Genomic DNA, 82,393 nt, shown 5'->3' with positions numbered 1-82,393 from the left:
CGCTCGCACCCGGATCGTATTTCTTGTCGGCGGCCCGGACGAAGGGCGCGGGCAGCACGGACGCAGCGATCACAGACAATGCGGTGGCGCCGAACTCGCGCCGTGTTTGTTTTTTCATTGCTTCTCTCCCTGAGGCGAAAAGCTCTCGCATTCCGCCTTGCGCCGGGCAAGCGCGAAGTCACAGCTTTGCGGCGCAATGCCGCGTCACGGCAAATGCGTAGCGTGTAGACTCAAGTTGAGTGCGGGGCTGCCTCTTCCCTTCTCCCCTTGTGGGAGAAGGTGGCTCGCATCGAAGATGCGAGCCGGATGAGGGGTCTCTATCCGCGGAGAAAAACCCCTCACCCGGCTTCGATGCGACCGCATCGAATCCACCCTCTCCCACAAGGGGAGAGGGTGCGTCACGGCTTCACGGCCACGGCGACGAGTCCGGGTGCCGGGATATTGTCTTCATTGCGCGCCGAGAGATCGTCGAGCAGGGCCAGCGTCAGCCCCGCGGCAGCGACGGAGGCGCGCACATAAGCTGCGCTGTGGGCGTAGCGCAGTCCCTCGCCGATGATGACGCCTTCGCCGTCATGGGTCTCGGCCGTGAAGGCGAGCACGCCGCCCGCCACCAGCACACGGCTGGCCTCGGCGAGCACCGGCGCGAGATCGGCGACATAGACCATTGCATCCGCGGCCAGGATCAATTCGGCGCTGGCCTCGCGCCTGGCCGAAACGGCCTTCAACATGTCGTCGACCTCGAGCTCGGCATAGAGGCCGGTGGCACGCGCCTTGTCGATCATGCGCGGCGACAGGTCGATGCCGATGAAGCGATCGACATGCCGCTCGAACGCACCGGCCGCCAGCCCGGTGCCGCAGCCGAGATCGATCGCGCGCTTGAAGAAGGCCGGCTGCTTTGCGCCCGCACGCACCGACAGCACCGCCTTGAACAGCAGCGCCGGGCCGCGATAGCCGAGATCGCCGACCAGCGCGGCCTCGAAGCGTGGCGCATATTGATCGAACAGCGTCTGCACATAGCCCGGCGGCATCGCGCTGACGGCCTCGACGCCGAGCTGCATCAGGTGCAGGCCGGCGCCATGACGGTCTTCGGGATCGGCGTCGCGCGCGCCGCGGAACGCTGCGATCGCGGCATCGCGCTGGCCGAGCTCCAGGCGGATCTTGCCCAGCGTGTACCAGGCTGACGGGAATTTCGGCACAAGCTCGATCGCCTGTTCGAGCAGTTCGGCGGCAGCCGGCAGATCGCCCTTCAATTGCAGGTCGCGCGCGAACTCGTAGCGGCGGTCGGCGACCAGGTCGCCGGAGGACAGAAACAGGCGGGGGGCCATTCGCTTTAAGGAACCAATCTCGGCCGGGTCCGGCCATCCATCAAAGCACGGACTTTTTCCGGAGATGGATGCACGGGTCAAGCCCGCGGATCCGGCTAAACATCGCGGATCGAGCGCCTATATAGGGACGATGCGCCCGCAAGACATCCTGATGCCCGTCCCGGCCGGGCTTTGCTGCAAGCCCGGCGGCTTCCACATCGATCCTGTTAGGCCGGTCGAGCGGGCGCTGATCACCCATGGCCATTCCGACCATGCGCGGGCGGGCCATGGCGCTGTGCTCGCGACCCAGGAAACGCTCGACATGATGCGGCTGCGCTATGGCGAGAACTTCGCCGGCGCTGTGCAGGCGATCGCGTATGGCGAGGAGATCAGGCTCGGCGACGTCACGGTGACGTTTCATCCCGCCGGCCATGTGCTGGGCTCCGCCCAGATATCGGTCACCTGCAAGGACACCCGCATCGTCGCCTCCGGCGACTACAAGGATGCGCGCGACCCGACCTGCGCGCCGTTCGAGCTGGTGCCCTGCGATGTCTTCATATCTGAGGCGACGTTTGGATTGCCGGTGTTCCGCCATGGCGATGCCGCCGGCGAAGTGAACAAGCTGCTGGCGTCGGTCAAATTGTTTCCGGAGCGCGCGCATCTGGTCGGCGCCTACTCGCTCGGCAAGGCGCAGCGCGTGATCGCGCTGCTGCGCGAGGCCGGCTACGACGCACCCATCTATTTGCATGGCGCGATGGAGAAGATCACCTATTACTATCAGGAGCGCGGCATTCCGCTCGGCGAGCTCCGGCCCGCGCGCGGCATGAAGAAAGCCGAGCTTGCCGGCACCATTACGCTGGCGCCGCCAAGCGCGACATCCGATGTCTGGACGCGCCGCTTTCCCGATCCAGTCACCGCATTCGCCTCGGGCTGGATGCGCGTACGCGCGCGGGCCCGGCAAGGCGGCGTCGAGCTGCCGCTGGTGATATCAGATCATGCCGATTGGGATGGCCTGACGGCGACGATCGCCGCCACTGGTGCAGGCGAGATCTGGGTCACCCACGGCCAGGAAGACGCGCTGGTGCATTGGTGCAAGACCAAGGGCCTTGCCGCGCGGCCGCTCGATCTGGTCGGCTATGGCGACGAGGACGAAGGCGAGACGGCCGCACTGACCGGCGAGGCCCAGCCCGTCGGCGAGACCAAGAAGCCATGAACCGCTTTGCCGAGCTGCTCGACCGCCTCGCCTACGAGCCCGGCCGCAACAACAAGATCAAGCTGCTGGTCGCCTATTTCCGCGAAACCGAGGACCCCGACCGCGGCTACGCGCTGGCGGCGCTGACCGGCGCGCTGTCGTTCAAGCACGCCAAGCCTGGGCTGATCCGCGACCTGATCACCGAACGCGCCGACCCGGTGCTGTTCGGCTACTCCTACGATTACGTCGGCGATCTTTCGGAGACGGTTGCGCTGATGTGGCCGAAATCTTCTCCCTCTCCCGCTTGCGGGGGAGGGTCGGGGTGGGGGTCTCTCCACACGGTCGACAAGCGGAAAGAGCCCCCACCCGGATCGCTCGACCGCGCTGACGCGCAGCCGAACGATCCGACCTCCCCCGCAAGCGGGAGAGGTGAAGAAGACTCGCCGCCCAGTACCCGCCACAACAACCCACCTCCTCCCTCCCTCACCGATGTCGTCACCACGTTGCGCACGCTCGGCAAGGCCGAGCTGCCGGCGCAGCTGGCGCGCTGGCTGGACGAGCTCGACGAGACCGGGCGCTGGGCGCTCTTGAAGCTCGTCACCGGCGCGATGCGGATCGGGATCTCGGCGCGGCTGGCGAAGACCGCGGCGGCGGCGCTCGGCGACAAGGACGCGCACGAGATCGAGCTGCTGTGGCCGGGCCTGGCGCCGCCCTATCTCGACCTGTTTGCCTGGCTCGAGGGCCACGGCGACAAACCGGTCAACCGCGACCCTGCGCCGTTCCGCCCGGTGATGCTGGCGCATGCGATCGAGGATAGCGATTTCGCCAATCTCGACGCCGCGGATTTCAGCGCGGAATGGAAATGGGACGGCATCCGGGTGCAGGCGGTGTCCGGCCGCGATGCGCGCGGCCACGTCCAGGCGCGGCTCTATTCGCGCACCGGCGAGGATATCACCGGCAGCTTCCCCGACCTCGTGCCGTCGCTGCATCTGCCCGGCGCGATCGACGGCGAGTTGCTGGTGCTGCGCGACGGCCGCGTGCAGACCTTCAACGTGTTGCAGCAGCGGCTGAACCGCAAGGTCGTTTCGCCGAAGCTGATCAAGGAATTTCCGATCCACCTGCGCGCCTACGACCTGCTCGGCGACGACGAGAACGATCTGCGCGAACTGCCCTTCGCCGAACGCCGCGCGCATCTCGAAGCCTTCGTCGCCAAGCTGAATGATCCGCGCATCGATCTGTCGCCAACCGTCCCGTTCGCGAGCTGGGAAGAGCTGGCCGCGGCGCGCGCCGATCCCAAGAGTGCGGGCGCCGGCGACGATGCCGACGCGGTAGAAGGCGTGATGCTGAAGCGGCGCGACGCGCCTTATCTGCCCGGACGGCCGAAAGGACCGTGGTGGAAGTGGAAGCGCGATCCGCACATCATCGACGCCGTGCTGATGTATGCCCAGCGCGGCCACGGCAAGCGCTCGTCCTATTACTCCGACTACACGTTTGGGGTCTGGACCCATGGCGAAGCCGGCGACGAGCTGGTGCCGGTCGGCAAGGCCTATTTCGGCTTCACCGACGAGGAGCTGTTGCAGATCGACCGCTTCGTCCGCCGCAACACCACCGAGAAGTTCGGCCCGGTACGCCATGTCGTGCACGAGCCGGATCAGGGGCTGGTGCTGGAGGTCGCCTTCGAGGGCTTGCAGCGCTCGCCGCGTCACAAGTCCGGCGTCGCGATGCGCTTCCCCCGGATCAGCCGCCTGCGCTGGGACAAGCCGCCGCGCGAAGCCGACCGGCTGGAGACGCTTGAACGGATGTTAATCTCCATGACAGGAAGTTAAATCCGAAGCGCGCATGGCAGCCATTGATCGCGGTGCGCGGGTTTCCCATGTGCACCGCCGTGACCTATAATGCGGGCGATTCCGCGGGAGACAGCAATGCCAGACAATATCCGGGACTTGCCGGCCGGCCGGAGTGACGGCCTGTACCGCTTTCTCGGCGGATCGCCGCTCTCCGTGGCGTTCCGGTTGATTCTGCTGTCGATTCTGGTCGGTGTCGTGCTCGCCGCGATCGGCCTCGATCCATGGAACATCCTCACCAGCATCCGCAGGCTGTTCCAGAGCATCTGGGATTTCGGCTTCGACGCGATCAACTGGGCCTGGCGCTACTTCCTGCTCGGCGCTGTCATCGTGATCCCGATCTGGCTGTTGTCGCGGCTGTTCGGCGCGCCGCGCGGCCGCTGATCCCAGGGAGAGTGCACAGCCGATGCAATTGCGATTTGTCGGCTGCGGCGATGCATTCGGCTCCGGCGGCCGCTTCAACACCTGTTTCCACGTCAGCGGCGCGCGCAGCAATTTCCTGATCGATTGCGGCGCCTCGTCGCTGCCGGCGATGAAGCGGCTCGAGATCGACCGCGACGCAATCGACCTGATCCTGATCACGCATTTCCACGGCGATCATTTCGCTGGCCTGCCGTTCTTCCTGCTCGACGCGCAGTTCTCCCGCCGCACCCGGCCGCTGGCGATCGCCGGGCCGCAAGGCATCGAAACGAAACTACCGGCGGTGATGGAGGTGATGTTCGAGCATTCCTCCAAAACCAAACAACGCTTCGATCTGTCCGTCGTCACGCTCGCGCCGCGCGAAACGCGCAGCTTCGGCGAGGTGACCGTGACGCCCTACCCTGTCGTGCATGGCGAATCCGGCGGGCCGTTCCTCGCCTATCGCGTCGGGGCGGAAGGCCGCATCATCAGCTACAGCGCCGACACCGAATGGACCGACGCGCTGATCCCGGCGGCGCAGGACGCCGACCTCTTCATCGCCGAAGCCTACATGTACGACAAAACGGTCAAGAACCATCTCAGCCTGAAGACGCTGGAAGCGCATTTGCCCGCCATCAACGCCAAGCGCGTGGTGCTGACCCATATGAGCGACGATATGCTCGGCCGCATCGACGCCCTGCCTTACGCGGCAGCAAGCGACGGCATGGTCGTGGCGCTCTGAGCATGCAATGCCTTGCCCACAGCCCCTCCGCCACCGCATTGATCTGAGAACAATTCCGGCATGGTCGCGCGACGGATGTCGCGATAGAAACGCATATTCCCTGCAATTGTAGCCATGCACGCACCCATCCACCCGAAGATCACGACGCGCCAGGTATTCGCCATCGCCGGCCCCGCGATGGTCGCCAACCTGACCACGCCGCTGATCGGCATCGTCTCGACCACCGCGATCGGCCGCCTCGACGACGCCGCGCTGCTCGGCGGGGTGGCGATGGCCTCGGTGATCTTCGACTGCCTGTTCTGGCTGTTCGCCTTCCTGCGCATGAGCACGCTGGCTTTCACCGCGCAGGCGCAGGGCGCCGGCGAGATCAAGGAATATGCCGCAATCCTGGTGCGCGGCTTCATCGTCGCCGGCCTGATCGGCGCGGCGCTGATCGCGCTGCAGGTGCCGCTCGCCGCGGTCACATTCCAGCTGATGGGCGGCAGCGAGGGCGTCACGCGCGCGGCCAAGAGCTATTTCATGATCCGGATCTGGTCGGCGCCGCTGGCGCTCGCCAATTACGTCATCCTGGGCTGGCTGGTCGGCCAGGCCCGCGCCAATCTGGCGCTGGCGCTGCAGATCGTGATCAACCTGATCAACATGGCCGCGACCGTGCTGCTGGTGCAGGTTTACGGCGCTGGCATTGCCGGTGCCGCGATCGCCGCCGTGCTCGCCGAGACCGCCGGTTTTGCGGTCGGCATCGTCGTGGCGTGGCGGATCTCGCAAGACGGCTTCGCCGTGCCCGCGGCCACGCTGTTCGACCGCGCCAAGCTGATGCGCATGCTGGCGGTCAATCGCGACATCATGGTCCGCACCGCAGCGCTGATCGTCGTGTTCCTGTTTTTCACCGCCAAGGGCGCGCGCGAAGGCGATGTCACGCTGGCGGCGAATTCGGTGCTGAACAATTTCCTGCTGGTCAGCGCCTTCTTTCTCGACGGCCTCGCCAATGCCGCCCAGCAGCTGTGCGGCCGCGCCTTCGGCGCGCGCGATGCACGCGGCTTTTCCGATTCGACCCGGCTGGTGCTGCTGTGGGGCATCGGCTTTGCGCTGGTCGTATCGGTGCTGTTCGCGCTGTTCGGACCGGCGCTGATCAATCTGATGACGACCAGCGACGACGTGCGCCGCTATGCGCGCGCGTTCCTGCCGTTCGTGATCCTGGCACCTCTGCCCGGCGTATTCGCGTTCGGCTTCGACGGCATCTATGTCGGCGCCACCTGGGCGCGCGAGATGCGCAATCTGATGCTGGCCTCGCTCGCGATCTTCCTCGCCAGCTGGTGGGCGCTCAGTTCGTTCGGCAACACCGGCCTATGGATCGCGCTGCTCGGCTTCTACGTCGCGCGCGGCGGCCTGCAAGGCTTGCGCTATCCGGCGCTGCTCAGGAAGACGTTCAAATGAACGAAGCGACGCTCTGCTCCCTCGCCCCGCTCTTGCGGGGAGAGGGTTGGGGTGAGGGGCTGCCTCCATAGAGGAGGTGGGAGCTGATTACGCGGAAGCTCCCCCTCACCCGGATCGCATCTGCGATGCGATCCGACCTCTCCCCGCAAGCGGGGCGAGGTAACTTGGAAGCTACCTCACCGGCCAGTCCTCGGCTGTAATCGTCGCCGCATCGGCGCCGACGATTTCCGATAGCGAGTCGCGGCCGGTGCGCAGCAGGGTCGAGGACAGATCGCGCTTGATGTCGTCGACGAGACCGATGCCCTTGTAGACCAGCGAGGAATAGAGCTGGATCAGGCTGGCCCCGGCGCGGATCTTGGTCAGCGCGGCGCCACCGCTATCGATGCCGCCGACGCCGATCAGCGGAAACGCGCCTTCGACGCGGACATAGGTCTCGGCCACCATGCGCGTCGACAGCCGGAACAGCGGACGGCCCGACAGGCCGCCCTGCTCCTTGGCGCGATTCTCCTCGCGCAAGGTCGAGGGCCGCGCCAGCGTGGTGTTGGCGACGATCATGCCGTCGACACGCCGCGAGCGGGCGATGTGCACGACGTCGTCGAGTTCGGCAAGGCTGAGGTCGGGCGCGATCTTGAGCAGGACCGGCGAGTCGCCGGCGTTCTTGCGCACGCGCTCGCGGGTGTCGATGACCCGCGCCAGCAGATCGTCGAGCGCGGCCGATTGCTGCAAATTGCGCAGGCCGGGCGTGTTCGGCGAGGAGACGTTGACGGTGAAATAGCTCGCGACCGGCGCAAACGTCTCGATCAGCTTCACATAATCGGCGGCGCGGTCGGGCGAATCCTTGTTGGCTCCGACATTGACCCCGACAATGCCGCCGGCGCTGGCGCGCGCGGCGAGCCGCCGCAGCACGGCCTCCGCGCCGTCATTGTTGAAGCCCATGCGGTTGATGACGGCCTCGTCGCGCTCCAGGCGAAACAGCCGCGGCCGCGGATTGCCGCCTTGCGGCTTCGGCGTGACCGAGCCGATCTCGACAAAGCCGAAGCCGAGCCGCAGCAGCGCGTCGGGCACCTCGGCGCTCTTGTCGAAACCGGCCGCCATGCCGATCGGGTTTGGAAAGTTGAGTCCGAAGGCGCGCATCGCGAGCTTGGGGTCATCCGGCCGCTGCCGGATCGGCGGCAGCAGCTTCAGGCCCTGGATCGCCATGCGATGGGCATCCTCGGGATCGAACCAGCGCAGCAGCGGCAGCGAAAAGGCGTCGAAGGCACGGATCACGGCTTGAGCTCCGGAACGTCGTGGCCACCGTCGGAGCGCGCGCGCAAGTCGAGGATCTCGGTGACCGCGCCGAGGTCGAGTTCGCCATAGAGATGCGGGAACAGCTCGCCATTGCGCGACCGCTCCCAGCGCAGGGCATCGCCCAGCGCATCGGCATCGACCGCGACCAGGAACAGGCCGGTTTGCCCGTGGTAGTGCTTGCGCGCGGTCTCGGCCACCTGGGAGGCGGTGGAAAAATGGATGAAGCCGTCGCGTTTGTCGTCGGCACTGCCCCGGTACACGCCCTGCCGCTCGGCCTCGCGCCAGGCCGAAGCGGGAGTGATTTTGTAGATCATCGGCACGGGCCGGCCTTCCCTTTTGTCCTTGAGTCTCTTGGGGTTTTATCCGGATTTGAGGGGAAATGCCCCAGACGCCATCTGGCGAGCGAGGGACCGTATCGGCGGCGGCGGCGCAACTCAAGCGGTGCCAGGACACATCGGCCGACAGATTTGCGAAAACGCCAAGTTTCAGGCAATAATTCCTACCATCCGGGATGTCCTCGATGGCCAAACAGTCCAAAGCCACCCGACCGCTGACCCACGCGCAGGTCTGGGCCGCGCTCGACCGGCTCGCCGAACGCGCCGGCCTGTCGCCGTCCGGCCTTGCCAAGCAGTCCGGACTCGACCCCACCACCTTCAACAAGTCGAAGCGCGTGACGGGCGACGGGCGCGAGCGCTGGCCCTCGACCGAATCGCTCTCCAAGGCGCTGGCGGCGAGCAATGCCAGCATGGAGACCTTCGTGCAGTTGCTCGGCGATGGCGCGCGCGGCGGACAGTCGGTGCCGCTGATCGGCTTCGCGCAGGCCGGTGCAGGCGGCTATTTCGACGACAGCGGCTTTCCCGCCGGCAAGGGCTGGGACGAAGTCGCGCTGCCGGCGACATCAGACGAGCACGCCTATGCGCTGGAGATCGAGGGCGACTCGATGAAGCCGGCCTATCGCGAAGGTGATATCATCGTGGTGTCACCCGCGACCGCGATCCGCCGCGGCGACCGCGTGGTGGTGCGCACGACCGGCGGCGAGGTGATGGTGAAGGAATTGAGACGCCGCACCGCCAAGATGCTGGAACTCGCGTCGCTCAATCCGGAGCACCCCGACCGCATGCTCGATGCCGAGGAAGTCGCGTGGATCGCACGCGTGGTGTGGGCGAGCCAGTAGCTGGCTGAATTAGTAGCCACAAAACCGGTGTCGTCCCGGCGAAAGCCGGGACCCATAACCACCGATGATTGTTGCTGCTCCACGCTTGGGCCGCAGCGCGCTTCCACAACTCGAGCCTGTGGTTATGGGTCCCTGCTTTCGCAGGGACGACGGTGGAGTTTGACGCGAATTACGTCGCGTAGTCCGGCTCCTTGCGATCCAGCATCCGCTTCAGCGCATCGAAATGCCGCTGCGCCGGGGACGGGCCGTTGTAGAGATGGTCGTCGCGGAAATCGCGCTTGGTCTTCTCCACCACGTGCTGCGGCAATTGCTTGAGCGGCTGCTGCGTCCACATCGCGTAGATCTGCACCTGCGCGGCGCGTTCGATGTAATAGAGTCGGTCATAAGCATCGGCGACCGTCTCGCCGACGGTCGAGATGCCATGATTGGCCATGAACAGGATGGTCTTGTTGCCGATCACCCTGGCGAGCCGCGCGCCTTCCTCGGGATCGAGCGCGGGGCCGGTGTAGAGATCGTCATAGGCAATCGCTTCCGACAGACCGACCTCGGTCTGCCCGATCTCCTTGATGCGCGGATCCTCGAGCCGCGTCAGCGCGCTCGCATAGGGCATGTGGGTGTGGAACACGGCCTTGGCCTGCGGCAGCGCCTTGTGGATCGGCGCATGGATGCAATAGCAGGAGCGTTCGACTTCACCCTCGCCGCGCTTCACCTCGGCATCGTCGATGCCGACCTCCATGAAGGACGATGCTGTCACCTCCGACCAGTGCATGCCGAACGGGATCTGGTAGTAGCGGTCGGTGCGGCCGGGCACCACGAGGGTGAGATGGTTGAAGATGCCTTCCGAAAAGCCGTGGATGTAAGCGAGCCGATGCGCCGCCGCGAGATCGACCCGCGCCTGCCATTCCTCGGCGCTCGAACTGTCCTGCAGCGATGTCGGCGAAACCCTGAACTGCATGCGCATGCTCCCATCTGTGCCGGCCTCTCGGCGGAGGCCGTGCTGATTTTATGGATGCGAGTGTAGCGCAATCCGGCGCCAGGCTCCGGTGAAATTGCCGATGGCCTGCTACCCGAATTTTGCGGGCTCGGCGTCATTATGTGATGATGCGCTGCGAAGACCGCGGATCGGCGGCTTCGTTGGCTGCGGCGGAAAGCCACATGAGCGGCCTGCACTTTCCAACCCAACGCAACACACTCCGCAAAGCCAGAGTCACGCCATGACAGGACCATCCGACCGCAAGACCATCGCCATCGTCGGCCTCGGCAGCATCGGCGGCATCATCACCGGCCTGCTGCGGGCGGTCGACAAGCATGACGTGGTCGCCTGTGTCCGGCGCCCGCTCGGTCGCCTCACGGTCGAGCGGGCGGAAGGCACGGTGGAGGTGCCCCTGCGCGCCCTCACCGATCCGGCGGCGGCTACGCCGGTCGACTGGGTGTTGTTGTCAACCAAGGCGCAGGACACGGAATCGAGCGCGCCCTGGCTGCAGAGGCTGTGCGGGCCGCGGACGCGTGTCGCGGTGCTGCAGAATGGCATCGGCCACGCGGAGCGGCTGGCGTCATTGCTCGGCGCCGCCACGGTCGTTCCGACCATCGTCTATTACAACGGCGAACGGCTGGCGCCGGATCGCGTCCGCTTCCGCCGCGCCGGCGAGCATGAATTCGCGGTTGCCGATGATACAGACGGGCGCGCGTTCGAAGCGCTGCTGGATGGCACGGCGATGCGCGTGCGGCGCTCCGCCGATTTCACCACGCTGGCGTGGCGCAAGCTTCTGCTCAATGCGGTCGCCAACCCGATCACCGCGCTCACCTTGCAGCGGCAGGCGGTGTTCCGCCGGGCGGACGTCAAGGTGCTGTGCCGCGCCATCCTCGAGGAGGCCGCGAATGTCGGCCGCGCCGACGGCGCACAGCTCGCGCCCGACGAGGCCGAGCTGATGCTGGCGGCGTTGTTGACCTATCCGCCCGACGCCGGCACCTCGATGTATTTCGATCGTGTTGCGGGACGCCCGTTCGAAGCCGACGCTCTCACCGGCGCGATCGTCGCGGCCGGCGAACGGCACGGCGTGCCGACGCCGCTCAACGGCCTGCTGCTGACGCTGTTGCGCGCCACCAGCGACGGCCCGCGCGACGCGGCGCAGGCCGAGCCGCGATGAGCGGCGCGATCCCTACGACGACCGCGCCAGCGCGCCGTCGATCATGTTGACCGCGTTCTGCACGCCGTAGACCGCGACGAAGGAGCCGAAGCGCGGACCCTTCTCCTGTCCGAGCAGCACCTGGTAGAGCATGTTGAACCAGTCGAGCGAGACGCCGGGACGGCCGTCCTTGCCCTTCTTGACCATGTCGAGGAACGGCTCGCGACGGCCGATCTCATAGACCACGTTCTGGATGTCTTCCGCGCTCGCGTTCGCCGGCATGTTGGCGAGCGCATCGCGCAGATCCTGCAGCGCGGCGCGCTCTCCGTCGGTCGGCTCGCGGAACTGCTTGGTCGGCGCCACGAAGTCGCGATAGTAGTTGATGGCGTAGCCGACCATCGCGTCTAGCTTCGGATGGGTCTGCGGCGTCACGCCCGGCCGGTAGCGGCCGATGAAGCCCCACAACGTCTCGGCATTCTCCGCGTTCGACGACGACACCAGCGTCAGCAGCAGCTGGAAGGTGACCGGCATATCGGCCTGCGGCGGCTTGCCGGAATGGATGTGCCAGACCGGATTTTGCAGCTGCTGCCGCGCTTCCTGCCGCGTGAAGCCGTCGAGGAATTGCTGGTAGTCGTCGACATTGCGCGGGATGACGTCGAAATAGAGCCGCTTCGCCGCCTTGGGCTCGCGATACATGAACAGCGACAGCGATTCCGGCGAGGCGTAGCGCAACCACTCGTCGATCGTCAGGCCGTTGCCCTTCGACTTCGAGATCTTCTGGCCCTTCTCGTCGAGGAAAAGTTCGTAGTTGAAACCTTCCGGCGGCGTGCCGCCGAGCGCCGAGCAGATCTTGCCCGACAGCTTCACCGAGTCGATCAGGTCCTTGCCGGCCATTTCATAGTCGACGCCGAGGGCGTACCAGCGCATCGCCCAGTCCGGCTTCCATTGCAGCTTGCAGCGGCCGCCGGTGACGGGAACCGTGACGCTCTCCTTGGTATCGGGATCTTCGTAGGAGATCGTGCCGGCCTTGGCGTCGTGCGCCGTCACCGGCACGTAGAGCACGAGGCCGGTGCGCGGGCAGATCGGCAGGAACGGCGAGTAGCTCGCCGCGCGCTCCTCGCGCAGCGACGGCAGCATGATCGCCATCACCTTCTCGATCCGCTCCAGCATGCGCAGCAGCGCGGCATCGAACCGGCCGGAGGTGTAGTACTCGGTCGAGCTCGCGAACTCGTAGTCGAAGCCGAACTGGTCGAGGAACGCGCGCAGCCGCGCATTGTTGTGCTGGCCGAAGCTCGGATGGGTGCCGAACGGATCGGGCACCTTGGTCAGCGGCTTGCCGAGATGCTGCTCCAGCAGCTCCTTGTTCGGCACGTTGTCCGGCACCTTGCGCAGGCCGTCCATGTCATCGGAGAAGGCGAGCAGGCGCGTCTTGATCTTGTCTTCGGTGAGCACGCGGAAGGCGTGGCGCACCATCGTGGTGCGCGCGACCTCGCCGAAAGTGCCGATATGCGGCAGGCCCGACGGGCCGTAGCCGGTCTCGAACAGCACCTCGTCCTTGGGATTTTTCTTCAGCCGCGCCACAATCGCTTTCGCCTGCTCGAACGGCCAGGCGTTGGATTGTTCGGCGAGCGCCCGCAGGTCGCTCGGGCTGGCAGAAGGATCAATCACGGACATTCCTCAGGTTCTCTCCAAAAAGGCCGCGAAAACTAACGCTTTCGCGGCAAAATGCAAAACGACGCTCCCTCGCCCCGCTCTTGCGGGGAGAGGGTGAAGACCACAGCGTCAGAACGGGCTGACCGAGAAATAGCGCAGCCACAGGTCGGTGAAGCGGCCTTTTTCCCAGATCCGGAACAGCGCCCAGTTCAGCGACTGCCGGAGCAGATCGTTACCCTTGCGGACGGCGATGCCGACGCCCTCGCCGAAATAGCGGCTCTCGACAAAGGGACCGCCGGCAAACGCGCAGCATTCGGCGGAATCGGTGCCGTTGATCCAGAACGCGAGCGAGATCGCATCGCCAAAGATGAAGTCGACCTCGCCGCGGCGCAGCGCCGCGCGCAGCGCGTCGTTATCCGGAAAGGAATGGATCTCGGCGTCGGTGAACATCGCCTTGAGGTAGGCCTCGTGCGAGGTACCGGCGATGACGCCGACCTTCTTGCCCTCGAGATATTCCGGGCGGATTTCCGGCATCGCGTTGTCACGGCGCGACACGAAGCGCGCCGGCGCGCGGTAATAGGGATCGGTGAAATCGACCTTGGCGCGCAGCTGCGGCGTCACGGCCATCGACGCGATGATGGCATCGCCACGGTTGGTCGCCAGGGCATCGATCAGGGTCTCGAAGCGGCGCATCTGGATGGTGCAGGTGACCTTGATCTCGTCGCAGAGCGAACGCGCCAGGTCGACGTTGAAACCGGCCGGATTGCCGTCGGGACCGGTGAAATTGAACGGCGGATAGTCGGTCTCGGTCAGGAAGCGGATCACGGTGAGGCGCGACAGGTCCGGGCGGTCCGGCCGGCGCCGCGGGTCCCAGAAACCCGGCACCGCCTGCGGCGCGGCCTCGGCGGCGGCCTTGGGCGGCAGGGTCGGGGCTGGCTGGGTTGCCGCTGGGGCCGCAGGCGCTGCCTGCGGTGCAGCCGGCGCCGGTCTGGTCGGCGGAGCCGGCGCAGGGGCCGTCTTGGCCGCCGGTGGTTGCGCTGGAGGCGTCTGCCCGATCGCAGGACCCGCCATGGCTAGCAAGGCAGCCGCGATCATGCCCGCGGCCAGGCGACGCTGGCGGGAGCGGACGGCAAAGAGCTGGGCGGACAAGTCTGGCATAACCGGCAATTTCAGGAAATCGAACGGCTTATAGCCGAATCGGCGCCTGAAGCGAGCGCCGATTGGGTTAATTCTGAACCGGAAATGGCGATCAGAGATACCGTTTGAGATCGGCCGCCGCCTCTTCCGGCGTCCGTTTCAGATTGAACGGCGCGACGAAATGACCGTCGCGGTCCATCAGATAGATCAGCGCGGTGTGGTCCATCGTGTAGTCGCCATCCTTCAGCGGCACTTTCTTGGCGTAGACACGATAGCTCGACAGCACCTTGGCGATCGCGGCGGGATCGCCGGTCAGGCCCTTGAGGTGCGGATCGAAGCTCGACAGGTAATCCTTCATCGCGGTGGCGGTGTCGCGTTCCGGATCGACCGAGACGAAATAGGCATTCACGCGATCGGCGTCCTTGCCCATGGCCTTCAGCACCTCCGAGATCTCGAACAGCGAGGTCGGGCAGATGTCCGGGCAATGGGTGAATCCGAAGAAAATCAGGGTCGGCTTGCCCTGGAGATTCTTGTCGGTGACCGTCTGGCCGGACTGGTCGGTGAGCTGGAACGACCCGCCGATCGCGGCCGGCGCGGCAACGGTGCGCAAGCCGCCGATCGCCCACAGCATGAGGAACAAGCCGACCGCCAGACTGCCCGCGAAGGCAGCGAAGATCACCAATGGGCGCGTGGTCCGGGGCATGATGCAAGAGCGTCCTTGTCAGAAGCAGGCAGAGATGCCGGCCGTGATCATTTCGAAAAACACCGCGGTCCCGTAGTGGAACCAGAGCGCGGCGGCGGCAAGCAGGGCCAATCCGCCGATAGCGGCCGCACCCCACAGGATCGCGGACGCTACCCGGCCCTGCGGAGCCGTTACGAGCTCGGATCGGGTGGAGATCGGCTGAACCATGAGGCTGAGATAAGCCCGGTTCCGGCAGGCAGCAAGCGCAATGGCGGTCGCAGGCCGTCAAATGATGGCGAGCGATTCCGGCGCCTGCTCGTCCATGGCCCCGGCGCATGCCCAGGCCAATGGCCGACGAGGGTCAAACAGAGACGCAGCCGGAGCTTAGTGCGCGGGCTTCGGCGCCGAGGCCTGCGCGTTGAGGTAGCACGGTTTGTACAGCGCCTGCAGTTGCTTGCCGCGCAGGAAGATCATGCGCCGGGTCAGGCCACCACGCTCCGAAATCCATCTGCGTACCGCCGGCGGATACATCAGGTACAGCATATGGGTGGCTTCGGGATTGGGGACCGGGCGGCCGTTGTCACCGTAATCCCAGGCTGCGTGGAAGCCGAGGCTGGCGTGCGAGGTCACACAAATCCGGTCGTGAGGAACCTTGCCGAGCACGATGGTGCAGGCCGAGGCGCACAGCCCGTCGATGATGACCGTTTCGCCCGAAGTCCTCAGGTCCTGATACCTGTCGACATAGACGCCGATCTTGCCGCCGCGATCGTCGGCGATCCTGACTACAGCTTGAGACGTCCCCATTCCCGCCAGCAGGAGAACCGCAGCGAGCAACCCCGTCATCAACTTCATTTTGGCCAGCCCCAGTCGAAACCGAATCTGTTTGGTCTGTGATGCAAGACAATCGTGAGCGTGTTGCGCGCGCGTATTTTTGTCCAGACGAGCGAAGCCGGTCAAAACAAATTCAAATTGGGTGTTGCGCGCACGCTGCAGTGGGACTGGGGAAAGGTCCCAAACTGGAACAGCGTGGCGCGCGTGCTTGGTGCTCCGCCGCCACAGGCAAGGTCCATTTGGCGTTGACCGCACGCAATGAGGCGGTCTTGAATCCCGATGGGACCGGGGGACTCAAACATGGCTGAGGATGCAGATGTGATCGTGGTTGGCGCGGGGCTTGCCGGTCTCGTCGCCGCAACCGAGATTGCCGACGCAGACAAGCGCGTCATCGTGCTCGACCAGGAAGGGGAACAGAGCATCGGCGGCCAGGCCTTCTGGTCGTTTGGCGGCCTGTTCCTGGTCGATTCGCCGGAGCAGCGCCGGCTCGGCATCAAGGATTCGGTCGACCTCGCACTGCAGGACTGGATGGGCACCGCCGGTTTCGATCGCGAGGAGGATTACTGGCCACGCAAATGGGCTGAAGCCTATGTCGCATTCGCGGCCGGAGAGAAACGCGACTGGCTGCGCGCGATGGGCCATCGCATCTTCCCGGTGGTCGGCTGGGCCGAGCGCGGCGGTTACGACGCGATGGGCCATGGCAATTCGGTGCCGCGCTTCCACGTCACCTGGGGCACCGGCCCCGGCATCGTCGAGCCGTTCGAGCGCCGCGCGCGCGAGGCCGCGAAGAGCGGACGGCTGGTGTTCAAGTTCCGCCACCGCGTCGACGCGCTCAGCGTCACCAACGGTGTGGTCGACGGCGTCAGCGGCGTGATCCTGGAACCGACCTCGGTCGAGCGCGGCAAGAGTTCCTCGCGCGAGGTCGTCGGCGATTTTTCCTTCCGCGCGCAGGCCGTGATCGTCGCGTCCGGCGGCATCGGCGGCAATCATGATCTGGTGCGGCAGAACTGGCCGAAGCGGCTCGGCGAGCCGCCCAAGTTCATGATCTCCGGCGTGCCCGAACATGTCGACGGTCGCATGATCGGCATCACCGAGGCTGCGGGCGGGCGGCTGATCAACCGCGACCGCATGTGGCACTACGTCGAAGGCATCCGGAACTGGAACCCGATCTGGCCGCGTCACGGCATCCGGATCCTGCCGGGACCGTCGTCGCTGTGGTTCGACGCGTCAGGCAAACGGCTGCCGGCGCCGCTGTTCCCGGGCTCCGACACGCTCGGGCAACTGCACTACATCATGGGCACCGGTTACGATTATTCGTGGTTCATCCTGACCCAGAGCATCATCAAGAAGGAGTTCGCGCTGTCCGGCTCCGAACAGAACCCCGACCTCACCGGCAAGAGCTGGCGCATGACGATCAAGCGCGCCACCAACAAGGGCGCGCCGGCGCCGGTGGAGGCGTTCAAGCAGCACGGCGCTGACTTCATCGTGCGCGACAATCTCGCCGATCTCATCAGTGCCATGAACAAGCTCGCGGGCAACGATCTGTTGCAACTCGACGCCATCAAGGCGCAGATCGAGGCGCGCGACCGCGAGATCACCAACCCCTACGTCAAGGATGCGCAGGTGATGAACCTGCACAATGCACGGCGCTATATCGGCGACAAATTAATCCGCACCGCGAAGCCGCACCGCATCCTCGATCCCGAGCACGGCCCGCTGATCGCGGTGAAGCTCAACATCCTCACCCGCAAGACGCTCGGCGGATTCGAGACCGATCTCGATTCGCGGGTGTTCGGCAACGATCACCAGATCATTCGCGGGCTCTACGCGGCCGGCGAAGCCGCCGGCTTCGGCGGTGGCGGCGTGCATGGCTATCGCTCGCTGGAAGGCACGTTCCTCGGCGGCTGCCTGTTCTCGGGCCGCAACGCGGGGCGCGCGGCAGCGAAGGCGGTGAACTAGGCGCGCCTTTCCCTGATGCGGTCGTTGAGGCCCGACGGCGAGAACCGGCGGGCCCCAATTTGCTGAGCCCGGATTTCTTCAGGCTGCGAATTTGTTCAGGCCGTCTTGGTGAAAAGCGTCAGGATGCCGTTGGTGAGATTGACCGCGACAACTTGTGCCGAGCTGAGGCCCTTCGCCTTCAGCGCGGATACTGCTTCTTCAGACGCGTCGATGGAACCGCGAAGGTTCCGCAGGTCGTCTTCGCTTGCCTTTGCGACGACAGCCTCGACCTTTGACCGGGCGTCGGGCTTGAGTTCCTTGATGTCCACGACCTGGATGCTCCGGATGGCGGTGGGCTGATCAGATTGAGCCTGCGGCATCGCCTTCGGTTGCGTTCCCTGCACCTGCGCCCAAGCAGGTGTTCCGAGCGAGAGCGCCGCAACGATGACGGACGCCGTAGAGATGCGGATGCGCATGACTATTCCTTGTGTTGATTACCCCCAACGTCCCGCGACAACGGGCTTTCCTTGCTTAAGGTTCCGCCGGAAATCCGCTCTCTGGACTAGTGGTTATGCGACCGTCGCCGGGGGCGGTGCCAAAATATCGAAAACAACCCCATGCAAAGGTGCCGGCGGTGGCCAGCGTTCGACCAAGCAACTTGACACGTCGGGCAACTCAGACGTATTCTTCTAATATTCCGAAATCTCGCGTCTTGCTCTAGTCTGCCTCCGCGCCGAGGAAGCGGACGCCGAACGTGTCGGCGTTGGCCTCGCCCCAATCGTAGAGTGCCTGCAGCATCGGCTTCAGCATCTCGCCGCGCTTGGTCAGGCAATAGCGCGAGGAGCCGCCGCCACGCTCCTGCCTGACAAAGCCTGAATTGCAGAGATCGCGCAGGCGTTCGGTCAACACCTTGTCGCTGAGCTGCGGGATGTCGTGGCGCAATTCGCCATAGCGCATCGGCCGGACCTTGAGCCGGCTCAGGATCACCGTCTTCCATTTGCCGCTGAGCTGATCGATCGAGAACTCGACCGGGCAACCATATTTGCGCTTGGTCTTGCGGATCATTGCAACTCTCCCGCGGCACTTTCCATCTGGTTCGTTGAGAGCCGCCATCGATCCATCTAAGCACGCTTGGCACGGGTTGGGCGAGTTCAGGGATCATTGCAAGGCATGACAGACGACAATTCCGCCCAGGGTCCAAGCGACAAGCAACAGCCGCGCAAGCGCATCGTCGTCAGACGCAGCGGACCTTACGAACCGGAGCCCGACATTCCGATCGTCGATCATGTCGGCGTGCCGATCGCAGCCGAGGCGTCGGTGCGGCTCTGCCGCTGTGGACAATCGCAGACTAAGCCGTTCTGCGACGGCAGCCACATCGCGCGCGGTTTCACCGACGCCAGGGATCCGCGGCGCGTGCCGGACAGGCTCGAGGTCTATGCGGGGCAGCAGGCCTTTGTGTTCGACAATCGCGGCACCTGCGCGCATTCCGGCTTCTGCACCAACCGGCTCGCCTCCGTGTTTCGTCTCGGCGAGCAGCCTTTCATCGCACCCAGCGGCGCGCGCTTGGACGATCTCATCAACGCGGTGCGCAGATGCCCATCGGGGGCACTCGGCATCGGCATTGGCCCCGAGCGAAACGCCAACCTGTCGGATGTCAACCGGCCGCCGCAGATCGAAGTGTCGAAGGACGGGCCCTATCGCGTCACCGGCCATGTCGAGCTGGTCGATGAGAATGGCACGACAATCGTGCAGAACGCGGGCGCGTCGCAGGAGCATGTCAGCCTGTGCCGCTGCGGCGCGTCTCTGAACAAGCCGTTTTGCAGCGGCATGCACTGGAATGTCGAATTTCGCGATCCCGTTCCCGATCCGATGCGCGAGCCGACGCTGTTCGAATGGGCCGGCGGCTATCCGGCGCTGCTCGACATGACGCGCATCTTCTACAGCCGCTACGTGCCGGAAGATCCGCTGCTCGGGCCGCTGTTCGCCGAGATGTCGCCGGACCACCCCGAACGGGTGGCGGCGTGGCTCAGCGAAGTGTTCGGCGGCCCGCGCTTCTACACCGAACGCTATGGCGGCGATCGGCGGATGGTATCGCAGCACATCGGCAAGGAGATCCGGCCGGAGCAGCGCGCATTGTGGGCGACCTACATGGTGCAGAGCGCCGACGATGCCGGCTTGCCGACCGATCCGGAATTCCGCGCCGCCTTCGTCGCCTATATCGAATGGGGCTCGCGGATCGCGGTCGAGAATTCCGGTGTCGGCGCAACACCGCCGCGGAACATGCCGGTGCCGCGATGGTGGTGGGTCTGCAACGCAACGCCGGCCGCACGGCCGTCCGCAACCGCGAGCGATGCGCAGGCCGCGAACGAGATCAGCGTGGCACTCCCTGGTCCCGACGAGGCCGTGCAGTTCGAACAGCGCATCCGGCCGCTGTTCCGGCCGATGGATCGCAGTTCGATGCTGTTCGCCTTCGATCTCTGGAAGGAGGAGGATGTCGCCAGACACGGTCAGCAAATCCTGGCACGGCTCGAGGCCGGGACCATGCCCTGCGACGGCGCCTGGCCGGCCGAGCGAGTGGCGCTGTTCGCGCGCTGGGCGAACGCGCTGAAGACAGTAACCTAGGTCCGTGCACCCATAATTCGGCCGGGCTGACGGTTCGCAAGAGTCCACTATGCCCCGGTAGCGATCAAATTCCGCATCGAAAAATGACGCGATGGGCCAGAAGCGGTCAACCCAGCCTGGCTGGTGTTTGCACGATCACTGTCAATAGCCGAAAATCATTCGTAGCTGCGTTCTTGTTAGGCCCAGCGAAAGTCGCTCGACTGGTTTTCCTGCGGATCGCCATGTCGCACGGCCTCGAGTTCGATTCTTCACGACGCCGGGGGTCGTCAAATGGAGCCTGTCGACCGACCCAATGGCCTGGAATCTGACTGGCGAGTTTCTATTCAAGGATATCGTCTTGCTTTGTGTCTGCGCCGTGTCGTTCCTGGCCTCTTTGCCGCAGACTGTTGTAAAATCACGGACCACCTAGACCGGCCGCTGACGTGCTGGATTCGGTGGGCGACCTGTGGCCCTGTGCGCGGCCGCTGGCCAATTGACGCAAACAGCTTGCTCTGCAAACCTCACCTAGCTTCGCGCGATAGGAGGGCGGACCGTGCTGCAAAGAGCGACACCGGAGCGACTGAGCACGTTCTCCGACGGTGTGTTCGCCGTGCTCATCACGGTGCTGGTGTTGGAATTGAGACCGCCCGAGAGGCCCACTTTCGAAGCGTTGCTGGCTCTCTGGCCGACCTGGCTGAGCTATGCGGTGAGTTACGTCTTCATCGCGATCGTCTGGGTCAATCACCACCACCTGATGCGCTACGCCAGTGAGGCTACGCCGAGCCTCTTGTGGTTTAATTTTGCGCATCTGTTTTCGATGTCGCTGCTTCCGCTCTCCACGGCCTGGATGGCGGTGAGCGAGCTCGCGCCACAGCCGGTGGCTTTCTACGCGGCGGTCTTCTTTCTGGTCAACGCGACCTATATCGCGCTGATCTGGGAGCTCATCGATCGGACGCCACACGGGGACATCCCACCAAAGGTGCGCAGGATCATGCGGGTGCGGTCGCTGACGACGTTGTGCCTCTTCGGTGTGGCAGCAGTCGCGGCGCTGAGGTACCCACTTGTCGGCCTTGGAATCTGCATCTGCTGTCTCATCGTCTATCTGAGGCCAGAACCGACTTAGGCTCAGAAGCAGCACACCGAGCAGAAGCAGCTATTCCAGGTCGTTCTGCCGCGACTTTGATCGGGCTATAGTGTCTTATCGGCGCCACGCATAACGACCTGAGGGCGTCATTTGGTAGACGACGCTGCAGCGCCTTCGCATCGTCCAACATGTTCCGATGGAAACCCGGAACAATGTCGTTGCAGGTTCAAAGTGCTAAGAATTCGCGGATCTTTGCTGCGATCTCCCTCACATGGGTCTCGAGCGCAAAGTGGCCCGTTTCGAAGAAATGGATCATGGCGCCGGGAATATCGCGCCTGAACGCCTCGGCACCGCGTGGCAGGAAAAAAGGATCGTTCTTTCCCCAGACGGCCAGGAAACGTGGCTGGTGAGCCCGGAAATAGTTTTGGAAAGTCGGATACAGCGCGACGTTGCTCTTGTAGTCGCCCAAAAGATCCAACTGAATTTCGTCGGCGCCTGTGCGGGCCAAATAGAAGTTGTCGAGCGAATAGCCGTCCGGAGAAATCGCGGTCACGTCTGGCGCACCGTGCGTATACTGCCAGCGCGTCGTCTCTGGTGCCAGGAAGCTGCGGAGCACTTCTCGGTTGGACGGAGACGGCTCTTGCCAATAGTTCCGAACGGGACTCCAGCCCTCGCTCAACCCTTCCTCATACGCGTTGCCATTCTGTGAGATGATTGCGGTGATGCGATCCGGATGCCGAACGGCGAGGCGAAAGCCGACGGGGGCACCATAGTCGAAGACGTAAATCGCGAAGCGATGGAGACCAATCGCCTCGGCGAAGCGATCGATTACGTTCGCGATATTCTCGAATGTGTAAACGAAGGCGCTCCGCGGCGGCATGTCGGACTGGCCAAACCCGGGCAGGTCGGGAGCGACGAGGCGAAACTGATCCGCAAGGAGCGGGATGAGATCGCGAAACATGTGGCCGGCAGTGGGAAAGCCGTGCAACAGCAGGATCGTCGGCGCGTCCTTCGGCCCAGCTTCGCGGTAGAATACTCCTATGCCATCGACATCTACTTTCCTGTAGCTGACTGCGCGCATGGGAACTCCTTTCCCTTTAGAGGTCATCGACAGGGGCCGAGAATGAAGAACCTAGAAAAGGGTATCCGTCCCGACCTCCTCCTGGATGCTCCTACGACGCCGCGCATGGCCAACGTCGCGAAGCGTCCACAACACGTCACAGATTGCGGTAACCTCGTTCCTGTAGCACCCAGCTGTTGCCATCCGGGTCCAAGAAATCGGCGAAGCTGGCGTAATCCCTGCGCGTGGGGTCGAGCCCGGTTGCGAAACCTCCGTCCCAGGCATCGATGGGTGTTTTGTGCCGGGCCTCACTGACATTGACCCCACGTTCGAGCAGGCCGCTCCGCATAGTTTCAAGGTCGGTCACGACGAGATAGACATTGCGTACTGATCCGATGGGCGCGTCGGTGACTCCGCGACGGATCTGTATCGAGCAGCTCGAGCCCGGCGGAGTGAGCTGCACGACGCGGAACGCGTCATTCGGCGAATAGTCGACATCAAGCGTGAAGCCGACCTGGTCGACATAGAACCGCAGCGCTCGCTCGACATCGCTCACCGGCAACGTGATCACCTCAATTGAGAGCTTCACGACTGCTTTGCTGGTTGTGTTCATCGCGCCGCGACCCCTCTTTGGTCTGATGTTCGCCGCCCTGATCTTCCACTTGCGGCGGGTTCCTCTTCCAAGTAACCGTGGCGGTCCCTCGGCCGGAAATCGAAATCCGGCCAGGATTCATAAGTCGATCACGACGTCACGAATCGGTTGTGAGCAGCAAACGAGAAGGTTGCCGTCGGCGGGCTTCTCGAGTGGCTGGGGTCCATAGGCGACCTCGCCCGAAACCAAACCGCTCTCACAGTTGTGACAAACACCGGTCCGGCACGACCAACGGACCGGGACGTCGCACGCCTCGGCCAGCTCCAAAATGCTCTGGTAGGCTGACGCCTTCCAGTGTACGGCGATGCCACTTCGCGCGAACGATACCAGCGGACCGGTGTTGGCGTCGTCCCTGGGCAGATGTGGAGTTCGCGTCGCTGCGCCGACGACACCAGGAGTCATCGACTCGCTGCCGTTGAAGATTTCGACATGCATCCGCTCCGGCGCCACGTCCAAGGCTGCGAGCGCCTCTTTCATCTCCGCCATGAAGCGAGTCGGCCCGCAGAGGTAGACATCCGCCTCTCGCGGGATGCCGACCTTGTCGAAGACGGATCGCGACAGGTGACCGGTAGCGTCGAAATCCTCGCCCATTTTGTCGCGCGAGCCTGGCCGGCTGTAACAGACATAGCTGCGGCCGCGGGTGAGTGCGGGCATGAGCCGGCGGACTTCGGCGGCAAATGGATGGTGCTGCCGGTCGCGAGCCGTGTGCAGCCACAAGACCTGCCGTGTCGAGCGGGCCGCCGCCAGCGCGTACAGCATCGCCAGCACAGGCGTCGCCCCGATTCCCGCGCTGAGCAACACCACGGGCCGCTCTCCCGACTGCAGAATGAAGCTTCCCCGCGGAGAGCTGACGTCGAGAACATCGCCCATGCGGACATGCTCCCGCAGGTAGGTTCCAGCCGCCCCATCCGGCTCGACCTTCACGCTGATCCGGTAGCGCTCCGTCGAGAGGGGACCCGAGAGCGAGTAGCTGCGAAAGAGTGGCGGGCCGCCGCCGATCCGTCGAAGACGCAAGACCACGTACTGACCGGGCAGAGCCTGTCGCAGCTGCTGACCGTCCGGATGCCGCATCGACAGGGAGAGGACGTCCGCGGACTCCTGATCTATCGCTGCCACCGCGAGCGGCTGAAATCCTGGTGCAACCGGATGCGCAGCCGCTGCCGGCGCGAGCCCTGCGTTGCCGCTTCCCGCGCCAGTCGTCTGATTCTGCAGTAACGCCTCAAACGACACGCGCCATCCGGGCGAAAGCGTCTCGATCCGCAAGGCGCGCTCCAGTCGATCGCGTGGATGATTGGGCAAATAGAGAAGCGCGTTGATCTCTGCGACCGTCATTCGCTCATTCGCTTCTCCCACCTTCATGATTTCGTCGCCGGCGCCTACTTCGCCTTCCTGCAGGACTCGGAAGTAGAACCCCGGACGGCCGCTGGATGTCAGCAATGCCGGCATCCGCGGCTCGTTCATCCGGATGCCGACCCGATAGCAGGTCACGCGGGGCTGAGTGACCTCGAACACTGCGCCGCCGATTTGATACCGGTCGCCGATGCCAACGGCATCGTCGGGTAATCCCTCAATCGTGAAGTTCTCGCCGAACTGTCCATGGACGAGGTCGGTCCTCTTCAGCTGTTCCTGCCAGTAGCGATACGATTCGATCTGGTAGACGAAGACGGCTCGCTGCTCACCCCCGTGGCCGCTCAGGTCGCCTTGACCGTCTCCATCCAGATTCAACCGGCCGACCCGGCAACGGCCACGCACGGGATTTTTCCAGATCCCGGTGTGTACAGTGCGGCCCTTCCATTCGATATCACGCGGCAGTCCGACGTTCACCGACAGCAGTCGCGCCATGTCCCGCTCCACTTTGATAGGGACCGAAGGTGCTTCCTAGCCGCCGCCACCTGGCTCATGGACCACCTCGGAAACGTCGATGTTGCGATCTGGGCCGTGCGCAACCACCGTCTGGCCCGGCTCGAGATGGAGCTGGGTGCCATCGAGATGGACCGAGACGATATCCGGTTCGAACGACACTAGGTTGGAGATGCGGCGAACCTCGGGATAGGCGTCAGGATACCACCATGCCGCCAGACGTGCCTCATCGATGGAGTAGTAGCTGCAGAGCCCCTTGTATGGGCAGAAGGTCTGGAGTTTCACGGGAGTGAGGGCGGACTCATCGATGTCGGCGCGTGGAACGTACCAGCGCGGCGCGAAGCCGGACTCGTAGAGCACGAGCGGCCGCTTGGTATCGGCGATGATCCGGTCACCATGGCGGACCACGAGGTTACGGGAAGCGCGGCGGATATCGATGCGGTGGTAGGGGTCAGCGGCATGGCCCACAATTCGCTCGTCTTCTTCGTAGAAAGCGTCCATAGCCCGCCAAGCGAACGCAACGCGTGCCTGCAGTTCGCTCGCATGGGGAGGAAGGCTGGTGTGCTGCCATGCCCCTCGCGGTGCGACGTGCTGCTCGTCGGCCCGGACGCTGTACCAGGACGTGAGCCCGAGATCGGCGTGTTGGGTGGTATGCTCGGTGCGTTCAAGGATGCGTGGGGAAATGTCGGTCTCCGGAAAGTAGGCGACCGGATAGCGGCCCGGTTCGAAGAACAGGAGGACATTCTCGCTATCGGCGATCCAGATCCCCCCGAAGCGAATGCGCATACGCCGGCGCAACCGCTCGACGTACAACAATCTCTTAGGCAGCGGTTCGGGCACGAGGAACCGGCCGATTGCTCCCGTTGAGAGTGGACCTTGTTGCCAAGACAGTCCCATGGTCTCCCCCATGGGTTTGATGTTCGAGCCCGCCAGCAACCTCCGAACGCAGATCCGGCAGCAAGGTTCCTCGACAGGCGCTTGTCAAATTCGCATCAATCCGAATTTGGTTGCGCGCTAATGGAGTCCACGCCCTAAAGTAGGATGTGTTTTGGTTAAATCTGCTTGCCGCGATTTCGGTTTACCTCTCCCCGGCGGGGCGAGGTAAACCTTCGGCGCCGTTCCAGCTGAACCTAATCTCATCACGCTTTAGACCGCGATTTCCATGAGGTGCGCGCTGCAAAATGCGCAGTGGCGGCGGTCGCCCTGACGCGCTAGAGGTCTGGTTCTGATCAAATCAGAACCAAACCTGTCGATCTCTTGTTTTGACGCGTTTTCTTCACGCGAACCGGTAGCCACTTCGCTTGAAAACGCTATAGACATGCCCGCCATTCAGTGGAGACCCAAATGAGCATTCAGCGTTTCGAAACCGGCCCGCGCATGAGCCAGGCCGTCGTGCACGGCAACACCGTCTATCTCGCCGGCGTCGTCGCCGGCAAGGCCGCGGGCGGCAGCGTCACCGACCAGACCAAGGACATCCTGTCGATCATCGACGGCCACCTCGCCAAGGCCGGCACCGACAAGTCGAAGCTGCTCAGCGCGACGATCTACATCACCGACATGAAGACGTTCCCGGAGATGAACGCGGTGTGGGACGGCTGGGTCTCGGAGGGTAACACCCCGGCCCGCGCCACCGTCGAGGCCAAGCTGGCGGCGCCGCAGTACAATGTCGAGATCATGGTCGTCGCGGCCAAGTAAGCGCGACAAGTAAGCGCGCCGCACGTCGCGATAGATGTCGGATGCCCCGGATTGCAAAATCGCAGTTCGGGGCATTTCACATCACACCTCACGCGCTGATCCGCGATCGCTCGCTCGCGGTCTCGCCGAGATCAGACTGAAGCCAGCGGGCAATCCGACGCCACGGACCGGCCAAGGCCCCGCGGCCCATGAACAGGCCGAGGTGACTACACGGCTCGGTCTCTCGTTGCAGCCACGCGGGCCGCGTGCCCAACAGCCGCATCGTCGCAAACGCCTGGTCGGGCGGAACGACGATGTCGTTCTCCGCAGCGAGCAGGAAGACCGGCAGCTTCACCGCAGCAAGATCGATTTTGCGGCCAAGCGCGACGAAGTGTCCGGCCGCAATCCGGTTCTGGCGAAAGATCCAATCGGTCACTTCAAGGTAGTAGGTACCCGGCAGATCGAGGGGATCGCTGTCCCAGTGTGTGAAACGGTCGAGCAGCGCCCGTGCATCCTCCGACTTGCGGTCGAGCCGTCGCTGCAGCGCCGCTTCCACGTCAAGCAGACTGAACGGGATACTCCAGACCTTCAGCATCTGCTTGCCACTGACAATCCCATCCCCCTGACGCACCAGCACCTCGAAGCCTTGCTGCGGCAGCGAGGCGACCATCCGGGAAAGCTCCGACGGCACCGAAACGTCCACCGGGCTGCCTGCAAGCACAAGCCGTCGTACCTTGCCCGGAAAGCGCGCCGCATAGAGCAAGGACAGCCAGCCGCCCTGACAGAGACCTGCAAGGTCGACCGGCGGCCCGATCGTGTCGACGGCCACGTTGAGATCGGACAGAAAGGTGTCGATCGAGAAATATCGCATCTCCGATGCCGCCGAGCGCCAATCCGTGAGATAGAGACGCGCAACGCCAGCCTTCTGCAACGCCTCCATCAGGCTGTGGCCGGGGGCAAGATCCGCAATCTGCGCGCGATGCAGCGCATAGGGCGCGCAGACCAGCAACGGCCGGCCTTCGGCCGCTCTTGAGAAATCCAGCACGCACATCGACGGCAGCTGAAGCGCGACCGAATGGGCTGTCGTCCAGGGCAGCGACGCCACTTCGCCCGGCGAATCTGTGGGCTCGGGCACACGATTGGGGTACCACTGCGAGTAGATGTCCAACGCCAATCGCGCGGCTTCAAACGGCCATAGCCAAGCGTCCTGCGCCCAGCTAGCGCTCGCACTTCGATCCGATGGATCCGTCTTTTCGGGCAAGCTCATTCACCGATTGATCGCTACCGGGATGGTCTGGCCAACGCGGGTCACCTTCACGCTGATCAAGAGCCGACAAATTCAGGTCGGAACAGTTTACGCCAAACGGGCTGGAGCGGCAGCCACGCCGGGATGTCACGATCTCGCGATCCCGGCGCGGCCTGCTGCCAAGCAGCAAAAGCCGTCGTTTCAACGGACTAAAGCGCGATGAGATTGGGTTGAATCATCATCGTGCTCTAGCTCCTTGTTTGAGCATGATCTTTTGGGAAAACCGCTTCACACTTTTCCGGATCATGCTCTAGGCGGCGCGCGCCGTGCCCTTCTCCGCCTCGAGCTTGCGCGCGAACAGCCAGCGGAAATAGGTCAGCGGGGCATCGGCGCCGATCGCAAGCAGCTGATAGTCCGGATCGGCGTCGAACACGCGCTGCTGCGCCTCGATGATGTCCTTGTCCTCGTTGAACCCTTCCTCGAGGCTGTGCCGCAGCGACAGTGCGATGTTCGGATTGTCGATGTCGAAATCGTGCAGGTAATTCCAGAAGAAGTGCGTGGTCGAGCGCGTCTCCGGCGTCATGAACTGCGCGTTGCGATATGACCGCGTGCCCGGAACCTGGACGCCCTTCTCGACGCCCTGCCCCGCCGGCGCGAACGTGGTGTCGAGCGTGAAGATGCCGGGCACGACCATGCGGCCGACATTGCGGCGGTCGATCTTGTCGGTTTTGTTCGGGATCACCTTCTTGTGGTAGGGCGGCGGCTCGGCGCCCATGTGCCAGCGCTCGACGCGGAAGCCGTCGTCCAGCTTCTCGATCGCGACCGGCTTGGTCTTGTAGGCATATTCCTCGGATCCGCCGAGCGTGTTGGTGTGCACGAAGGCAAGATGCGCGAAGTCGCTGAGATTATCGACGATCAGGAGCCAATTGGCCTTGTAGTGCATGTAGCCCGGCAAGCCGCGCCACCTGGAATCCTCGAGTGGCGGATAGTCGAGGATCAGTTTCGGATCGGCCTTCTCCGGGTCGCCGGTCCAGATGAAGATCAGATTGTAGCGCTCGACCACGGGATAGCTGCGCACGCCGAGCTTGGCGGGGATCGTGTCCTGGCCGGGAATCTGGATGCATTTGCCGTCGGCCGCGAACTTCATGCCGTGATACATGCACCTGATGTCGTCACCCTCGATGCGCCCCATCGAAAGCGGCGCGGCGCGATGGCAGCAGCGGTCGTCCAGCGCGACGACTTTCCCGCTCGACCCGCGATAGAGCACGATCGGCCGTTCCAGGATGGTGCGCGCGACCATCTTGCCGTCGATCAGTTCGTGATTCCACGCCGCCACGTACCAGGTGTTGCGCAGGAAAATTCCGTCGTCAGCCATCTCTCCCTCCCGATGCATGATTTGGTTGCGACGAGGTTAGGTGATTGCGGTCATCGGGATAATCCGATTTGGCTGGACACACTGTACCGGTGGATGGACAATCGGCCATGGAGTGGCGCGACTGGGAGCTGTTTTGCGAGGTTGTCGAGCATGGCGGCTTCACGGCCGCCGCGCGCGTGCTTGGCCATCCCAAATCGAGCCTCAGTGCTGCGGTGCAGCGTCTCGAAGCCAATCTCGGGCTGCGGCTGATCGAGCGCACCACCCGGCACCTGCGGCTGACCGATTCCGGCGAGACCATCTATCGCAAGGTGCGCCCGCTGTTCGCGGCGCTGCACGACACCCACAGCGAGGCGCTGGCGATGTCGAGCGCGGTCGCGGGCACGCTGCGGATCAAGGCGCCTTATGAATTCGGCGCGCATCATGCGGGGCCGGTCGCCTGCGCGGTGATGGGCCGCTATCCCGAACTCGCGATCAGGATCGATGTCGAGCATGACATCGTCAACCCGATCGCCGAGAACTACGACATCGTGTTTGCGATGCTGGAGGCGCCGCTGCCGTCGGCCGGCATTGTGATCCGCCGCGTCTTCACGCTCGAGCGCGGCCTGTTCGCAGCCCCCGCGCTGCTCGACAAGCTCGGCGAGCCACGCACGCTGGATGATCTGAGAAAGCTGCCGCTGTTGACCGGCCCCAGCGATCCACCATGGGCGATCACCGCTCCCGGCGGCGCGGTCGAGCATCTCGCGGTCGATCGCGCGCGCCTCACCAGTTCGAATGCCCATGTCCGCCTGCAGGCAGCGCTCGCCGGCCATGGCGTGCTGCGGGTCACCGCCAGCTACACCCGCGCCGCCGTCGCGGCCGGCCAGTTGCGGCGGCTGCTGCCCGATCATGCCTGTGAACCGCTCAACGTGCACGCGCTGTTGCCGGCGCGGCAATTTGTCCCGGCGAAGGTGCGCTGTTTCCTCGACGCGATGGAGGCGCATGCGCGCGGCGATCCGGAGGCCTATATCAGGCCGTAGGGGTCTTTTCTGGCCGATTACCATTTTCCCGGGAACCTGTACGGCCGGTTGGCATCCAATGGTATTATTCCGCCAACAGTGAGGGCGACCCCGCCATGCGCCAGGCCCATGTAACGTCCCTGCCGCCGACCAGCTCGGGCGATGCCGAGCTCGTGCAACGCGCGCTTGCCCGCGACGAGGCCGCAATCCGCGCCATCATGCAGGCGAATAATCGCCGGCTGTTCCGGCTGGCGCGCGGCATCCTCCGTAACGACCACGAGGCCGAGGACGTGGTTCAGGACGCCTATGTGCGCGCCTTTACCCATCTCGACCAGTTCCGCGGCGACTCCAGCCTTTCGACCTGGCTGTCGCGGATCGCAATGAACGAGGCACTCGGCCGCCTGCGCCGCAGGCACAGCAGCGTCGAATGGTCCGATCTGCCGAAAGGCGCTCCTGAAGCCCAGATCATCCAGTTCCCCCTGTCGTCAACAGACGATCCGGAAAAATCCATGGCCCAGCGTGAGATCCAGCACGTCGTCGAGCACGCGATCGACGAGCTGCCGGAGGCGTTCCGCCTCGTCTTCATCACCCGCGTGATCGAGGGTATGAATGTCGAGGAGACCGCTGAGATCCTCGGCCTCAAGCCGGAAACCGTGAAGACCCGCCTGCACCGCGCCCGGACCATGCTGCGCGACAATGTCGAGCGGAAGATCGGCCCCGTCGTCATGGAGGCCTTTCCCTTCGCGGGCAAACGCTGCGAGCGATTGACCGAGGCGGTTCTGAAACGGCTCCGCGCCACGGCCTGAATTTTTTCGGGAACCTCTGCTCGCCCGCGCCATCCAACTCCTGTGCAAGCAACGACGCGCCGCGCGCCACGCCCGGCTCAACAGGAGTTTCAAACCATGTTCGTTCGATTGAGTATCGCAGTCGCCGCGCTCAGCCTTCTCAACTGCGCTGCGCTGGCGCAGGGCGCAAAGCCGACCGATCCGCAGATCGCACATATCGCCTATACGGCAGGTGTGATCGACATCAATGCCGCCAAGCAGGCAGAAGAGAAGGCCTCCAACAAGGAGGTCAAGGCGTTCGCCAAGGACATGGCGCGCGACCATGAGGCGGTGAACAAGCAGGCGCTCGACCTCGTCAAGAAGCTGAAAGTGACGCCGGAGGACAACGACACCAGCAAGACGCTGTCGAAGCAGGCGGCCGACAAGCTCGCCGAGCTCGGCAAGCTGAAGGGCGCCGCCTATGACAAGGCCTATATCGACAACGAGGTCGCCTACCACAAGGCCGTCAACACCGCGCTGGAGACGCAGCTGATCCCCTCGGCCAGCAATCCCGAGCTGAAGAGCCTGCTGCAGACCGGCCTGAAGATCTTCCAGGGCCACCAGCAGCACGCCGAACACGTCGCGGCCAGCCTGAAATAAGGAGACGCGTGATGTTGTCAGGACGCTGTCTCGCAACGCTGGCCTTGCTCGCGCTCGGCGCGATGGCCGTCCCGGCGCATGCGGCCACCATCCAGATCGTGATGGAAAATCTGGTGATCTCGCCGGCCGAGGTGTCGGCCAAGGTCGGCGACACCATCGAATGGGTCAACAAGGACGTGTTCGCCCACACCGCCACCGCGAAGAACGGCGACTTCGACGTGACGATCGCGCCGAAGAAGACGGTCAAGTCGGTTCTGACCAAGGCCGGCACGGTCGACTACTACTGCCGCTACCATCCCAACATGAAGGCGGTGCTGACGATCGCACCATAGCCCGCGCGATGACCTGCGAGGTAATCGATCGGCGCACGCGAACCTTCGATAGTCCGGACCGCCGCACAATCCGGCACTATCGAAGGAGAGCACCATGACCGACCATGCCACCATCGCCCGCCGCTATATCGATCTCTGGAACGAGCGGACGCCGAGCCGGCGTCGCGAGATGCTGAGCGAGAACTGGACCGCCGATGCACGCTATATCGATCCGCTGATGAGCGGCGACGGTCATGAGGGCGTCGACGCGCTGATCGCGGGCGTGCAGCAGAAGTTTCCGGACTTCCGCTTCAAGCTGATCGGGGAGCCGAACGGCTTCGGCGATCATGTCCGGTTCTCCTGGGGCCTCGGCCCTGACGGCGTCGACAGCCCGATCAAGGGCACCGACTTCGCCATGCTGAAGGACGGCCGGATCAGGAGCATCACCGGCTTCCTCGACCAGGTGCCGGGCGCCTGAGGCGCCGCTTCCACGCCGGCGATGTCGCTGCCGGAGCGTTTTCGAGCGAAGTGGATACCGGTTCGCGTCAAGAAAACGCGTCAAAACAAAGAATCCAGCGCCCCGTTCCGATTCCATCGGAACGGAAAAGGCTCTAGTCTTCCCGAAACACAGGGAGGACGCCATGAAGGCAGATTACGCCTTCAAGACTTCTGTCGTCAGCGACATCACGCCGGCATTGCTGGCGATCGGCCGCGACAGCTTTCCAGAGGCCCTGATCGGCGCGCTACGCCGCGTCGCCGGTGTCGGTCACTGCATGGTGTTCTCGTTCACCGGCCCGCAGACCGCCGCCTGCCTGCTCGATGTCGGCAACATCCCGACCGGGCGCGACCTCGGGATCGCCTATTCCGAACATTTCCATCAGGCCGACCCTAACCGCGATGCGGTGTTCGAGGGACGGGCGCAGGCCGCACCGATCGTGTTGCCGAACTTTGCCCGCCGCATGTACAGCGACGGCTACCGCAAGATCTTCTTCGACGACTCCGACATTGTCGACAAGTTCGCTTCCGCGATCTGGACTGGCGACACCTGCTTCTATGTCAACTTCTACCAGATCACCGCGCAAGGCCGCTTCAGCCGCGAGCAGATCGCGCGCCTGGCCGCGGTCGCGCCGGCGCTGACGGCGGCCGTGGCGCGGCATTTCCAGCGCGACCCGGCAGCGGATGTTGATCCGATCGAGCGGTTGAAGACCCTGTTTGCAACCGCCGAGCCGCTCGCCAGGCTGACCGGGCGTGAAAAGGAGGTCTGCCTGCGCATCCTCTCCGGTCTCAGCTCGGAAGCGATCGCCGCCGAGCTCGGCATCGGGCTGCACTCCGCCCTCACCTATCGCAAGCGTGCTTATGACAAGCTCGGCATCTCCTCGCAGAACGAGCTGTTCGCGATCGCGCTGCGCCTGATGGCGTCGGCGCGCAGCCTGAACTGACGGGACCTTGAACGGCGGCCCCCCAGAGCGATCGCCTATAAAAGGATCTGTCGGGCAGCGTCCTCGCGGCCATCCTTCGAGACGCTCGCCCTCGGCGCGCTCCTCAGGATGACGGGTCTTGTTTTGCGGCACAATAGTAGACCCTCATGGTGAGGAGCGCCGCTTGCGGCGCGTCTCGAACCACGAGGCCGAATTACCTCCGTAGCCGCCGAAGCGTCATATGCGATTGCCCTACCCCGCCCCCGCTGTCCCCAACGGTGGGGACAGACCGGCGGCGCCCGCCGGCCTATGCTCGGCCCGAAAACCTGAGGCCAAACCGAGATCACGTCGTGAGCACCGCGCCCCATTTCGACATCGACGTCCCCGCCTTCTGGCAGGATCCCTATCCGGCGCTGGCGCGCATGCGCAAGAAGGCGCCGATCGCCTTCGTGCCGCAGCTCGGCAGCACGCTGCTGTGCAGCCGCGACGACATCTTCATCTCCGAGAAGCAGATCGACGTGTTCTCGTCGCACCAGCCCGAAGGGCTGATGAACAAACTGATGGGCCACAACATGATGCGCAAGGACGGCGATGCGCACATGAACGAGCGCAAGGCGATCTTTCCGGCGATCTCGCCCAAAACCGTCAGATCGCACTGGACCGCGCAGTTCGCAGCACACGCGACGCGCATCCTCGACGAACTCAACCCGGACGGCGTGGTCGATTTCGTGCAGGCCTTCGCGCTGCCGTTCTCGGCCGAATGCCTGAAGTCGATCACCGGCCTCACCAATATGCGCTTTCAGGACATGAACGCGTGGTCGCAGGGCATGATCGACGGCATCGCCAATTATGTCGGCGATCCCGCGATCGAAGCGCGCTGCCATGCGGCGACCTCGGGCATCGATGCCGCGATCGACGACATGGTCCCTGGGCTGCGCAAGACGCCCGACCTCAGCCTGCTCGGCGTGATGCTGCAGACCGACATGCCGATGGAGAGCGTGCGCGCCAATATCAAGCTTGCGATCTCGGGCGGCCAGAACGAGCCGCGCGATGCGATCGCCGGCACGGTATGGGCGCTGCTGACCCATCCCGACCAGCTTGCGCTGGCGACGAGCGGCACGATCCCGTGGCTGCAGGTGTTCGAGGAATATGCGCGCTGGATCTCGCCGATCGGGATGTCGCCGCGGCGGATCGCAAAGCCCTGGACCATCAGGGAGGTCGCATTCGAGACCAATGAGCGCGTGTTCCTGATGTTCGGCTCGGCGAACCGCGACGAGAAACACTTCGACAAGCCCGACGCGTTCGATGTGCGCCGCGACGCCGGCAAGAGCATCGCGTTCGGTGCCGGTCCGCATTTCTGTGCCGGCGCCTGGGCCTCGCGCGCCATGGTCGCCGACGTCGCGCTGCCCGCGATCTTCAACCGGCTGAAGAATTTGCGCCTGATCGAGCACAAGCCGGCGCGGATCGGCGGCTGGGCGTTCCGCGGCCTCCTGGATTTGCCGGTGACGTGGGACGCGTAGCCCCCGTTACCGTCCCCATCGCAGCACGACCGGATCGAGTGTCCGCGCGATCTCGATCAGCCCCGCGCGGGTTGCAGGATGCAGCGGTTGCAGCGGATGGCGCACCGCATCGGACTTGATGACGCCGCCTTCGCGCATCAGCACCTTGCAGGCCTGCAGCCCGCATTGCCGGTTCTCGTAGTTGATCAGCGGCAGCCAGCGCGCATAGGCCCGCACCGCCTCGTCGCGCCGGCCTGCAAGGAACGGATCCATGATCTGGCGGATGCCGTCGGGATAGCCGCCGCCGGTCATCGCACCGGTGGCGCCGGCATCGAGATCGGCCATCAGCGTGATCGCCTCCTCGCCGTCCCACGGCCCCTCGATCTCGGCGCCGCCCTTCTCGATCAGACCGCGCAGCTTGCTCGCGGCCATCGGCACCTCGATCTTGAAGTACCTGACATTGGCGAGCTCCTTCGCCATCCGCGCCAGGAAGTCGACCGACAGCGGCGTGCCCGCGACCGGCGCGTCCTGGATCATGATCGGGATGTTGATGGCATCCGACACGACCCGATAAAACTCATAGATGCCCGGCTCGCCGACGCGGAAGGTCGCGCCGTGATAGGGCGGCATCACCATCACCATCGCGGCGCCGGCGGCTTCCGCCTGGCGGCTGCGCTCAGCGCAGACCGCCGAGGAGAAATGCGTCGTGGTGACGATGACGGGAATGCGGCCGGCGACATGCTCGAGCACCGCATGCATCACGGTCTCGCGCTCGGCGTCGGTCAGCACGAACTGCTCGGAGAAATTGGCGAGGATGCAGATGCCGTGCGAGCCGGCGTCGATCATGAAGTCGACGCAGCGCCGCTGTCCATCGAGGTCGAGATTGCCGTTGGCGTCGAAAATGGTCGGCGCCACGGGGAAGACGCCGCGATAGGGGCGCTTTGCGACTGACGTCATGATAACGACCTCCCAGGTTCCTGTCGGATTTTCTTGTCAGCTCTGGCGGAACGGCAGCGGCGGGCCATCGAGCCTGCGCAGGCCCGGCTCGCGCCGCTCCAGCCACCAACCATACTGCTTCGGCCAGGACGCGAACACCTCGCCGCCTCCACCGCCGAGCGCAAGCTCGGCATGCAGCGGCCAGTTCGGATCGAACAGCGCCTCGCGGCCGATCGCGACCAGATCGGCATGGCCTTTGGCGAGGACGTCTTCGGCCTGCTGCGGATGCAGGATGAGGCCGACCGCGATGGTCGCAACGTCGGCGGCGCGGCGGATCTCATCGGCATAGGGCACCTGAAAGCCGTAGCCGCGCGGAATCCGCGCCGCGGTCGCCGAGCCGAGCAGGCCGCCCGACGAGCAATCGATCAAATCGACACCGCGCGCCCTGGCTTCGCGGGCGAACGCGACCTGGTCTTCGAGCGTCAGGCCGCCGTCGATACCGTCGACAGAGGAAATCCGCACCGACAGCGGCCGCTCCGCCGGCCAGGCCGCGCGCACGGTCTCGATGATCTCGAGCGGATAACGCATCCGCCCGGCGCGATCGCCGCCATAGGCATCGGTGCGGCGGTTCGACAATGGCGAGAGGAATTCGTGCAGCAGATAGCCATGCGCGCAATGCACCTCGACGAATTCGAAGCCGGCCTCGACCGCGCGCAAGGCGGCGCGCCGCCATTGCTCGCGCAGCGCGGCAAGTTCGGCCGCGTCGAGCGCGTGCGGCATCAACCAGCCTTCTTCCATCGGGATCGCGCTCGGCGCCACCGTGCGCCACGGCAGATCGCCGCGGGCACGATCGGCCGCATCGAGAGCGGCATTGCCGTACCAGGGACGCTGCATGCTGGCCTTGCGGCCGGCATGCGCGAGCTGGATCGAGGGCACGGCGCCATTGTCCTTGAGGAACGCGGCGATACGTTCGAGCGGCGCGATCTGCTCGTCGCTCCAGATGCCGACGTCGCCATGGGTGATGCGGCCCTCCGCGGTCACCGCCGCGGCCTCGACCATCACGAGCCCGGCGCCGCCCTGGGCGAACTTGCCGAGATGCACGAGATGCCAGTCATTGGCCAAGCCGTCGGTTGCCGAATACTGGCACATCGGCGAGATCAGGATGCGGTTTCGGGAGGTCACGCCGCGAAGCGTGATCGGCTGAAACAGAAGCGGCTGCGACATCGGGACCTGCGGGAAGGAGTTGGCGGGAGAAATCGTGGCGGAAAGCTAGGCGGCGCGCCCCGAGATCGCAAGTCATGCCGCGGCGCAGGCGGCAAGACCTGCACGCATGCAGCACTTGCGCAACGGCGCGCAAAACCCGCAACATCTGCCGCAGAAAAATCTCCCGGCTGGCAAAAACTTTCGGTCATCCCCGGGTCACATCGCGGATCGCAATTCGTCGCGGACATCCCTACATTGCCGGCATGAAGAAAATCGGATTCCTTTCGTTCGGGCACTGGACGCCCTCGCCGCAGTCGCAGGCCCGCTCGGCCGCGGATGTGCTGCTGCAATCCATCGACCTCGCGGTCGCCGCCGAAGAGCTCGGCGCGGACGGCGCGTATTTTCGCGTCCATCACTTCGCGCGCCAGCTGGCCTCGCCGTTCCCGCTGCTGGCGGCGGTCGGCGCCAGGACCAGCCGGATCGAAATCGGCACCGCCGTGATCGACATGCGCTACGAAAATCCGCTCTACATGATCGAGGACGCCGGCGCGGCAGACCTGATCGCGAGGGGACGCCTGCAGCTCGGCATCAGCCGCGGCTCGCCCGAGCAGGTGATCGATGGCTGGCGCTATTTCGGCTATCAGCCGGGCGAGGGCGAAACCGACGCCGACATGGGCCGGCGTCACGCCGAGATCTTCCTCGACATGCTGCGCGGCCAGGGATTTGCGCAGCCCAATCCACGGCCGATGTTTCCCAATCCTCCCGGCCTGCTGCGGCTCGAGCCGCTCTCGGAAGGCCTGCGCGAGCGCATCTGGTGGGGCGCCGGCTCGAACGCCACCGCGGTGTGGGCGGCGAAGCACGGGATGAACCTGCAGAGCTCGACGCTGAAGAGCGACGAGACCGGAGAGGCTTTCCATATCCAGCAGGCCGCCCAGATCCGGGCCTATCGCGCCGCCTGGAAGGAGGCCGGGCACACGCGCGAGCCGCGGGTCTCGGTGAGCCGCAGCATCTTCGCGCTGGTCGACGATCGCGACCGCGCCTATTTCGGCAACGGGCAGGAGGAAGACCAGATCGGCTTCATCGACGAGAGGACGCGCGCGATCTTCGGCCGCGGCTACGCCGCCGAGCCGGACAGGCTGATCGAGCAGCTCAAGACCGATGAAGCGATCGCGGAGGCCGATACCTTGCTCCTGACCGTCCCCAATCAACTCGGCGTCACCTACAACATGCATGTGATCGAGACGATCCTGACCCAGATCGCGCCCGCTTTGGGCTGGCGCTAAATCCATCGCGAACGTCAACGATACTCGGCCGGCGCACGCTCGTCACATCGGGCAGAACCGGGATCAGGACCCGCGCCGGCCGTCTTCTAGGGGGCTGTTGAGAGGGAACGGCCCGGCGCGGGCTTGAACCGACCGTTCTCGCCGGAGGTCGGTCGGCTCTGTTCGACCAATGCCGGAACCCGCGACATCGTTCCGGTGGAACTTCGTTCTCAAACGCGGAGAACTACGGAAACATAACTGCGCGTTGTGAGAAGAACAGGTCGAGTACGGTTCGTTAGGCGCGCACGTTGCGTGAACAGATCGCCGTAATATCCCGGGATAATAGCGAAGGCCGTCTGCGGATCGCCTGGATCAGGAATCCCTGTCGCGATTGCGCCGGGGGAGATCGAGCCGATCGACGCGCTCGTCAATCCGCCGGTTCAGCTCCTCGTCTTCTCTCGCATTGCTGCCGCGACGGGCGCGGACCACCAATGCACAACATCCGACCAGAACGATCGCAAAGAGCGCGAAGTACCACCATGCCATGCACTGATCTCAAATGACGCTCGCCAATACGAGCGGAAAGGTCATCGTTCAGGCCGGTAAGGACGCGCCGACCTCGGCGCATAATAGGGGTTCACCAGACAGGTCGCCGGCATGCCCACAGCGCTGGCCTGGCACTGATCCAGCGACGTGAAGATGCAGTCCATGCGTTCGCCGACCAACTCACCGTAAACATGCATGCAGACGGGATAGCGCGGATCATACATTTGCGCGGATGCCGGCCTCGTCATCCAAAGCACGCCCAGCGCAAGCAGCAGCGCTCCAAGCAACCTCACGTCACGTCTCCTGCTGTCGTCAAATACATTGCCTTGCCGACAAACTGTCCTGCGACATTCGCCTGAAGGCTGGAGCGGGCGAAGGGAATCGAACCCTCGTATGCAGCTTGGGAAGCTGCCGTTCTACCATTGAACTACGCCCGCGATCTCAATTGCTTGAGGTCGCACCTCACGGGTGCGACCGGCCGGACCATAGCCCGGGCGGAGGCAGCGGATCAAGCGCGCATTGGCGCCGATCGCCGCACCGCCCGCTAGTGGCCCATCCTCACGAGCACGTCATTGATGACAAAAGTCGCGGCGGCGGATGCGTCGCAGCTGCCGCTTCGTGCGTAGATGCAGGCATCGGCGATGCCGACGCGGGCACAGCTTTGCCTTGAATAATCCGCCGGCAGATCACCGGCGGCCGCGGGCCGCGCGAGGATGCGGTTGAAGGCCGGCTTGGTCGCCTGCAACAGCGGCGGCAGGATCAGCTCGGCGAGTGGATCGGCGGGCTCGAGCGCATAGAGCGGCGCCGTCCCCACCAATCGTTCCCGCCCCGGCAACAGCTGGAAACGGACATTGTAAAGTGCGAGGCCGCACAGCTGCGGATCGCTGCGCAGTTCGGCGGCGAGCCGCGCCGCGCCTACACCGCGCGTCCAGTAGTCGCGCATCCCCTCGCTGGCGCCGGCGAGCGTCACCGAGAGCAAGGCCCAGCCGGCGGTGACGATCGGCAATGCCCAGCGGCGCCAGCCGGGTTTTGCGCGCAGCCACTGCACCCAATCGGCCGATCCCAGCGCCGCGACAATGATGAACAGCACCACCGACAGGAAGACGAAGCGGTATTCCTTGTGCGCGATCAGGCTGTGGAAGACGAGGTTGACCAACGCCACGGCCAGCAGCAGCGGCGCATGGCGCGCGCCGCGCCAGATCGCAGCGAGCGGCAATACGATCGCCGCCGACCACACGATCAGGAAGTTGACGAGATAGGCCGAAGGCGGCGTCACGCCAAACTCGGTCGCGCGATCGTGCAGCAGGTTTTCCTTGATGTTGCCGATCAGCCAGGCGAACGGCACGGCGCCATGCGCAAGGTCGATCGCGGCGGAGAGCATCAGCGCGGCGAGACCGCCCGCGATCAGCGCAATCAGGTTTCGCCAACGCATCCAGCAAGCGCCGAGCGCCAGCACGGCGATGGCCGGCGCGTACTGGAAGCGGCAGACAAAGGCGAACGCGAGCAACGCGCCGCCGATCGCGAGATGCCGCTGCGACGGACGACCGGTCACCAGCAGCGCCGCCGGCACGATCAGCGCCGTCGCCAACGGCTCGCCCAATGTGTGCGGCGCGAGCAGGATCAACTCGAACCAGACCGCAGCCGCGAACGCCGCGACGATGGCATGGGTTCGCGAGATGCGTGCACCGAAGTACCAGGCGCTGACCACGATCGACAGCGACGCTGTTGCGGCGACCAGGCGCGGCACCAGGAAAGCGCCCTCACCGCCCGGCGCAATCAAGCCGCCCACCGCGACCGGCCCGGCCAGCAATGTCGGCAGGAGCCACCCGCGAATGCCTTCGCGCCACTCCCACGTCAAAATGCCGTCATGGCCGAGCATTCGCCACGCCGGCTCGAGATATTGAAAGATCTCGTCCGGATACATCACGTTGGGCCAGAGCGCGGCCGCAAGGCGCAGGACCAACGCCAGCAACAGCAATGCGAACAGCGGATGACGACGCCCGGCCGATGTCCCGGCCGCGGCTGTGCTGCCGCGCGCGATATCCGCGCCGGTGCTGGTCATCGTTCCGCCGATCGTACCGTGGAGCAGCATGCTGACGACCAGATAGCGGGCAAAGCGTTTAAGATGCGTGACTGGTAATTGGCGGGGTCACACAGAACGGGCCGCGACATGGTTAGCTAAACGTCAAGATTCAAGATGCGCACGCCGGCGACGATGTTAAGATCGCGCGCATGGGGGCTGGTGGCGTCATGGCGGGGCGTGGGTACACCATTTTCGACACGGCGATCGGCCGATGCGGTATCGCGTGGGGTGAGCTCGGCGTGGCCGGCGTGCAGCTTCCCGAGCTGCGCGAGATCGAGACCCGCAAGCGGCTATTCAAGCTTTATCCGGATGCGCGCGAGATGCGCCCTCCCGTGGAGGTCGCTGTCGCGATCGAGGGCGCCCAGCCGACCACCAACAAGACCCTTTTTGATGTGCTGCTGCCCGTTGCACGACTCCGGCCGCAAGCTTAAATCCCAGGTATGGTCCGAACCACGCTGCTGCAGCGCGATCGCATCACGGTGAACGAGTTCCGCTGCACGGCGGAACCCGGCGACAAGCCGTTCGCCGAGCAGTTCGCCTCCCACTCGGTGTCCTATGTGCGCAGCGGCAGCTTCGGCTGCCATTGCCGCGGCCGCTTCCATGAGCTGGTGGCAGGCTCGATCCTGGTCGGCCATCCCGGCGATGAATACACCTGCACGCACGACCACGTGGTCGGCGACGAATGCCTGTCGTTCTTCCTGGACCCGGAGCTGGTCGAGACCATCGGCGACCGCGCGGCGGTCTGGCAGGTCGGGTCGGTGCCGCCGCTGCCGGAACTGATGGTGATCGGCGAGCTTGCGCAAACGGCGGCAGATGGCAACAGCGACGTCGGTCTCGACGAGATCGGCCACCTCCTCACCAGCCGCCTTGTCGAGCTGGTGTCCGACCGCGAGACGAAGCCCCTCACCGCAGGCTTGCGCGATCGCCGCCGCGCCGTCGAGGCCGCGCTGTGGATCGACGCCAATTCACAGCATCAGATCGACCTCGACGATGCCGCGGAACACGCCGGGTTGAGCACCTTCCATTTCCTGCGGCTGTTTTCCGCGGTGCTCGGCGTCACCCCGCATCAATATCTCGTGCGCTCGCGGCTGCGCCATGCGGCGCGGCGACTCGCCGATGACGACAGTCCGATCACGGACATCGCCTATGACGTCGGCTTCGGCGACCTGTCCAATTTCGTGCGCAGCTTCCACCGCGCCGCCGGCGCCTCGCCGCTGAAGTTCCGCCAGGCCTCGCGTGGCGACCGCAAGATTTTCCAAGAACGTCTCGCGCTGCAATAGCTAGGCTGCTCCAGTCCGCGCGTCTTTCGATGCGCCCAACGACTGGAGATTTCCTTATGTACGACCATATCGGATTGCGCGTTGCAGACCTCGACGCCAGCGTGCGCTTCTACACCGCGGTGCTGGCGCCGCTCGGCTTCGTGCTCTGCTCGCGCGACGACAGCGGCGCCGGCTTCGGCCCGAAGGGCGAGCCCGCGCTCTGGCTGCATTTGCACAAGGGCAAGGCCCAAGGCGGAACGCATGTTGCGTTCCGCGCGCCGAGCCACGACGCGATCAAGACATTCCACACCGCAGGCCTGAAAGCCGGCGGCAAGGACAACGGCGCGGCGGGCCATCGCAAGGACTACAGCCCGACCTATTACGCGGCGTTCCTGCTCGATCCCGACGGCAACAATGTCGAGGCGGTGGCCACGTAGGTGCACACCACGAACTCCGCCGTCATTGCGAGCGGAGCGAAGCAATCCATGGTTCCGCCTGCTGCGGCGTGGATTGCTTCGTCGCTTCGCTCCTCGCAATGACGACACGTCTGAAACCAAGGAGGATTGAACGATGGCTTCCATTCACAAGAATATCCCGATCGACGCGCCGGCTGATCATGTCTGGGACGCGCTGTGCGATTTCGGCGCGCTGCATACGCGGCTGGTGCCGGGCTTCGTGACCGACACGCAACTCGACGGCGACGTCCGCACCGTCACTTTCGCCAACGGCACCGTGGCGCGCGAGACGCTGGTCGATTGCGACGACAACCGAAAGCGGCTGGTCTATGCGATCACCAGCGAACGATTGAAGCAGCATTCCGCCTCGGTGCAGGTGTTCGCCGAGGGCGACACGCGCTGCCGCGTGGTGTGGATCGCCGACGTGCTGCCGCACGAGGTCGCGCCCTACATGGACGCGCAGATGGACCTCGGCGCAGCGGCGATGCAAGCCGCGATGGCCAAATCGGCCAGGGAGAAGAGCGCGGCGTGACCCGCTAGGTCATGCGACTGGCCGCGCATTTCGAACTATGACCGTCACCCCCGCGCAAAGGCTTCGCCTTTGTCGCTGGAGGAGGTCGCGAAGCGACCGTCTCGAAGGGCGACAGCCCCGCTGTTTCTACGAGCGGACGCCGAAGCACCGGGGCCGTCGATCCTTCGAGACGCCGCTTCGCGGCTCCTCAGGATGACGGGTTTAGTATCTACGACAGCGCCGGCTGCGCCTCGGCGACCGGCGCTGATTTGCCCCAGCGCGTCAGGATTACGCTGAGGCAGGACAGCACGCCGAGCACCCCCATCGAGGCGGCGGCGAGTGAGAAGAAGTTCTGCGCGCTCGCGTCATGCGTCGACAGCCACCAGCCGCCGGCGCCGATGAAGATGAGCCGCGCGGTCTGCGCCAGCACCGGACCCAGCACCTTCGCGGCACCCTGCGAGGAGAAATACATCGACATCGCAAGGCCGATGAACGCGTACATCGGCGCGGCGGTCGAGAGATATTGATGGCTGGTCGCCCGCACATGCGGATCGTTGGTGAACAGATTGACCCAGAGGTCGGGGAAGACGGCGATGAAGCTGCCGACCACGCCGACCGCAAGGAACGACACCGTGCCCGCGGTCCAGGCGATGCGCCGGGCCCGCGCGACGCGCTCGGCGCCGACCGCCATGCCGATCATCGGCACCGAGGCGATGCCGACCGCGAAAGCAACCGAGGTCAGCATGAATTCGAGCCGCGCGCCGATGCCGTAGCCGGCGAGCACCGCGGTGCCGAACTGCGCCAGCATGTGGGTGAAGATCGAGATCGTCAGAACCGATTGCAGCGGCGAGAAGCAGGACACTGCGCCGACCTTGAGGATGTCGATGAACATCGCCCATTGCACGCGCAGCCCCTTGAGCTTCGGCTTCACGCGCGCGCGGCCCGAGAACAGATACCAGCCCATCACGCTGATGCTGATCGAATAGGCGATCAGCGAACCCGCGGCGACACCGCGCATGCCGAATTGCGGCACCGGGCCGAGCCCGAGCCCGAGCGTGCCGCCCAGAATGATCTGCCACACCGCCGACGACAGGATCATGGTCGACGGCAGCTTCATGTTGCCGGTGCCGCGCAGGATGCCGGCCATGGTGTTCATCAGCCAGGGCAGGATCGCGCCACCGAAGAACACCTGCGAATAGGCGATCGCCTGCGCCAGCACATTGCCGCGGCCGCCGAGCAATTCGAGCAGGCGCGGACCGAAGATCAGCATGCCCAGCATGAACGTCAAACCAAAGGTCAGGCCGATCAGCAGCGCATGCATCGCCAGCGTCGAGGCGCGCTCGATCTCGCCGGCACCGAGCGCACGCGCGATCGCGGATGCGACGCCGCCGCCCATCGCGCCGCCGGACATCGTCATGGTGAGGATCACGCAGGGAAACACCAGCGCCATCGCCGCAAGCGACTCGACGCCGAGCCGGCCGATATACGAAGTCTCCGCGATGACGACGCAGGTGCCGGCGGAGAGCGCGATCACGTTCGGCCAGGCGAGCCACAACAGCGTGCGCAGGATCGGCCCGTCGAGCAGCGCATTGCGCACCGGCTTGGTCACCGGCGGCGGCAGCGGCCGCTCTTGTTCGTCGACAGGAATTTCGGCGAGGCCGAGATCGGACATTTCTACTCCCACGCGCGATCTGGGGAGCCGCGCCATGGTGTTTCCCTACCATGGCAGCAGCGGATTCCACGTGCGCGGAGCGCAAGGGGGGCCTGCGCGATTGCAGGTGAACCCGGATGAACCTTGGCGCTAGCCGATCGACCACACGAACGGTGCGCCGGCGGCACCATTCGGCTTCAGATGCACCGGAATATGCCGCCCGCAGCCGGCGGCCAGCCCTTCGAACAGGCCCGTCAGCACGCTGGCGCAGGCCGGATGATAGTCGGCGACGTCGGCCATCAGCTTCCAGCCGTGCTGGCGGATTTCGAACTGGCCCTCGGATTCGGTGATGTCAGCGACATCGTCCTGCGACTCGAAGAGAGTGCGCAGGAATGCGGCAAATTCCGTGGCACGGCCACGGCTCCCGCCGAGCGCCTGCGCGACCTCGTCATAATACTGCATGCCGATCAGCTTGCCGGTGAGATGCAGCAGATAGCTCGCATCCTCGGGGCCGAACACCTGCACGATGACCGGCGCGGCCGTCTTCACATATTCCATCGCGTAGTTGCGATAGGCCTTTTCCAGCCGCGGCTTCGGCCAGCTGTCGACCGGCAGCGCCGGCGCGGTTCTGGAATCGAACAGTGGCGCCTCGAGATGGCGCGCGAACACGAGGCGCTGATCGAGCTCGAGCGGATGATCGTACTCGCAGTAATAGCCTTCGAGGCCGTCCTGGCCGTCGACACTCTGCTTGGTGCAGACAAAGCCGAGCCGCAAATCCCCGAGCGCGACGCCATTGTTGGCGTGCCAGCCGCGCAGCATCGCGCGCGAGACCTCGCCGGGCACGCCGCAGATCGCCGTCCCCTTCCAGATCCAGCGCGGCGGCGGATAGCGGATCCAGGCCTTGCGGTCGGTCTCGTACATGTATTCGACATGCACGCCGCCGATCCAGTTGGAGAGATAATGATACTGCGCGGCCGCGACCGCCGGCGGCAGGCCGTCGAGGCCGAGCTTCTTCAAGCCGGGGAGAAAGCGTTCCTGCTGCTGGCGGCGAAACACGCGGAAGACGAATTCCGCGGCATCAGCGGTGCCGCGCCGCGTGACGACGGTGAGGATCAGCCCGGTGAAGAAGGCGTGATAGAGATCGGCGACGCAGCGCCACTTCCGCCACTGAGCCTCGCGCGCGTCCTGCTCTCCGGTCATGTCCGCTCCCGCTGTTCTTGTTGGCGAGATGAAGCCTCGCGCGCGCAATCGTAGCCCGGATGCAGCGAAGCGCAATCCGGGGCAGCTCAATGCGCGTATGCAGCCTCCCGGATTTCGCTAGCGCTTCATCCGGGCTACGGAATTAAGCGCGCGCGAAACGGAATTACACACTCGGTGTCATCGCCCGACTTGATCGGGCGATCCATTATTCCAGAGCCGGTGTGACCGATCGAGAAGCCGCGGCGTACTGGATTCCCCGCTTTCGCGGGGAATGACAGCGGAGGAATTCCGCTACACGCGAAAATGTTTCGACAGCTTCAGGCCCTGCGCCTGATAGTTCGAGCCGATGCGCTGGCCGTACAGCGCGTCGGGGCGCTCGAGCATCCGTTCATAGACGAGGCGGCCGACGATCTGGCCATGCTCGAGGATGAATGGCACCTCGCGCGAGCGCACCTCCAGCACGGCGCGCGCGCCCTTGCCGCCGGCGCCGGCATAGCCGAAGCCGGGATCGAAGAAGCCGGCATAGTGGACGCGGAATTCGCCGACCAGCGGATCGAACGGCACCATCTCCGCGGCGTAGTCCGGCGGCACCTGCACCGCCTCTTTCGACGCCAGGATGTAGAACTCGCCGGGATCGAGAATGAGGCTGCCGTCGGGCCGGGCCTTGATCGGCTCCCAGAAATCGTCGACCGCATAGCCGCCGCGGCGATCGACATCGACCACGCCGGTGTGGCGCTTGGCGCGATACCCGACGAAGCCGCCCGAGCTCTCGCCGGAGAGATCGACGGAAAGCGCAACGCCATCGGAGAGATCGGCATCGTCGATATCGACAAGCCGCTCGGCGGCATGCAGCGCATCGAGCTCGTCGGCGGTCAACGTCGCCTCGCCGATCCGGAAGCGGACCTGGCTGAGCCGCGACCCCTCGCGCAGCAGCACGGGAAACGTCTTCGGGCTGATCTCGGCATAGAGCGGGCCGTGATAGCCGGCGCCGATCATGTCGAAGCGGCGGGTGCCGTCGGCAATCACACGGGTGAATACGTCGAGCCGTCCGGTCGAGCTCTTCGGGTTGGCCGCGGCCACGATTTCCGGCGGCAGCGCCAGGCTCTCCAGCAGCGGCACGATGTAGACGCAGTTGGTCTCCAGCACCGCGCCGTCGGACAGATCGATCTCGTGCAGCTTCAGCTCGTCGATCCGCTCGGCGACGGTGGCATCGGGCCCCGGCAGGAAGCTGGCACGGACCCGGTAGGCGATGTCGCCAAGGCGCAGATCGAGGCTGGCCGGCTGGATCTGGCTCTCGACGAAGTCATAGGCGGGCAGAATGAGGCCGGCCTCCGCCATCTCCGCGATCATGCGGTCGGGCAGGATTCCGTTGGATTCATCTTCCAGCGTGAACGACACGATGCGGTCCCTCGGCGATCCCTCGAGATGGCCCAAAAATCATACTCCAGGCGGCCATCAAGCCCCAAAATATGGGCTTTTACGGGTTATCCGATGACCGTCTTGACGGAAAGGGCGCGAGGGAATATCAGCTGCACTTATCCCGTGGTGATTTGAGCCGGCCGGCTTGCAGCCACGTTAAATAAGTCGCTAAACAGGCCGGGGACAGTGTGATCCCGGCTTGTGGAGGTTGCTCCAGGCCGGTTTTTTTGTGGCCAGTTTCCAGGGGAAATGGCCACCTCGGAGGTCACATGTCTGAATCTGAAGGTACCGCCCACTTTCGTCCCGAAACCCGCCTCGTCCACGGCGGCACCCTGCGCTCGCAATTCGGGGAGACGTCGGAAGGGCTGTTTCTCACCCAGGGCTACGTCTACGACACCGCCGAGCAATGCGAGGCGCGCTTCAAGGGCCAGGACCCCGGCTTCATCTATTCGCGCTATTCCAACCCGACCATTGCGATGTTCGAGCGCCGCATGATCGAGCTCGAGGGCGCGGAAGCCGCGCGCTCGACCGCGACCGGCATGGCCGCCGTGACCACCGCGATCCTCGCGCCGCTGAAGGCCGGCGATCATGTGGTGGCCTCGAAAGCCCTGTTCGGCTCCTGCCTCTACGTGGTGCAGGACCTGTTGCCGCGCTACGGCATCGAGACGACGCTGGTCGACGGCCTCGATCTCGACCAGTGGCAGCGGGCCTTGCGGCCGAACACCAAGACCTTCTTCCTGGAGAGCCCGACCAATCCGACGCTCGACGTGCTCGACATCGGCGCGATCGCAGAGATCGCGCATAGCGGCGGCGCCCGGCTGATCGTCGACAATGTGTTCGCGACGCCGATCTGGCAGAGCCCGCTGTCGCTCGGCGCCGACGTCGTGGTCTATTCCGCGACCAAGCATATCGACGGCCAGGGCCGCTGCCTCGGCGGCGTCATCCTGTCGTCGGAAGCCTTCATCGCCGAGCACATCCACAATTTCATGCGCCAGACCGGCCCGTCGCTGTCGCCGTTCAACGCCTGGGTGCTGCTGAAGGGGCTGGAGACGCTCGGCGTCCGCGTCCGCGCCCAGACCGAGAACGCGGCGAAGATCGCCGAGGCGCTGGCCAGGCATCCGAAGATCACGCGGCTGGTCTATCCGGGCCGCCCCGACCATCCGCAGGCCGAGACGGTGAAGAAGCAGATGGGCGCCGGCTCGACGCTGGTCGGCTTCGAGGTGAAGGACGGCAAGGCCGGCGCCTTCCGCTGCCTCAACGCGCTGAAGATCTCGCGCATCTCCAACAATCTCGGCGATGCCAAGAGCCTGGTCACGCATCCCGCGACCACGACGCATCAGCGCCTGGCGCCGGAGGCCCGCGCCGAGCTCGGTATCAGCGAAGGTTTTATTCGCTTCTCGGCCGGGCTCGAGCATCCCGACGACCTGATCGAGGATTTTGAGCGGGCACTGGAGCGGGTCTGAGGCAAATGTAGAAGCGCCAAGCGGGCTGCGCCCCCTCTCCCGCTTGCGGGCAGGGCTATCGCATATGCCCTTGGCGACCGCGCAAGTGCTTGGCCTCATGGTTCGAGACGCGCCGCAAGCGGCGCTCCTCACCATGAGGGTCTACTATTGTGCCGCAAAACAAGACCTCATCCTGAGGAGCCCGCCGAAGGCGGGCGTCTCGAAGGATGGCCACGAGGGCACCGCCACGAAATGCGATAGCCCTGCGCTTGCGGGGAGGCGAAGGAACGGCGCTTACGTCGCCGCCGTCGTGACGCCGCCGTCGACCACGATGGTCTGGCCGGTCATGAAGGTCGAGGCGTCGGAAGCGAGATAGGCCACCGCGCCGGCGATCTCGTCGGGCTCGCCGATGCGGCGGAGCGGCGTCGATGCGGTGCGGCGCTTCAGATTGTCCGGATCCTCCCACAGCGCGCGGGCGAAATCGGTCTTCACCAGGCCGGGCGCCACGCAATTGACGCGCACGCCCTTCGGCCCCCATTCGCCGGCGAGGCTGCGGCACAGCGCGAAGTCGGCCGCCTTGGAGATGCCGTAGGCGCCGATCACCGTCGAGCCGCGCAGGCCGCCGATCGAGGAGATGATCACGACCGAGCCTTTGCCGCGCTCGGCCATCTGCGGGATGGTCTGCGAGCAGAGCCAGATGTTGCTCTTGACGTTGGCGCCCATGATCTTGTCGAAGGCCTCGTCCGTGATGTCGAGCAGCGGGCCGTAATACGGGTTCACCGCGGCGTTGCAGACCAGGATGTCGATCTTGCCGTAATGCTTGATGGTGCCCGAGACCAGCGCCTCGACCTCGTTGCGGCGTGAAATGTTGCAGGGGATGACGAGCGCATCGCCGCCCGCCTTCTTGATGCCGTCGGCGACTTCCTCGCAGGCGTCCGCCTTGCGCGAGGAGATCACGATCTTGGCGCCGAGTTTGGCCAGGAGCTCGGCCGAGGAGCGGCCGATGCCGCGGCTCGAGCCGGTGATGACCGCGACCTGGCCGGTGAGATCGAACGGGGTGTTTTTCATTGTTGTTGTTTCCCTGTTATTTGCACGTCATTCCGGGGCGCGACGCAGTCGCGAACCCGGAATCCAGAGGTTGCGGCGCGAGATTCCGGGTTCTCGCTTCGCGAGCCCCGGAATGACGGAGATGGCTCAAGCCAACAACCCGCCGCCCTCGCTGACGCGACGGAGGTGGTAGTCGGTGTCGCCGAGCGTGTTCTCGATCATGGTCAGCCGCTTGAAGTAGTGGCCGATCTTGGCTTCCATGGTCATGCCGATGCCGCCATGAAGCTGGATCGACTGCTGGCCGACGAACTTCAAGGACTTGCCGACCTGCACCTTGGCAGCGGCAACCGCTGAAGAACGCTCCTTGGCATCGTCGAAGTCCGACGCCATGGTCGCGAACATCGACATGCTGCGGGCCTGCTCCAGCGCCACGAACATGTCGGCGGCACGGTGCTGCAGGCTCTGGAACGAGCCGATCGCAACCCCGAACTGCTTGCGGGTCTTGATGTACTCGACGGTCTCCTTCAGCGACTCGTCCATCGCGCCGACCGCTTCGGCGCACAGCGCAATGCGGGCTTCGTCGGCGACGCGTTCGATCAGGGGCAGGCCGTTCTCGGGATCGCCGATCGCAGCGTCAGCACCGACCTCGACATTGGTGAAGGTGATGTCGGCCGCATGCAGGCCGTCCTGGGTGGGATAGCCCTTCCTGGTGACGCCCTTGGCATCCGCCGGAACCAGGAACACGCCGATGCCGGTCTTGTCGCGCTGGCCGCCCTTGGTGCGCGCGGTCACGATCAGCGTGTCGGCGTTCTCGCCGTTGAGCACGACGAACTTCTCGCCGTCGATCACCCAGCCGGCCCCCTTCTTCTTGGCCGTGGTCACGACGTCGAACAGATCGTAGCGCGAGTTCTTCTCGAGCTGGGCAAAGCCGAAGGTCTTGCTGCCGTCGATGATGCCGGGAATGTACTTGGCCTTCTGCTCGGCCGAGCCGCCATGGCGCAGGAAACCGCCGGCGACCACGACGGTGGCGAGATAAGGCTCGACCACCAGCGCCTTGCCGAGCGCTTCCATCACGATCATGGTCTCGACCGCGCCGGCGCCGAAGCCGCCGTCGGTCTCCGCGAAGGGCAGACCAAGCAGGCCCTGCTCGGCGAGCTTGCCCCAGAGCGCTTTGCTCCAGCCGCCCTTCTCCTTCATGTACTTCTTGCGCGCATCGAAGTCGTAGGCATCCGCCAGCAACCCGTCGACGCTCTCCTTGAGAAGCCGCTGCTCCTCGGACAGATCAAAATCCATGTTCGTTCCCTTAACTAACTGATCGTTGTTCAAACCGGGGCTCTTCACCTCGCCCCGCTTGCGGGGAGAGGTCGGATCGCGAAGCGATCCGGGTGAGGGGGTACAGGTCTCTCGACAGTCGTTGCTCGGAGAGATGCTCCTCACCCCAACCCTCTCCCCGCAAGCGCGGGGAGAGGGAGAGAGGATCAAAGCCCCAGCACGGCCTTGCTGATGATGTTGCGCTGGATCTCGTTGGAGCCGCCGTAGATCGAAACCTTGCGGTTGTTGAAGTAGCTCGGCGCGATCTGCGCGGTCCAATCCATGCTCTCGTTCGAGCCGGCATCGCCGTGCTCGTCATAGGGCGCGGCGAACGGGCCGATGATCTCCATCAACAGCTCGGTGGTGGTCTGCTGGATCTCCGAGCCCTTGATCTTGAGCACCGAGGACGCCGGATTGGGCTTGCCCTTGCCGTGCTTGCCCTCGTCGGCGACGACGCGGAGCTGGGTCAGCTCGAGCGCCTTCAGCTCGATCTCGCAGGCCGTGAGCTTCTCGCGGAACGCCGGATCCTCGATCACAGGACGGCCGCCGGACTCGACCTTGGACGCCAGCGCGCGGATGCGGCGCAGCCGCTCCTTCGAAACGCCGACCCGGGCGATGCCGGTGCGCTCATTGCCGAGCAGGAATTTGGCGTAATCCCAGCCCTTGTTCTCCTCGCCGATCAGGTTCTCGTAGGGCACCTCGACGTCGTCGAAGAACACTTCGTTGACCTCGTGGCCGCCGTCGATGGTCTGGATCGGGCGCACGGTGACGCCCTTCGACTTCATGCTGAACACGATGAAGGAGATGCCCATCTGCTTCTTCGCGCCCGGATCCGTGCGGCAGAGGCAGAAGATCATGTCGGCGTGCTGGGCGAGCGTGGTCCAGGTCTTCTGGCCGTTGATGATCCACTTGTCGCCACGGCGCTCGGCCTTGGTCTTCAGCGACGCAAGGTCCGAACCCGAGCCCGGCTCCGAGAAGCCCTGGCACCACCAGTCGTCGACATTGGCAATCCGCGGCAGATATTCCTTCTTCTGCTTCTCGTTGCCGAAGGTGTAGATGACCGGGCCGACCATGCTGACGCCGAAGGCGAGCGGCTGCGGCGCGGGGTAGGATTGCAGCTCTTCGTTGAAGATGTAGTGCTGCACGGTGCTCCAGCCGGTGCCGCCATATTCCTTCGGCCAGTGGGTGACGCCCCAGCCCTTCTTGTTGAGGATGCGCCACCAGGTGACCATCTCGTCCTTCGACAGATGGCGGCCTTCCTGCAGCTTGCGCCGGGTCTCCGGCGGCACGTTGTTCTTGAAGAACTCCCGCACCTCCTCGCGAAACGCTATCTCTTCCTTGGTGAAAGCGAGATCCATCGGATCCTCCTTTTGAGCGAAACCTAACGTCTTGTTTCGTTGTCGTCCTGGCGAAAGCCAGGACCCATTACCACCGGCCTTCGTTGTCCTGCGAAGGCGACTGCCGTCCGTGCCCCTTACCCCGGCCGCGGGGTATGGGTCCTGGCTTTCGCCAGGACGACGGTGAATTACTGCACCACCTCGAACAGGCCGGCCGCGCCCATGCCGCCACCGACGCACATGGTGACGACGGCGTATTTGGCCTTGCGGCGGCGGCCCTCGATCAGCGCGTGGCCGGTGAGCCGCGCACCCGACATGCCGTAGGGATGGCCGACCGAGATCGCGCCGCCATTGACGTTGATCTTCTCCGGATCGATGCCGAGCTTGTCGCGGCAATAGAGCACCTGCACCGCGAACGCCTCGTTGAGCTCCCAGAGATCGATGTCGTCGACCTTGAGGCCATGGCGCTTCAGCAGCCGCGGCACCGCGAACACCGGGCCGATGCCCATCTCGTCCGGCTCGCAGCCGGCGGAGACGAAGCCGCGGAAGATGCCGAGCGGCTTCAGGCCGCGCTTGGCGGCTTCCTTGTCGCTCATGATCACGGAGGCGCTGGCGCCGTCCGAAAGCTGGCTGGCATTGCCGGCGGTGATGGTGAAGCCCTCGCCGCGCACCGGCTTGAGGCTGGCAAGCCCTTCGGCCGTGGTCTCCGGCCGCGGACCTTCGTCCTGCGACAGCGTCACCTCCTTCATCGTGACGGCACCGGTCGCCTTGTCGGTGACCGCCATCATGGTGGTGATCGGCGCGAGCTCGTCCTTGAACTTGCCGCCCTGCTGCGCGGCCGCGGTGCGGCGCTGGCTTTCCAGCCCATACTCGTCCTGCTTCTCGCGCGAGATGTTGTAGCGCTTGGCGACGATCTCGGCGGTGTCGATCATGGGCATGTAGACCTCGCCCTTGATCTCGAGCAGCGCCGGATCCTGGGCGTGGAAGGAATTCGTCTTGTCGTTCTGCACCAGCGAGATCGACTCGCCGCCGCCGCCGACCGCGATCTCGACGCCGTCGAAGATCACCGAGCGCGCGGCAAGCGCGATCGCCTGCAGGCCGGAAGCGCACTGGCGGTCGATCGTGGTGCCGGCCACGCTCACCGGCAGCCCGGCGCGGAGCAGCGCCTTGCGCGCGATGTTGCCGCCGGTCGCGCCCTGCTGCATCGCCGCGCCCATCACCACGTCCTCGATCTCCTTCGGATCGACCTTGGCGCGCGCCACAGCCTCGCCGATCGCGTGCCCGAGCAAGGTCGCGCCTTCGGTGACGTTGAGCGCGCCGCGATAGGCCTTGCCGATCGGCGTGCGGGCGGTGGAGACGATAACGGCGTCGGTCATGAGCGGGATCCTGATGCAGTCTGCTGTGGTTTGGATTGAGATGTCTCGGTTTTAGCAGTCTTGGTTTGAGAAGGCCTGGGCTGCTGCTGCCGCAATTCGTGACGCGACAGCTTGCCGACCGGGGTTCGCGGCAGCTCGTCGACGAACTCGACCGCCGCCGGCAGTTCATGCTTGCCCACCTTGCCGGTGAGGAACGCGCGCAGCTCGTCGATCGAGAACGCCGGCTGCCCGTCGCGCAGCTTGATGAAGGCCTTTGCCGCCTCACCGCGGTAATCGTCGGGAATCCCGATCACGATCACCTCCTGCACGGCGGGATGGGTGTAGATCGCCTGCTCGATCATCTGCGGATAGACGTTGAAGCCGCCGGAGATGATCATGTCCTTCTTGCGGTCGACCAGATAGAAATAGCCGTCGGCGTCCATGTAGCCGATGTCGCCGGTGAGGAAGCGGTCGCCGACGAAAGCCTCCGCCGTCTCCGCCGGCCTGTTCCAGTAGCCCTTGGTGACGTTCGGACCGCGGATGCGGATTTCACCGACCTCGCCGACCGGCATCACCCTGGTGGAATCCTCCAGCGACACCACGTCCATCTCGATGCCGGGCAGCATCAGCCCGATCGAGCCCGGTTTCTCCGGCCCCTCCTTGGGATGGCCGGTGCCGGGCGAGCAGGTCTCGGTCATGCCCCAGCCGCTCTTCAGCTTCATGCCGACGCGGCGCTCGAAGATCTTCGCGACCTCCACCGGCAGCGGCGCGCCGCCGGAGCCGGCGACCACCAGCGACGAGAGATCGCGCTTGTCGAGATCGGGCAGCGAGGCGATCGCGATCCACATCGTCGGCACGCCGGGAAACACCGTCGCGCGCTTGACCTCGATGTCGCGCATCACGGCCTCGACGTCGAAGCGCTGGTGCAGCGAGATCAGATGGCCGCGCCGGATCGCCGACAGCAGCACGACGGTCAGTGCGTAGATGTGAAACAGCGGCAGCACGCAGATCACGCGCTCGATCGCGTTGCGTTCGAGCCGCCCGGGCTTGCCCCAGACGTCGTAGATCGACACCGCCGCGGTGAGATTGCCATGGCTGAGCATGGCGCCCTTGGGCAGGCCGGTGGTGCCGCCGGTATATTGCAGCAGCGCGACGTCCTCGACGTCGACCGCCGGCCATTGCGACGGCTTGGTCGCGCCGTCGATGAACTGGCGATGCGTGATGACAGCAGGATTGTCGGGCAGCGCGGTTTGCGGCGTGCCGACCTTGCCCCAATTGTCGTCCTCGCAGACGATCAGACGATCGAGCAGACCCTTGGCGAGGAATTTCAGCGCGGTCGGCAACAGCGCCGACAAATTGCTGGTGACCAGCACCCGCGCGCCGGAATCGGACAGCTTGTGCGACAGCGCGATCTCGCCGTCGAGCGGCGACAGATGCACGACGCGGGCGCCGGCTTTCAGCGCGCCGAAGAAATTGATCGGATGGTCAGGCGAATTGCCGAGGAACAGCGCGACCGACGTGCCCTTGCCGTAGCCGGCCCGCATGAAGGCCGCAGCGGCGGTCTCGACCAGGGCCTCCAGTTCGGCGTAGCTGATCGGCCGGTCGCGGAATTCGAGCACCGGGCGCGCGCCGAACTCGGCGGCGGCGCTCGAGAGCAGATCCGGCAGCGTGCCGCGCGTGATCTCGTCGCTCCACTGCACGCCGTTGGGATAATATTGTTCGCCGGGATAGGTCATGGATGCCAGACTCTGGAAACTGTCATTCCGGGGCACGCGCAGCGTGAACCTAAGATGCGCAATTGCGCATCGGGGAATCTCGAGATTCCGGGTCTGCGCCTTACGGCGCATCCCGGAATGACACGTGGTTACAGTCGGCCAATCACGCCGCCTTCGACGGCGCGGCGAGCGAGGCGAAGGTCTTGCCCTCGTCGGCGAGCTTCTTGAGCAGCGGCGCCGGCTCGAGCGAGGGATCGTTGGTCTCCTTGGCGTAGAAGGCCAGGCGATCGGCGATGTGCTTGAGGCCAACGGTGTCGGCCCAGAACATCGGACCGCCGCGATAGATCGGCCAGCCATAGCCATAGAGCCAGACCACGTCGATATCCGACGGACGCGCCGCGATGCCCTCGGCGAGGATCTTCGCGCCTTCGTTGATCATCGGGTACATCATGCGCTCGAGGATCTCGTCGTCGCTGACGACGCGCTTCTTGCGACCGAGGCGCGCCAGCGTCTCGTCGATCAGCTTCTCGACCTCCGGATCGGGCAGCGCCGCGCGCGAGCCCTGCTCATACTTGTAGTAGCCCTTGCCGGTCTTCTGGCCGAAGCGGCCGGCTTCGCAGAGCGCGTCGGCGATCTCCGACTTGATGCCGCGGTCCTTGCGCGAGCGCCAGCCGATATCGAGACCGGCGAGATCGCCCATCGCGAACGGGCCCATCGGCATGCCGAACTTCGTCACCACGGCGTCGACCTGCTGCGGCAGGGCGCCTTCGAACAACAGCTTCTCGGACTGCTTGCCGCGCTGCGCCAGCATGCGGTTGCCGACGAAGCCGTCGCAGACGCCGACCACTGCCGGCACCTTGGCGATCTTGCGGGCGATCGAGACGGCGGTGACCAGCGCGTCCGGCGCGGTCTTGTCGGCGCGCACGATCTCGCACAGCTTCATGACGTTGGCCGGCGAGAAGAAGTGCATGCCGAGCACGTCCTGCGGACGCTTGGTCGACTGCGCGATCTCGTCGATGTTGAGATAGGAGGTGTTGGAGGCCAGCACCGCGCCCGGCTTGGCATACTGGTCGAGCTTGCCGAACACCTCCTTCTTGACCGCCATGGTCTCGAACACCGCCTCGATCACAAGGTCGGCGTCGCCGACGTTCTCGATGCCGACGACGCCGTTGATCAGCGCCATGCGCTTGGCGGGCGCGTCCGCCGGGATGCCACCGCGCGCGGCGGTCGCCTCGTAGTTCTTCTGCATGATGCCCATGCCGCGCTTGAGCTGCTCCTCGCCGGTCTCGATCAAGGTGACCGGGATGCCGGCATTGGCGAACGACATCGCGATGCCGCCGCCCATGGTGCCGGCGCCGAGGATGGCGACCCGCGCCACGTTGCGGCCCTTGGTGCCCTCGGGGACACCGGAGATCTTGGCGGCTTCGCGCTCGGCGAAGAACGCGTAGCGCTGTGCCTTGGACTGGTCGCCGTTCATCAGCTTGAGGAAGCCCTCGCGCTCCTTCTTCAGGCCTTCATCGAACGGCAGGTCGATCGCGGCGCCGACGGCGTCCGCAGCGGCGAACGGCGCCTCGAGGCCGCGCGACTTCTTGGTCAGCGCAGCGACCGCATTGGTGAAAATCGAGCGATCGGCCTTGGCCGCGGCGAGCTTAGAGTCGTCGTCGCGCAGCTTGCGCAGCGGACGCTTCTCGGCGACCACCTTGCGCGCAAATGCCTCACCGCCCGAGGCCGGACCCTCGACGATCTCCTCGATCAGGCCGGCCTTCAGCGCCGCGTCCGCGCCGATCGGATCGCCGCCGACGATCATCTTGACCGCGAGCTCGGGACCGACCGCGCGCGGCAGGCGCTGGGTTCCGCCCGCGCCGGGCAGCAGGCCGAGCTTCACTTCGGGCAGACCGAGCTTGGCGTCCTTGGTGGCGACACGGTAGTGGCAGGCCAGCGCAACCTCGAGGCCGCCGCCGAGCGCGGTACCGTGGATCGCGGCCACGATCGGCTTCGGCGAACTCTCCATCAGGCTCAGCACTTCGGCGAGCCCGGGCGGCTTCGGCGGCTTGCCGAATTCGGTGATGTCGGCGCCGGCGATGAAGGTGCGGCCGGCGCAGGTCAGCACGATGCCCTGAACCTGCGCGTCATCGATCGCGCTCTTGATGCACTCGAAAATGCCGCCGCGCACCGCGGCGCTCAGCGCATTCACAGGCGGACTGTTAACCGTGACGACGGCAATATTGTCATGACGTTCGAGCTTGACGACTTCACTCACCGGGACTCTCCCTGGATGCTTGTTCTTGGACTTGTGTTGAGTAGCTGCACGACTTGCGTTGAGCCGCTACGATTAGACCAATTTCGCACTGCGAAATTTAATTCCACATCTTGACATGGAGGGTTATTTTGAAGCACGTGCCTTGTCAACGAGCATGACAAGGGCAGGGCAAGGATAGGGATGAAGCGCGCTAGCAAGAAAGCCGCGACCGATCGCAATTTCGTCGTCGCGCTTTCCCGCGGACTGGACGTCCTGCGCGCATTCCAACCCAATGACGGGCTGCTCGGCAATCAAGAGATTGCCGCCCGCACCAAGTTACCGAAGCCAACCATTTCCCGGCTGACCTACACGCTCACCAAGCTGGGATACCTTACACCTGTACCGAAGTTCGAGAAGTACCAGCTCGCGCCGTCGGCGATGGCACTCGGCTACGCCGCGCTCGCCAATCTCGGCGTTCGGCATTTGTCCGAGCCCTATCGAGAAGAAGTGATGCGCGCGACCGGCGGCGCAGTCGCCGTCGGCGGCCGCGACCGCCACAGCATGATCTATTTCGGCCAGAGCCGGAACGGCCTGGCGCTCGGCGTACAACTCGACGTCGGTTCGCGGGTGCCGATCGCAACCACGGCGATGGGACGTGCCTATATTTGGGCATTGCCGCCCGACGAGCGTGCGGCTTTACTGCGCGAGCTGCGCGATCACTACGGCAGCCGCTGGGCCAAGATGCGCGACGGCATCGAGCGCTCCGGCGAGACGGTCGCGAAGCACGGCTTCACGATGTCCGCAGGCGACTGGCAGAACGACGTCGCCGCGGTCGGCGTTGCATTGAGATTGAACGACGGAACCGGTCCTTACGCCTTCAATTGCGGCGCGCCGGCATTCCGCTTCACGGAAGACAGATTGCTCAACGACATTGGACCTCGTCTTGTGGCGATGGTAAGGAACATCGAGCAGGCGCTCGGTGGAATGGCGCCGCAATCCAAAAAAGAAGAACGCAAAAAGACCAGAGTAGGAGGGAAAGTTGCACGTTTGGCCGAGGGGATCAGATAGCCTCCATCACGTCCAGCGAAACGCATCGCAGGGCCGCTCGCACCGCTCGAAGACGGCGGGCGAGACGAGATGACGCAGGCACAACTCGCGCAGGGGAATGATCCCCTGCTCGCGGTTCGCGACGTCAGCGTCGTGTTCGGCGGCATCATCGCACTGAACGGCGTGTCGTTCGACATGCGCCACGGACAGATCCTCGGATTGATCGGGCCGAACGGCGCCGGCAAGACGACGCTGTTCAATTGCCTGTCGCGGCTCTATCAGCCGTCGTCCGGCGACATCCTGATGGAAGGCAAGAGCATCCTGTCGCGCCCGCCGCACCGGATCGCCGAGATCGGCATCGGCCGCACCTTCCAGAACGTCGCGCTGTTTCCCAACCTGTCCGTGATCGACAATGTGCGCGTCGGCGCGCATGCGCGCACCTCGAGCGACATCGTCAGCGACTCGCTGCGCCTCGCCTGGGTCCGCCGCGGCGAGACCGACATGAACAAGAAGGTGCACGACATCCTCGGCTATCTCGATCTCGAGGACGTCGCCCACACCGTGGTCTCGGGACTTCCGTTCGGCACCCAGAAGCGCGTCGAACTGGCGCGCGCCCTGGCCGCGGACCCGAAGATCCTGCTGCTCGACGAGCCGGCCGGCGGCCTCAATCACGAGGAAGTCTATGTGCTCGGCGACCTGATCCGCAAAATCCGCGACGACCGCAAGATCACCGTGCTGCTGGTCGAGCATCACATGGGTCTCGTGATGTCGATCGCCGACCACGTCGTCGCGCTCAATTTCGGCCGCAAGCTTGCCGAAGGCACGCCGGCCCAGGTCCAGGCCGACCCTGATGTCATCAAGGCCTATCTGGGGAGCAAGGACCAATGACCACGATGCTCAACGTCAAGGACCTGCGCGCCTATTACGGCCAGGTTCAGGCCCTGCACGGCCTCTCCTTTTCGCTCAACGAGGGCTCGCTGACCACCCTGCTCGGCGCCAACGGCGCCGGCAAGACCACCACGCTGCGGGCGATCTGCAACATGGTGCGCTCGACCGGTGCGATCGAGTTCGAGGGCAAGCCGATCGGCACGCGCTCGACCGAAAACGTAGTCCGCCTCGGCATCGCCCACGTGCCGCAGGGCCGCGGCACCTTCACCAACATGACGGTGGAGGAAAACTTGCAGCTCGGCGCCATCAGCCGCCCGGACAAGAAGGCGATCGGCGCCGACATCGAGCGGATGTACGAGCACTTCCCGGTGCTGAAGCAGCGCTACACCCAGCAGGCCGGCACGCTGTCCGGCGGCGAGCAGCAGATGCTCGCGGTGGCGCGCGCGCTGATGCTGCGGCCGCGCCTGATGCTGCTCGACGAGCCGTCATTCGGCCTCGCGCCGCTGATCGTGCGCGACCTGTTCCGCATCCTCGGCAAGATCAATCGCGAGGAAAAGGTGACCATCCTGGTGGTCGAGCAGAATGCGCAGCTGGCGCTCGAACTCGCCGACCAGGCCTATGTGATCGAAACCGGACGGATCGTGATGTCGGGCAATGCCAAGGACATCGCGAACAACGAAGACGTCCGCAAATCCTATCTCGGCTACTGAGGGAGCTGGCACAATGGAGCTTTTTGCCAACCAGGTCCTGGCCGGCATCGCCACGGGCGCGATCTATGCCTGCATGGCGCTCGCGGTCGTGATGATCTACCAGGCCATCGACCATCTGAATTTCGCCCAGGGCGAAATGGCGATGTTCTCGACCTTCGTGTCCTGGCAGCTGATGCAATGGGGCGTGCCGTATTGGGGCGCCTTCGTGCTCACCGTCGCCTTTTCGTTCGCCGCCGGCATCGTCATCGAGCGGCTGCTGTTCAAGCCACTGGCCAAGGCGCCGATCCTGACCAATGTCGCCGGCTTCATCGCGCTCTACGCGATCATCAACTCGGTCGCCGGCCTGATCTGGGACTTCACCATCAAGCAGTATCCGACGCCGTTCGGCTCCTCGCCGTTCCTCGGCAGCCAGCTGATCTCGACCCACCAGGCCGGCATGATCGGCATCACGCTGCTGATGCTGCTCCTGCTGTTCTTCTTCTTCCGCTTCACCCGGGTCGGTCTGGCGATGCGCGCGGCAGCCTCGCTGCCGGAATCGGCGCGCCTCGTCGGCATCAACACCTCCTGGATGATCGCGCTGGGCTGGGGCATGGCCGCCTCGATCGGCTCGATCGCCGGCATGATGATCGCACCTGTGGTGTTCCTCGAGCCGAACATGATGCTCGGCGTGCTGATCTACGGATTTGCCGCAGCCGTGCTCGGCGGCCTGTCGAGCCCGTTCGGCGCCGTCATGGGCGGCTTCCTGGTCGGCGTCTTCGAGAACCTCGTCGGCACCTACATCCCCGGCGTCGGCAATGAACTGAAACTTCCGATCGCGCTTGCGCTGATCATCGTCGTCCTGGTCGTCAAACCGGCAGGCCTCTTTGGCCGCGCCATCGTGAAGCGAGTTTGATCATGAGCGCCGCTGAAGAAGTCGAAGTCGTCACCGAAGGCCAGGCCGTCGAGGCCGTTCCCAAGCGCGCCATGACGCTGGGCTACGGCACCTCGCTCGTCGTGCTCGCCGCGCTGATCCTGATCCCGCTGTTCGTCAAGAACTTCATCATCTTCCAGATGACGATGCTTCTGATCTACGGCATCGCGGTGCTGGCGCTCAACATCCTGACCGGTGGCTCCGGCCAGTTCTCGCTCGGTCAGAGCGCGTTCTACGCCGTCGGCGCCTATACCTCGGCGATCCTGATGGAGCATGCGGGCATGAACTATGCCCTCACGCTGCCGATCGCCGGCATCATCTGCTTCGGCTTCGGCTTCCTGTTCGGCCAGCCGGCGCTGCGGCTTTCCGGCGTCTATCTGGCGCTCGCCACCTTTGCGCTAGCAACCGCGATGCCGCAGCTTCTAAAGCTGGGCTATTTCGAGCACTGGACCGGCGGCGTGCAGGGTCTCGTGGTCACCAAGCCGGATGCGCCGTTCGGCCTGCCGATGGGGCAGGACATGTGGCTGTATTACTTCACGCTGGTGGTCACGATCGCGATCTATATCGCTTCGGTGAACCTGCTGCGCTCGCGCTCGGGCCGCGCCTTCATGGCGATCCGCGACAACGAGATCGCGGCCTCCGCGATGGGCGTCGACGTCGCGCTGTACAAGACGCTGGCGTTCGGCGTCTCGGCCGGCATCACCGGCGTCGCCGGCGGTCTCGGCGCCATCGCGGTGCAGTTCGTGGCGCCCGACGGCTACACCATCCAGCTCGCGATCTCGCTGTTCCTCGGCATGGTGGTCGGCGGCGTCGGCTGGCTGCCCGGCTCGATCGTGGGCTCCGCCTTCATCATCTTCGTGCCCAACATCGCCGAGGGTATTTCGAAGGGCCTTTCGGGCGCGGTGTTCGGCGTGCTGCTGTTCCTCGTCATCTTCCTCGTGCCGCACGGCGCCAGGCAGGTTGCGATCGTTGCCCAGCAACTGGCCGCAAAGTTCAAGAAAAACTGACAGCCTATAGAAGCAAACCAGGAGATATTATGCTTTCTACCGTTCGGATCGCCGCGATTTCCGCGGCGATCGTCGCTGTTGCCGCGACGTCCACGACCGCATTCGCCCAAAAGAAATACGACACCGGCGCAAGCGATACCGAGATCAAGGTCGGCAACATCATCCCCTATTCGGGTCCAGCCTCCGCCTACGGCGTGATCGGCAAGACCGAAGAAGCCTACTTCAAGATGATCAACGATCGCGGCGGCATCAACGGCCGCAAGGTCAATTTCGTCAGCTATGACGACGCCTATTCGCCGCCGAAGGCGGTCGAGCAGGTGCGCAAGTTGGTCGAGAGCGACGAGGTGTTGCTCGTCTTCAACCCGCTCGGCACCCCGTCCAACACCGCGATCCAGAAATACCTGAATTCCAAGAAGATCCCGCAGCTGTTCGTCGCGACCGGCGCCACCAAGTGGAACGACCCGAAGAACTTCCCGTGGACCATGGGCTGGCAGCCGAGCTACCAGAGCGAAGCGCAGATCTACGCCAAGTGGCTGATGAAGGAGAAGCCCGACGCCAAGATCGCGATCCTCTATCAGAACGACGATTTCGGCAAAGACTACCTCAAGGGCACCAAGGACGGCTTTGGCGCCAAGGCGGCCTCCAGCATCATCATGGAGGAGAGCTATGAGATTTCGGAGCCGTCGATCGACGGCCACATCGTCAAGATCAAGGCCGCCAATCCCGACGTCCTGCTGATCTACACCACGCCGAAGTTCGGCGCGCAGACCATCAAGAAGACCGCCGAACTCGGCTGGAAGCCGCTGCAGATCATCACCAACGTGTCGGCCTCGGTCGGCAGCGTGATGCAGCCGGCCGGCTTCGACAACGCGCAGGGCGTGCTGTCGGCGGCCTACGCCAAGGACGGTGCCGACACGCAGTGGAACAACGACCCCGGCATGAAGAAGTGGGCCGAGTTTCTCGACAAGTACATGCCGGGCGCCGACAAGACCGACGGCGGCTATGTGTACGGCTATGGCGCCGCACAGACGCTCGCCAAGGTGCTCGAAATGTGCGGCGACGATCTCACCCGCGCCAACGTCATGAAGCAGGCGGCGAGCCTGAAGGACTTTACGCCCGACACCCTGCTGCCCGGCGTCAAGATCAACACCTCGGCCACCGACTTCGCCCCGATCGCCCAGCTGCAGATGCAGCGCTTCAAGGGCCAGAAGTGGGAACTGTTCGGTGAGATCATTTCCGGCGACGTCCCCTCCGAGTGACGTTGCACTGCGGGAATAAAACAACAGCCTCCGCGATATCCGTCGCGGGGGCTTTTTGTTGACGCCCCGCGCCGATGGTATTGAATACTCCAAACAAAGAACCCGAGGTGGGGAAACCATGACTGCCGCACGTCCGTCCCTGACGGCGCTGTTGTCCGCGTTCGCTCTGATCCTGACGAGCTGCAATGTCGCGCAGGCTCAGAAGAAATACGACACCGGGGCCAGCGACACCGAGATCAAGATCGGCAACACCATGCCCTACAGCGGTCCCGCGTCGGCCTATGGGGTGATCGGCAAGACCGAGGCGGCCTATTTCAGGATGATCAACGATGCCGGCGGCATCCACGGCCGCAAGATCAAATTCATCTCCTACGACGATGGCTACTCGCCGCCCAAGACGGTGGAGCAGGCACGCAAGCTGGTCGAGAACGACGAAGTGCTGCTGCTGTTCGGCTCGGTCGGCACCGCAAGCAACGCGGCGATCCGGAAATACATGAACGAGAAGCAGGTGCCGCAGCTCTTCATCGCTTCCGGCGCCTCGAAGTGGAACGACCCGAAAGATTATCCGTGGACCATGGGCTGGCAGCCGTCCTACCAGGACGAGGCGCGGGTCTACGCAAAATACATCATGAAGCACAAGCCCGACGCCAAGGTCGCCGTGCTCTACCAGAACGACGATTTCGGCAAGGACTACCTCAAGGGCTTGAAGGACGCCTTCGGCGACAAGGCATCGATGATCGTCGCCGAGGAGGCCTACGAGACATCCGAGCCCACGATCGACAGTCACATCGTCAAGCTGAAGGCCGCCGGTGCCGACACCTTCGTCAGCATCGCGACGCCGAAATTCGCGGCACAGGCGATCAAGAAGGCCGCCGAGATCGCATGGACGCCGTTGCAGATCGTCGCCAATGTCTCGGCCTCCGTCGGCGGCGTGATGCAGCCGGCCGGCTTCGAGAATTCGCAGGGTATCCTGTCGGCGTCCTATCTCAAGGACGGCGCCGATCCGCAGTGGGCCAAGGATCCCGGCATGGAGAAATTCCTCGCCTTCCTCAAGAAGAATTATCCGGACGCCAACAAGCTCGACGGCGCCACCGCCTTCGGCTACGCCGCCGCGCAGACCATGGTGAAAGTGCTGGAGATGTGCGGTGACGACCTCACCCGCGCCAATGTCATGAAGCAGGCCGCGAGCCTGAAGGATTATGTCCCCGATACGCTGCTGCCGGGCATCAGCATCAACACGTCAGCCACCGACTTCGCGCCGATCAAGCAACTGCGCCTGATGCGGTTCAAGGGCGAAAAGTGGGAGCTGTTCGGGGACATCATTTCAAGCAATCTGAGCAACTGATCGTCACGCCGGTCTGTTCGGTCCGCGCGCTCAACTCAACGGCGCCGCTTTACTCGACCGCAATCTCTGCGGTTGGCGCGGCGCACAAGCCAACGCGTTGGCGGATTTTTGAGCAGCGGCCCGCCTTGAGGGCGATCGACTAAAGACGCAGCCTCTGCGGCAATGCCGCAGGGGCTTTTCATTGAGACACCCCAGGTAAGATGATAGTTTTTACGACCAATAATGAGCCCTCGAAACAGGGGGCCGCGACACATCATCTGCAATCAGGGAGAGAAACGGCATGTCTGGAATACGACAATTGACGGCATTTGCTGCTGCACTTGCGCTCGTCGCCGCATCCGGCAGCGCTGCGCTTGCCCAGAAAAAATACGACACCGGCGCCAGCGACACCGAGATCAAGATCGGCAACATCATGCCCTATAGCGGAGCGGCCTCAGCCTATGGCGTGATCGGCAAGACCGAGGAGGCCTATTTCCGCAAGATCAACGCCGAGGGCGGCATCAACGGCCGCAAGATCACCTTCATCAGCTACGACGACGCCTACACTCCGCCGAAAACGGTCGAGCAGGCGCGCAAGCTCGTCGAGAGCGACGAGGTACTGATCATCTTCAATTCGCTCGGCACGCCGCCGAACTCGGCGATCCAGAAATACATGAACCAGAAGAAGGTGCCGCAACTGTTCGTCGCCACCGGTGCCACCAAGTGGAACGACCCGCAGAACTTCCCCTGGACGATGGGCTGGCAGCCGAACTACCAGAGCGAGTCCATCATCTATGCGAAGTACATCCTGAAGAACAGGCCGGACGCCAAAATCGCGGTGCTCTACCAGAACGACGACTACGGCAAGGACTATCTGAAGGGATTCAAGGACGGGCTCGGCGCGAAGGCCGCCTCGATGATCGTCGCCGAGGACAGCTACGAGGTGACGGAGCCGACCATCGACTCCCACATCGTCAGGCTCAAGGCCTCCGGCGCCGACGTGTTCTTCAACATCACGACGCCGAAGTTCGCGGCGCAGGCGATCAAGAAGAATGCCGAGCTCGGCTGGAAGCCGCTGCACTTCCTCAACAACGTCTCCGGATCGATCGGCAGCGTGATCAAGCCCGCGGGCTTCGAGAACGCCCAGGACATCATCTCGTCGCAATATTTCAAGGATCCGACCGACGCGCAGTGGAAGACCGACAAGGCGATGATCGCCTGGAACGAATTCCTCGATAAGTACTATCCGGAAGCGAACCGGGCCGATGCCTCGGTGATGTACGCCTATATCGTCTCGCAGGGCCTGGTCCACGTGCTCAAGGCCTGCGGCGACAATCTGACCCGCGAGAACATCATGAAGCAGGCGGCCAGCATTCGCGATTACGAGCCCGGCGGCCTGCTGCCCGGCGTCAAGGTCAACACCTCGGCGACCGATTTCGCGCCGCTCTCGCAACTGCAATTGATCCGCTTCAAGGGCGAGACCTGGGAGCGCTTCGGCGAAGTCTTGAGCGCCGACGTCGGCGGCTAGGCCGGGAAGGTCGACCAAAGATACCGCCCCTGCGGCGTTTGCCGCAGGGGCTTCTCATTGAGGCGAACCGCCTAAAATGATAATCACTGCAGCCAAATAAAGAGCTCTCCGAGCAAGGGGGCCGAGACACATGCGTCTGACAAACAGGGAGAGAGACATAGATGTCCGCTACCAAAAAACTTGTGGTCCTCGGGGCCGCGCTCGCGCTCGTCGCGACATCCGGCAGCGCTGCGCTTGCCCAGAAGAAATACGACACCGGCGCCAGCGATACCGAGATCAAGATCGGCAACATCATGCCCTACAGCGGCCCGGCGTCCGCCTATGGCGTGATCGGCCGCACCGAGGCCGCGTATTTCAAGAAGGTCAACGACGCCGGCGGCATCAATGGCCGCAAGATCAACTTCATCTCCTACGATGACGCCTACTCGCCGCCGAAGGCCGTCGAACAGGCCCGCAAGCTGGTCGAGAGCGATGAGGTGCTGCTGATCTTCAACTCGCTCGGCACGCCGTCGAACTCGGCGATCCAGAAATACATGAACTCCAAGAAGGTACCGCAGCTGTTCGTCGCCACCGGCGCCACCAAGTGGAACGACCCGAAGGACTTTCCCTGGACCATGGGCTGGCAGCCCAACTACCAGAGCGAGACCCAGATCTACGCCAAGTACATCCTGAAGAACATGCCGAACGCCAAGATTGCCGTGCTCTACCAGAATGACGATTACGGCAAGGACTATCTGAAGGGTCTGAAGGACGGGCTCGGCCAGAAGGCCGCCAGCATGATCGTCGCCGAAGAAAGCTTCGAGACGTCCCAGCCGACCATCGACAGCAACATCGTCAAGCTGAAGGCGAGCAACGCCGACGTCTTCATCGACATCGCGACGCCGAAATTCGCGGCCCAGGCGATCAAGAAGGTCGCCGAGATCGGCTGGAAGCCGACCCACTTCCTCAACAACGTGTCGGCCTCGGTCGGCAGCGTGATCAAGCCGGCCGGCTTCGAGAACGCGCAGGACATCATCTCCGCCGCCTACCTGAAGGACGCTTCCGACAAGCAATGGGACAATGACCCCGGCATGAAGGAGTTCTACGCCTTCATGGCCAAGGACTTCCCCGAAGGCGACAAGCTCGACGGCGGCACCGTGGTCGGCTTCGGCGTGGCGCAGACGCTGGTCCAGGTGCTGAAGCAGTGCGGCGACAACCTGACCCGCGAGAACATCATGAAGCAGGCGGCAAGCCTGAAGGACTTCCGCACCGAGGTGCTGCTGCCTGGCGTCAAGATCAACACCGCGGCAAACGATTTCGCGCCGATCAGCCAGCTGCAGCTGATGAAGTTCAAGGGCGAGAAATGGGAACTGTTCGGCGACGTCATCAGCGCCGACGTCGGCGGCTGATTCCCCGCCGCCCCTCGACCGGGAATGGCCCCCTGCGATACCGTCGCAGGGGGCTTTTTGCTGGCGCGTTTTCGGGCGAAGCGGGTAGCGGTTCGTGCGAAGAAAACGCGTCAGAAACCAGGATTTAAAGCCATGGCCCTGCCCGCGGGCCGGCCCGGGCAATGCCTGCTTACACTTTGCCCGGCAATGCGCTAGGAAACCGGCAACAAACTGACCAGCACCCGGCGCCCTTGCGCGGCGGCAACAACAAGGAGATTTCGGGAAATGCCGATGCCGATCCGACACCGTGTCGCAACCGCCCTGCTCGGCCTCGCCGTCGCCGCCGCGACCGGCAATGCCGCATGGGCGCAGAAGAAATACGACACCGGTGCGAGCGACACCGAGATCAAGATCGGCAACATCGTGCCCTATAGCGGCCCGGCGTCGGCCTATGGCGTGGTCGGTAAGGCGATGGCCGCGGTGTTCAAGAAGGTCAACGACGACGGCGGCATCAACGGGCGCAAGATCACTTTCGTCTCCTATGACGACGCCTACTCGCCGCCGAAGGCCGTCGAGCAGGCCCGCAAGCTGGTCGAGAGCGACGAGGTGCTGTTCCTGTTCGGCACGCTCGGCACCGCCTCGAACACCGCGATCCAGAAATATCTCAACGCCAAGAAAGTGCCGCAGCTGTTCGTCGCCACCGGCGCGACCAAGTGGAACGATCCGAAGGCCTTCCCGTGGACCGTGGGCTGGCTGCCCAGCTACCAGAGCGAGTCGCGGATCTACGCGAAATATCTACTCAAGGAGAAGCCTGCCGCCAAGGTCGCGGTGCTCTACCAGAACGACGACATGGGCAAGGACTACCTGAAGGGCCTGGAAGACGGCTTCGCCAGCGACCCCGCGCGCGTCGTCGCCAAGGAGAGCTATGAAGTCGCCGAGCCGACGATCGATTCCCATGTGGTGCGGCTGAAGTCCTCCAATCCCGACGTCATCGTCTTCTTCACCACGCCGAAATTCGGCGCGCAGGCGATCAAGAAGCTCGGCGAGATGAACTGGAAGCCGGTGACCATCGTCTCCAACGTCTCGGCTTCCACCGCGACCGTGATGCGTCCGGCCGGCCTCGACAATGCGCAGGGCGTGATCTCGGCCGCCTACGCCAAGGACGCCAGCGATCCGCAATGGAAGGACGATGCCGGCATGAAAGCGTTCGACGAACTGCTCGCCAAATACATGCCCGACACCAACCGCGTCGATGCCTCGGCGATGACCGGCTACAACATGGCGACCACGATGGTCGAGGTGCTGCGCCGCTGCGGCGACGACCTCACCCGCGCCAATGTGATGAAGCAGGCGGCGAGCCTGAAGCAATTCGCGCAGGGCGGCCTGCTGCCCGGCGTGACGCTGTCGACCGGGCCCGCCGACTTCCAGCCGATCGAGCAACTGCAGCTCATGCAGTTCAAGGGCGAGCGCTGGCAATTGTTCGGCGACGTCATCAGCGGCGAAGTCGGCGGCAATTAGAGCCGGAATGGATATTGCTTCGATCGAAACGGCCGCAATCTTCCCTTACCTCTCCCGCTTGCGCTTGCGGGGGAGGTCGGATCGCATCAAAGATGCGATCCGGGTGGGGGCTTTCTCCGCAATACGCCTCGTGGCAGCACCCCCACCCTGACCCTCCCCCGCAAGCGGGAGAGGGAACAGTACCTACGTCCCGACCCGCGCAAAGGCACAACCATGACCGACCGTCGTCCTTTCCTGCGTTCGATCTTCGATGCCGCGGTGGCGGCTGCGCATCCCGACGTCGTGCTGGCGTCGCGGTTGCGGCCGGTGCCGAAGGGACGGGTGATCTGTCTCTGCGCAGGCAAGGGCGCCGCGGCGATGGCCGCGGCCGCGGAGCGGCACTATCTCGATGCGCTCGAGCTCGATCCGTCGCGGCTGGTCGGCATCGCCACCACCCGCCACGGTCATGGCGTGCCGACCCGCCGTATCAAGGTCGTCGAAGCCGGCCATCCCGTGCCCGACGAGGCCGGGTTCAAGGCGGCCGACGACACGCTGCAGCTCGCGGCGACAGCGACCCCGGACGATCTCCTGCTGGTGCTGCTGACCGGCGGCGGTTCGGCGAACTGGATCGCGCCGGTCGAGGGCGTGACCTTCGCGCAGAAGCAGCAGGTCAACCGCGCGCTGCTGCGCTCCGGCGCGCCGATCGGCGAAATGAATACCGTGCGCAAGCATCTCTCGCGCATCAAGGGCGGACGGCTGGCGCGCGCCGGCCAGCACGCCGCCGAGATCGTCACGCTGGCGATTTCCGACGTGCCGCATGACGATCCCTCCGCGATCGCCTCGGGGCCGACGGTACCGGATCCGACCACGCTGGCGGATGCCCGCGCGCTGGTCGCCAGATACAATCTCTCGATCGACGACGCGGTCCGCCGCGCGCTCGACGACCCCGCGAACGAAAGCTGCAAGCCCGGCGATGCCGCCTTCGCGCGGGCGACGTTCGAACTGCTGGCAAAGCCGAAGGCCTCGATCGACGCCGCGGTGAAGGTCGCGCGGGATGCCGGCTACGAGACCATCGCGCTCGGCGCCGATCTCGAAGGCGAGGCCCGCGACGTCGCGGCCGAGCATGCGCGGCTTGCGCTGAAGGCGCGCAGCGACGGCAAGCGCGTTGCGATCATCTCCGGCGGCGAGCTGACGGTGACGGTGCGCGGCAATGGCCGCGGCGGCCCCAACCAGGAATACGCGCTGGCACTGGCCGGCCTGCTGAAGGATACGCCCGACGTCTCGGCGCTCGCCGCCGATACCGACGGCGCCGATGGCGGCGCCGGCAGCGCGACCGACCCGGCCGGCGCCGTGATCGACCAGGCGACATTCGCGAAGATGAAATCGATCGGCCTCGATCCGAAGGCCTATCTCGAGAACAACGATGCGACGGGGTTCTTCGCCCAGACCGGGGATTTGCTGCTGACCGGCCCGACGCTGACCAACGTCAATGACGTGCGGGTGATTTTGGTGGATTAGGCCGTATCCTCGACGGACCCAAGGCCAGTCTCGGGCTGCGCCCAAAGCTCCTGATAGTTACGAAACTTCGCAAGCGTCTCGTCATATCGCGTCGGCTCGAGCAACGGCAAAATGCGCTTCAACACTGAGTTGATCGGCGCGGAGGTGTGCCGAACGTATAAGTCGATCGGGTCAAGCAAGTGCCTCAGGTGCAGCTTTGGATCATAGTTCAGCCCGCTGCTGCGAAACCATTTGTACCCGTTGGCGATTGCCCAGCTCACCATGTCGCGAAACACATAATGATAGAGGTGCAAGTCTAAGGCGACATCGTAGTCGAGACCTATGTACTCCGCATAAATCGCGTCACCGTGTACCATGCATGCGGCAAACGCGACGATCCGCTCGTTCTGACGCCAGAGGAAGAAGCGGACCTTGTCCCCCATCCGCCGCCCCAAGTCGCAGAAGTATTGTTCCGTCAGCTTCTCGAAGTGCAGTTTCGAACGCTGATAGACTTGGACATACAATGGATAGATCTGCGCGATCACCGGCGTCGCGTCGTTGACGACGTTCATCTCGACGGATGGAGAGGCCCGCGCTGTCGCCTCAAACTTCTTGCGAAGTTTCTTACGGGTTGCGCTGTTTAGCGCTTGATTCATATAGTCATCGAAATTGGCGTAATCGATGCAAAGCCTGGTCATGGGCAGGCTGGGGATGCGGGTGAAGCCGTGAGCGATCAGGCAGTCGAGGATTGGTCGGTATCGCGCCGGAAACTCCTTGAGCACGATCAGCCGTGCCCCGAGCCTGCGAGCATGTATTGCAATCGTAGAGGCCAGCAGTTCCGCGCAGCCTCGATGGCAGGCCTCGTCCCCGTCAAGATGACCTTCCCCGGCGACGCACCCCACCATGAGCGCACGGGCGCGCATCAAACCTGGCCACACCCGGCGAATGGCGTCGATGATTACGCCAAACCGCGGGCTCGCACCGGCCAGCAAATCCAGGTCCATCAGGAAGAATGGCTGTACAGCACAAACCTGGTCAACCGCATCCTTGACGAGGAAATACCGGTAATCGAACTCGGGATGAAGGGTATCCTCGACCAACTCATAGTATCGATGATCCTTGCGCTCGCTCGCGAAGGCGAACTGCCAGCGCGGACAATGCTCCAAATCGTTCCGCACAATGACTTGGAGATGCGGCGGACATTGCATCGGCTCGCGTCGCGTGAGGTCGCCGATTTGGCTCGTCAAGTGCGCTGTTGCAGCTTCCGGCACGATCTCACGCTCGCCACGGATCCCGACCCTAGGGCAGCATTTATCACGGCGCCAAAACAATGCAGCTAACATATCCGTCAGAAACTAACTCGTTAGTCATTTGCGATTTGGCGTTGGAGCAGAACACTCCTGATACGACCCGCATGCGCGGACACAAGCCGTCCAGCGCGGCATCCGGGGAGCGGACTCATGGCAGCGGTGATTGGAGTCACGGGACTTGCATTTGAGGCGCGGATCGCTGCAGACCTGCATACGCAGGCGATCTGCAGTGGCGATGGCAGCACGCTCGCGGAGTCTCTCGCGTCGGCAATTGCTGAGGATTGCTGCGGTCTCATCAGCTTTGGCGTCGCGGGCGGCCTGTCGCCCGACCTCCCGGCAGGCGCATGCGTCGTAGCATCGACGATCGTTTCGGAAACGATTCAGCTCTTCACTGATCGGGACTGGTCGCAAGCCTTGCTTCGACTCATCCCCGGTTCGATTTATGGCCCTATTGCTGGTGTGACCACCGTCGCTATGCATCCAGAAGCGAAGCGCTCGCTGCATATGAGTACAGGCGCGCTGGCGGTCGATAACGAATCCCATGTGGCGGCGAGCGTCGCTGCAGCGCGCGGCCTCCCTATGGCTGCCGTCCGCGTGATCATGGATCCGGCCGGTCGGCAGCTTCCTGCCGCCGCCCTGTCCGCAGTGCGTGCAAACGGGACGATCGATCTCGCCGCGCTGGTCCGTGCGACAATGAAACAGCCGAGCGAGTTACCGATGCTGCTTCGGACCAGTCTCGACGCACTGTCTGGATTTGCGGCGCTGCTTCGCTGCCGTCAATTGCTTGGCCCTGGATTAGGGCTGCCTTCCTTGCAAGCAGATGAGTCGGAGCCAAGCTCAAGTATCGTAGCGGAAGATCGTATGATCGCCCTCTAGAGCGTTTTCGAGCGAAGTGGGCACCGGTTCGCGTGAAGAAAACGCGTCAAAACAAGAATCTAGAGCTTCGGTTCTGATTCAATCAGAACCGAAAATGCTCTAGTCGCTTTTTTAGCCGAACGGGCTGCTATACCTGCCGACTGCGTGACCTCAACGCGCACTGAAGGTGAGGCCGGCGCGCTCCCTTAGACGCTTGCGCAAGGCCGGCCCCATCAGCGCGCCCGGCGTCCAGATGCCGCCCTCGCCCTGCACGTCGCGCACGACGCAGAGAGCGCTTTCGGTGATCATCTTGCTGGTCGAGCCATAGCCCGGATCGCGGTCGCCGGTGACAACGGCTTCGACCCGTCCGCCATCCGGCACCTCGCCCAGAAAGAAGATGTCGTAGAAGCCCCTCTCGCGCGCTTCCCGGGTCGGGCCTGCGCCGCGTTTGAGACCGCCGGTCCCGAACAAGGACACCACCGTGGCGAACGTCTCCGTCGTCACGCTCGCGATGTCCCCAAGTCCCGGCGCCACCATCATCTCGTCATAAACGAAGTCCCTGCCGTAGGGATGGCCCAACAGGAAGTTCGTGCGGTGCACGTTCTTGGTGTTGATCGGCGCCATCGGGAACGGCACGAGCCACGCGTGCATGCTCGTGTCATATTCGGGGACGAGGCCCGACGGCTGAGACGGCCCAGTGAAGCCCGGCGTCAACGCGAAGGGATCGGTCAGCAGCCGGATCAGGGCCGGGTCGCGCGCCGCGGCGGCCAGCGTCGCCTGAGCGCTCGCCGCGGTGCCGCCGGACATGCCACCCCTCACCTTGCGTAGACGGGCTTTCACCCGCCGCGCCGGGCGTCCGAATTTCTCGCGCGCCTTCTCCTGCAACGTGAGCACACCGAGATCGAACGGGATGGAATCGAAGCCACAGGAGAAGACGATGCGCGCGCCGGTCCGTTTTGCCTCTTCGTGATGGGCGTCGATCATACCCCGCATCCAGCCCGGTTCGCCGCAAAGATCAACATAGGCCGTGCCGGTGGCCGCGCATGCCGCCACTAGCCCGGGACCGTGAAGCTGATAGGGCCCGACCGTGGTGACGACCACGGCCGCGCGCTCGCACATCGAACGCAGGCTGGCCGACTCGGCGGCATCCGCCTTCACCAACGGCAAATCGTCCGGTGCGCCGATGTCGGCACGCACTTTCTGGAGTTTGTCGGTCGAGCGTCCCGCAATTGCCCAGGACGGAGCATCGTCGCCGCGATAGGATGTCGCCAGATATTCGGCGATGAGACCCCCGGTGTAACCCGTCGCGCCATAGACGATGAGGTCGAAGTCCCGCTTCACGGCGTTGATCCTCCTCGAGCCCCCGGAAGCGCTCCCTTCAGATCCGTTAGCAACGCTCGGTACGCTTCGCGGCCATTTGCGAGGGGCCGTGCAACATACGGGCCATCGCGCTTGACGGAGGATACCACAATTGCCGCCCTTCGGCGCGCAACCTCCCGGCGATTTCCGGCCCCCCTTGAGAGCCGTCGTGAGTACGGACGCTGGGTCTGGTCGGCGTGAGCCGAAGCAGACAGCCGGCACATTTGAGCGCCTGTGGCCGCTTGCAAACGCCCTCCGACGGCCTACCATGGATTGGGGAATTCGCGTGCAGGAGCGAAGCCATGGAACTCACCGTGGTGCCCATCGTCAAGCCGGATGAGACCAACTTCATCTTCGGCCAGTCGCATTTCATCAAGACCGTGGAAGACCTTCACGAAGCGCTGGTGGGCGCGGTTCCGCGCATCCGCTTCGGGTTGGCTTTCTGCGAGGCCTCCGGCAAGCGGTTGGTGCGCTGCTCCGGTAACGACGACGCCTCGCTCGCCCTGGCACGCGACAACGCATTGGCGATCGGCGCCGGTCACACCTTCCTGATTTTCCTCGGCGACGGGTTCTTTCCCGTCAACGTGCTGCCGGCGGTGCGCGCAGTGCCGGAGGTCTGCCGCATCTATTGCTCGACGGCCAATCCAACACAGGTGATCGTCGCGCAGACGGAGCTCGGGCGCGGCGTGCTCGGCGTGGTGGATGGCGCCTCGCCGCTGGGTGTCGAAACCGACGCCGACATTGCGTGGCGGAAGAATCTGCTGCGGAACATCGGCTACAAGCTTTAGACCGCGACGGTTCGCCTTCTGGCGGCGCCCGCATGCCGGATATGTATCAACCCAACGCGTCATTGCGAGCGGACGGGCCGTCGCGCCCCCTCAAAACTCCTGCGCGAGCTTCGCCAGCATCTCCAGCAGCGCGGCGTGGTTGGCCGGACCGAGCACCTCGATCAGCCGCGCCTCGTGCTTGTTGGCGACCAGCTTCTTGGCGCGCGCCAGCACGGCGCGGCCCTTGTCGGTCAGGACGAGGATGTGGGACCGGCGGTCGTTGGTGGAGCGCATCCGCGCGCAAAGGTCGCGGCTCTCCAGCGCGTCGAGCATCGCGACGAAATTCGGCCTGAGGATGCCGAGCGTGTTGGCGATCTCGGTCTGGTTGCGGCCCGGATTCTTGTCGAGCAGAAGCAGCACCGAGAACTGCGCCGGCGTCAGCTGCAGCGGCGCGACGCAGCGCAGGAAGTCCTCGAATACCCTGAGCTGCGCGCGCTTCAACGAATAGCCGAGCAATCCGGACAGTTCGCCCAGTTGCAGCATGCTGTCGTCCCCGGCAGAATCGGCCGGTTCCCTGCGCAGGGCGCGCGACGAACGGAGGGCATCGGTGGCGGTCTTGGAAACAGTCATCGCTCCAGGCTCGCAATCCCGGTACAAGAATCCCGCACGACACTCGGGGACCTTGAGATTATATCTAATAATTGTTATGGACTATATCAAATATCGGCAGCTTTCAACAGCCGATATCGGCCGACCTGACCGGCACGACCGGTTGCGGCGGTCCGACGCTTGAGGGGGAGCGCTCGGCCTTGAACACAACGATCATGCTGTTCCTGCTGCAGGACGGCATCACCAATGGCGCGATCTACGCACTGCTCGGGCTGGCCCTGGTGCTGGTGTTCGCGGTGACGCGGGTGATCCTGATCCCGCAGGGCGAATTCGTCACCTACGGTGCGCTGAGCTACGCCATGCTGGCGACCGGCCAGGTGCCCGGCACGGCACGGCTTGCCGTCGCGATGGGCCTCGTCGCCTTCGCCCTCGACCTGTTCTTCGCCCGCAACGCGCTGCATGCGCGGCTGGTGATCCGCTCGGTCGCGCTCAACATCGCCTTTCCCGTCGCGCTGCTCGGTCTGATTTACGCGCTGGTCGGTCCCGGCACGCCGATCGCCGTCAACATCGCGCTCGCGCTCCTGATCGTGGCGGCGATCGGGCTGTTCCTCTACCGCATCGCGTTCCAGCCGATCGCGCACACCTCCGTGCTGGTGCTGCTGATCGCCTCTGTCGGCTGCCATCTGGCGCTGCAGGGCCTCGGCCTGGTGTTCTTCGGCGCCGAAGGCCTGCGCGCGCCTGCGCTGTCGAATGCCGCAGTGACCGCCGGCCCGCTGCGCTTCACCGGGCAGAGCCTTGCGGTCTACGGCCTGACGATCGGCTTCATCGTCGCCCTGTGGCTGTTCTTCGGCTACACCAAGACCGGTAAGGCGCTGCGCGCCACCGCGGTCAACCGCCTCGGCGCCCGCCTGGTCGGCATCCGCACCACGCTGTCCGGCCAGATCGCATTCCTGCTCGCCTCCGTTATCGGCGCGATCTCCGGCATCCTGATCGTGCCGATCACGACGCTCTATTACGACACCGGCTTCCTGATCGGCCTGAAGGGTTTCATCGCCGCCATCATCGGCGGCCTGGTCAGCTACCCCCTGACCGCGGTCGCCGCCATCGTGGTCGGCATCGTCGAGGCCTTCTCATCGTTCTACGCCAGCAATTTCAAGGAAGTCATCGTGTTCACGCTGATCCTCCCCGTGCTCGTGTTGCGCTCGCTCGCGGCGCCCGAGGTCGAAGAAGAGAAGGATTGAGCGCGATGACGCAGCGCCTTCCTCTCATCATCTTCGCGCTCGTGATGGCGGTGATTCCGCTGCTGCCGGGCATCCCGCCGTTCTGGATCGTGCTGCTCGACAATATCGGCCTCGCCGCGCTGGTCGCGATGGGCCTCGTGCTGCTCACCGGCGTCGGCGGCCTGACCTCGTTCGGCCAGGCCGCGTTCTGCGGCTTCGGCGCCTACACCACGGCGGTGCTGACCACCGCCTACGGCGTCTCGCCCTGGCTGACGCTGCCGGCTTCGCTCTTGGTCAGCGGCATCGCGGCCGTGCTGCTCGGCATCGTCACGGTGCGGCTATCCGGCCATTATCTGCCGCTCGGCACCATCGCCTGGGGCATCGGGCTGTTCTATCTGTTCAGCAAGCTCGAATTCCTCGGCCGCAACGACGGCATCTCCGGCATTCCGCCGCTGTCGATCGGCTCGTTCAAGATGCTGAGCCCGGATGCGATCTATTATGCGATCTGGGTCGCGGTGCTGCTCTCCGCGCTGCTGACCATGAACCTCTTGGACTCCCGCACCGGGCGCGCGATCCGCGCCTTGCGGCGCGGCCATGTCGCGGCCGAAGCATTCGGCGTGCAGACGCCGCGCGCGAAGCTGTTGGTGTTCATCTATGCCGCGGTGCTGGCCGGCCTGTCCGGCTGGCTCTATGCGCATTTCCAGCGCGCCGCCAACCCGACGCCGTTCGGCGCACAGGCCGGCATCGAGTATCTGTTCATCGCCGTGGTCGGCGGCGCCGGTTACGTCTGGGGCGGCGTGCTTGGCGCCGGCATCGTCGTGATCCTCAAGGAGGTGCTGCAGAGCTACCTGCCCTACATCTTCGGCGGCCAGAGCCAGCTCGAGACCATCGTGTTCGGCATCATGCTGGTGCTGCTGTTGCAGCTCGCGCCTCAGGGCGTCTGGCCCTGGCTGATGTCGCGGCTGCCGTTCAAGCCCGCCCGCAAGACCCCGGACACGTCCGTGAAGCTGGAGCACCGCGAACGGGCGCCCGGAACGTCTCCGATCCTTCTGCACATCGACAAGGCGCGCAAGCAGTTCGGCGGCGTGCTCGCCGTCAACGACGTCTCGTTCGACGTCAACGCCCGCGAGATCGTCGCGCTGATCGGCCCGAACGGCGCCGGCAAGAGCACCACCTTCAATTTGATCACCGGCGTCCTGACCGCAACCAGCGGCAAGATCTCCGTGCTTGGCAAGGAAGTCGAGAACGCTCCGCCGCAGGAGGTGGTCAAGCTCGGCGTTTCCAGGACTTTCCAGCATGTCAAGCTGGTGCCCGACATGACCGTGCTGGAGAACGTCGCGATCGGCGCGCATCTGCGTGGCAATTCCGGCGCGATCTCCAGCATGCTGCGGCTCGACCGCGCTGACGAGGCGAAGCTGCTGGCGGAAGCCGCGCGGCAGATCGCGCGCGTCGGCCTGTCCGACCAGATCGACCAGCTGGCAGGCTCGCTGTCGCTCGGGCAGCAACGCATCGTCGAGATCGCCCGCGCGCTGTGCGTCGATCCGATGCTGCTGCTGCTCGACGAGCCGGCCGCCGGCCTGCGCCACATGGAGAAGCAGCGGCTCGCCGCGCTGCTCCGGCAATTGCGCGACGGCGGCATGTCGGTGCTGCTGGTCGAGCACGACATGGGGTTCGTGATGGATCTCGCCGACCGCATCGTGGTGCTGGATTTCGGCACCAAGATCGCCGAGGGCACGCCGGCCGCGATCAAGCGCAACCCCGACGTGATCAAGGCCTATCTCGGAGCCGCTGCATGAGTGCGCTGCTATCGGTGACCGACGTCCACATCTCCTACGGCAAGGTCGAGGCGGTGCGCGGCGTTTCGCTCGACGTCGCCCAGAACGAGATCGTCACCATCATCGGTGCCAACGGCGCCGGCAAGACCACCTTGCTCAACGCCATCATGGGCGTGCTGCCGCTGAAGGGGCGCACGACGTTCGCGGGCGTCGACATGGCGCCGCTCGACATCGAGGACCGCGTCGCCATCGGCCTCAGCCTGGTGCCCGAGCATCGCGAATTGTTCGGCACCATGAATGTCGAGGACAATCTCGAGCTCGGCGCCTTCCGGATCGCGAAGGCCGTCGCGGCGGCCTCGCTGGAGCGGGTCTATACGTTGTTTCCGCGGCTCAAGGAGCGGCGCAAGCAACTCGCCGGCACGCTGTCCGGCGGCGAGCAGCAGATGCTGGCGATGGGCCGCGCGCTGATGGGCGCGCCGAAGCTCTTGATGCTGGACGAGCCGAGCCTCGGCCTCGCCCCGATCATCGTCGCCGACATCTTCCGCATTGTCGGCGAGCTCCGCGCCGCCGGCGTCTCGGTGCTGCTGGTCGAGCAGAATGCGCAGGCCGCATTGCAGATCGCCGACCGCGCCTATGTCATGGAGCTCGGCGAGTTCGTGCTGTCGGGCACCGCCAAGGACATCGCCGCCAACAAGGGCGTCGCCGCAAGCTATCTCGGCTTCCAGCACGAAGGCGAGAGCGCGATTTAGGCGCTGGTGTGCGGCGATACTGCCAACGCGGATAGACCTTCACCCCACCTCGCCGCGCATTGCATGCGCGGCGATCCTCCCCCTCCAGGGGCCCTCCAAGGGAGGGTAAGAAAAAGCCGGCCTCATCGGGGCCGGCTTCTTCGTTTCGCGGATCGCGACCGGCTCACATCGCCGGGACGTATTTGCCGTCCTTGACCGTCAGCAGGATGCGCGAGCGGTCGTCGAGGCCGTAGCGGTCCTTTTCGGTCCAGTTGTAGACGCCCTGGGTGGCGACGATCTCCTTCTCGGAGATGAACGCCTTGCGGATGCCTTCGCGGAACTCCGGCGTGCCGGGCTTGCCGGCCTTCAGCGCCACCGGGATGACACGCTTCAATACCTCGAAGGCATCGTAGGAATGGCCGGCGAACTGGCTGCGGCTGTTGGCGCCGTACTTTGCTTCATAGGCGGTGTTGAGCGCAAGCCCAGGCTTCTTGGTCAGCGCGCTGTCGGCTTGCGTTTCCGGCGACATCACCGGGCCCGCCGACATGATCACGCCTTCTGCGGCCGCACCCGCGATGCGGATGAAGTCCATGCTGGCGGCGCCGTGGGTCTGGTAGATCAGGCCCTTGTAGCCGCGCTCGCGCAGCGCGGTCTGCGGCAGCGCCGCGGCGGTGCCGGAAGCACCGACCAGGATGGCGTCGGGATTGGCGGCGACGAGCTTCAGCACCTGGCCCGCGACCGACGTATCCGGACGCGCGAAGCGTTCCTCGTCGGTCATGGTCAGGCCCATCGGCACGGCCTGCGCCTTGAAGTCGTTGACCCAGAGGTCGCCGTAGGAATCCGAATAGCCGATATAGCCGACGGTCTTGATGTTGTGCGCCTTCATGTGCTCGTAGAGCACCTTGCCCATGATCGGGATCGACTGCGGCAGGTCGACCGACCACTTCATGCGCGCGTCGTTGATCGGGAACGGCGCGAGGCCGAGATGCGGGATGCCGGCCTCGTTGGCGACCGTCGACACTGCGATCGAGGGCGGCGTGGTGCAGGAGCCCATGATGATGTCGGCCTTCGACTCCGTGACGAAGCGCCGCGCATTGGTGGTCGCAGCCGTCGGATCGCCGCCGTCGTCGAGCACGATCAGCTTCAGCGGCACGCCGCCGATCTCCTTCGGCACGAAATCGAGCGCGTTACGCTCGGGAATGCCGAGCGCCGCGGCCGGCCCCGTGGTCGAGATCGAGATGCCGATAGTGATTTCATTGGTCTGCGCCTGTGCGGGCGCGCCCGGCAGCGCGATGGCTGCCGCGAGCACTGCTGTGGCGAGAGTGGCCTTCCTCATTCATTCCTCCCTGCGGATAAGTTTTTTGGGTTTAAACCAGTTTTGCGGGCCAATTCAGCCCCTTCTTTAGAGCATGATCCGGAAAAGTGGAAACCGGTTTTCCGAGAGGATCATGCTCCGAAAGTCGAGTCATGAGGGGCTACGTCAGCCCTTCATGAAGCGGTCAATGATCTCCTGCGGAAACGGCGCCGATTTCAGCTTGGCGGGATCGTCCGGATGGCGGCCGACCAGCACCCTGGTCTCGAACGCCTCGATCGCCAGTGCCTCGCCCTTGAACACGCGGTGCACCACCTCGAAGCTCGAGCGCTTGATGCTCTCGATCCGGCTCTCGATGGTAATCCAGTCGCCATGGGTCGACGGGATGTGGAATTTCGCCCGCGTGTCGACCATGGGAATGCCGACCAGACCGTATTTGTGGACGAGGTCCTGCTTCGAGCAACCGGCGGCTTCGAACATGATCGAGGTCGAGTCGTCGAACATCGCGAAATAGCGCGGGTAGTAGACGATGTTGGCGGGGTCGCAATCGCCCCACTGGATCTGCACGTCGCGCCGATTGACGAACATGGTTTATCCTCGATCGAGCATGAGCGATCCGGAAGGGCGTTCGTGCTCTTCCGGATCATGCGTCAGCGCGGCGCCATCCGGAGCGCGGCATCGAGCCGCACCACTTCGCCGTTCAGATAGGGGTTGTCGATCATGTGCAGCGCCAGCGAGGCGAACTCGTCGGCCTGGCCGAGCCGGCGCGGGAACGGGATCGCAGCGGCGAGCGAATCCTGCGCTTCCTGCGGCAGGCCGGCCAGCAAGGGCGTCATGAACAGGCCGGGCGCGATGGTCAGCACGCGGATGCCGAATTGCGCGAGCTCGCGCGCGATCGGCAGCGTCATCGCGACGATGCCGCCCTTGGAGGCCGAATAGGCCGCCTGCCCGATCTGGCCGTCATAGGCGGCGACCGAGGCCGTCGAGATCACGACGCCGCGCTCGCCGGTTGCGAGCGGCTCGAGCTTGGCCATGTCAGCGGTCGCAAGCCGCAGCATATTGAACGAGCCGATCAGATTGACCTTGATCACCTTGTCGAAGTCGGCCAGGGCCATCGGCCCCTCACGGCCGATCACGCGTTTTGCCACCCCGATGCCGGCGCAGTTCACCAGCACGCGGGCCGGGCCATGCGCCTTGGCGGCGGTCGCGACGGCGGCTTCGGCCGCCGCAGCATCGGCGACGTCGCAGACAACCGGAATACCGCCGATCTCGGCCGCGACGCTCTCGGCGAGCTTGGCGTTGAGGTCGCAAACCGCGACCTTGGCGCCCTGCGCGGCCAGACGGCGCGCGGTCGCAGCACCCAATCCCGATGCGCCGCCGGTGACGATGGCGGCCTGGTCCTTCAACTGCATGGCTTTCTCCTGTTCGAGAACTAAAGCGGGATGGGTTTAGGTTGAATCGATTTGGGATTCCCAAATCAGTGTGTTTCTGATTCACCATGCTGGCTG

At 64.6% G+C, this 82,393-nt stretch carries 75 protein-coding genes, 1 tRNA gene, 1 pseudogene and 1 riboswitch; of the genes and pseudogenes, 40 read left to right on the top strand and 37 right to left on the bottom strand.

Annotation, left to right across the window (positions count from 1 at the left end; genetic code table 11):
- Nucleotides 1-398: 398 nt before the first annotated feature.
- Nucleotides 399-1,325, bottom strand: a complete 927-nt coding sequence (locus IF803_RS26385) for a class I SAM-dependent DNA methyltransferase (protein WP_461194038.1) — start codon at nt 1,323-1,325, stop codon at nt 399-401.
- 130 nt (nt 1,326-1,455) lie between these two features.
- Here IF803_RS26385 and IF803_RS26380 point away from each other — a divergent pair, with 130 nt between their 5' ends.
- The 5 genes from IF803_RS26380 (at nt 1,456) to IF803_RS26360 (ending at nt 6,915) form a co-directional block, all read left to right on the top strand.
- The gene (locus IF803_RS26380; protein ID WP_461194037.1) at nt 1,456-2,517 is read left to right on the top strand and encodes a ligase-associated DNA damage response exonuclease; all 1,062 of its coding nucleotides are present in this window, start codon (nt 1,456-1,458) and stop codon (nt 2,515-2,517) included.
- Nucleotides 2,514-4,322 carry a cisplatin damage response ATP-dependent DNA ligase gene (locus tag IF803_RS26375; protein ID WP_461194036.1) on the top strand — a complete coding sequence of 603 codons (1,809 nt, stop codon included), beginning with the start codon at nt 2,514-2,516 and terminating at the stop codon, nt 4,320-4,322. Before IF803_RS26380 ends, IF803_RS26375 begins: the two co-directional genes overlap by 4 nt.
- Before the next feature lie 96 nt (nt 4,323-4,418).
- Entirely contained in the window at nt 4,419-4,724 is a 306-nt protein-coding gene (locus IF803_RS26370) for a DUF6460 domain-containing protein (protein WP_016844848.1), read from the top strand.
- A gap of 22 nt (nt 4,725-4,746) precedes the next feature.
- Nucleotides 4,747-5,481, top strand: a complete 735-nt coding sequence (locus IF803_RS26365; RefSeq protein WP_461194034.1) for an MBL fold metallo-hydrolase — start codon at nt 4,747-4,749, stop codon at nt 5,479-5,481.
- A gap of 114 nt (nt 5,482-5,595) precedes the next feature.
- Nucleotides 5,596-6,915: an MATE family efflux transporter gene (locus tag IF803_RS26360; protein WP_461194033.1), complete on the top strand. Its 1,320-nt coding sequence runs from the start codon at nt 5,596-5,598 to the stop codon at nt 6,913-6,915.
- A gap of 171 nt (nt 6,916-7,086) precedes the next feature.
- Here the strand turns inward: IF803_RS26360 and IF803_RS26355 are convergent, their stop codons facing one another.
- Together IF803_RS26355 and IF803_RS26350 are read right to left on the bottom strand one after the other, a co-directional pair.
- On the bottom strand, nt 7,087-8,184 hold the full coding sequence (locus IF803_RS26355; RefSeq protein WP_461194032.1) for a quinone-dependent dihydroorotate dehydrogenase: 1,098 nt from the start codon (nt 8,182-8,184) through the stop codon (nt 7,087-7,089).
- Nucleotides 8,181-8,525, bottom strand: a complete 345-nt coding sequence (locus tag IF803_RS26350; RefSeq protein ID WP_028339025.1) for a DUF952 domain-containing protein — start codon at nt 8,523-8,525, stop codon at nt 8,181-8,183. The genes IF803_RS26355 and IF803_RS26350 overlap by 4 nt, the downstream gene beginning before the upstream one ends.
- Before the next feature lie 200 nt (nt 8,526-8,725).
- Between IF803_RS26350 and IF803_RS26345 the strand changes: the two genes are divergently transcribed.
- Complete coding sequence (locus tag IF803_RS26345) at nt 8,726-9,379, top strand: S24 family peptidase (protein WP_461194030.1); 654 nt, start codon at nt 8,726-8,728, stop codon at nt 9,377-9,379.
- 169 nt (nt 9,380-9,548) lie between these two features.
- Here the strand turns inward: IF803_RS26345 and IF803_RS26340 are convergent, their stop codons facing one another.
- On the bottom strand, nt 9,549-10,334 hold the full coding sequence (locus IF803_RS26340; protein ID WP_225642150.1) for a class II aldolase/adducin family protein: 786 nt from the start codon (nt 10,332-10,334) through the stop codon (nt 9,549-9,551).
- Nucleotides 10,335-10,593: 259 nt separating this feature from the next.
- Here IF803_RS26340 and IF803_RS26335 point away from each other — a divergent pair, with 259 nt between their 5' ends.
- Nucleotides 10,594-11,526 (top strand): 2-dehydropantoate 2-reductase, encoded by a 933-nt coding sequence (locus IF803_RS26335; protein WP_461194028.1) that lies wholly within the window; start codon nt 10,594-10,596, stop codon nt 11,524-11,526.
- Between the two features lie 12 nt (nt 11,527-11,538).
- On the opposite strand, the gene IF803_RS26330 is transcribed toward IF803_RS26335, so the two are convergent.
- From IF803_RS26330 to IF803_RS26310, 5 genes are all read right to left on the bottom strand, one after another.
- Nucleotides 11,539-13,179, bottom strand: coding sequence for a lysine--tRNA ligase (locus IF803_RS26330; RefSeq protein ID WP_076832417.1), 1,641 nt, complete (start codon nt 13,177-13,179; stop codon nt 11,539-11,541).
- A gap of 108 nt (nt 13,180-13,287) precedes the next feature.
- A complete protein-coding gene (locus IF803_RS26325; protein ID WP_461194026.1) occupies nt 13,288-14,316 on the bottom strand; it encodes a transporter substrate-binding domain-containing protein in 1,029 nt (342 codons plus the stop codon).
- Nucleotides 14,317-14,407: 91 nt separating this feature from the next.
- Nucleotides 14,408-14,998, bottom strand: a complete 591-nt coding sequence (locus IF803_RS26320) for an SCO family protein (RefSeq protein WP_028339030.1) — start codon at nt 14,996-14,998, stop codon at nt 14,408-14,410.
- Nucleotides 14,999-15,016: 18 nt separating this feature from the next.
- The gene (locus tag IF803_RS26315; protein WP_411784147.1) at nt 15,017-15,205 is read right to left on the bottom strand and encodes a hypothetical protein; all 189 of its coding nucleotides are present in this window, start codon (nt 15,203-15,205) and stop codon (nt 15,017-15,019) included.
- 156 nt (nt 15,206-15,361) lie between these two features.
- The gene (locus IF803_RS26310; protein ID WP_028339032.1) at nt 15,362-15,829 is read right to left on the bottom strand and encodes a hypothetical protein; all 468 of its coding nucleotides are present in this window, start codon (nt 15,827-15,829) and stop codon (nt 15,362-15,364) included.
- A 279-nt stretch (nt 15,830-16,108) separates the two neighbouring features.
- Here IF803_RS26310 and IF803_RS26305 point away from each other — a divergent pair, with 279 nt between their 5' ends.
- Nucleotides 16,109-17,767, top strand: a complete 1,659-nt coding sequence (locus IF803_RS26305) for an FAD-binding dehydrogenase (RefSeq protein WP_461194024.1) — start codon at nt 16,109-16,111, stop codon at nt 17,765-17,767.
- Between the two features lie 95 nt (nt 17,768-17,862).
- Here IF803_RS26305 and IF803_RS26300 read toward each other — a convergent pair whose 3' ends face one another.
- Both IF803_RS26300 and IF803_RS26295 read right to left on the bottom strand, forming a co-directional pair.
- Entirely contained in the window at nt 17,863-18,222 is a 360-nt protein-coding gene (locus tag IF803_RS26300; RefSeq protein WP_038384505.1) for a hypothetical protein, read from the bottom strand.
- A 241-nt stretch (nt 18,223-18,463) separates the two neighbouring features.
- Nucleotides 18,464-18,811 (bottom strand): winged helix-turn-helix transcriptional regulator, encoded by a 348-nt coding sequence (locus tag IF803_RS26295; protein WP_194458128.1) that lies wholly within the window; start codon nt 18,809-18,811, stop codon nt 18,464-18,466.
- A gap of 105 nt (nt 18,812-18,916) precedes the next feature.
- Between IF803_RS26295 and IF803_RS26290 the strand changes: the two genes are divergently transcribed.
- Nucleotides 18,917-20,368, top strand: a complete 1,452-nt coding sequence (locus IF803_RS26290; protein ID WP_461194022.1) for a CDGSH iron-sulfur domain-containing protein — start codon at nt 18,917-18,919, stop codon at nt 20,366-20,368.
- A gap of 532 nt (nt 20,369-20,900) precedes the next feature.
- Nucleotides 20,901-21,470, top strand: a complete 570-nt coding sequence (locus IF803_RS26285; protein WP_304497504.1) for a TMEM175 family protein — start codon at nt 20,901-20,903, stop codon at nt 21,468-21,470.
- 187 nt (nt 21,471-21,657) lie between these two features.
- Here the strand turns inward: IF803_RS26285 and IF803_RS26280 are convergent, their stop codons facing one another.
- From IF803_RS26280 to IF803_RS26265, 4 genes are all read right to left on the bottom strand, one after another.
- A complete protein-coding gene (locus tag IF803_RS26280; protein WP_461194020.1) occupies nt 21,658-22,512 on the bottom strand; it encodes an alpha/beta fold hydrolase in 855 nt (284 codons plus the stop codon).
- Between the two features lie 136 nt (nt 22,513-22,648).
- Nucleotides 22,649-23,104 (bottom strand): VOC family protein, encoded by a 456-nt coding sequence (locus IF803_RS26275; protein ID WP_461194018.1) that lies wholly within the window; start codon nt 23,102-23,104, stop codon nt 22,649-22,651.
- A 117-nt stretch (nt 23,105-23,221) separates the two neighbouring features.
- Entirely contained in the window at nt 23,222-24,985 is a 1,764-nt protein-coding gene (locus IF803_RS26270; protein WP_461194016.1) for an MOSC domain-containing protein, read from the bottom strand.
- Nucleotides 24,986-25,021: 36 nt separating this feature from the next.
- On the bottom strand, nt 25,022-25,816 hold the full coding sequence (locus tag IF803_RS26265; RefSeq protein ID WP_461194015.1) for a DUF427 domain-containing protein: 795 nt from the start codon (nt 25,814-25,816) through the stop codon (nt 25,022-25,024).
- Between the two features lie 531 nt (nt 25,817-26,347).
- Here IF803_RS26265 and IF803_RS26260 point away from each other — a divergent pair.
- Nucleotides 26,348-26,698, top strand: a complete 351-nt coding sequence (locus IF803_RS26260; RefSeq protein WP_028339041.1) for a RidA family protein — start codon at nt 26,348-26,350, stop codon at nt 26,696-26,698.
- 88 nt (nt 26,699-26,786) lie between these two features.
- Here the strand turns inward: IF803_RS26260 and IF803_RS26255 are convergent, their stop codons facing one another.
- Entirely contained in the window at nt 26,787-27,782 is a 996-nt protein-coding gene (locus IF803_RS26255; RefSeq protein ID WP_461194040.1) for an alpha/beta fold hydrolase, read from the bottom strand.
- Nucleotides 27,783-28,233: 451 nt separating this feature from the next.
- Nucleotides 28,234-29,298: an aromatic ring-hydroxylating dioxygenase subunit alpha gene (locus IF803_RS26250; RefSeq protein ID WP_461194013.1), complete on the bottom strand. Its 1,065-nt coding sequence runs from the start codon at nt 29,296-29,298 to the stop codon at nt 28,234-28,236.
- A 68-nt stretch (nt 29,299-29,366) separates the two neighbouring features.
- Between IF803_RS26250 and IF803_RS26245 the strand changes: the two genes are divergently transcribed.
- The 7 genes from IF803_RS26245 to IF803_RS26215 all read left to right on the top strand — a co-directional run bounded on the left by IF803_RS26245 (nt 29,367) and on the right by IF803_RS26215 (nt 34,966).
- The gene (locus IF803_RS26245) at nt 29,367-30,314 is read left to right on the top strand and encodes a LysR family transcriptional regulator (protein WP_461194012.1); all 948 of its coding nucleotides are present in this window, start codon (nt 29,367-29,369) and stop codon (nt 30,312-30,314) included.
- Nucleotides 30,315-30,409: 95 nt separating this feature from the next.
- The gene (locus IF803_RS26240; RefSeq protein ID WP_028339045.1) at nt 30,410-31,099 is read left to right on the top strand and encodes an RNA polymerase sigma factor; all 690 of its coding nucleotides are present in this window, start codon (nt 30,410-30,412) and stop codon (nt 31,097-31,099) included.
- Nucleotides 31,100-31,195: 96 nt separating this feature from the next.
- Nucleotides 31,196-31,717 (top strand): DUF4142 domain-containing protein, encoded by a 522-nt coding sequence (locus IF803_RS26235; protein WP_304497511.1) that lies wholly within the window; start codon nt 31,196-31,198, stop codon nt 31,715-31,717.
- Between the two features lie 11 nt (nt 31,718-31,728).
- Nucleotides 31,729-32,049 (top strand): cupredoxin domain-containing protein, encoded by a 321-nt coding sequence (locus IF803_RS26230; protein ID WP_411784958.1) that lies wholly within the window; start codon nt 31,729-31,731, stop codon nt 32,047-32,049.
- Between the two features lie 94 nt (nt 32,050-32,143).
- The gene (locus IF803_RS26225) at nt 32,144-32,506 is read left to right on the top strand and encodes a nuclear transport factor 2 family protein (protein WP_028339048.1); all 363 of its coding nucleotides are present in this window, start codon (nt 32,144-32,146) and stop codon (nt 32,504-32,506) included.
- A gap of 163 nt (nt 32,507-32,669) precedes the next feature.
- Nucleotides 32,670-33,467, top strand: coding sequence for a helix-turn-helix transcriptional regulator (locus IF803_RS26220; RefSeq protein ID WP_461194009.1), 798 nt, complete (start codon nt 32,670-32,672; stop codon nt 33,465-33,467).
- 329 nt (nt 33,468-33,796) lie between these two features.
- Entirely contained in the window at nt 33,797-34,966 is a 1,170-nt protein-coding gene (locus IF803_RS26215; RefSeq protein ID WP_461194007.1) for a cytochrome P450, read from the top strand.
- Between the two features lie 6 nt (nt 34,967-34,972).
- On the opposite strand, the gene IF803_RS26210 is transcribed toward IF803_RS26215, so the two are convergent.
- Nucleotides 34,973-35,902, bottom strand: a complete 930-nt coding sequence (locus IF803_RS26210) for a dihydrodipicolinate synthase family protein (protein WP_461194005.1) — start codon at nt 35,900-35,902, stop codon at nt 34,973-34,975.
- Nucleotides 35,903-35,938: 36 nt separating this feature from the next.
- The gene (locus tag IF803_RS26205; protein ID WP_461194004.1) at nt 35,939-37,105 is read right to left on the bottom strand and encodes an NADH:flavin oxidoreductase/NADH oxidase; all 1,167 of its coding nucleotides are present in this window, start codon (nt 37,103-37,105) and stop codon (nt 35,939-35,941) included.
- Between the two features lie 242 nt (nt 37,106-37,347).
- Between IF803_RS26205 and IF803_RS26200 the strand changes: the two genes are divergently transcribed.
- Entirely contained in the window at nt 37,348-38,367 is a 1,020-nt protein-coding gene (locus IF803_RS26200) for an LLM class flavin-dependent oxidoreductase (RefSeq protein WP_461194002.1), read from the top strand.
- Between the two features lie 566 nt (nt 38,368-38,933).
- Here the strand turns inward: IF803_RS26200 and IF803_RS26195 are convergent.
- The 3 genes from IF803_RS26195 to IF803_RS26185 all read right to left on the bottom strand — a co-directional run bounded on the left by IF803_RS26195 (nt 38,934) and on the right by IF803_RS26185 (nt 40,984).
- Nucleotides 38,934-39,185, bottom strand: coding sequence for a DUF3551 domain-containing protein (locus IF803_RS26195; protein WP_028339053.1), 252 nt, complete (start codon nt 39,183-39,185; stop codon nt 38,934-38,936).
- A 70-nt stretch (nt 39,186-39,255) separates the two neighbouring features.
- Nucleotides 39,256-39,329: transfer RNA gene (locus IF803_RS26190), tRNA-Gly, on the bottom strand.
- Nucleotides 39,330-39,436: 107 nt separating this feature from the next.
- Nucleotides 39,437-40,984, bottom strand: a complete 1,548-nt coding sequence (locus IF803_RS26185; protein ID WP_461194000.1) for a glycosyltransferase family protein — start codon at nt 40,982-40,984, stop codon at nt 39,437-39,439.
- Between the two features lie 158 nt (nt 40,985-41,142).
- Between IF803_RS26185 and IF803_RS26180 the strand changes: the two are divergent.
- The 4 genes and pseudogenes from IF803_RS26180 to IF803_RS26165 form a co-directional block, all read left to right on the top strand.
- Nucleotides 41,143-41,334: pseudogene (locus tag IF803_RS26180) on the top strand (methylated-DNA--[protein]-cysteine S-methyltransferase); the annotation flags it as partial.
- Between the two features lie 81 nt (nt 41,335-41,415).
- On the top strand, nt 41,416-42,255 hold the full coding sequence (locus tag IF803_RS26175) for a helix-turn-helix transcriptional regulator (protein WP_461193999.1): 840 nt from the start codon (nt 41,416-41,418) through the stop codon (nt 42,253-42,255).
- Between the two features lie 56 nt (nt 42,256-42,311).
- Nucleotides 42,312-42,671 carry a VOC family protein gene (locus tag IF803_RS26170; RefSeq protein ID WP_411784235.1) on the top strand — a complete coding sequence of 120 codons (360 nt, stop codon included), beginning with the start codon at nt 42,312-42,314 and terminating at the stop codon, nt 42,669-42,671.
- A gap of 133 nt (nt 42,672-42,804) precedes the next feature.
- Nucleotides 42,805-43,221 (top strand): SRPBCC family protein, encoded by a 417-nt coding sequence (locus tag IF803_RS26165; RefSeq protein WP_461193997.1) that lies wholly within the window; start codon nt 42,805-42,807, stop codon nt 43,219-43,221.
- 208 nt (nt 43,222-43,429) lie between these two features.
- On the opposite strand, the gene IF803_RS26160 is transcribed toward IF803_RS26165, so the two are convergent.
- The 3 genes from IF803_RS26160 to IF803_RS26150 form a co-directional block, all read right to left on the bottom strand.
- Nucleotides 43,430-44,872: an MATE family efflux transporter gene (locus IF803_RS26160; protein ID WP_461193995.1), complete on the bottom strand. Its 1,443-nt coding sequence runs from the start codon at nt 44,870-44,872 to the stop codon at nt 43,430-43,432.
- A gap of 129 nt (nt 44,873-45,001) precedes the next feature.
- Nucleotides 45,002-46,051: a hypothetical protein gene (locus tag IF803_RS26155; RefSeq protein ID WP_461193993.1), complete on the bottom strand. Its 1,050-nt coding sequence runs from the start codon at nt 46,049-46,051 to the stop codon at nt 45,002-45,004.
- 291 nt (nt 46,052-46,342) lie between these two features.
- On the bottom strand, nt 46,343-47,449 hold the full coding sequence (locus IF803_RS26150; RefSeq protein WP_028339061.1) for a 2'-deoxycytidine 5'-triphosphate deaminase: 1,107 nt from the start codon (nt 47,447-47,449) through the stop codon (nt 46,343-46,345).
- A 134-nt stretch (nt 47,450-47,583) separates the two neighbouring features.
- A riboswitch (SAM riboswitch) is annotated at nt 47,584-47,663 on the top strand.
- A 76-nt stretch (nt 47,664-47,739) separates the two neighbouring features.
- Here IF803_RS26150 and IF803_RS26145 point away from each other — a divergent pair.
- On the top strand, nt 47,740-48,933 hold the full coding sequence (locus tag IF803_RS26145) for an O-succinylhomoserine sulfhydrylase (RefSeq protein ID WP_461193991.1): 1,194 nt from the start codon (nt 47,740-47,742) through the stop codon (nt 48,931-48,933).
- A 273-nt stretch (nt 48,934-49,206) separates the two neighbouring features.
- Here IF803_RS26145 and IF803_RS26140 read toward each other — a convergent pair whose 3' ends face one another.
- The 6 genes from IF803_RS26140 to IF803_RS26115 form a co-directional block, all read right to left on the bottom strand.
- The gene (locus tag IF803_RS26140; protein ID WP_461193989.1) at nt 49,207-49,980 is read right to left on the bottom strand and encodes an SDR family NAD(P)-dependent oxidoreductase; all 774 of its coding nucleotides are present in this window, start codon (nt 49,978-49,980) and stop codon (nt 49,207-49,209) included.
- Between the two features lie 126 nt (nt 49,981-50,106).
- A complete protein-coding gene (gene pimD / locus IF803_RS26135; RefSeq protein ID WP_028339065.1) occupies nt 50,107-51,252 on the bottom strand; it encodes a pimeloyl-CoA dehydrogenase small subunit in 1,146 nt (381 codons plus the stop codon).
- A gap of 185 nt (nt 51,253-51,437) precedes the next feature.
- Nucleotides 51,438-52,628 carry a pimeloyl-CoA dehydrogenase large subunit gene (gene pimC / locus IF803_RS26130; RefSeq protein WP_461193987.1) on the bottom strand — a complete coding sequence of 397 codons (1,191 nt, stop codon included), beginning with the start codon at nt 52,626-52,628 and terminating at the stop codon, nt 51,438-51,440.
- A 167-nt stretch (nt 52,629-52,795) separates the two neighbouring features.
- Nucleotides 52,796-53,983, bottom strand: a complete 1,188-nt coding sequence (locus tag IF803_RS26125) for an acetyl-CoA C-acyltransferase (protein ID WP_461193985.1) — start codon at nt 53,981-53,983, stop codon at nt 52,796-52,798.
- Nucleotides 53,980-55,698, bottom strand: coding sequence for a dicarboxylate--CoA ligase PimA (pimA, locus tag IF803_RS26120; protein ID WP_461193983.1), 1,719 nt, complete (start codon nt 55,696-55,698; stop codon nt 53,980-53,982). The genes IF803_RS26125 and pimA overlap by 4 nt, the downstream gene beginning before the upstream one ends.
- A 142-nt stretch (nt 55,699-55,840) precedes the next feature.
- A complete protein-coding gene (locus IF803_RS26115) occupies nt 55,841-57,937 on the bottom strand; it encodes a 3-hydroxyacyl-CoA dehydrogenase NAD-binding domain-containing protein (RefSeq protein WP_304497530.1) in 2,097 nt (698 codons plus the stop codon).
- Nucleotides 57,938-58,117: 180 nt separating this feature from the next.
- Between IF803_RS26115 and IF803_RS26110 the strand changes: the two genes are divergently transcribed.
- The 11 genes from IF803_RS26110 (at nt 58,118) to IF803_RS26060 (ending at nt 70,971) form a co-directional block, all read left to right on the top strand.
- Nucleotides 58,118-58,984: an IclR family transcriptional regulator gene (locus IF803_RS26110; RefSeq protein WP_018269093.1), complete on the top strand. Its 867-nt coding sequence runs from the start codon at nt 58,118-58,120 to the stop codon at nt 58,982-58,984.
- Nucleotides 58,985-59,053: 69 nt separating this feature from the next.
- Nucleotides 59,054-59,851 carry an ABC transporter ATP-binding protein gene (locus IF803_RS26105; protein ID WP_016847575.1) on the top strand — a complete coding sequence of 266 codons (798 nt, stop codon included), beginning with the start codon at nt 59,054-59,056 and terminating at the stop codon, nt 59,849-59,851.
- Entirely contained in the window at nt 59,848-60,561 is a 714-nt protein-coding gene (locus IF803_RS26100; protein ID WP_038384532.1) for an ABC transporter ATP-binding protein, read from the top strand. The genes IF803_RS26105 and IF803_RS26100 overlap by 4 nt, the downstream gene beginning before the upstream one ends.
- Nucleotides 60,562-60,574: 13 nt before the next feature.
- A complete protein-coding gene (locus IF803_RS26095) occupies nt 60,575-61,453 on the top strand; it encodes a branched-chain amino acid ABC transporter permease (protein ID WP_028339071.1) in 879 nt (292 codons plus the stop codon).
- Between the two features lie 2 nt (nt 61,454-61,455).
- Nucleotides 61,456-62,478 carry a branched-chain amino acid ABC transporter permease gene (locus IF803_RS26090; protein WP_028339072.1) on the top strand — a complete coding sequence of 341 codons (1,023 nt, stop codon included), beginning with the start codon at nt 61,456-61,458 and terminating at the stop codon, nt 62,476-62,478.
- Between the two features lie 29 nt (nt 62,479-62,507).
- Nucleotides 62,508-63,737, top strand: a complete 1,230-nt coding sequence (locus IF803_RS26085; RefSeq protein WP_028339073.1) for an ABC transporter substrate-binding protein — start codon at nt 62,508-62,510, stop codon at nt 63,735-63,737.
- Nucleotides 63,738-63,855: 118 nt separating this feature from the next.
- Entirely contained in the window at nt 63,856-65,082 is a 1,227-nt protein-coding gene (locus IF803_RS26080) for an ABC transporter substrate-binding protein (RefSeq protein WP_028339074.1), read from the top strand.
- A gap of 280 nt (nt 65,083-65,362) precedes the next feature.
- Nucleotides 65,363-66,589, top strand: coding sequence for an ABC transporter substrate-binding protein (locus IF803_RS26075; protein WP_461193979.1), 1,227 nt, complete (start codon nt 65,363-65,365; stop codon nt 66,587-66,589).
- 161 nt (nt 66,590-66,750) lie between these two features.
- Nucleotides 66,751-67,977 (top strand): ABC transporter substrate-binding protein, encoded by a 1,227-nt coding sequence (locus tag IF803_RS26070; RefSeq protein WP_461193977.1) that lies wholly within the window; start codon nt 66,751-66,753, stop codon nt 67,975-67,977.
- Between the two features lie 264 nt (nt 67,978-68,241).
- Nucleotides 68,242-69,474 carry an ABC transporter substrate-binding protein gene (locus IF803_RS26065; protein WP_461193975.1) on the top strand — a complete coding sequence of 411 codons (1,233 nt, stop codon included), beginning with the start codon at nt 68,242-68,244 and terminating at the stop codon, nt 69,472-69,474.
- Between the two features lie 213 nt (nt 69,475-69,687).
- Nucleotides 69,688-70,971, top strand: a complete 1,284-nt coding sequence (locus IF803_RS26060) for a glycerate kinase type-2 family protein (RefSeq protein WP_461193973.1) — start codon at nt 69,688-69,690, stop codon at nt 70,969-70,971.
- Here the strand turns inward: IF803_RS26060 and IF803_RS26055 are convergent.
- Entirely contained in the window at nt 70,968-72,197 is a 1,230-nt protein-coding gene (locus IF803_RS26055; protein WP_461194039.1) for a GNAT family N-acetyltransferase, read from the bottom strand. The two genes, IF803_RS26060 and IF803_RS26055, sit on opposite strands and share 4 nt — an antisense overlap.
- A 213-nt stretch (nt 72,198-72,410) precedes the next feature.
- Here IF803_RS26055 and IF803_RS26050 point away from each other — a divergent pair, with 213 nt between their 5' ends.
- On the top strand, nt 72,411-73,136 hold the full coding sequence (locus IF803_RS26050) for a phosphorylase family protein (protein WP_461193971.1): 726 nt from the start codon (nt 72,411-72,413) through the stop codon (nt 73,134-73,136).
- 150 nt (nt 73,137-73,286) lie between these two features.
- On the opposite strand, the gene IF803_RS26045 is transcribed toward IF803_RS26050, so the two are convergent.
- Nucleotides 73,287-74,456, bottom strand: a complete 1,170-nt coding sequence (locus IF803_RS26045) for a saccharopine dehydrogenase family protein (RefSeq protein WP_461193970.1) — start codon at nt 74,454-74,456, stop codon at nt 73,287-73,289.
- A gap of 320 nt (nt 74,457-74,776) precedes the next feature.
- On the opposite strand from IF803_RS26045, the gene IF803_RS26040 reads away from it, so the two are divergent.
- Complete coding sequence (locus tag IF803_RS26040; RefSeq protein ID WP_461193968.1) at nt 74,777-75,262, top strand: adenosine-specific kinase; 486 nt, start codon at nt 74,777-74,779, stop codon at nt 75,260-75,262.
- A 90-nt stretch (nt 75,263-75,352) separates the two neighbouring features.
- On the opposite strand, the gene IF803_RS26035 is transcribed toward IF803_RS26040, so the two are convergent.
- On the bottom strand, nt 75,353-75,871 hold the full coding sequence (locus IF803_RS26035) for a MarR family winged helix-turn-helix transcriptional regulator (RefSeq protein WP_028336531.1): 519 nt from the start codon (nt 75,869-75,871) through the stop codon (nt 75,353-75,355).
- Nucleotides 75,872-76,050: 179 nt separating this feature from the next.
- Between IF803_RS26035 and IF803_RS26030 the strand changes: the two genes are divergently transcribed.
- From IF803_RS26030 to IF803_RS26020, 3 genes are read left to right on the top strand one after another with little or no spacing between them, the layout of a single operon-like run.
- Nucleotides 76,051-77,091 (top strand): branched-chain amino acid ABC transporter permease, encoded by a 1,041-nt coding sequence (locus IF803_RS26030; protein WP_028336532.1) that lies wholly within the window; start codon nt 76,051-76,053, stop codon nt 77,089-77,091.
- Between the two features lie 5 nt (nt 77,092-77,096).
- Nucleotides 77,097-78,866 (top strand): branched-chain amino acid ABC transporter ATP-binding protein/permease, encoded by a 1,770-nt coding sequence (locus IF803_RS26025; protein ID WP_461193967.1) that lies wholly within the window; start codon nt 77,097-77,099, stop codon nt 78,864-78,866.
- On the top strand, nt 78,863-79,594 hold the full coding sequence (locus IF803_RS26020; protein WP_461193965.1) for an ABC transporter ATP-binding protein: 732 nt from the start codon (nt 78,863-78,865) through the stop codon (nt 79,592-79,594). Before IF803_RS26025 ends, IF803_RS26020 begins: the two co-directional genes overlap by 4 nt.
- Before the next feature lie 163 nt (nt 79,595-79,757).
- On the opposite strand, the gene IF803_RS26015 is transcribed toward IF803_RS26020, so the two are convergent.
- The 3 genes from IF803_RS26015 to IF803_RS26005 all read right to left on the bottom strand — a co-directional run bounded on the left by IF803_RS26015 (nt 79,758) and on the right by IF803_RS26005 (nt 82,297).
- Entirely contained in the window at nt 79,758-80,909 is a 1,152-nt protein-coding gene (locus IF803_RS26015; protein WP_461193963.1) for an ABC transporter substrate-binding protein, read from the bottom strand.
- A gap of 144 nt (nt 80,910-81,053) precedes the next feature.
- Nucleotides 81,054-81,473 carry an acyl-CoA thioesterase gene (locus tag IF803_RS26010; protein WP_050382615.1) on the bottom strand — a complete coding sequence of 140 codons (420 nt, stop codon included), beginning with the start codon at nt 81,471-81,473 and terminating at the stop codon, nt 81,054-81,056.
- 62 nt (nt 81,474-81,535) lie between these two features.
- Nucleotides 81,536-82,297, bottom strand: a complete 762-nt coding sequence (locus IF803_RS26005) for an SDR family NAD(P)-dependent oxidoreductase (protein WP_461193962.1) — start codon at nt 82,295-82,297, stop codon at nt 81,536-81,538.
- Nucleotides 82,298-82,393: the final 96 nt, after the last annotated feature.

The sequence above is a fragment of the Bradyrhizobium sp. UFLA06-06 genome, from assembly GCF_054820065.1.
The sequence above is the reverse complement of the archived record's forward strand: the minus strand, read 5'-3'. Positions and strand labels throughout refer to the sequence as shown.

Coding starts and splice junctions, on each gene's coding strand:
- IF803_RS26385 (WP_461194038.1), bottom strand. CDS start 1,325: ATGGCCCCCCGCCTGTTTCTGTCCTCCGGCGACCTGGTCGCCGACCGC.
- IF803_RS26380 (WP_461194037.1), top strand. CDS start 1,456: ATGCGCCCGCAAGACATCCTGATGCCCGTCCCGGCCGGGCTTTGCTGC.
- IF803_RS26375 (WP_461194036.1), top strand. CDS start 2,514: ATGAACCGCTTTGCCGAGCTGCTCGACCGCCTCGCCTACGAGCCCGGC.
- IF803_RS26370 (WP_016844848.1), top strand. CDS start 4,419: ATGCCAGACAATATCCGGGACTTGCCGGCCGGCCGGAGTGACGGCCTG.
- IF803_RS26365 (WP_461194034.1), top strand. CDS start 4,747: ATGCAATTGCGATTTGTCGGCTGCGGCGATGCATTCGGCTCCGGCGGC.
- IF803_RS26360 (WP_461194033.1), top strand. CDS start 5,596: ATGCACGCACCCATCCACCCGAAGATCACGACGCGCCAGGTATTCGCC.
- IF803_RS26345 (WP_461194030.1), top strand. CDS start 8,726: ATGGCCAAACAGTCCAAAGCCACCCGACCGCTGACCCACGCGCAGGTC.
- IF803_RS26340 (WP_225642150.1), bottom strand. CDS start 10,334: ATGCAGTTCAGGGTTTCGCCGACATCGCTGCAGGACAGTTCGAGCGCC.
- IF803_RS26335 (WP_461194028.1), top strand. CDS start 10,594: ATGACAGGACCATCCGACCGCAAGACCATCGCCATCGTCGGCCTCGGC.
- IF803_RS26330 (WP_076832417.1), bottom strand. CDS start 13,179: ATGTCCGTGATTGATCCTTCTGCCAGCCCGAGCGACCTGCGGGCGCTC.
- IF803_RS26325 (WP_461194026.1), bottom strand. CDS start 14,316: ATGCCAGACTTGTCCGCCCAGCTCTTTGCCGTCCGCTCCCGCCAGCGT.
- IF803_RS26320 (WP_028339030.1), bottom strand. CDS start 14,998: ATGCCCCGGACCACGCGCCCATTGGTGATCTTCGCTGCCTTCGCGGGC.
- IF803_RS26315 (WP_411784147.1), bottom strand. CDS start 15,205: ATGGTTCAGCCGATCTCCACCCGATCCGAGCTCGTAACGGCTCCGCAG.
- IF803_RS26310 (WP_028339032.1), bottom strand. CDS start 15,829: ATGAAGTTGATGACGGGGTTGCTCGCTGCGGTTCTCCTGCTGGCGGGA.
- IF803_RS26305 (WP_461194024.1), top strand. CDS start 16,109: ATGGCTGAGGATGCAGATGTGATCGTGGTTGGCGCGGGGCTTGCCGGT.
- IF803_RS26300 (WP_038384505.1), bottom strand. CDS start 18,222: ATGCGCATCCGCATCTCTACGGCGTCCGTCATCGTTGCGGCGCTCTCG.
- IF803_RS26295 (WP_194458128.1), bottom strand. CDS start 18,811: ATGATCCGCAAGACCAAGCGCAAATATGGTTGCCCGGTCGAGTTCTCG.
- IF803_RS26290 (WP_461194022.1), top strand. CDS start 18,917: ATGACAGACGACAATTCCGCCCAGGGTCCAAGCGACAAGCAACAGCCG.
- IF803_RS26280 (WP_461194020.1), bottom strand. CDS start 22,512: ATGCGCGCAGTCAGCTACAGGAAAGTAGATGTCGATGGCATAGGAGTA.
- IF803_RS26275 (WP_461194018.1), bottom strand. CDS start 23,104: ATGAACACAACCAGCAAAGCAGTCGTGAAGCTCTCAATTGAGGTGATC.
- IF803_RS26270 (WP_461194016.1), bottom strand. CDS start 24,985: ATGGCGCGACTGCTGTCGGTGAACGTCGGACTGCCGCGTGATATCGAA.
- IF803_RS26260 (WP_028339041.1), top strand. CDS start 26,348: ATGAGCATTCAGCGTTTCGAAACCGGCCCGCGCATGAGCCAGGCCGTC.
- IF803_RS26250 (WP_461194013.1), bottom strand. CDS start 29,298: ATGGCTGACGACGGAATTTTCCTGCGCAACACCTGGTACGTGGCGGCG.
- IF803_RS26240 (WP_028339045.1), top strand. CDS start 30,410: ATGCGCCAGGCCCATGTAACGTCCCTGCCGCCGACCAGCTCGGGCGAT.
- IF803_RS26235 (WP_304497511.1), top strand. CDS start 31,196: ATGTTCGTTCGATTGAGTATCGCAGTCGCCGCGCTCAGCCTTCTCAAC.
- IF803_RS26230 (WP_411784958.1), top strand. CDS start 31,729: ATGTTGTCAGGACGCTGTCTCGCAACGCTGGCCTTGCTCGCGCTCGGC.
- IF803_RS26225 (WP_028339048.1), top strand. CDS start 32,144: ATGACCGACCATGCCACCATCGCCCGCCGCTATATCGATCTCTGGAAC.
- IF803_RS26220 (WP_461194009.1), top strand. CDS start 32,670: ATGAAGGCAGATTACGCCTTCAAGACTTCTGTCGTCAGCGACATCACG.
- IF803_RS26210 (WP_461194005.1), bottom strand. CDS start 35,902: ATGACGTCAGTCGCAAAGCGCCCCTATCGCGGCGTCTTCCCCGTGGCG.
- IF803_RS26205 (WP_461194004.1), bottom strand. CDS start 37,105: ATGTCGCAGCCGCTTCTGTTTCAGCCGATCACGCTTCGCGGCGTGACC.
- IF803_RS26200 (WP_461194002.1), top strand. CDS start 37,348: ATGAAGAAAATCGGATTCCTTTCGTTCGGGCACTGGACGCCCTCGCCG.
- IF803_RS26185 (WP_461194000.1), bottom strand. CDS start 40,984: ATGCTGCTCCACGGTACGATCGGCGGAACGATGACCAGCACCGGCGCG.
- IF803_RS26175 (WP_461193999.1), top strand. CDS start 41,416: ATGGTCCGAACCACGCTGCTGCAGCGCGATCGCATCACGGTGAACGAG.
- IF803_RS26170 (WP_411784235.1), top strand. CDS start 42,312: ATGTACGACCATATCGGATTGCGCGTTGCAGACCTCGACGCCAGCGTG.
- IF803_RS26165 (WP_461193997.1), top strand. CDS start 42,805: ATGGCTTCCATTCACAAGAATATCCCGATCGACGCGCCGGCTGATCAT.
- IF803_RS26160 (WP_461193995.1), bottom strand. CDS start 44,872: ATGTCCGATCTCGGCCTCGCCGAAATTCCTGTCGACGAACAAGAGCGG.
- IF803_RS26155 (WP_461193993.1), bottom strand. CDS start 46,051: ATGACCGGAGAGCAGGACGCGCGCGAGGCTCAGTGGCGGAAGTGGCGC.
- IF803_RS26145 (WP_461193991.1), top strand. CDS start 47,740: ATGTCTGAATCTGAAGGTACCGCCCACTTTCGTCCCGAAACCCGCCTC.
- IF803_RS26140 (WP_461193989.1), bottom strand. CDS start 49,980: ATGAAAAACACCCCGTTCGATCTCACCGGCCAGGTCGCGGTCATCACC.
- pimD (WP_028339065.1), bottom strand. CDS start 51,252: ATGGATTTTGATCTGTCCGAGGAGCAGCGGCTTCTCAAGGAGAGCGTC.
- pimC (WP_461193987.1), bottom strand. CDS start 52,628: ATGGATCTCGCTTTCACCAAGGAAGAGATAGCGTTTCGCGAGGAGGTG.
- IF803_RS26125 (WP_461193985.1), bottom strand. CDS start 53,983: ATGACCGACGCCGTTATCGTCTCCACCGCCCGCACGCCGATCGGCAAG.
- pimA (WP_461193983.1), bottom strand. CDS start 55,698: ATGACCTATCCCGGCGAACAATATTATCCCAACGGCGTGCAGTGGAGC.
- IF803_RS26110 (WP_018269093.1), top strand. CDS start 58,118: ATGAAGCGCGCTAGCAAGAAAGCCGCGACCGATCGCAATTTCGTCGTC.
- IF803_RS26105 (WP_016847575.1), top strand. CDS start 59,054: ATGACGCAGGCACAACTCGCGCAGGGGAATGATCCCCTGCTCGCGGTT.
- IF803_RS26100 (WP_038384532.1), top strand. CDS start 59,848: ATGACCACGATGCTCAACGTCAAGGACCTGCGCGCCTATTACGGCCAG.
- IF803_RS26095 (WP_028339071.1), top strand. CDS start 60,575: ATGGAGCTTTTTGCCAACCAGGTCCTGGCCGGCATCGCCACGGGCGCG.
- IF803_RS26090 (WP_028339072.1), top strand. CDS start 61,456: ATGAGCGCCGCTGAAGAAGTCGAAGTCGTCACCGAAGGCCAGGCCGTC.
- IF803_RS26085 (WP_028339073.1), top strand. CDS start 62,508: ATGCTTTCTACCGTTCGGATCGCCGCGATTTCCGCGGCGATCGTCGCT.
- IF803_RS26080 (WP_028339074.1), top strand. CDS start 63,856: ATGACTGCCGCACGTCCGTCCCTGACGGCGCTGTTGTCCGCGTTCGCT.
- IF803_RS26075 (WP_461193979.1), top strand. CDS start 65,363: ATGTCTGGAATACGACAATTGACGGCATTTGCTGCTGCACTTGCGCTC.
- IF803_RS26070 (WP_461193977.1), top strand. CDS start 66,751: ATGTCCGCTACCAAAAAACTTGTGGTCCTCGGGGCCGCGCTCGCGCTC.
- IF803_RS26065 (WP_461193975.1), top strand. CDS start 68,242: ATGCCGATGCCGATCCGACACCGTGTCGCAACCGCCCTGCTCGGCCTC.
- IF803_RS26060 (WP_461193973.1), top strand. CDS start 69,688: ATGACCGACCGTCGTCCTTTCCTGCGTTCGATCTTCGATGCCGCGGTG.
- IF803_RS26050 (WP_461193971.1), top strand. CDS start 72,411: ATGGCAGCGGTGATTGGAGTCACGGGACTTGCATTTGAGGCGCGGATC.
- IF803_RS26040 (WP_461193968.1), top strand. CDS start 74,777: ATGGAACTCACCGTGGTGCCCATCGTCAAGCCGGATGAGACCAACTTC.
- IF803_RS26035 (WP_028336531.1), bottom strand. CDS start 75,871: ATGACTGTTTCCAAGACCGCCACCGATGCCCTCCGTTCGTCGCGCGCC.
- IF803_RS26025 (WP_461193967.1), top strand. CDS start 77,097: ATGACGCAGCGCCTTCCTCTCATCATCTTCGCGCTCGTGATGGCGGTG.
- IF803_RS26020 (WP_461193965.1), top strand. CDS start 78,863: ATGAGTGCGCTGCTATCGGTGACCGACGTCCACATCTCCTACGGCAAG.
- IF803_RS26015 (WP_461193963.1), bottom strand. CDS start 80,909: ATGAGGAAGGCCACTCTCGCCACAGCAGTGCTCGCGGCAGCCATCGCG.
- IF803_RS26010 (WP_050382615.1), bottom strand. CDS start 81,473: ATGTTCGTCAATCGGCGCGACGTGCAGATCCAGTGGGGCGATTGCGAC.
- IF803_RS26005 (WP_461193962.1), bottom strand. CDS start 82,297: ATGCAGTTGAAGGACCAGGCCGCCATCGTCACCGGCGGCGCATCGGGA.